Below are 115,343 nucleotides of genomic sequence, written 5' to 3'. Positions count from 1 at the left end.
GGGAGTTTGGTAACGCGCAGTGGTTGCTATGACCGCCCCCCCTGTTGGCTGGTTGTACCAACGATAGCCGTAACCTGTGGTCGCGCCTGAGGCAGTCAAGGTAACGCGGCTATTACCAGTACGACAAGCTATAACATCTGCTGCTGTTGGTGTCGGTGGTGAGATACAGGTTTGTGTGACGATAAGATCATCTAAAACCAAAGATATCTCTGTATTAGACCAAATAGTTGTTCTGTCAACAAGAAGAGCTAAGAATAAGCTTTGACTACTAGTCACGGAAAACTTATTTGATGTAAAAGTCGCATAATCTGAACTATTCACGTTATCTCCTGAAGAAGTGAGAATAACATTAGTGCCAGTAGCGCTTCGAGCATTAGCTGCAGATGTACCTCTGTTTATTTCAAGTTTACCTGATGCACCTCCCATTCTTGCTCTTACAGAAACCTGATATTCGTAACCAGGTTGTAGTGTAAGAGAAGGGTTAACATTAACATATCCTGAATATTGCCTTCCCCACACAAGAAAAAAGTCATACGCTCTACCTGTTACTGACAGCACCCCATTACTTACATTACCTGTTCCTGCATCAAGACTGTAGCTCACTCCATCTGGGCTAGAGAAATCCATCTTTTTAACCTCAGTCGTCTGTGCAGTAGCCACAGTAGAGGCTAACAAACAAAAGAGAAACAGCATGTAAGCTGCGGTGGACCTTTTGAGCTTTGATTGGGGTGCTTCAAAGAATAGCTGCGTAAAACTTCTTTTCATAAAAAGGGCTTTAAGGGTTATGGCTGTATAGAGTCAATTATTTATAAAAAAAGGGCAATCCTAAAAAGTGCAGACAAGAAATCCCCACCCACGATCTGAAACCGTGCTAAAAAACATAAGAATTTAACCAAATTTTAAAGTAGCAGATATAGGCTGCTCTTAGCTTATCTTAGCTTTAGAAAATAAATAATTTTACCACTCTTTTATTTTACTTAAACAGTAATGAAGGCTTAAAAAGGTATTTATTATATTAAATACTATACTTAACTAGGACACAAACATACAAAGGCTAAACATATATTAAAAGATAGTGATCAATATATTTTAATTAATCACCTATTAATTTGCACTAAAAACAATTAACAGTAACTATTTAGTATCCGTGTTTGAAGGCCCACAAGTGCACACAGGTCTATTTAACAGACACATATACCAAATATGGAATAACAACCCTAAATCAATAAGAGCTAAATAAATTGTACCAAAAAAAATCAGTTTAAAGCAAAAGAGCCGGGTAAAATACCCGGCTCTTTTGCTTTAAACCCTATTAGTTTTATTGTTTCAGAAGTTTCAGGTTATACATTCTTCCCTCCAGGTATACCCTCACAAAGTATACCCCATGTGGTAAGTCCGGGCTTATCTCCAGCTTCTTCGTATTGAAGCCTTTTTCTACCGTCAGGCTACGCTGCAGCACTTGCCGACCGGCGGCATTCGCTACAGTTACCTGCACCTCACCGTCCTGCTCCGCTGCAATGTCCAGCGTCAGCTCTGTGTTGAACGGGTTCGGGAACGCTTTCACCTGGCTGGCCACGTCGCCGAAGGTTACCACGCTCGGGCCGAAGTACTCAAAGTTGCCATTCAGGTCCAGCTGCTTCAGGCGGTAGTAACGCGTGCCGTACTTGCCGTCAGACTTGTCTGCATACCTGTACACCTGCTTTACTATCGCGTTTCCGTTCTTCGTCTCCACAAAGGCCAGCTTCCTGAAGTTGAAACCGTCCTCCGACACCTGCACCTCAAAGCCGGCGTTGTTCTCCTCCGAGGCTGTTGCCCACTCCAGCAGTACCTCGTTGCCTTGTTTCAGGGTCTTGAAGTAGATGAGCTCCACAGGAAGCGGTACGACACCGATGTTGGTTAGCGCGTACAGCCTGCAAGTAGCCCCGTTAAACACCTCCGCCTTTATTTGCACATTCTCGCCTGGGGCAGCTTCGATGTATTCGTTGCTTGTACCTGACTGTACAGGCATTCCCCAATCATCTGCAGGCGCTATTCTTCTGTACCACACAAACACTGGGTCCTCTCCGAACGCACCTTCAGGAATCGGGTCCTCTTCACTGGCCTCTACGCGCCACTGCGTGTTGTTCTCTATCAGGTACACACCCAGTACAGGCTCAGTTAGCATAACAGGGGTAGTGAAGCTGACAGTACTAGAGGCAGTAGCACTAGCGCAATTCTCCGCATCGGTAACGGTAAGGGTATAAGTACCTGGCACCGTTGTTTCGAAGCTAGGTGTAGTAGGCACCGGCCCTTGCCAGGCAGCAGGAACTGACCAGCTGTACGTATAGCCTCCTGTTCCACTGGTCACGTTAGCGGAAACGGTTGCTCTAGTACCTCTACAGGCTGATGCGTCCTCCAGGGCAACGATCGGCAGCGGGTTGATGACCACATTCGCGCTTCCTGTCATACTTTGCGAACATGCTGCGGTTGTAGAACTGACAGCCGAAGTCGCGACAACTGAGTATGCACCGGTTACAGTCTGGTTGCCGAAGCTAATCGGGTTACCAGTTCCCGCTACCGTAGCCAGGTTCGTTGTAGATCCGTTTACTGTTCGCCTTAGCTGGTAATTTACGCCCGTTTCAGAGCTTGCCAGCCCAACCGGCACCCCGCCTCCGTTCGCACAGGCTTCTCCTCCACCGGTTACGGCAAACGCAGTTGGCAGTGGCGTTACAAACACATTAACAGGTCCGTAGGCAGGAGGGCAGGCACCGTTAGCGGAAACAGGCTGCACGGTGTAACTGCCGGCGGTAGCCTGGTTGCCAAAGCTTATGGCACCACCTGTACCGGCTCTGGTAGCAACAAGCTGGGCATTGCCATTCACAGTCCGGATCAACTGATAGTTAACGCCTTCCTGAGAGCTGCCGATCCCCACAGGCACCCCCGCACTTCCTGCACAGAAGGCACCGCCACCGGTTAAGGTCTGAGGCGTCACCACAACCATGGTTAAAGTGTTACTCGACGCCGCAGGCTGGCACCTGTTTTCGGCAGATGTAAAGTTCAGGCTCACCACATCACCGTTGTTCAATGTGCTGGACGTAAACGTCCTGCTGGCAGAGAACGGAGTTGTTTGGATAACCGTTCCAGCGCTGTTTGTAACGACCCACTCCATAGTGAGGTTCACATACTCCGCGTTAGGAGTGGCTGTAAACTCTACAGGAGTACCGGGGCAGATGGAACCGGTTGGCAGCCTGCTGATGGAAACGCCATAGTTGTCTGACCGGCCAAGGTAAATTCTGTTAGAGAACAGTACGGCACTGCCAGGGTTAGCTGGCACCAGGTCAGGACGGTTCGCAAAACTAGGGCAACTAAGGCTGGCACCACTCTTAGGCGTGGCTCTTACCGTGTAGTAGTCAGTGGATGACAAGCCGGACAGGCTTATCTCCCGCACGACTTGCCCGTTAGCACGGTCGTTGACGTCGTTCTTCCACCAGTCAAACACAAACTGATCCGACACGTCTGTTCCACCTACCCAAGTGATTTGCTCATACCTTGGGTTAGCAGGATAGTTAACAGACTCCACGTTTGCCAGCACCGTGGCAGTGTAGGTGGTATTTACCCCGGGGCACACCGGGAATGGGCTTGCAGTGAGCACCAGTGTGTAAGTAGTAGTAGGTGTAACCGATATCTCCACAGGTGTGCTGATACTAACAGTTGTACCGGCACAGGCAGATGACCGGACCACACGTCTGAACCAGGTTCGGTCCCTTAGGGTACCCGGGCTATAGTTCTGGCCTGTATTGTTACCGGGTGCGGCGTTGAACCCTGCCGTAGCAGATGTGGTGCTACTCTCCCAGGTATAGGTATACGTACCAACTCCGCCACCACCAGTTGGGGTGCTTCCTGTAAGAGTGTTAGGAGCCGTACCTTCGCAGATAGTTTGCGCCGCACTGATGGTGTTGCCACCAAGAGCTGGCCTTACCGTGATAGTTGCTGCGCTTGTGGAAGAGCACCCATTCGCTGTAACAGTCACAGTGTAGGTACGTGAAATGTTTGCCGGGTCAGTGTTGGTGATTCTAACTGTAGGCTGTGCCACGTTTGCTGCACTAAGGCCGGTTGCCGGCGACCACTGGTAAGTATAGCCTGTAACTGGGGCAACGCCGAGCGTTACTTCCTCACCGGAGCACACGGTTCTGTTTCCACCTGCATTCGCTACAGGGAGAGGGTTCACAGTTAACGTTACAGTACTTGTAGCAGAGCCACAAGGAGGTATAGTGTTACTGTTTGCTGTCAGCTGGAGCGTAACGGTACCCGTGCCGGTTACTGTCACAGCCGAAGTGAGGCTGCTGGCGTTTTCAATACTGGCCGATGCACTACCTGTGCTACCCAGCACGCTCCACACACCATCGCCGTCAGTCACGGTGCCTGCCAGCGTAAAGGAAGTTCCTCCTGGCGTGGCACATTTCGCTTGGGCAGGTCCTGCGTCTGCGGTTGGCAGCGGGTTCACTCTCAGCACGACATCGTCTGTAGTTGTACAACCTGCGCTTGTTGCCGTTAACCTTAAGATGGCTGACGCGCTCGTAACGTTAACCGTAGTGGACAAAGCCTCGTTGTCCGCAATGTCCGCTGTGCCGCTGATGACACTCCATTCCACTGTACCCAAAGAGGCGCTGCCATTCAAGGTGAAGGAGGTTGATGCTCCCCCCGAACAGGCAACCTGGTCAGCGCCAGCGTTTACGATTGGCACCTCATTCACAGTTGCTCTCACGGCTACCCTTCCTGTGCTCTCGCAACCCGCGCTGCTTAAGGCTGCCACATAGAAATCGGTTGTCTGGCTTACGGTTGTTGTAAACGCAGCGCCCTCTCCTAAAATCTGGCCTCCTGTAGCGCTCGCGTACCAGCGGTAAGAGCCGCCTGCAGGAGCTCCACTTGCGCGTAATGTAACCGATCCCGGGCCGCAGCGCTCAGCGCCTGTCACATCTCCCTGTGCCAAAGCAGCTGGCAGCGGGTTAACAACCAAATCCAACTCTTCCACAGCCGCCGGGCAACTGTTGTTGCCGTTGGCTACGGTAAAGCGTATTCTCACGGTGCCTGTACCAGACACCGTTACCTGTGGCGTAAGCGAAGTTGCCCCGGTGATCGTGGCAATTTCGCTACCACTCACGATCTCCCAGGTATAGGTAGTGAAATTATCAGGCCGGCCCGTTAACGCAAAAACGTTATTCCCACTTGGGTTATCACATTGAGGCGTTTCAGCTTCGATCATGGCTACCGGAAGCCTAATAATGCCCGCTGTTACCGGCAAACGGGCATCGCTTTCGCAGCCCTCCTCGCCCACAGCCGCCACATAGTATGTTTTTGAGCTTTCAAGAGAAGGCGTTGTAAACACAGCCCCGGTAAACGCCAGGTCACCTCCGGTAGGAGCAGTATACCAGCGGTAGGTTCCGTTTGCAGGTGCCCCTGTGGCTGTCAGGGTTACTGAGCCAGGCCCGCAGCGCTCTACCCCCGGCACATCAGATGCGACAAGAGCCTCCGGCACAGGGTTTACCACCAATTCTACCTCCGCCACGTCGGTTCCACAGCCGTTATCGCTTGTCACCGTCAGGCGTACTCTCACCGTGCCCGGCTGAGACACACTAACTGTAGGCGTGGTGCTCAGGATATTGGCTATGGTGGCAATACTCTCCCCTTCTACAATCTCCCACACATAGTCGCCGCTCGTAACGGTACCGGTGAGTTCAAAGACAGTGGCACCGTCCGTGTTCTCGCACTGCGGCGTTTCGGTGGCAATCGCTGCTATAGGCAGCGGCGTAACACTCGCCGACACCGGGGTACGCGGGTCACTCTCACACCCTGCTCCATTTACAACGGCCACATAGTATGTATCTGATGTTGCTAAGGATTCTGTCTCGAACGTAGTGCCCTCTCCAAGGGGCTGGCCACCCGTTGCACTAGCATACCAGCGGTAAGTAAAACCAGTGCCAGGGTTAAGTACAGTTAACACTACTGAGCCAGGTCCGCAGCGCTCTCCTCCCTGCACATCTTCTGCAGCCAAAGGAGCAGGAATCGGCTCTACCACCAGGTTAATCTCAGCTACAGCGGGTAAGCAGCCATTGGCCTCGCTTGTTACCGTCAGGCGTAATCTGACGGTACCGGGCTCCGTTACACTTACAGTAGGCGTTAGCGTGTTGGCATCAGCTATCGTAGCACTGGTGCCGTCACTTACACTTATAATTTGCCACACATGAGTTCCATTTTCTGCGTTGCCTGTAATGCCAAACACGTTGGGCCCGCTCGGGTTATCACACTGTGGCGTATCCGCGGTAATACTGGCAACAGGAAGCGGACGTATCGTTGCTGCAACAGGGATTCTGGCGGCGCTTTCACAACCTCCTTGCCCGACAGCCGCTAAGTAATATGTGGTGGATGCTTCGAGATATGGGGTCCTGAAAAGCGAACCTTCACCCACCAGAACCCCACTTCCGTTGTACCACCTGTAGGTAACCCCAGCAGTGATATTTGCTACCCTTAAGGTTATTTCTCCAGGGCCACAGCGTGCGACATCCTCTGCAACAGGAGCAGCAGGCAGTGGATTTACAGTAACTGGTAAAGTACTTGCTACTCCTGCCACGCCACACCTGTTGACACCGGCTACACTTATGTTCCCAGAAGTTGCGCCTGTGAAGTTTACAGTTACCTGGCTACCTGTTGAATTGCCTACAATTGTTGCCCCTGTAGGAAGAGTCCACTGATATGTTGTTGCGTTTGGGATTGCACCCACCGAATATACAGCCTGGGAGCCTGCACACACACTTTGAAGGCCAGAAATCACTCCTGCAGCCCCAGCTGGGCGAGAAACGTTAACTGTAAATGGATTAGACGCTTGAAAATTACCGCCACTGCCTTGCACTACTATAATAGTAATGGAAGGTGTAGTAACGCGTTCGGCGGGAATAGTTACAGTAATTGATTCCGAGCTTCTATTGGAAGGAGTAATGTAAGCAGAACTGGAGTTCACCTCAACTACTGCTGCGTTGTTTCCCCCTCCAGTCCTGAAATCTGTACCTGTTATTGTTAACACTAAGCTTTGGCCAGCAGGAACTGTAGCACATGAAGGGCTGATACTACTAATCGTCTGCGCCCAAGCCGTTTGCCCCATCATCTGGAACAGCAGCAGCAGTAGCCATACAGCCGTGAACGTTACACCAGGTCGGGCATTTATTGCCTGCGCAATTAAATGAGTAAAGCTTCTTTTCATAAAAACATGAATTAGGGGTGGGTTTAAGGCTGTCTCAAGAGGCCTGGGTTTAACTATTTTATCATCACGTAGAACAAAAGCATTAAATGCTTTACAGCAGGGCAAAAGGGAGCCGCCTGGTTCAGTAGTTCTTTTTTTAGAATTACCGCACCAGATATTGCCCTTCATAGGTAATTATCAGAGCACCAGCAGCCTATATCAACTGATTCACTATTGCTTCTTTACATTTCACCCCCAGACACAAGGTGTGGGCAAAAACAAGCAGAAACGGAAATTTATATAATGGTTTATATATTGTGTATGATTCTATAAAGGATAAATACCCTTCCTATCTAAAATAGTTACACACATATTTAAATATTTTATCAGAATAAGTATATATAAAGCTTTTTACTTTTCAGTATTCCGTGAACAGAAACAAAATATAAGCAAATTGTACTTTTACATAAGTAAGCGCTTTGTACCCTGTTCGAAAGCAGTGGCCGGTGTAGGAGCCGTGTTGGCTGTGGCAGAGCAAAGTAGTGTTTGTGAGCTAGGCGGGAGCGCCTGTGCCGTGAAAACAGCCTTGGGTAACAGGGTACGCCTCCAGCGCCAGCCAAGAGGTATGGCCCAAACTACTACCACAACACAGCAGCCGGAAGGTGCCCCGTTTCAGGACACCTTAAAAGGAAATAGCAATGTATCGCTATACTTGCAAAAGCCTCAGTAAAACAACAAATTGCAAGTATAACCGAACCGAAACACTAACCTTTGCTTCACCTTTACGCATGAAAAACCTACGCGCACTTGCAGCAGCGGCCATGCTGGGCCTTGGCTCGGTAGCTGTGGCCCAGCAAGCCGACACCAGCCTGTCCTACTACTTACCGGCTAACACCTCCTACAGCGACGCCATACCTACTCCAAAGCAGCTTTTAGGCTACAACGTGGGCGAATGGCACGCCAGCCACGACCAGCTGGCCATGTACATACGCCTGATGGCAGACGCCTCAGACCGCATCACGCTGACAGAGTACGGGCGCACCCACGAAAACCGCCCGCTGTACCTCCTGACGGTTACCTCCCCCAAAAACCACCAAAACATTGAGCAGATAAAGGAGCTGCACCGTAAGCTAACGGACCCTGCCGCATCTGGGGAGCTGAACATCAAAGACATGCCGGCCGTGGTGTGGATGGGCTACAGCGTGCACGGCAATGAGCCCAGCGGTAGCAATGCCGCGCTGCTGGCGGTATACCACCTGGCAGCGGCGCAGGGCCCGGAGATAGAGAAGCTGCTGGAGGAGACAGTCATCCTGATCGACCCGTCTATTAACCCGGATGGCATGAACCGCTTCGCCAGCTGGGTAAACACGCACCGCAGCAAGAACCTGGTAACCGACCCGAACAGCGCCGAGTTTGACGAAGTATGGCCACGCGGCCGCACTAACCACTACTGGTTCGACCTGAACCGTGACTGGCTACCGCTGCAGCACCCGGAGTCGAAGGGGCGCCTGGCCAAGTTCCACGAGTGGAAGCCAAACGTACTGACGGACCACCACGAGATGGGCACCAACGCGACCTTCTTCTTTCAGCCGGGCATCCCGAGCCGGAACAACCCGCTTACGCCGGAACGCAACTTTAAACTCACCCAGCAGATGGGCACCTACCACGCCAAGGCCCTCGACAAGATCGGCTCCTTTTACTACACCGAGGAAAGCTACGACGACTTTTACTACGGCAAGGGGTCTACCTACCCCGACGTAAACGGCGCGGTGGGCATCCTTTTCGAACAAGCCAGCTCCAGGGGCCATGCACAGGAGAGTGAGAATGGCGTCCTCTCGTTCCCGTTCACGATCCGCAACCAGTTCACCACCACCCTGTCTACCCTGGAGGCGGCCCAGGCCATGCGCGAGGAACTGCTCGCACATCAGCGCGACTTCTACAAAAACGCCCTGAACGAGTCCAAGAAGGCAAGTGTAAAAGCCTATGTGTTCGGCTCCGAGATGGACAAGGCAAAGGCCTTTCACCTGGCCGAGATCATCAGGCAACACCAGATAGACGTGTACCGCCCCAAGGACAGCTTTAAGATCAACAACGTAACTTACACACCGGAGAACGCCTACATCATCCCGACGGAACAAGCACAGCACCGCCTGATTGAGGCCATGTTTGAGAAGCGCACAAGCTTCCAGGACAGCCTCTTCTACGACATCTCCGCCTGGACCTTTCCGCTGGCCTTCGACCTGGACTACGCGCCGCTCACAGGCAGGAATTTCAAAAGCAGCCAGCTGGGGCAAAGGATAGACAGCCTGGCCTTTCCGGCTGGTGAAGTGGTAGGTGGCAAGAGCAATTACGCCTACGCGTTTGAATGGCACGGCTACTACGCTCCGCGCGCCCTAAACCAGTTAATGGACCGCGGCATAGCCACACGGGTAGCCTCGGATAAATTCACCACCGCAGAGGGCAAGCAGTATGATTACGGCACCATTCTGATACCCGTAAGCGGCCAGCCGGTTAGCGCTGAGGAGCTGCATCGCGCTCTGCAGGAGGTGGCACAGCAGAACGGCCTGAAGGTATATGCGCTGCATACCGGGTTTAACCCCCAAGGTATAAAACTGGGAAGCCCTATGATGCTGCCCCTGGAGCAGCCAAAGGTCATGATGCTGATCGGTGACGGTGTTAACAGCTACGACGCGGGAGAAGCCTGGCACCTGATGGACGAACGCTTCGGCATGCGGCCTACCCTGATCAAAACCAACGACTTTAACAATGTGGCATTAGGCAAGTATACGGTGCTGGTGATGGCAGAGGGATCCTACCGCAACATCTCCAAGGATAAGCTGCGCAGCTGGGTGCAACAGGGAGGCACCGTAATAGGCATGGGGCAGGCGGCCAAGTGGCTGTCCGATAACGGCATCGGCAACATTACCTTTAAAGAGGCCAAAGAAGACACACTGGCCCAGAAGCCTTACGCTGACATGTCGAACACCAACGGCGCACAGGTAATAGGCGGCGCTATTTTCGAAACGAAGCTGGACCTGACGCACCCGCTGGCCTATGGCTACACCGATGCGCAGATGCCGATTTTCCGCAGCAACACCCTGTTTATGGAGCGCTCCAAGAGCCCTTATGCCAACCCGGTTATGTACACGGCCACCCCGCTTATGGCCGGCTACATTTCAAAGCCGAACCTGCAGCAGCTCAAAGGCACGGCAGCCGTAGACGTTTCCTCGCTGGGAGCCGGAAAAGTGATTGCCATGCCGGACAACCCGAACTTCCGGGCCTTCTGGTACGGCACCAACAAACTGTTCCTGAACAGCATCTTCTTTAGCCAGATCATCCGCGGAGCCTCTGCCCGTGCCGATGAAGATGCCCATTAAGACAGCACAGCTACAGCAAAAGAAAAACGCCAGCGCAATTGCGCTGGCGTTTTTCTTTTGCCTGCATCAGGATGGGCAGGCGAGGGAAGTATGATGTAGTATGGAGCCTCTCGCCTGCCCTCCTTACTGAAGAGCTTTGCTAACGGCAACAGTGTCTTTCCTCTAAAGCCAGAGATGGAACAACAACAACATTCGTAAGCCAGCGGAAAAACAGCCGCCAGGCCAGCGCAGGCTTTAGCGCCCGCTATAAAACAAAAGAGCCGGTGCAGTAGCACCGGCTCTTTTGTTTTGGGCCTTTACCTCATCCGAAACCCCAGCATAATTTCGTGGGAGCCGGCGCTGTAGTGCCGCATCGGCGAAACGGTGATATCGTATGTGTAGCTTAGCTCGTACTGCTTCATAAACTGCAGCCCCACCAGGCCCACCACCGCATCCTGAGTGCGGTAAGAGATGCCGGCCCAAACCATGTCATCGTCATCCGTCTTGCGCCTCTTCGTGAAGTGGTAGGCCCCCTTTACATTCAGGTCGGCCTGCAGCGGCGCCGGGCTCACGTACTTGAGCAACACCGAAGGCGTCACCACGATGTTCCGGTTTACTTCAAACTTGTAGCCGCCGGACACAAACAGGTGGCGCGCAAGCCGGCTCGGGTCCTCCACGTCATCACGCTTAGCAATCTTGTTGCCCAGCACCTGAAAAAGCGACACCCCGGCATAGAACTCATCGGAGTGGATGTAGGTACCCACGCTCAGGTCCGGCATAAACGAGTTGAAGCTACCGCCCTGGGTAACCGGGTCGCGCTCGTCAGAGCCTTCAGCCAGGTGGATCTTGTTCGCATCGAAGCGAAACTGCTGCACCCCGGCAAACACGCCCGACGAAAGGTAGATTTTCCTGTTGATCGGCACATGGTACGCATAGGACAGCAACAAGCCGGTGCGAGTAGTCGGGCCGGTCTGGTCGGTGTACACATAGCCGCCGGCCCCATGGTAAGGCTGCACCCTTTTGCTGCGGATGCTCCGCTTAAACAAAGCTGTTTCGCCGCTCAGGTAGTAGGTTTTAGGGGCTCCTTCAAAGCCGGTCCACTGGTTGCGGTAGCCTGCCTTAAAGTTCCAGTCCTTCTCCAGCCCGCTGACAGCCGGGTTGATCAGGAAATAGTTAGTCATGTACTGGCTGTACAATGCCTTCTGCTGGGCTACAGCAACCGAGCCCATAAGCAGAAAGCAGCATATAAGTATGTAATTTTTCATAACGCTCTTTTTGATGGATGAAAGGCCGATGTTATCGCATGATGGTTACAGATCGCTTGAGCGGCGAAGAGCCGTCTCCGAACTCAATCACGCAGTAGTAGGTGCCGTCCGGCAGTCTCTTTCCGTTGTAAGTACCGTCCCAAGGGTTGGTGTAGCCTCTCGACTCAAACACCGGGCTACCCCAGCGGTTGTACACCGTTACCCTGCAGTGCGGGAAGAGGGTCGCGAGGTTCTTCAGCATCCACTTGTCGTTGATACCGTCTCCGTTTGGCGTGAAGCCGTTCGGGATGTCAATATCGTTAAAGCCTTCAACTGTGAACGTGACCTCTGCGGTACATCCGAAGCTGTCCTTCACCATCAGCGTGTGCAGGCCAGCGGCCAGGTTTGTAAAGACAGAATCGGCAGTAAAGCCCCCTCCGTCGACGGAGTACATATAAGGAGCCGCCCCACCGCTGATATTAGTCACGGCTGCGCTGCCGGACTTGTCCTGCCCAATGGCTTTGCTGAGCGGCGTTACCTCTACCTGTATCTGGTCTGCCTCTTTCACTTCGGCTGTACCCACTACTATGCGGCAAGTCTCGGAGAACTTGGTCACCAGTTGGTACACGCCTTTTGGCAAGCCTGTGAACACGGAGTCTTTCTGGAAAGTAAGTCCGTTGTCGATACTGTACTGCGTCTGGGCATTCTCCCCTACCGATGTAAAGGCGATAACGCCGGTAGCAGCACCAGTACAGCTCAGGTTACGCACATAGGCCAACTCGCTCAAAACCCCGGCCTCCACTTTTACAGGCTTGGCAAAGGTGCAGCCTTTCGCGTCTTTCACTGTTAAAGTGTAGCTACCCGGCACCACGCTGGCAAAGGTGGTAGCGGCAGTAAAGTTCTTGCCGTCCAGCGAGTAAGTATAAGGCGCTGTACCACCGGTCACCCCGTCTACTGCCACCTGCCCTGTAGCCAGGCCACAGCCTGCGGAGGTTACCATTGCCTTGAGGTCGGTTAGTGGTGGCGTGTTACGGATCGTAACCGTCTGAGAGTTCAGGCATCCGGCAGCGTCTTTCACCGCTACCTGGTACACCCCTTCGGCCAAACCGCTGAAGGCAGGTGTTGCCTGGAAGGTAGTGCCATCAATGCTGTAGGCATAAGGGCTTTGTCCGCCGCTTACCTGGCTGATCACCACCCTGCCGTTTTCACTGCCGCAGCTGGCATCATAGCCTGTGGCTGTAAAGGTTGCCCCGGCGCTGTTGCCTACATTCTCCCTCAGTTCAAAGGTGCAGCCTTCTGAGTCTTTGATGATGATCGTGTAGCCTCCGGCGGCAAGGTTATCAAAAGCAGCTGCTGCCTGGAAGCTCTTGCCACCATCTATACTATAAGCCAGCGGCAGAGTGCCCCCTGTTACTGATGTGACCGTGACCTTGCCGTTGGACTCGCCACAGGTTGCCGCCACCGAGGAGCTGCTGGCCGCCTTTGGCCCGTTGGTAGTTACGGTAACAGTGCCATGTGTAAGACAGCCGTTAGCATCTTTCACGTACACATTATATACTGCCGGCGCCAGCCCTGCAAAGGTGTTGGCGGCCTGGAAACTTGCTCCATCCAGCGAGTACGTATAAGGCAGTGCGCCACCGGTAACTTTTGTAACTGTAATAGAGCCGGTGCTGGCAGTGCAGGACGATGGTGTGGCCTGGGACGATAACTCTGAAGGCCCCGTTGCGTTAGGCACCGTTACCTTCTTCACGAGCGTGCAGCCGTTGGCGTCTTTCACCGTAACGGTGTGCTCCCCTGCAGCTATCGCCGCAAACATGTTGGTGTTTTGGAAGCTGCCGCCATTCAGCGCGTAGGTGTAAGGGGCCGTGCCACCTGCTACCGCACCCACCGTTACTGTGCCGTTGGCAGCGCCGCAAGTTGAGGCAGTCGCCGTCAGGTCGTAGCCTGTAGGCCCGGCAGTGTTTTCGACCACAACCGCCTTTGTAAACCTGCAGCCGTTGGCGTCTTTTACAGTGATGTTGTAAGAACCCGCCGCTAAGCCTGTTAAGGTAGCACCCGCCTGGAAGGTGGTGCCGTTGTGGCTGTAGGCAAATGGAGCCGTGCCATCGGTAACACCTGTTACCGTCACCTCGCCGTTGCTGTTACCGCAGGTAGCGGCTTTGCTGACAGCGGCAAAGTCGGCAGGGCCCGTAGCGTTAGGCACCACCAGGGCTGTTACAAACGTACAGCCGTTGGCGTCTTTCACGCTCAGTTGGTACGCTCCGGCGGCCAAGCCCGTAAAGGCGGCCGCGCTTTGGAAATCTTTCCCGTTGATGGCGTAGGTGTACGGAACCGTACCGCCCGTTACGCCAGCTACCACCACCTGGCCGTTGCTGTTACCACAACTGGCCGTGTACACGGTAGCCTCGAGACCAGACGGCCCAGCCACATTGTTCACCTGTACTTCCTTGGCGAACGAGCAGTTATTGGCATCCTTCACCTCCACACGGTAAGTACCGGCAGGCAAACCTGTAAAGGCAGCTGTGCTCTGGAAAGCACCTCCGTTCAGCGCGTATGTATAAGGAGCTGCACCGCCCGCCACAGCCGTTATTCTAATGCTACCGTTGCTGTTTCCGCAGCTGGCAGCGCTGGCAACGCTGGTGAAGTCGGCCGGTCCGCTCTTGCTTACCGTCACCCGCACTTCCATCACACATCCTTTGGCATCTTTGGCCGTGAGGGTGTACTCCCCGGAGGCCAGGGCCGTAAAGATGCCCGCAGACTGGAAAGCTCCCCCGTTGAGGGCGTAGCTGTACGGGGCGTCTCCCCCCGTAACGCCTGTTACCGTAATAGTGCCGTCGTTATCGGCACAGGTAGCAGCCTTAATCGTGGTTGCTACTGCTGTAGGTCCGCCAACATTGGCCACCGTAACGTTCTTAGTAAATATACAGCCATTGGCGTCTTTTACCGTGGTGGTATAAGAACCGGCTTCCAGGGCTGTAAAAGTAGCTGTTGCCTGGAAGTTCACGCCATCGATGCTGTAGGTATACGGCGAGGTGCCACCGCTTACGCCGGTTACCTTCAGTTCGCCGTTGCTGGCTCCGCAGGTGGAGGCTTTCGTTACAGCAGTCAGGTTTGATGGCCCGGTAATGTTCTCTACCACTATTTTAGCAGCGAAGGTACAGCCGTTCGCGTCTTTCACTGTTACTGTATGTTCGCCGGCGAGAAGAGAGGCAAAGGCAGTCTCAGTCTGGAAGGCCCCTCCGTCTACCGCATAGGTATAAGGTGCAGTACCACCGCTCACGCCGGTTACCGAAACCGCTCCGTTGGCATCCCCACAAGTAGAGGAAGCTGCCTGCAGCGTGAGTTGCGTTGGCCCGGCAACATCCTCCACCTCTACAGACTTGGTCACGATACAGCCATTGGCATCCTTCACCGTAATGGTGTAAGTGCCGGCCATAAGCCCTGTAAAGGTGCCCACACTCTGGAAGTTCACACCGTCTTTGCTGTAAGTATAAGGTGAAGTGCCGCCCGTTACCTCGCGCACAACCACCTGTGCGTTACGGTTACCGCAGGTAGAGGCAACAGCAGCCAGGCTGATGTCGCTTGGGCCGGCAATGTCTTCTACCTGTACCGTGGCCGTACCCAGACACCCTTTGGCATCTTTCACACTCACCGTGTAGGTATCGGCTGTCAGGTTACCGAAGTTTGCCTCCTCCTGAAAGTTTACCCCATCCATCGAGTAAGTGTAAGGGCCGACACCGCCTGCCACGTTGCTCACGCTGATATGCCCGTTGGTGCCCCCACAGGTAGTTGGCTGCGCCGATACGCTTAGGGTTGGCCCCTCCACGTTTCGTACCGCAACATCCTCTGTGAATGTACAGCCGTTGGCATCCTTCACCGTGATAGTGTAAGTGCCGGCAGCCAACCCTCCGAAAGTAGCGGCAGACTGGAAGGCAGCGTTGCCCTTGCTGTATGTATAAGGAGCCGTTCCGCCGCTTACGGTTGTAATGGTCAGCTCACCGTCGCTGCGGCCGCAGCTGGCAGCCACCGTGGTGCTGGTGAAGCTTGTCGGCACGTTAGCGCCCACTGTTACAGAAGCCGTTACAGTACAACCGTTGGCATCCTTTGCAGTAACAGTATAAGTACCGGCGGCCAGTGCCGTAAAGCGGGTGCCTGTTTTAAAGTTAGTGCCGTCGATAGCGTAAGTATAAGGAGCCGTTCCGCCGCTTACAGCACCAACCTGAATGCTGCCGTCGTTGTCGGCGCAGCTGGCTGGTGTAGTAGAGGCTGCCACAGCGGTTGGCCCGGCAATGTTGGTTACCGTAGCCGCCTTTGTAAAGGTACAGCCGTTGGCATCCTTCACCGTAATGGTGTGCGTACCGGCCATAAGCCCTGTAAAGTTTGCTGAGGCCTGGAAGTTTACCCCATCCCTGCTGTAAGTATAAGGTGAAGTGCCCCCGCTTACGCCGGAGATGTTTAGTTCGCCGTTGCTGTCGCCGCAGGTAGAGGCTTTGGCGCTGGCCAAGAAACCGGTTGGGCCTGCTATATTCTCCAGGGTGATCTTCTTAGAGAATGTACAGCCGTTAGCGTCTTTTACCGTTACCGTGTGCTCGCCCGCCAGCACCGAGCCAAAGCTCAGAGAAGCCTGAAAGGCGCCTCCATCCAGCGCATAAGTATAAGACGGCGTACCGCCCGCTACCGCTGTAACAGTTATCGTACCGTTTGCTGCCCCACAGGTAGAAGGTTCCCCGGCCAGGGTTATACCGCTCGGCCCCGGGATATTTGTTACTTCTATCGTTTTGGCAAGTGTACAGCCATTCGCGTCTTTCACGGTGATGGTATATGTACCTTGGGCAAGGCCTGTGAAAACGTTGGAATCCTGGAAGCTCTGCCCGTCTCTGCTATATGTAAAGGAGGCGGCGGCACCCGTCACGTTTTCAACTGTAACGCGCCCGTTGCTGCCGCCGCATGTAGAGGCGACCGCTGCCAGTGTAAAGCTCGGCCCGGCGATGTTGCTTACCGTCGCCTCCTCTGCGTACACGCAGCCGTTGGCATCTTTCACCGTTACCGTATAAACGCCTTCGGCCAGCCCTGTAAAGGCAGTGGCACTCTGGAAGTCTTTCCCGTTGATGGCATAGGTATAAGGTGTAGTGCCCCCGCTTACGCCGGCCACCACTAACTCTCCGTTGCTGTTACCGCAGGTAGAGGCCTTGGTCATGGCGGTTAAATCGGAAGGCCCGCTGATGTTGGTTACCGTCACATTCTTCGTAAACACACAGCCTTTCGCGTCTTTCACGGTGATGCGGTGTACTCCGGCTGCCAGCCCGGTAAGTGTAGCAGATGCCTGGAAAGCATCACTCCCCTTACTGTAAGTATAAGGAGCCGCTCCGCCTGTAACACCCATTACGGTTACTTCCCCGTTGCTGGCCCCGCAGGTAGATGCCTTAACAGAGGCGGCAAAGGCTGTCGGCGCGTTCGTTCCTACTTTAACTATAGTTGTTACCGTACAGCCGTTCGCATCTTTCGCAGTAAGGGTATAGTCTCCCGAGGCCAGGCCGGTAAAGCTTATACCTGCCTGAAAGCTGGTGCCATTGATGGAGTAGGTGTACCCAGTGGTACCTCCTATTACGTTGCCCACCAGGATGCTGCCGTCGTTGTTGGCGCAGCTGGCCGACTGTGCAGTAGCCGCCACAGCAGTAGGCCCTGCGATATTGGCTACCGTAAAGCTCTTGCTGAAGGTACAGCCGTTGGCGTCTTTCACCGTAACGGTGTGCGCACCGGCGGCCAATCCGGCAAAGGTAGTCGCAGACTGGAAAGCGCCGTTGTCTATACGATAAGTGTACCCCTCTACGCCGCCACTTACGCCTGTTACATTCAGTTCCCCATTGCTGCCGCCGCAGGTAGAGGACTTTGTGGTAGCTGTCAGGTTGGTAGGGCCGGCCACGTCACCCACTGTTACAGCCTTTGAGAAGGTACAGCCGTTGCTATCCTTCACCGTGATAGTGTAGTCGCCGGCCACCAGCGAACCGAAGCTTGTTGAGCTCTGGAATGTGCGGCCGTCTTTGCTGTAGGTATAGGCCCCTGCACCGCCCGACACGTTGCTTACTACAACGCTGCCGTTGTTGCCTCCGCACGTAGAGGAATCCGCTGTCAGGGTCATATTAGCTGGCCCGGCGATATCGCTTACCGCCACCGGCTTCACAAGGGTGCAGCCGTTGGCATCCTTTACAGTGATGCTGTAGGAACCCGCCACCAGGTTAGCAAAAGTAGCAGCGGCTTGGAAGTTCACGCCATCTTTGCTGTAGGTATAAGAGCCCGCACCGCCTGAGGCGCTCACGGTTATACTGCCGTTGCTTCCGCCACAGGTAGATGCCTCGGCAATAGTGGTGAACGCCGGGCCTGCAACGTCTGCTACTGTTACACCCTCTGCATATACACAGCCTCTGGCATCCTTCACATAAACCGTGTAGCTGCCGGCGGTAAGCGCGGCAAAGCCCGCAGAACTTTGGTAAGTAACACCGTCCAGGGAGTAAGCATAAGGCTGTGTGCCACCACTCGCGCCCGTCACGGTAAGCTCAGCGTTGCTGTTACCGCAGGTAGAAGGCCTGACAGATGCCGTAAGGTCGGACGGGCCGGCAATGTTCGTAACTGTTACCGTTTTAGCGAAGGTACATCCGTTGTCATCCTTTACAGTAACCGTGTAAGTGCCCGCCGCCAAGCCTTCCAGCATTGGGTTAGTCTGGAAAGTCACGCCGTCTGCACTGTACTTATAAGGAGCTTTACCGCCTGTTATACCACTTACTGCGACACTGCCGTTGCTGTTGCCGCAGGTAGAAGCGGTAGCGGTGGCTGTAAACGCTGTAGGGGCCGACTTAAGTACCGTAACCGAAGTTGTTACGCGGCACTGGTTGTTGTCTTTAGCCGTTAAAGTATAGGTTCCGGAGGCAAGGCCCGTGAACACAGTGCCTGCCTGGAAGTTCGTGCCATCAATGGAGTAAGTATAAGCAGGTGTGCCGCCGTTAACGCCACTTACCGAAATCTGGCCGTCGTTGTTGGCGCAGCTGGCTGGCGTAGCGGTAGCGGTTACCGTGCTCGGCCCCGCTATGTTTGCCAGGGTAAAGGTTTTTACCGTGGTACAGCCGTTCGCATCTTTTACAGTGATGGTGTAGTTACCGGCCGCGAGGCCTGAAAACATGGCCGATGCCTGGTAGGTGCTGCCACCGTCCCTGCTGTACGTATAGGATGGCGTACCTCCCGTTACACCGCCAACGCTTATGCTTCCGTTGCTCTCGCCGCAAGTGCTGCTGCGTAAGCTGGCCGTAAAATCCGAAGGGCCCGGCATTTCGGTGATGGTGAAGGACTGTTGCACAGAACAGCTCTGCCCGTCGCTTACGCTGACAGTGTAGGTACCGGCAGGCTTGTTGCTGATGGTAGCTGTTGTTTCGCCGGAGCTCCATTTATAGGTAACCGGTGCCTGCCCGCCTACTACCGTCGCAGCCACTGTGCCTGTCGCCCCGCCGCATACCACAGAGGTACCCGACAAGGTAAGGTTCATGGAGTAGAAAGTCAGCAGCACCTCGTCCTGCAGGGGTGAGCATGATCCGTTTCCGGTTGAGGTAAGGGTCAGCTTCAGTGAGCCGGCCCTGATTTCGTCTGCTGTAGGGGTGTACACGGCATTCAGCGCGGTGTTGCTCGGGCTAAATACCCCGCGGCCGCCACTCCAGATGCCGCCTGTAGCTGCCGTAACCGCACCTGCCAGCTGCACCGCGTTTTGGGAACAGGCAAGCTGGTCCGGGCCGGCGTTTACCGTGAGGTTAGATACAACGTTAACGGAAGCTGAGAAGGTTTTACAGTTCGGGTAGTTCTCGTTTCTGGCTTCAAACGTATACGTTCCGACTGCGGTGGCTCTGTAGACACGGTCTGTCCCTACAAGTTTGCCGCTGCTGTCGGTCCAGAGGTACGAAAAGTTGCCGCTGCCGCCGGTCACGTTGCCGACCAGGTCTACGCCGTTACCGCCGGGGCAGATAATGGCAGGCTCCGGCCCGATGGTAACTACCGGCTCCGGGTAAAAATACACCCTTACCACATCGCAGTACGGCAGTGTGGAGCAAGGCGAGTTAACCGAGGCTCCGCACACTTCATAGTCGACAAAGGCCGGTACGTTCGCATCAGGTGTTACTACCGGGTTTGCCTTTCCGTTCGGGAAGCTCAGGTATTTATCATAGGCTCCTCCTCCGGTAATATCCCGCCAGGTTATTGATGATTCCTCGAAGGCGATCGGTGCGCGAAGTATGGCCGAGCAGCCAGCCGTTACGGAAAGGTCTGGCTGCGGCTCAAACGCTGCAATAGACTTGATAACAAAGCGCCCTTTGGCGTTGCCCGGCATGCACAGCGTCAGCACGTGCGGCCCTGTGCCCTCCACACAAATAGGCTGCCCCACGGGTACATAGCCTCCGCAGTCAATCTGGTATCCCATGGAGCCTGACGGTACCGGCCCATCCGTAATGGCGAATTCCAGGCCGGCGGCGTTTCTGTCTAACGTGATGTTGAACTGGATACAGTTGTCGTTGCCTGTCGCTCCGCACAACTGCCCGTTTCTGTTTACGGTGCCGGAGTCCCAGGTGCCGTTGGGTTTCCCCGTCAGGTCTACGTCATAGGTCGGAACGGGAACCACCGCCACGTTGATACTGGCCGTTCTGGTGCACCCGTTCACATTCACCGTGAGGGTGTACGTTCCGGCGTCGGCACTTGTCATGCTTGGCCGGGTAGGGTTCTGAAGCTTAGAGGTAAAGCCGTTTGGCCCGGTCCAGGAGTAAGTGGCCCCGGCAACGGTGGTGGCGGTCAGGTAAAGGGTGCTTCCAAGACCCGGGCTGTTGCTGGTAAGCGTCGGCACGGCCGGAAGCGCGTTTATTGTCAGGTCTTTGCCGTTATCAGTACCGGGTATGCTGGCGTCGGATGCGTACACCCGGATGCGGTATTTAGAACCGCTCGCCGCACTGGCTGGTATCACAGCGTTTATACTGCCGGTATTGCTGGTAACGGTTCCGATCGTTACAGGGCTGTCAAAGCTCCCGGTCGCATCCGAAAGTTCTGCCCGGAAGTTACGCCCCAGGTTTATATTGGTTCTGTAGTTAACTGTAACCGCCTGCCCCGCGCAGTATGGGCCATTGGTAACGCTGGTTGTGACCAGTGCCGGCAGGAGCTTGGAGATAAAGATCTCCTCTCCTCCTCTGTTCGGGATCGGGATACCGCCAAAGCTTGTGGTGGCTCCCTGGAAGTACCCGGTTACGTAAGCGTTTCTGGCCGCATCCGAAACAATGCCAAAGCCACGGTCATCCACACCGCTACCAGCGCCAATCGCCCACTGCACCACACCGCTGCCCAGGTAATGGGCTGCAAAAATATCGAGGCCGCCCGTTGTTCTCAGGGTAATGCCTCCTACAGACGCGGTGCCGCTGAAGCTGCCCGTCAGGTACAGGTTTCCGTTGGCATCGGCAGACAAACCGTTTAGCTCGTCCGTACCCGCGCCACCGGCTGACTTTGCCCAGAGGCTGGTTCCGGTGTTGGAGTATTTAGCCAGAAAGATGTCCTGGCCGCCAGCGCTGCTCAGCGATTGGGTTCCGAACTGGGCTGTTCCGTTATAGTTACCGCCCAGGTACAGGTTGTTCCCCGCATCCAGCGCCAGGCTCGTTACTTTATCGGCTCCAGCGCCTCCGGCTTTTTGCGCCCAGGTAAGGCTTCCGCTGTTGCTGTAAGCAGCCAGAAAAATATCCTGTCCACCGCTGCTCGCCAACCTGGTGCTGCCCAGGGCAAGGGTGCCGGCAAAGTTACCGGTTATGTAAACATTGCCGCTAGCGTCAACCACAGCTCCGGTGCCCTCATCAGCTCCAGTACCGCCAGCCTGCTGCGCCCAGGCAAAAGAACCGTCTGGGTTTAGCTTCGCCACAAAGGCGTCCAGGCTGCCCTGGCTACTCAGCACGGTGCTGCCAAAGGTGGCAGCGCCCTGAAAGCTGCCGGCCAGGTAGCTGTTCCCGGCGGCATCTATCGCTATGCTGTTGCCTTTATCAGCCGCAGAACCGCCCGCTTTTGTTGCCCACACCACATCGCCATTGTTGTTATACTTGGCGATAAGGATGTCAGCGGCTCCGTTACTGGTTAACGTACGCCCGCCCAGTGTAACAGAACCGGTAAAAGTGGTTGTGAGGTAGCTGTTCCCGGCGGCGTCCGTCTTGAGGCTGCTTCCATCTCTTAGGTTTGTGTCAGAGATTTTCCGGGCCCAGGCAAAGCCCCCGCTGTTGCTGTACTTTGTCAGGTAGGTACCTGTCCCGGATGTGGACAAGGTTGTCGTTCCAAACAGCGCCGAGGGTGCGGAAAAGTGCCCCAGCACGTAGAGGTTCCCTGCGGCGTCCACCTGTATCCCTTCTCCATTGTCGTCCGAAACGCTGCCCGCGGTTTTCACCCAGTTAATGGATTGCCCCGACGACGGCAGGCTACAGAAAAGGGAAAAGGAAATGGCTGCAAAAATCAGTAGAAGTCTGTTCATACAATAACCAATATGTTGTAACTATTAAATGCTAGATGTGATAGGAAATACCGCTGTGCCTTCCTCTTGCAGGGTTGGCGGCAGCAACTGCCATAGGCGAAGAACAGGAAGGACAATCTGCTTTGGGGGAATCATTCAATTTCATAAACTGTGATTTGGATTTCGAGCTGTGTTATTCTGCTTCTGTACCGGTGGTTGAAAAGGCCTATTACCCCTGCGCCGCACCAGCCCGCCCGGCGCTTCGCTTTAAGCACCTCTTTTTAGGACTGGTTTTAGGACTGGCACGTGCCGGATGGGCAAACACTTGATTTACCCACCCGGCCAGTTACGCGGCTCATTACAGCCTGCCTTTTACAGCGCCCCATGCCTCACAAATTTTATATTGCACTTGTAGTGCATTGTTCAACATGGCTGATGCACAGGCAAGACGGGTTTTGCACTTATCACACAAACACCTTCCGAAACATGATGCAGCACACAACATCCCCCTGTTGTATGCTTACAAAATAAGTTTCAATTAACCGGAGGCACTACAAAGCTAAACATAAGCCGATTAAGCCTAAATAAAGCTATTGCCTCCTTTACCTGTGTAAAGTAAACAGGAATATAGTTTCATAGCAATACAATTTTAAGATTTCTGCCGGGCAACTAATTGTTATCTTTTAACTTATACTTATCTATGATTAAACCCAACTTAAAGTGTAAACATATATTATATTAGTACTATATATAAATCATTAATAAATACTACTGCGCCGCATACCACCACCCCCGAAGCAAAATGACAGCCCCGTAAGCGGCTGGCCAGGCGGCAGCGGGAAGCAGGTAAAACCGGGCGTAGGGTATGAAAGTATAAAGTCGTACCTTTGTGGTCTTATTCTTTAGAAGCTAAACAAAAACCGATTATGAGCGCCAGAAGCTTTGAACTGCTACTCGAAACCGCCTACGATTCCCCAAACCCTCCTGTGTTTGAAGAGGGGGCCGCTGCAGTATACACTGCTTTGGAGCGGGCACTGCGGGAGGCGAGAATAGCGACGGGCAAAAGCCAGGAGGAGCTTAGCTTCCGCTTTGAGCGGTTGCGCCTGGGCGTGGCCATCGCTTTTGTGAAGGCCTTTGTGCGCCTGGCGCACAACGAGAAAAGCAAAGAGGTGCTGGAGGTGTTGCAGGACGCCATCAAGGCCCGGAACACCCGCGAGATCGACAAAATCGTTCAGAAGCGCATCGCCTCTTTCGACCACCTCTACCACGAGATATTCGTGAACCCGCAGCGGGAAGAGATACTGCACCTCTTCGAGAGCACCCTGGATGCCGGCACCAAAGAAGAGCTGGACGAGCTGATTATGGATGGCCTGGAGCTGATGTCCGAAGTGGACTGGGACTACACGCACAGCGAGGATGACGATGATATTGAGCCGCTGGACGAGGATTTCCTGAAAAACCTGTAACCAGAGCAGCTGCCATGGAGATCACCCTGACCACTCCTGCTTTGCTGTTCCCGGCGCTGTCGCTGCTGCTGCTGGCCTTCACCAACCGCTTTCTGGGCCTGGCCAACCTTATCCGCAGCCTTAAGGACCGCTACGCCTCCACCCAAAACCGGCTGGTGTACAGCCAGATCGAGAACCTGCGCGTGCGCCTTATCCTGATCCGCAACATGCAGGCCTTTGGGAGCCTGAGCATGTTCGGCTGCGTGCTCTGCATGTTTGTGCTGTTCGCCGGCTACGAAACCCTCGGTAAGTATGTATTCGGTTTCAGCCTGCTCATGATGCTCATTTCCCTGGCCCTGGCCATTCGCGAGATACAGATTTCTGTCAAAGCCCTGGAGCTGGAGCTGGACGACCTGAAAGGAAGTTCCGCAGGCCAATAAGCTCTTCTTTCCGCCACACCTACACGCTGGCAGCGACACTTTCGCTGCCCCACTGTTTCTTTTGCCCTATCCAAAAAAATAAAGACAGAAATTCAAAATAAAACATTAAAATATAGTAAAAAAATCATAAGTTAGAGTAAGCTCTTTTGGGTACGGTTCCGGCGATTGTACTCCTGCAACTTAAAGCACAACAGCATGAAAACACGTTTACTGCTGCTGGCACTGCTGCTGCTCTTTTACTTTAACGCCTCTGCAACGCACATTGTAGGCGGTGAGTTTGAGTTGCAGCACCTGTCAGAGTACAACTACAGGCTCTTCTTTAACTTGTACTTCGACCAACTCAACGGCTCCCCCGGGGCAAAAGACGGCACCGTGCGGGTCACGATTTTTGAGAAGGGCACCAATCAGTCGGTCACCACGGTGATACTGCCACTCCGGTCCGAAAAGCCCATGAGCTACACCAATGTGGGCTGCACCACCAGCAACCTGAAAACCACAAAAATGGTGTACTCCGAGGACATTTACCTGGACCCCGCCATTTATAACAGCCCAGCCGGGTACTACGTGGCCTGGGAACGCTGCTGCCGCAACAACACCATCAACAACATCGCGGCGCCCGAATCGGCAGGCACAACATTTTACATGGAGTTCCCGGCAGTCGTAAAAGAGGGGGCCCCTTTTGTGAACTCCTCCCCCCGCCTTTCGCCGCCGCCCAACGACTACGCCTGCGTAGGGGAGCTTTTCTACTACAACTTCAGCAGCACCGACGCTGACGGCGATGAACTGGTGTATGACCTGGTGACGCCGCTCAACGGGTACAGCTCCCCCAATAATGTTTCGCCCCCCGCCTCCAGCGCCCCCTACTCCGAAATCAGGTGGCTACCCGGCTACTCCAACGCCAGCCAGATACAGGGCGCCCCGGCTCTCAGCATCGACAGCGAGACAGGGCGGCTTACCGTTACCCCCCTTAACGTAGGCTTGTTTGTGTTCGGGGTTCGGTGCCAGGAGTTCAGGAACGGTGTAAAGATAGGTGAGGTAAGAAGGGATTTCCAGCTACTGGTAAAGGCCTGCCACCGAAACGAGACACCGGAGGTAACCGCTGTGACGCATGGCTCTTCCACTCCTTACCAGGAGGGTCAGGTGCTGCGCATCGGGCCAACCGACTCCCGCTGCATAAAAGTATACTTTACAGACCCCGACAAAGACGAGCCGCTCACGCTTGCGGCCAAGCCGGTTAACTTTAACAACCACTATTTTCGGTTTGAAGGCGATACCACCGGTATCGTGAACACGGCCAACGGCCAGCGGGTGCTCGAGGCATCGCTTTGCCTGGACAGGTGCTTTACCACAAACGGGGAGACCTACCTGCTCGACCTGATTACCAGTGACGACGGCGATAACGGCTGCGGCCTGCCCCGGCAGGACACCCTGCGCATCAGCATGATCGTGGAGCCGATGTCGGACACGCCCCCCACCCTCTCTTTCTCAACAAACAAAAGGGTAATAGAGGTAGCAGCCGGAGAGACGGTCAGCTTTGACGTGACGGGCAGCGACCCGGATGAGGAGGAGGTGATTGTTTCGGCGGTTGGCAAGAACTTCAACCTTAACTCTGCTAACATCACGTTTTCACCTGCCGCTGGGGTCGGCACGGTTTCCGCCCCCTTTTCCTGGCAGATTGATTGTGAAGCGGTAAAGCAGCCTTCTTACGAAATCGCCTTCACCGTCACCACTCCCACCTGTGGCCAAAACGTTACCAGGACCGAAACCATAGAGATCAGGACAAAGCAGTTTACGATAGAAGACAACGTTGCCTCTGGTGAGCAGACGATATGTTCGGGGCAGGTACCGGACGGCCTTACCGGCAGCACGCCCACCGGGGGGCCTGCCGCTTATACTTACAGCTGGGAGGTGAGCACCACCAGCGCCAGCAGCGGCTTTACAGAAGCACCAGGCAGCAGCAACGCCCAAGACTACAGCCCTGAGGCGCTCACCAGCACCACCTGGTTCAGAAGAAGGGTAACATCCGGCCTTTGCACCGAAAGTATAAGTGCCCCAGTAAAAGTGACGGTAAACAAGCCTATTCGGAACAACGCGGTGTCCGGCAACCAAACAATCTGTAAAAACACCGCTCCTGCGCTTTTAAAAGGAACTGCCCCCCAGGGGGGCAACGGCAGCTACACGTACCGCTGGGAATACAGCACTGTGAGCGGCAACAGCGGTTTTAGACCGGCAGAGGGCAACAACACCGCGCAGAACTACCAACCCGCCGCACTCTCCCAAACAACCTGGTTCAAGCGCATTGTGCAGTCGCAGCCGTGCGAAGCTGTTCCAAGCCAAGTGATACAGGTAACGGTGGTGCCCACTATCACGCGGAACACCGTTTCCGGTAACCAGCTGGTGTGTTATGCCCAGGCTCCGGCGCAGTTGACGGGCACCACACCAGCCGGAGGGAGTGGCGGCTATACGTACCGCTGGGAGTACAGCACCGTGAGCGCCACGGCCGGTTTTGCGCCCGCACCGGGTACGCACACGAACGCTGCCTACACAGCCGGCCCTTTAACGCAAAACACCTGGTTCAGGCGCGTAGCAGCGTCGGGGCCCTGCGAGGACGTCAGCAACACCGTACTTGTAACCGTTGACCCTTTGCCTGCACCGCCTACTGCCGAAGGGGCTATTATCTGCCCGGCCGAAACCGCAACCTTACAGGCCAGCTCGCCTGCAGCCGGATATGTGCTGGAGTGGTACGATCAGCCAGCCGGAGGCCGCCTGCTCCACACAGGCAGCACCTACACGACACCTGCCCTGCACACCACCACCAGCTACTATGTGCAAACGGTAAACAGCAACGGCTGTGCTACCGCAGAAAGAATACCTGTGTCCGCAACCGTGATGCCTCCCACCGCTGACGCAGGCCCGGACCAAACCATCATCCAGGGAAAGTATGCGGAGCTGAGGGCAAAGGGAGGCACCACCTACACCTGGTCACCGGCCACCTCGCTCTCTGACCCTACCCTGCCGAACCCGGTTGCCAAACCACAGGAAACAATTACCTACACCGTCACCACAACGTCGGAGTATGGCTGCGTGTACACCGATGAAGTAACCGTTACCGTACTGCCGCGCGTGGAGCCCACCAACGCTATCACCATGAACGGTGATCAGGTGAATGACACCTGGCACATCCGCAACATCGAGCACTACCCCGACTGCCGCGTCAAGATCTTTACCAGGTGGGGCGCCCTGATTTATGAATCGCAGGGATACAAGGAACCCTGGAACGGCACCCACCACGGCAAGTCACTGCCTATGGCCGCCTACTATTATGTGATAGAGCTGGGTGTAGGAAAGGAGCAGGTTGCAGGAAGCATCACCCTGATAAAATAAAGGCATGAAGCTCCTACACCTTTTACTCGTCCTGGTTATAGCCACAGCGCCTGTGTGTGCACAGCAGCTGCCACAGCACACGCAGTATGTACAAAACAACTTTCTGCTGAACCCCGCCGTTGCAGGCATCGAAAGTTACGTAGACCTGCGCTCGGGCTACCGCTCCCAGTGGGTGGGCCTGGAGGGGGCCCCTTCCAGTTTCTACGCCAGCGTGCACACCCCGCTAAACAAGCACGACAGAAACGCGCCGCAGCGGCACATGCGTGGCAACAACGCGGCTGCAGGAGCCAACAAGAACAACCGCTTCCACCTAAAACCGCACCACGGGCTTGGGGCTGTTGCGCAGATGGACAAGGCCGGCCTGCTCAGGACATTTTCGCTTAACCTGAGCTACGCGTACCACCTGCCCCTTACCAGCAGCCTGAACCTCTCCGGTGGTGTAACTGCCGGCCTTACCCAATACCGGCTTAAGAAGGAGGACCTAAACCTGGTAACGCCGAACGACCCGTTCCTGGCAGGAGAGTTTGGAAGTATGAACAAGGCGGACCTGGGGCTGGGGCTCTGGCTGTACAGCAGCAACTTCTATGTTGGCATATCGGGCTTGCAGCTGCTCCGAAGCGAGACAAGCAAATCGGAAGGAGACCCGCGCGCAACGCTCCAGAAACACTATTACGCGACCGGCGGTATCCGGATAAGGGCATCCGCACTGGTCACGCTCACACCGTCCGTTATGGTAAAAGTGGCTGAAAACGGGCTTTCCATGGTGGATCTGAACACCAAACTGACATACGCCCGGCGCTTTTGGGTAGGCGGCTCTTACCGGCACCACGATGCGCTCACGGGCACTGTCGGTATTTATGTAAACCACTTGCTGGATGTCAGCTACTCCCAGGACATCACCACCTCGGACCTCAACAAGGTTAGCGCCAACAGCCATGAGGTAGTGCTGGGCATCAAGCTGAACAACCCGCAAAAGGTAGTTTGCCCACAGTGGATTTGGTAACCTGCCGCCTTTCCCACACTTACACCCGGTTTGTTTTAGTACAAAGCAGTAACTTTGCACCAGGACTAATGTTATTGCAATGACCAACCCCAAAAAGCTGGCGATAAAGGATTTTGTGTATGAGCTGCCCGATAAGCGGATTGCAAAGTTCCCGTTGCCGGAGCGCGACCAGTCTAAACTCCTGCACTACCGCCAGGGCCAGATAGTAGACCGCACCTTTACCGACCTGCCGCAGCTGTTGCCACCGCATACGCTGCTGGTGTTTAACGACACCAAGGTGGTGCAGGCAAGGCTGCTGATGCAAAAAGAAACGGGTGGTTTGGTAGAGATTTTTTGCCTGGAGCCGGTGGCCCCTCACCGCGAGGTGCAGCTGGCCATGCAACAGACCGGCAGCAGCACCTGGAAATGCCTGGTAGGTAACAACAAGCGTTGGAAGAGCGGCCCTGTAAAATTACATTTTGAGGGAGGCATACTGGAGGCAGCGCGCGAGGCACAGCAGGAGGGCCATTTCCTGATACGTTTCACGTGGGACCCTGCCGAACTGACTTTCGCAGAGGTGCTGGAGCGCTGTGGCCGGCTGCCGCTGCCCCCTTACCTCAACCGCGACCTCACCCCCGACGACCATACCCGCTACCAGACCATCTACGCCAACCAGCAAGGGGCCGTAGCTGCCCCAACGGCAGGCCTCCATTTTACAGCGCGCGTAATGCACCAGTTGCAGGCTGCCGGCATGGATACGGCCTACCTGACGCTGCACGTGGGCGCTGGCACGTTCAAACCGGTAAAGGCCGAGGTGATGGAAGAGCACGAGATGCACGCAGAGCAACTTTATATTACCAGAACGTTTCTCCAGCGCCTGCTCCGGCAGTTGGATAACCCTGTTATCCCGGTGGGCACCACCAGCATGCGCTCCCTGGAAAGCCTGTACTGGCTGGGGGCAAAGGTACTGGAGCAGCCGGAGCTGCCCATGCAGCAGCTGCATGTTACCCAGTGGCAAGCCTACGAAAGCACAAACCCGCCTGCTGCCACCAACGCGCTGCAGGCGCTGCTAGCGTACATGGACCGCCAGGGCACCGATTACCTGCATGCCAGCACCCAGATCATTATAGCACCCGGGTATACTTTCCGCATCTGCCGTGGCCTAGTGACGAACTTCCACCAGCCGGAGAGCACGCTGCTCCTGCTGGTGTCTGCCCTGATCGGGGAAAACTGGCGCACCGTGTACAAGCATGCCCTGGATAACGGCTACCGCTTTCTCAGCTATGGCGACAGCTCTCTGCTGCTGCCGTAGCAAGGCTATACCTCAACACCAAACGGCAATAAAGCAGCAGGGCCACCCGATGATCGGGTGGCCCTGCTGCTTTAAGTATAAAAGATGCTATTTCTGCGCTTTTGCGGTCGTACCGTTCAGGCCATACTCCGAGAGTAGATACACCAGCGAAGCCATAGAGGCTGCGCCTAACTGCACTTCGCGGCGGTTTACCTGCTCAAAGGTATCGATGGCTGTGTGGTGATAGTCAAAATAACGCTGCGAGTCCGGTTTAAAACCGATAAGGGCTACTGTTCCCTGTCCCTTCAGCGGACCGATGTCGGCTCCGCCGTGACCCTCGCCAATGTTGTGCAGGCCGTAGGGCGCCAGTAGGGGCTTCCAGGTCAGCACCTGCTGTAGCTGGGCATCGCTGCCCTCTATGCCGAAGCCGCGCGGGGTAAAGCCACCGGCATCCGACTCAATAGCGGCAATATGCTTCTCGCCCTTCGACTTGGCTTCCTCTGCATACTTAAGGCCACCGCGCAACCCGTTCTCCTCGTTCATAAACATAACGGCGCGGATAGTGCGTTTCGGTTTAATGCCCAGATCCTTCATCAGGCGCAGCACCTCTATCGACTGCACACAGCCGGTGCCGTCGTCATGGGCACCCTCTCCCAGGTCCCAGGAGTCCAGGTGGCCGCCGACAACAATAATCTCATCAGGTCTCTCAGTGCCTTTAATCTCCCCGATCACGTTGTATGACAGCACATCCGGCAGCGTTTCGCTGGTCATGCGCATGTAGAACTTCAGGTTCGGGTCGTTTTTCAACAGCTTGCTCAACTGCTCGGCGCCGTTTGTGCTGATAGCCGCCGCCGGTATCTTGGCCACTCCGTCGGCGTAGCGGGTGTTACCGGTGTGCGGCACATCCTGGAAGTCGTTTGTCATGGAGCGCACCAGCACGCCAACAGCTCCCAGCTTGGCGGCTGCCACCGGGCCACCGCCGCGCTGGTCTACCGCGCCACCGTAGGCACCCATCGTCTCTACCAGTGTATTATCGAAAGGGCGGTTGAAGAATACAATCTTGCCTTTAACGTTTTTCTTACCCAGCTTCTCCAGTTCCTCAAAGTTTTTCACCTCCACCACTTCGGCGCTCAGGCCCGCCTCTCCGGTGCCAACCGAGCCGCCCAGCGCACAGATAGGGGCATCCGCAGTGCCGATCAGCTTGGAGTTTGTGATACGCCCGATTTCCTTATCGCCACGCACCCAATGCGGCACCATCACCGGCTGCAGGTACACACGATCCAGATCCATGTCTTCCATTACCTGCCGGCTCCACTCTACGGCAGCGGCGGCCTGAGGCGATCCGCTCAGCCGGGCCCCGATCTGCTTGGTCAGGTAGCGCAGGTTCTCATAGCTCTCAAAGCTGGTGAGGGCATTGTCGTAGATCTTCTTGATCGTGGCCGAGTCTTGTGCATAGTTTTGCTGGGCCATGGCCGGCATGGCAAATGCCGCGGCCGCCGCTACCATCAGGTGGCGTAGGTTCTTTTTGTTCAGCATGTTTGTTTTAGGTGAAGTAGAATGTTTAGTTAGAGGCCTTTAAGTTAAGTATTTTATTTCAGACTTATATGGATTGATGTTTATACTTTAGACAGGACCGTGGGTGGCTACAGCCGTTTTTACAGGTAAAAGCGGGCAGCGCGGTAGCCCGGGGAGGAGATCAAAAAAAAGGAGCGACAGCCTTACAGCCGCCGCTCCCGCACTATTACAACTAAACTGTCTTTACTTCATTAGCTTCTCCATCTGCTGCTTGCTCACGTCCAGCAGCCCCACCTCAGGCAGGCGGCTGGTGAGCTCGCGCCAGTTCTCATCTTTCTTGTAAACCTCGCGCAGCAGCCTGGCAGCCTCCTCTATCTGCCCGCTGTTGGCCAGGCCGATGGCGTGCCAGTACTTCATTTCGAGGTTGTTCGGGAACATGGCCTCGGCTTTTCCATACTCCTGCATGGCCTCCTTCATCTGCCCCTTCTCCACGGCCAAATCGCCTTTGTTCATGTGCTCATAGGCGCGGTACACTTGCAGGAGGCGCTCCAGCTCTTCCAGTGGCTTATCGCTGTCATCCACGCGCAGGTCGATGGTTTTGGCCTCCCACGGCTCGGCTTTCTGCCCCGGCACCACCACCAGCGCGGCCGACTGCTTTCCGCGAATGTCGCCGCCCGCCTGCTCTGCGGCCTGCAGCGCCAGCAGCACCCGCTCGGCCAGCGGCTGCCCTTCGCTTTTCTCGAAGGCCTTTGCCATGGCCGGCCATACTTTGTCGGTCAGCATCATGTTCGCCTGCACCGAGAAGTTCTTGCCCGTAATGTCGCCGGCGTACCGGATGCACTGCTTCCCTGTGTGGGCCGCCACACGGCCCTGCGCATCTATTATCGCCACCTGGCGCACCTCGCGCCCCTCATCATCTGCCAGCAGTATGGCCAGGGCCTCTTCCGGTGTTTTGCCCTCCTTTAGCAAGGCCAGCCCTCTGGGGCCAAACGATTTGTTGGTGAAAGACTGCGTGGCTACCGCGCCTACGCCCGCCTCCGCCCAGGGCACCGCCGTACCCACCGAAAACCAGTGGCTCTGCACGCCTACGGCCAACTCGCCTGTTTTAGGGTCGCGTGCTACGATGGAATACGTGTGTGCCAGCGGCTCCTCCGCCTTAAAAGCCTGCGCTTTAGCCGAACCGAGCACGCCCAATAAGGAAACTCCCATTGCCAGTAATATTGCTTTATACTTTCTCATTTTAATGGTTCTATACTTGATTCAAGTTGTTCGGGATAACCCCAGCTGCCACAGCACCTGCCAAAGAGGCAAACAGAGGCCCTGCTGCCCCAGGCAAAACCGCCGCGCCAGCACCCTAGCCGCCTGAGCAAGAGCTCCTACCAAATATAGTTTTTAATATAGCGCCATGCACGGATTTCTTCATCTACAACCTCCTGCAAAAATAGTAGTATAACTATGTAATAAGTTCTAGTTAGCTTTGGTGGGGATTTCCCCCTGCCATCAACCCTTTATTCATGAAGAACACATCAAGAGATAATAAAATAGACAAGATGGCCATGCTGATTGACGGCGACAATGCCCAGCCCAGCCTGATTGTAAAGCTTCTAGCCGAGGCCGGCAAGTACGGAGCGCCCACCATCCGCCGCATTTACGGCGACTGGACCACGCCGCAGATGAACGGCTGGAAAGAGTGCCTGAACAACCATGCCATACAGCCCATCCAGCAGTTTCGCTACACCGTCGGCAAAAACGCGACCGACAGCGCCCTGATTATCGATGCCATGGACCTGTTGCACTCAGAGCTGGTGGACGGTTTCTGCATCGTCTCCTCCGACAGCGACTACACCCGCCTGGCTACACGCATCCGGGAAGAGGGCATATTTGTGATGGGTATCGGCCAGCGCAAAACGCCCAAGCCGTTCGTTAACGCCTGTAACGTGTTTATCTTTACAGAGAACCTGACCGATGATATTGACGACCGTAAAATTGCCGAGACCGAGAAAACGGGCGAAAACGGCAGCGGCTCCAACCGCCCTAACCCCGTGCCTCTGCTGAAAGAGGCCTTCGCGATGGCGGTGGACGAGGAGGGCTGGGCACACCTGGGCATGATGGGCAGCAACCTGCGCCAGCTCGACCCCAGCTTTGACCCGCGCACCTTTGGCTACGGACAGCTGCTACAGCTCATCAAGGCCCACAAAGACCTCTTCACGATCCGGAAGGAGGATGACAAGGGGCGCTCTGCTGTGTACATCAAACGCAAAGACAAACGCCGAAGCAAACCACGCAAAAAGGCCCCCGAGGCTGCTGCAAACAATGCCTGAGCCTGTTTGGTTGTGCAACCGTAGACAAACCTGACCACATCCCATGAAAAGGACCCTGTACATACTGGCACTGTGCCTCCTGACTTTTGTTTCTGCCCGCGCACAGGGTAAAATGACCTGCTGCGCCAAGCCAAAGCCGGCCGAAAAGGGGCAGGCAGAGGCCACAGAGAAGTTTGCGATGCTTGGCAACGATGCCGCTTTCGTGCAGAAGCACGAAAATCCTCTGCCTTTTGCCCTGCAGAACGGCAAGGGCCAGCGCATTACCTACCAAACGCCTGACGGGAAAACAGCCAACGCCTATCTCGTTAAAGCCGAAAAAGAAACGGATGAGTATGTTTTTATGATCCACGAGTGGTGGGGCCTGAACGACTACATCATGCGTGAGGCAGAGCGCCTGGCACAGGAGCTAGGCAACGTGAACATCCTGGCGCTGGACCTGTATGACGGTAAGGTAGCCACCACACAGGAGCAGGCCGGGCAGTTTATGCAGGCCGTGGAGGAAGGCAGAGCCAGGGCCATCATCAACGGTGCGCTGCAGTATGCCGGAGAAGACGCAGACGTTGCCACGATCGGCTGGTGCTTCGGTGGCGGCTGGGCCCTGCAAACCGCCATCATGGCCGGCGACAAGGCAGAGGCCGCCGTTATGTACTACGGCATGCCCGAGCAAAATATGGAACGCCTGAAGAAGCTCGACGCCCCCGTACTAGGGATCTTCGCCAGCCAGGACCAGTGGATCACCCCTAAGGTGGTAGCAGCGTTCAGGCAGAACATGGAGAAGGCCGGTAAGGAACTGACCGTTAAAATGTACGACGCAGACCACGCCTTTGCGAACCCCAGCAACCCCAAGTATAAGGCCGCGTTTGCCGATGAGGCACATGAAGCAGCAGTCGCCTTTATCAAGGAGCACCTGGATTAGGAGACCTGCTTCAGGAAAACGGGAAAGGCCGGTGTCATCAAGTATGGCACCGGCCTTTTTTCTTTCAGTTGCTGTTGGCCCGGAAGAAGAACTCTGCAGGCACCGGAAAAACGAGCACCGGAAGCGGCCAAACGTTAACCAAACCACAACAGGCCAGTAACCCTCCCTTAACCTGCGCCACCTACTTTTGCGGCCAATACAAGCAAGCTATGGAACTAGTATTGGCCACTTTTTCGGCACTTTTTACCGTTGTAAACCCTTTCGGCGCCATGCCGGTCTTCCTCACCCTCACCCAGGACGACACGCCTCACAACCGGAACCAGCAGGCGCTGCGGGCCTGCATCTACATGGCGCTCATGCTTTCGGTCTTCTTTCTGGCTGGCCAGTACGTGCTTAACTTTTTTGGCATCCGGTTATCCGATATTCGCATAGCCGGCGGGCTGATGATTATGCGGGCCGGCTTCGGGCTGCTTACCAGCAAGGCGCACAGGGGCAGAAAAGTGTCCAAAGGCGTGCTGCAGGAAGGCCTGGAGAAAGACGACATCTCCTTTACGCCGCTGGCGATGCCCATGCTGTCGGGGCCGGGCGCTATTGCGGTGAGCATCGGCCTGTACACGCCCGCACTCTCCTACTCCGCCCTGGGCCTTACAATCTTTTCGATCGCCCTGGTAGCAGCCGTTACATTTATCATACTGCGCTTTTCGCACCAGCTCATAAGCTACCTGGGCAAGGCCGGGCTCCTGGCCCTTTCGCGCATCATGGGCTTCATTGTGCTCGCCATCGGGGTTAACTTTATCAGTACCGGCGTACTAACACTGCTGAGCAGGTAAGATTGGCACAGGCATAGGTTGCCATTCGCACGCTAAATTCCGTATCTTTGCACCATGCAACTGAAGAACGACTTGCTTATAAGAGCCGCGAAGGGTGAAGCCGTAGAACGCACCCCGGTTTGGCTGATGCGCCAGGCTGGCCGCATTTTACCTGAATACCGTGCCGTACGTGAGAGCCTGAGTGGCTTTAAGGAACTGGTGGAAACGCCGGACCTGGCCGCTGAAGTAACCATACAGCCTGTAGATATACTGGATGTGGATGCCGCCATTATCTTCTCTGACATCCTGGTGGTGCCGGAGGCGATGGGCTGTACCTACGAAATGGTGGAAAAACGGGGCCCACTGTTCCCCAACACTATCCGCTCGGAGGCTGATATGAAGAAGCTCCGCGTGGCTGACCCGCACGAGCACCTGAACTATGTGCTGGAGGCCATCAAGGTGACCAAGAGAGCCCTTAACGGCCGCGTGCCGCTTATCGGCTTTGCCGGAGCCCCCTGGACCATCCTGGCCTACATGGTAGAAGGAAGCGGATCAAAGACGTTCTCCCATGCGCGCGGCATGCTGTATACCAACCCTAAGCTGGCGCACCAGCTGCTCCGCATGATCACCGACACCACCATTGCCTACCTGCAGGCGCAGGTGCAGGCCGGTGCCAACCTGATCCAGGTGTTCGACTCATGGGCGGGCATCCTGTCGCCGGCACATTACCGCGAGTTTGCCTTGCCGTATATTTCCGAAATCTGCGACGCCATCAACGAAGTGCCGGTAACGGTATTCGCCAAAGGCGCTTTCTTCGCCCTGGAAGACTTCAGCAAGCTGAACTGCGAAACCATCGGCCTGGACTGGAACATGGAGGTTGCCAAGGCACGCCAGCAGGTTGGCCCAAACAAAACGCTGCAAGGCAACATGGACCCATGCCTGCTGTACAGCTCCTTCGACACCATCGAGCGCGAAACGAAGAAAATGCTGCAGGAATTCGGTCCGCAGCGCCATATTGCAAACCTCGGCCACGGGGTTTACCCAGACACTGACCCGGAGAAAGTGAAGTGCTTTGTGCAGACCGTAAAGGAATACGGCGGCGTTATAAGCGAGTAACAGCTCCTACACTATAACAGAAAAGGCCTGCTATACTTCATAGCAGGCCTTTTCTGTTTGTAAGCCGGTACACAGGCCGCACTAGCCGACAGCCAGGTGCGTGGCCGGGTACTTGTAGGCCGTGGTAGAGGCACGGGTACTGAGTGCCAGCGCCAGCGTCAGCGTACCTACCCTACCCAGGTACATCGAAAGTATGATTACGCATTTGCCCACATCCGACAAACCCGCCGTTATACCTGTACTAAGGCCTACCGTGGCAAAAGCCGAAACCTGCTCGAAGGCCAGTTTCAGAATATCGAACTGTGCGTCGGAAATGGAAAGTATAAAGACGAACAGGATGTTGATGATAGCCGCAAACGTAAACACCGAGAAGGCCTTGTAGGCGACAGAGTGCGGTATAGTACGGTAGCCTATCTCCATGTTGCGCTTGTTGCGTATGGTGGTCGCCACCGCAAAAAGGATAACCGTGAACGTTGTTGTTTTGATACCGCCACCCGTTGAGCCCGGCGACGCCCCAATAAACATCAGGAAGATGAACATCAGCAGCGTAGGCACCGTCAGTGCCGAGATATCCACGGTGTTGAAGCCTGCCGTGCGTGTGGTAACCGACTGGAAGAAGGAGGTGATAAGCGCCTCCGAAAAGTTCATGTGCGACAGCGTGTTGAAGTACTCCAGCAAAAAGAAGCCGACAGTCCCCAGCGCCAGCAAGGAGGCCGTGGTGTACACGATCACCCGCGTCAGCATTTTCCAGTTCTTCCAGGGCATGCGCATGCGGGTGCGCATGGCCGCCGGCGAGAAAATATCGATGATCGTTGGTATACCCAGGCCGCCAAAGATGATCAGCATGGCCACCGTTAGGTGCAGCAAGTATGAAAAGCGCACCGGCTGCGTGTAGAGCCCTTCCGGGTAGAGCGAGAAACCGGCGTTACAGAAAGCCGAAATGGAGTGGAAGATCGAGAAAAATATCTTGCTGCCCAGGTTGGTAAACTGCACCTCAGGCCCCCACAGCATAAACAGCACCACAGCCCCCACCCCTTCTATGGTAAGGGTCAGGAGGATCAGCTGGCGCAGCAACCCTTTGGTAGAGAAAAGCGATTCGCTCTCCATGAGCTCCTGCATGGCAACGTGCTGCTTCACCCCGATCCCCTGCCGCATGAGCGAAGCAAAGAAAGTGGCAAACGTCAGGATGCCCAGGCCGCCAAACTGAATAAGCGTCAGCAGCACCACCTGCCCCGCAAAGGTAAAATAGGTGCCGGGGTCCACCACGGCCAGCCCTGTTACGCAGGAGGCGCTGGTGGCCATAAAGAGGGCATCCAGAAAGCGGATCCCGTCCGGCGAGTTGGTCATCTTGGGCAGCATAAACAGACCGCTGCCCAACAGAATCAGAAACACGAAACTAAGCAGAAAGGTGATGGAAGGGTCCAGGTGCATCGTTCTCAGGTGGATGCGCGTCTCCAGCAGCTCCACAATCAGGAACACTAGCATGTACATAGACACAATCACCCTGTAGAGCTCCACCGACAGCGGTATGCCAATCCCATCGAAGATGTTGTAGATAAGCGGGATGCCCAGCATGTACGTGAACACCTGGTTCACGAAAACAATGGACATCAGCACACCCTCGAACCAGGTGCGCCGGAGAAACTTCTCCCGCTCAAAACTGTACAGTATCCGCAGAAAATAAATAATAACGAATATCGCCAGGATACCATCAATGGCATAGTACAGCAGTTGCAGCCGGCCCTGGTCCGTTACAACGCCATGGGCATAAAGCAGCAGGCCAACGGCCACAATGGTTAAGACATACGTTGTGCGGCGCATTACTTTATACGCCGTCAACTTGCTGTCATACAATAATCTGTTAAGTGATTCTGTGTTCATGTGTTTCAAACAACCTTATGCGCTGCGCCTCCTCATACAGCTTTTGCTTATCCACGGGCACCACGCCCACGTGTTCGCAAACCAGGCCACCGCCCAGGTTACTGAGGCCAGCCATAAATGACAGGGAGGTTTTTAGCGCCATACAGAGCGCTGCGATACTAATTACGGTGTCTCCAGCGCCGGACACGTCGGAGATGGAGCGGCGGTGCGCCCCGATGTACGTTTTCTCGTCGCCATCGGCTATAAAAACACCTCTTTCCGATAACGTCACCAGCACCTGCTTTACCTGCAGCTGCTGCTGCAGTTCTTCTACGGCGGCTTCGAAGGCGGGTAGGTTTTCATCTGCAAAATCGACCTTCAGCCCTTCCTTCAGCTCCTTTAAGTTCGGCTTAAAGAGCGTACAGCCCACATAGCTCAGGAAATTTTTCTTTTTCGGGTCGATGACGCTTGGCACCCTGCGCTCATTGGCCAACTCCAGGAAACGCTGTATGTTCTGCTTCGAAAACACGCCTTTGTCGTAGTCCTCAAAAATGACCACGTCGGCCTGCTCCAGCAGTTGCAGATAGCGCTCCTCCAGGTGGCGCTCCTCGTAGTCGGTGAGGTTGTGCTCAATTTCAGAATCTACGCGCAGCAGCTGCTGGGCACCGGCAATAATGCGGTGCTTGATTGTGGTTACGCGCTCCGGGCTCTGTACAATCCCTTCTATCGGCAGCCCCTTCTCCTCCATTAGGCGCAGGTAGTCGGCCCCGTCCTGATCGTCGCCGATTACGGAGCAAAGCAGCGGCAGCGCCCCCATGGCCTGCACGTTGAGTGCCACGTTGGCGGCCCCGCCCAGGCGCTTCTCGCGCTTCACGACGTTTACAATCGGCACCGGGGCCTCAGGTGAGATGCGGGAGGTTTTGCCCCACAGGTAGGAGTCAATCATCACATCGCCCACCACCAGTACTTTCAGGCCGTTGAAAGCCTCAAAAATATCTTCTAAGCTATTGATCTGGTTCATTACTGCAGTTTTGCGAGGCTGTTTTTAATGCGGCGCAGTGCCTCTACCAGTTTTTCGTCGGATGTGGCAAACGAGAAGCGGATACACTGCGGTGCACCAAAGGCCTCTCCGCTCACCACGGCCACGTGGGCATCGGTAAGTATAAACATGCTCAGGTCACGGGCACTTTCGATGGTGTTGCCGTTGTACTGCTTGCCGAAGTAGTGGCTCACCTCCGGGAAAATATAGAAGGCGCCGTTTGGCAGGTAGGTTTTAAAGCCGGGGATCGTGTCCATGATGCTCAGCACCAGGTCGCGGCGGCGGCGGTAGGCCTCCGTCATTTCCAGGGCGCTGGCGTTCCCGCCTTGCAGCGCGGCTGTAGCGGCTTTCTGAGAGATGGAGCAGGTTCCGGACGTGATCTGGCTCTGCATCTTGTCGCAGGCAGCGGCAATTTCGCGGTTGGCGGCCAGGTAGCCTACGCGCCAGCCCGTCATGGCATAGCCTTTCGAAAAGCCGTTCACGGTAACTACGCGGTCGCGGATAAAGTCGATGGCGGCCATGCTGAAGTGCTTGCCCCCGAAGTTGATGTACTCATAAATCTCATCGGCGATGATGTACACCTGCGGATGCTTCTCCAGCACGCGCGCAATGGCCATCAGTTCTTCCTCGTCAAACACGGCTCCGGTCGGGTTGCACGGCGAAGAGTACATCACCACCTTTGTGTTGGAGGTGATCGCCTTCTCCAGTTGCTCGGCCGTTACCTTATAGTCGTTCTCCAGGCGCCCCATCACCGGCACCGGCACCCCCTCGGCCAATTTCACGATCTCCTCATAAGACACCCAGTACGGGGAGAAGATAACCACTTCATCGCCGGGGTTTACCAGGCACAGAATAGCGTTGGCTATACTTTGCTTGGCCCCTGTAGACACCACGATGTTCTCCGGCACGAAGTCCAGGTTGTTGTCGCGCTTGAACTTTTTAACGATTTCCTGGCGCAGCTCCGGGTAACCCGGCACCGGGGTATAAAAGGTAAAGCCCTCATCAATGGCCTGCTTGGCAGCGTCCTTAATGTACTGCGGCGTCTGGAAATCAGGCTCTCCGAAACTCAGGTTGATTACATCGTTGCCTTTGGCTGCCAGTTCGCGGGCTTTCTTGGCCATGGCAATGGTTTGCGACTCGGCCAGGGAGAGTATTCTATCTGAAAGGATGGCTTTCGCCTCTTCTGTTTCTTGCATAAGCTTAATGTTAAGCTTGCAATTTACTCATAATGCCACAGACTTTCCAGCAGCACGGCTGATTATCGGGCGCAGCCAAAATAAAAGCAGCAGATTAAGGAGGAAGACAGGAGAAAAAAGCCCGCTGCCTACCAGAGGTTACTAGGGCACAATACTTTCGCCTTGTTAAAGATGCGCATGCCCACCACCACCTCATGGTTACCGCTCCCCATGCCGTTAAAGGCGGGCACGCCGCGGTCATAGGCGTAGCCCAGGTCAAAGATGTGGTTTATCGTGACGCCGGCCAGCACAGCGTAGTTTCCGTTTTGGCGGTAAGTGCCGCCCACCCACAGACGGTTGTCATACACGGCCCGCAGGTTAAAGTCCAGGGAGCCGGGCAGTGGCTGCAGCCACATGGCCATAACAGACGGAATCAGGCTGACCTGCTCCGTGATGTCGAATTTGTAGGCGGCCGTCAGAAAGTAGTGCTCGTAGAGCAGGTTGCGATCCTCTACCGAGTTATCGAAGTTGGTGGAGTTGCCCATGAGCTGCGTCACCGAGGTGCCGATGTAGAAGTTGCTGCCGTAGAGCCACAGCCCCAACGACAGGTTTGGCTTTACCATGTTCCAGTCTGACTTTGCAGCGTCGGCAGGGTTGGCGAAGGTGAGTTCATCGGAGCGCAGGTGCTGCTGGATCAGGCCCATGCTCAGGCCGCCCGACAGCCGTACATCCCGGGAGAGCCCCAGGTGGTAGGCGTACGCCAGGCTGGCCTCCGTTCTGGAAAAAGCGCCAAAGCGGTCGCGCACCGCCAGAATACCCAGCCCATGGTGCGGCCTGAACTGCTGACTGACACGCCCCCCCTGGTTCCTTCCGCCAAAAGACGGCGTGGATCTGTTGCCGCGCTTGCGGCCTGCCCCCTTTGAGGTGTAGCCAAGGGGCGCATGGGCACTCAAGTAAAAAGTGGTCGGCTCTCCCTCCATCCCCGTCATCTGAGACCGGCTCCCGATTTTAACGTCGGCATACTCCTCTATGCCTGCAATGGCAGGGTTAAGCAGGTAATTGTTGATGGAGTACTGGCTGTACTGTGGCTTCTGCTGCCCCAGAGCCAGCAAAGGGAGGCAAAGCCAGGCAAGGCAAGGTATAAGTAGTTTCATAGGCGTGTCCGCTGCGTTCCATTCTTTAATTCACGATATTCACATAGCCGGTAAACTTCTTCTTGTTGGGGATGGAGATGACGTAGAAGTAGGTGCTGACCGGTAACGCAGCGCCTCTGTAGGTCCCGTCCCAATCGCCCCGGTAGTTGCTCCGCTCAAAAATCAGGTTTCCCCAACGGTTGTAGACCTCCACTTTTGCCTCCGGAAAGTACTCCAGGTTCTTTACTTCCCAGGTATCGTTCACGCCATCGCCGTTCGGCGAAAAGGCATTGGGAATAACCAATAGCTGCCGCACCGCCACCACCACGCTGGTCGTGTCTTCGCAGCCGGCATCGTTCGTTACCGTGAGGGTGTAGCGGGTGGTTTGTGCCGGGGTGGCAACAGGGCTGGCAGTAGCGGGATCGTCCAGGCCGGTGGCCGGGCTCCAGGTATACTTTACACCGCCGCTCCCGGACAGGCGCGTGCTTCCGCCCGACTCTATTTCCAGGTCCTGCACGCTGGCCACCGCCTGCGGCACAGGCAGCACACTGGCCTGCACAGGCACCCGCTCACTTTCGCACCCGTTCTTTACAAGCGACACATAGTAAGTGCGGGAGTTTTGCAGCACCGGGGTTGTAAAGCTGCTGCCGGTAACATCTGCCATTGCGGCGGCGGTAAGCCCCTCATACCAGCGGTAGTCACCCGCAGCACCACCCGTTGCCGACAGAGTAACCTCGCCCGTGCCACAGGTGCTGCCGTGCTGCACTTCGGGAGCAGGAGGGGCGGGCCGTACAGTTACCGTTACCTTGCTCGTCGCGTAAGCTGTGCCGCACTCGTTCTCTACCTTGAGGGAATACTCTCCGCTTTCAGAGGCTTCTATCGTGCTGACTCCTGTGGCAACCTCCTCTCCGTTGCGGAGCCACACATACTGTAAACCTTTGTAAGAGGCGGTGCTCAACTCTACGGCACCTCCCTCACAGAAGGTAAGCTCGCCGTGCACCACGATCTCCGGCGCGGTGGGTTTGGTTTTGATGTTCGCCTGCACAGGCACCCGCTCGCTCTCGCACTGCCCGTTGGTGATGGCCACATAATAGGTAGTGGAGGCCGTGAGTACAGGCGTTGTGAAACTCGGGCCGTCTGCCCCGGCAAGGGCGCTCCCTCCTGTTGCCGCTGTGTACCACCTGTACTTACCCGGGCTCGCACCGGTAGCGGTGAGCGTTAAGGCTGTCTTGGTACAGCCCGTTACATCCTGCACCTCTGGCTTCTCCGGCAGCGAGAGCAGTTCTACGCGCTGCGCGTTTTTACTGCTGTAGGCCCCGCACTCGTTCGTAAGCGTTGCGGTGTAGCTGCCGGCTTCTTTTGCTACCAGTTCATGGGTGGTGCCGTCTACCGGGTTTCCATCCCTGTACCAGGCATAGGTAACGTCCTTGTACTCCGGCACGGTCAGTTTCACGCTGCCCCCTTTACAGAAGGTCAGCGAGCCAGCGGCCTCTACTTCAAAGGCAGGCAACGGCTCGAGTACCTTAAACTCAACTTTGTTTGTGCTTCGCACCGCACCGCAGAAGTTGGAAAGCTCCACTGTGTAAACGCCAGCCTCCCGGGCCACATACTCATGCGAGTCGTCGTAGACCGGCACCCCGTCCTTTTTCCAGACATAGGCCGCCCCCTCCTGCTCCGGCACAGACATGCTAAGGCTCCCCTGCTGACACACGACCAGCGGCTCTGTGTATGCGATCTTTGGAGCCTTCAGCTTGCCGGCCACCGACACAACCACATCCTCGGCCTTTCCGACACAGCCGTTGCCGTCGGTTACTTCCACACCGTAAGTGCCCGGCTGCGTCACGGTGATAGCCCGGGTGGTGGCGCCGTTGCTCCATTTGTAGCTTTGGCCCGGGCTGGCAGTCAGCAGCACGCTTCCGCCTGCGCACAGTGTGGTTGGCCCGTTAGCGCTGATTGTGGGCTTTACAGGGGAAGCGCAGCTGGTGCGGGCTTGCACGCCCTGGCTATAAGCAGACGGGGCAGTATGTAAGGACAGGCTGATAACAGCTATGACAGCAAAGCACAGCCGTTGCCAACTAAGGTGGCTTTTTGCGCCCGGGGGTGAAGCTTGCATAGGCACACTTTTGGATTATTCTTTAAACACTTTACATGTTACTAATTTAGATTAAAATAGTTATGTATATACTGCTTATAAGTACAATTTTAACTAAAAATAAGAGCTGCTTCACCTACTGCACCAGCACAAAAACACCGCAGCAGGCCGGGGAGAAACCAGCCACGGGAAATAAAAAAGGGCTGCAGAAGATATCTGCAGCCCTTTTTTATACTTCTTTAAGTCCTGTTATACTTTCCCGTAGGCCGTGCGCTCCACGATACTCCTACCCAGTGTAATTTCATCGGTATACTCCAGCTCGCCTCCTACCGGCACGCCACGGGCGATGGTGGTAATGCGCAGGTCAAAGTCGCGGAGCTTTCGGGTAAGGTAAAAGCCGGTGGTATCGCCCTCCATGGTCGGGCTGATGGCTAGCAGAATCTCCCGTACCTCCGAGGCAGGAAGCCGCTCCAGCAGCGAGTCGATGTGCAGGTCGGAGGGGCCTATGCCCTCGATAGGCGATATTACGCCGCCCAGCACGTGGTAGAGCCCCTTGTACTGCGAGGTGTTCTCGATCGCTATCACATCCCGGATATCGCTCACTACGCAAAGCACGCTTTTGTCGCGCAGCGGGTTAGAGCAAATATCGCAGATCTCGGTGTCGGAGATGTTGTGGCACGTTTTGCAGTGCTTTACATCGGTTCGCATCTTCACCAGCGCCTCAGCCAGCGAAAAGGTCTCCTCAGTCTCTTCCTTTAGCAGGTGCAGGGCCAGCCGAAGCGCAGTTTTCCTACCAACGCCGGGTAGCTTCGCCAGCTCCTCCACGGCGTTCTCAATCAGTTTCGACGGAAAATTCATCAATCCTATAAACCTCCTCTATTCTATATCCGCTGAAAGGTCTTTGTCGTGCAGCGCTGTGCACATACCGACCAGCTCCTCGTAAGAACCGACTTTTACGGTACACTTGCCTTTGTAATGGATCAGCAGCGTACACTGCTCCGCCTGCTCTGCCGTATGCTTGCATACTTTAATCAGCGTCTCGATTACGTGGTCAAACGTGTTCACGTCGTCGTTATACACCACCAGGTTGCGCAGGTCGGTGCTTTCTTCGAGCAATTCAACGTCAACGTCTTCTTTATGAAAAATATCTGTATCCCAATTCATAGTACAAAATTACTAAATTATGCCCAGTTAAAGAAGCTAGCCTGTGACTATAACTCCTCTCCTTTCCGATTCAGGACTATAGTTTTCAACAAGATCGGGGCGGGTATAATTCCACGCAGCCCAGATTAACGCCTTATACTTTGCTGCACGCCCAGCAGCTGAAAAGGGCCCTGTTTTTGCTCCCTACGGATATAAAACCGTTCTTGCATTGCGATTGCATTCGTTTCATTTATACTTCAACCCTATGACAGTTTCATACTTTACCAAGCGGCTGGCGCTGCTCCTGCTCTTAGTTGCGGCCACGCTGCAGCTGCAGGCGCAGGACAAGCAGCTGACCATGGAAGACGCCATCATCAACCCCACCCTGTTGCCCGAGAACATGCAGCAGCTGCGCTGGGTAGCCGGAACAGATGACTTTACCTACATCAGGGAAAACAACGGCACCAAAGCCCTGGTACGCGGCAGCGCCACCTCCAAGAACCAGCGCGACATCCTGACGCTGCAGCAGCTGAGCGCGGCGGTGGAGGCAGTGGGCGCAGATAAGCTCAACAGCTTTCCGGTGCTGCACTGGCGCGACGCCAACACCTTCGTTATCAATGCGCAAAACAGCATTTTCCAGTATGACCTGAAATCAGGAAAGGCCACGGTGGTAACCACTTACGCCGAGACGGCCGACTATACGGAGCTGGACCCGACGATGCAGCGCGTGGCTTACACCAACGGCAACAACCTGTTTGTATCGGCTCCGGGCGCTCCGGACCAGGCCATTACCGACGATGCCAACGTGGCGGTGGTGTACGGGCAGGCGGCACACCGCTCTGAGTTCGGCATTACCAAGGGCACGTTCTGGTCGCCGGGCGGCAGTATGCTGGCGTTTTACAAGATGGACCAGCGCATGGTCACAGACTACCCGCTGGTGGACATCAACCCGCTCCCGGCAAAGCAGAACAACATTAAGTACCCGATGGCCGGCGGCAAGAGCCACGAGGTAACGGTAGGCGTGTACGACCTCCGCTCCCGGAAGACGGTTTACCTGAAAACGGGTGAGCCAGCCGACCAGTACCTGACAAACGTGACCTGGAGCCCCGACGAAAAGCACATTTACGTGGCCGTGCTCAACCGCGACCAAAACCACCTGAAGCTTAACAGCTACAGCGCCCTGACCGGTGCGTTTGAACGCACGCTGTTTGAGGAGCGCCAGGAGAAGTACGTGGAGCCGGAGCACGGCTTGTACTTTGTGCCCACCAAGCCGGACCAGTTCGTGTGGATCAGCGAGCGCACCGGTTTCGACCATTTATACTTGTACGACACCAGTGGTAAGGAAATCCGCCAGCTGACCAGCGGCGAGTGGATGGTGACGGACATACTGGGCTTTAGCCCTAAAGGAGACGAGCTATACTACACCTCCACCGCAGAGAGCCCGCTGGAGCGCCACATTTACGCCGTGAGCCTGCGCAACGGCAAGGTTCGCCGCATCTCTCAGGGCAGCGGCACACACCACGCCCAGCTCAGCCCGAACAGCAAGTACATTATCGACAACTACAGCAGCCAGGTAACGCCGCGCAAGATCTGGGTGCTGAACACGGAGGGCAAAGTGCTGCAAACGCTGCTTAACGCCAACAACCCGCTGGCAGAGTACCAGCTGGGCGAAACCGTTATCTTCCCGATCAAGGCGGAGGACGGCACGGACCTCTACACCCGCATGATCACCCCACCGAACATGGACAAGAGCAAGAAGTACCCGGTGGTGGTGTATGTGTACGGAGGCCCGCATGTGCAGCTGGTAACCAACAGCTGGCTTGGCGGCGCCAACCTTTGGATGCACCTGATGGCCCAGAAAGGCTATATCGTGTTCACACTAGACTCCCGTGGCTCCGGCGACCGTGGCCTTGCCTTTGAGCAGGCAACTTTCCGCCAGCTGGGCACCGTGGAGATGGCCGACCAGCTGCGCGGGGTAGGCTACCTGAAGTCGCTGCCTTACGTGGATGCCGACCGCATAGGCGTGCACGGCTGGAGCTTTGGCGGCTTTATGACGACCTCCCTGCTCACGCGCCACCCCGGCGTGTTTAAGGTAGGCGTGGCCGGCGGCCCTGTTATCGACTGGAAGTATTACGAGGTGATGTACACGGAGCGCTACATGGATGCGCCGGAGCAGAACCCCAAAGGCTACGAAGAGGCCAGCCTTTTGAACCATGTACAGGACCTGGAGGGCAAACTGCTGATGATCCACGGCACTGTGGACGACGTGGTGGTGTGGCAGCACAGCCTCCAGTTTATTAAGAAGGCCGTAGACGAAGGCGTACAGCTGGATTACTTTGTTTACCCCGGCCACCCGCACAACGTTCGCGGCAAGGACAGGGTGCACCTGATGCGCAAGGTGACCCGGTACTTTGACGAGAACCTATAAATTTTGTACTTTTGTGCCAGGCCGTTGCTTCGGTAGCGGCCTGGCATACTTATTAGCTGATTTTTCGTAAGCTGTATTTTACCATCAAACAGGTTTATACTTTGAGCAGAAAAGCCAGCACCCCTCTGCCCCGCCCGGCAAGCAGAGCGGTTAGCAAAAAAAAATTGTCGGACAGCAACGATGACTTAACTTATTGGCTCTCCCAACCTGCAGAAGCGCGCCTGGCGGCCGTGGAGCAGCTCAGAGCCCAATACAGTCTTTTAGTACAAATGGAGCTGACACACAATTTTCAAGAGTACATTGAACAGTTAAATGCATCCGGTGTGGAGTACATCATTGCAGGCGGCTTCGCCGTGGCCCTGTACGGCTACCCGCGCTACACCGGCGACATCGACATCTGGATAAACCCTACCGTTGAAAACGCCGCAAAAGTACTGCAGGTACTGCATAAGTTTGGCTATACCGAGCAGGAGGTAAACCTGGAGGACCTGACCACGGCCAACATTGTGGTGCAGCTGGGCTACCCGCCAAACCGCATCGACCTGTCCACCGGCCTGGACGGCTTAAGCTTTAACAGCTGCTGGGAAAACAAAGTCAGTATGCCCTTTGGCAACACCATCGCCAACTTCATCAGCCTGCCCGACCTAAAGAAAAACAAGCAGGCCACTGCCCGCCAGCAAGACCTTCTGGACCTGCAACATCTGCCCCTGTAAGTATGCCTACCATCTCACCGGCTTTTCGCCAGGCGGTTAAAAAACTGAGCGACAAGGAAAAAGAAGCCATCATTCTGAAAGCCGCCCGCCGCGATGCCGAGCTGTACGACATACTTCGGTACGAACTACAGGAGGAGGTAACACTGGAGGAGGTGTACAACGAGGCCGCCGACAAAATTCACGAGCTGCTCATCAATGCCAGTGGCCGCAGCCTGAGCAAAGCCCTTACCAAGGCCCTGCGCAAGGCCATGAAGGAAATCGCCCGCTTCAAGCGCGTCACGAAGGAGCCCAAGGCCGAAATAGACCTGCACCTGCACACGCTGCGCCTGATCTTCAGCAACTTCACCGATCAGCTCGACAGCTACTACAAAGGTTTCTACACGGCTACTGCCCGCCTGCTGCTGCGCACCATCCAGCTTATCCGCAAGCACCTGCACGAGGATTACTACCTGGAGTACAAGCCTGAGCTGGACGACTTTCTACAGGAAATACACAGCCGCCCCAAGCACCTCACGGTTGCGCTGCCCAAGGAGTTTGAGGTAGAGTAGCTCGTAAGTATTGTGTAGCTTATTCTTTGGATTTCTGTAGGTGTGACTGAGGTCAAGAGTGATTGTGATTGTGCCACTCTCCTACCTGGCCTCTCTGGCGCAAGCGTCCGCTTGTGCCGTTGGCTGCCCCCGCTTCCTACAACTTTCCTGGCTCCTGCTGGCGCGAGTTTGTAACTCGTGTCTAACTATAATGTTGAGTCTGTGACTCAACTGGCTTGCAAAGCCATAATTTCAGTAGAGGTTCGAAAAAAACTTACTGGCGCAAGCGTCCGCTTGTGCCGTTGGCTGCCTTGGTCATACTTCCATTGCCACTGCTTTCTGCATCTTCAGCCAAGCTATACTTTCCAGCCACTGCTGTTCCTTCAGCTCTCAAACATAAACTGTTTCACCTTCGGCTTTGGAGCGCTTACGGCTGGGGTAGGGGCCCTCGATAAGGGCATCGCGCGGGGAGCTTTTCTTTGCTCGCTGTCGCTTTGCAACCCCGCTCACGCGGGACCGAAAAACTCCAAAGGCACTCCACCCAAGGACTGGGATTAAGTTTCCAGTAGCTACTGCTTTTGCTGTAGAACCTGTTGTTGTTTCTGCCTCCCCTCCATAAAGCACGAGAGGCAGAAGAGGCAAGAGAACTTAGACGAAGTACAGATACGCTTAAAGCGTCCCTACCTGTACCTCCTCCAGGTTAACCTCTGACACCTTCTCTAACTTACCTGCCTCAAAGGCACGGTCGTAGTTCTGGATCGGGAAGTCTTTGTCTTCAATTTTGTAGTTGTTGTAGTCCTGTATGCGCACGCCGCCTATGTCGCGCGGGTTGGTGGCTTCACGGAACCTTGAGCCGCCGCCATTCTCTTTAAAATTGTAGGCCAGGTAGTCCAGGGTGTGGCGCTGCTGGTGAAACCAGTAGATGTACGTATCCTCGTAATCATCGCCCCCGCCCTCTTTTGCGAAGGTCACTTTTACCTTGTGGTACGGCTCGCCCTTCACCGTGGCCTCACCCAGGTACGCTTTCTGCACAGCGGCATCGTTCAGGAAATATGGGAGCAAGGCAAAGTATACCACGGAGTTTACGGAGTTGCTAAAGGCCTGCTTCTGCTCCTCGGGCAGCTCTACCTCCTCCTCATTTATACTTCGCTTAAAGCCGCTGTTGCTGAGCACATCGTGTACGCGCTGCCCGGTGGAGTCGGTAAAGGTGCGGCTGTATACAAAGGCGCCGTTGTCGCGGAGGGCGCGGTACTGCTTGTCGCGGAGCCTGAACGAGACAACGCTTTGCTCCAGGCTATCGCTGCCGTGGGCCAGCAGGGCGGCCTCCACAATGGCCTGGGCATCGGGCTTTTCGGTTTCGGAGCAGGCGGCAAAGCAAAACAGCAGGCCAAGCAGCAGCCAGCCATAGGCAAGGTTAAAAGTCGGGCGCATCGTAAGGGTGTAAAGTGTACTTTAGATCAAAGGTAGAAAAAACGGCGGGCAAGCATCAACAAAAAAACCGCCCTGACCTGTAACAGCCAGCGCGGTTTCTTAGTGTATACGAGGTATACTTTATTTCTTCGCCGTTACATCGAAAGAGACGGTGAACTCATCCGAGATGGCTTTGTCGCCCAGGTTTCCGAAGAAGGTCTCGGAGCCGTAGCGCACATCAAACTTAGAGCGGTCCACCGTTACATCGGCTTTCGCGCTTACCGTTCCGTTGTCAACGTTTACAACAGCCGGGAAGCTCACCTGCTCTGTTTTGTCTTTGATCGTCAGGTTGCCCTGCACATTATAGTTAGGCTCACCGGCCGCAGCGTTGGCGATCGGCGTAGCGCCAGTTATTTCGAATTTGGCCGTCGGGTACTTCTCCACCCCAAAGAAGTCGTCGGACTTCAGGTGGCCTACCAGCTTGGCGTTGTCCTCTTCGGCCGTAATGTCGCTGTTGGAGATCGTATTCATATCGATAACGATGGTACCGCCAGTCAGCTGTTCTCCGGCCACAGTCAGTTCACCGCTTTCTACTTCAATCGCGCCTCTGTGCTCGCCGGTTACTTTCGTGCCGTGCCAGTTCACGTTGCTCTGCTCCTGCACGATCTGGTAGGTCTCCCCTTCGCCGGTGGCAGTTGTTTCAGTGGTTACCGTTGTTGCCTCTTCGGCCGTTGTCTCGGTTTCGCCGCCGCAGGCAGTAAAAAACAGTGCTGCTGCAAGGCTGGCGTAAATTGCGGTTCTTTTCATGCTCGTTAAGTATAAGGTTAGAAATTGGTTTTACTGAAATACAAACCGCTCCGGGTTTTGGGGCGGAGCGGTTTGGTGTTAGCCCTTGGTGTGGATTATTGTTTTGCGGTCACGTCCAGCGTCACCACGAAATCGTCGTAGATCGCCTTGTCGCCCAGCCCGTCGAAGAAGCTCTTGGAGCCGTAGCGCACGTCAAACTTAGAGCGGTCTATGGTTACGTCGGCCTTGGCAGAGGCAACACCGTTCTTCACAGACACAGTAGCCGGGAAGGTAACGGGGTTTGTGATGCCTTTGATGGTCAGGTCGCCGGTTACAGTCGCGTTTGGCTTGCCGGCCGCCGCGTTTTCGATTGGCTTCACGCTGTTGATTTTAAAAGTCGCGGTTGGGTGCTTCTCCACGCTGAAGAAGTCGTCAGACTTCAGGTGGCCGATCAGCTTGCCGTTGTACTCAGCATCTTTGATATCGGAGCACGTGATCGCGTTCATGTCAATGGCAAAGGTGCCACCTACGATCTTGTTGCCGTTCACAAGCATTTCGCCGCTTTTCAGCGCGATGTTTCCCATGTGCTCACCGGTCACTTTTTTGGCGTGCCACTTCAGGTCGCTTTTGGCAACATCTACTTTATAAGCACGAGCCTTGGCAGGAGCGGCCACCTCTGTAGCAGCAGCTGTGCCAGCTACGTTGTTTGTGTTGCCGGCATAGGCTGTAAACATCAGCGCGCCAGCAAGAGAGGCAAGAATTACGTACTTTTTCATCGGTTTTAGCTTAATTGCTGTTCTTGTTATAGTTGTTTGTTAATCTCTGATTTTATCCAGCAGGGCGTTCAGCTGTGCCGCCTCGTCCTCTGTCAGGTTGGTGATACCGGTACCTTTGTCGCCCTCCAGCCCGTCCATCTGCTCCAGCAGGCTAAGCCCCTTCGCTGTTATGAGCACGTCCACGGTGCGGCGGTCTGCCGGGCACTGCTTGCGCGTCACCAGCTCCTTGGCCTCCAGCTTATCCACAATGCGGGAGGCATTGGAGGTTTTATCCAGCATGCGCTCAATCAAGAGGCTGACGGTTGCCGGCTTTGGGTGCTGCCCGCGCAAAATACGCAGCACGTTGTACTGCGGGAGCGTTACGCCAAAAGGTTTGAACAGCGCCGTCTGTGCCTGCTGCAGATAGCCGGAAGTATACAGCACGTTGATGTAGGCCTTCTGGTACTCGCTCTTAAATGCGCTTTGCTTAATTTCGTCTTCTATCTTCATGTCCAAGCATTTCCCCCAAATGGTGATACAAATATATGTACATACATTTAATGTACAAACACAACAACAGATAATTTGGAAAAATGTTTCCTTATTCCCTAAAAAACAATGGCTAAGTCCTGGATTTGTAGCCAGAGGGGCCTTAAGGTTCGGCTATTTCAGGTAGAGCACCCCCTCCTGCTCCCGCACCAGCGCAAAGGGCTCCTCGGCCAGGTGCAGAAAACCGCCCAGGTCTACAAAATCAAACGCACTGCTGAGCTGCATGGAGCACCAGGCCCCCAGCGAGGTCTCTGCCGTGCAGCCGATCACGGCCTTTAACCCGTGCTTTCTGGCCTCCTTCAGTAGCCTTACTCCGTTTAGATAGCCGCCGGCCCTCATTAGTTTAATGTTCACGCCATGAAATTGGGAGCGCATCAGCTCAAAGTCAGCGGTATCCGTCACCGATTCATCGGCGACCAGCGCAATGGGGCTTTCGCCTTTCATGTGCGCATAGGCCGCCACCTTAGAGGCAGGCAACGGCTGCTCCATAAACAGGACCCGCTCCCTGTCGAGCGTATGCAGGAAGCCAAGCAGCTCCCCGGGGTCCTGCCAGCTCTCGTTCCCATCCAGCACCAGCGGCTGGCTAGTTACCCGCAGCACCTCCTTTACCAGGTCCGGCCCCTGCTCCGGGTTCGCCTTTACCTTGAGGTAGTGAAAGCGGTCCAGGTCCTGCCTTGTTATCAGCTCCTGCACCTCTCCCGGCTCCGTGACAGGCACGGAAAAGCATGTGGCCTGCGGCTGCGGCACGGGCTGGCCCAGCAGCTGATGCACCGGTATGCCTTTGTGCTGGCAAAAGTAATGCAGGTAAGCGGCCTCCACGGCAAAGCGCAGCGAGTTTACCGGCGGGTGCTGCACCAGCAGCTGCAGCAACTCCTCCATGCTCTGCACCTGCGGCAGGCCTGCCACCAACAGCACTTTGTACTGCTGCAGCAGCAGTTCAGGCGTTTCGCCGGTGCGCAGGCTGGGGGCCGCCTCGCCAAAGCCACTGTAGGTACCGTCCGATACCTGCACCAGGAAGTTCAGCTTTTCGGTGCTGGCGCCGTGGGCCGTGACAAAGGTGTGCTTCAGCGTGAGGTGCAGGGCCTCTATGTGCCATGTTAACATATAGCTTCTGGAAGTTAAAAGTGTGAGACAGGCCTTAAATTGCATTTTTTATCTCAAATAAGCCACTTTTCGCGCCTTTCATCCCCCCGAAAGTATAAACTTACACCCCTGCTCCCGCCAAGCCTGCGAAATTTACACCGTATTCGTATCCCGCCTATTTGCCGGTGTGCTTTCTTCAACTATATTTGCTAACCTATTGTAGGTCTGCCCTGTCGGTAACTACCTTAAAATGAGGCTAAACAGCAGCATTCGCTACAAAGGCTTTTTTAGCTGCAGCCGCCATCCCCGGCGCTGCTTTGTTTTTATCTCTTTATATGAAAAAGTCTTTATTACCGTTGGCCACGCTGCTGTGCGTTACAGTTGCGGCCATACTTACTGTGCTGCAGCAGTACAGTCTTATTTCTCTACCGACAGAGGCTCTGATGGCGGTTCGCTGGGCAGGCATTGGCGTGCTCCTGCTCTACGGCCTGCAGAAGCGCTCCCTCACGTCCTGGATCCTGATCAGCATGGTGGTGGGAGCCGAGATCGGCTACGACTTCCCGGAGTTCGCCGTGAACCTGAACGTGCTCAGCAAGGTCTTCCTCAAGCTCATTAAAACCATTATCGCCCCGCTCATTTTCGCCACGCTGGTGGTGGGCATTGCCGGCCACTCTAACCTGAAGCAGGTGGGCAGCATGGGTTGGAAAGCCATTGTGTACTTTGAGATTGTCACCACGCTGGCCCTCTTTATAGGCCTCGCTGCCATCAACCTCAGCAGAGCGGGCGAGGGAATAGACGCAGGCTTGGCCGCAAGCCACGAGGAGCTTGCGCCCGTAGCGGCACAGAGCACCTCCGAAATCATCCTGCACGTTTTCCCTGAGAACATTGCGAAGTCCGTGGTGGAGGGGCAGGTACTGCAGATCGTGGTTTTCAGCGTGCTGTTTGCCATCGGCCTGGCCATGGTTAACGAGAAAAAGCGCAAGCCGATGCTGGACTTCTGCGAAAGCCTTTCCGAAACCATGTTCAAGTTCACCAACGTGATCATGTACTTTGCCCCTGTGGGTGTGGGCGCAGCCATCGCATATACGGTAGGGCACATGGGCTTCGGCATCCTGCTGAACCTGTTCCAGTTGCTGGCGACCCTGTACGTGGCGCTGCTTGCCTTCGCTTTGCTGGTACTGCTGCCGGTGGCGCTGATCGCGCGCGTTCCTGTAAGGCGCTTCCTGAAGGCCATCTCCGGCCCCGTTTCAATCGCCTTTGCCACCACCAGCTCGGAGGCGGCCCTGCCGCGCGCCATGGAGGAAATGGAAAAGCTGGGCGTACCGCGCAAAATTGTGGCCTTCGTTATGCCTACCGGCTACAGCTTTAACCTGGACGGCACCACGCTGTACTTGGCACTGGCCTCAGTTTTTGTGGCCCAGGCGGCTGGCATAAACATGACCTGGGAGCAGCAACTGGTTATGGTGTTCACACTCATGCTGACATCCAAGGGTGTGGCCGGGGTGCCGCGCGCCTCCCTGGTGATACTCCTGGGTACGGTTGCCTCTTTCAACCTGCCGGTATGGCCGGTATTTGCCATACTTGGTATTGATGAGTTGATGGACATGGCCCGTACCTCGGTTAACGTAACCGGAAACTGCCTCGCCACTGCCGTGGTAGCCCGCTGGGAAGGCGAGTTCAACCCGCAGCCCGAATCAGGCCTGGTCGAAACCACCATCCCCGAACTGCAGCAAAACCAGCAGGAAACCGACAGAACACCAGAACTGGTATAGCAAGTATAAACCCCACAAAAAAAGCCAGCGCCTTCCTGCTCACAGGAAGGCGCTGGCTTTTTTTGTGGGCATACAAACACCCGCCACAGCAGAATGGCGGTGCCGTAAAACAAAAAAGGCTGATCCTGAGATCAGCCTTTTTCTGTGCGCAAGAAAGGACTCGAACCTTCACACCTTGCGGAACTGCCGCCTGAAGACAGCGCGTCTACCAATTTCGCCACTTGCGCATTACTTGCCCAACTACTTGTGGTTGGTTGGGATTGCAAAAATAGCAGGTTGTTTCATATTTACAATACTTCCGGACCAGGAATTTTTATTTTTATTTTAACAGCACCGTATTTCCCGGCAGGCACTCCCGCTACCTGGTATGCCCAAGAGGATCTGCGGCACCCTATCGGCGACCAGCAAGCCCGTGCTGCACCTGCTATTGCTGCACGGTGACGTACCCACTCAGGCTCACGCCGCTAAATTTCTCCCAGGCACCCAAGCTTGATTTACGGGAGTAGCTTGTTCCGCCGAGCGTGCCTCCCAGTGTAACAGCAAATTTATCTGTGTTAGCAGCAGGCAGGTACTCTATCCCTAAAAAGAAGTTATCATCGGTATAAACACTAAAGGACTCCAGGTTTATACTTACCCATCCCTCTTTCGCAGACAACCGCTGCACAATGCTTTTCTCCACCAGACGCTCACCGGGAAAGCCACCCCGGTCTTTGTACAGGTTAATGCGGAACAGGGCTGAGTCAAGCTTGCTGCTTGTGAGGTAAAAGTGGGCAGACAGCAGCTCTGTCTCCCGGCCCTTCACGTTAATGAAGTTAGCAAACTCATAGATGTCGTGCCCCTCCTTTTGCTCGGGCTGCCCCCACACAACAGATAGGCGGCCGGTCACGCCAAGCCTTCTGACTCTGAGCTTACGGCTCCTGACCACCACCTCCTGCAGTTGCATTTCCTTCTCCTGTAGCTTTATCACCAATGGCTGCATGCTTCTTAGCTCCGCAACCGGCACCGATAGCTCCTCATAGCCAACAGCCGAAAAGGTCAGCGTCTCCTGCTGGTGCTCCCGGGGCAGGTCCAGCGCAAACCTCCCCTGCTCGTCCGAAGCCGTCCCGATGTTTTTTTCCAGAATCCCGATGTTAACATAAGGCAGGCCTGAGCCACTTTCCTTTGCCAGCACCTGGCCTGCCAGCCTTATCGGCTGCGCCTGACAGCACAAACTCAGCAACAGGAAAAACAGGGGGAGTGAATACTTCATTTTCGACGGGTTTAGATGGAAGAAACTAGTTTACGGGTTCGATCAGCAGCTTTACAGAGCCTGACCCTTCTTCTTCCTCTGTGCCTGGGTGCGGCATCACTTCCAGCAGGGTCAGGTCATAGGTTTGGTTGCTTATGGTGGCACGCACAGTATGCTTCGTACGCACTGGCTCCGGGCGGCAGTCGCCGAGGCAAAAAGCCAGCTGCTGGCTTGCTTCGCCTCTACCGGACACGGTCAGTGTAACAGCGGCATTGCCTAGCCACACACAAACCACCTCTTTGGGGCAACGTGAGTCGTTCAGCTTCTCGACCTGGAGCACAAGGGGCGCAGCGTCTCCTTTTACCTCCAGCTGTTCGCCCTGCTCAAGTACAAAGGCCTTTCCGAACACAGCCTCTTTCGGCCGCACCTCTGACAGCACTTCTTGCTGGCAATGGGCAAGCAACAGCATAGACACTAGAATGAGCGCGTAATTTATCATAGTTTCTGATAGCGTAGGGTTGGTCTCTTATATATAGAGTAGAGCCTGAAACTACTGCCTATGGTTGCATCCTCCCGAAAGCACATCGCTACCGCCTTGTGGCACAGGATCGTTTTCTTTTACCACACCCTGCAACCACTGGAGGGAAGCGACGGCAAGCAAAACCATTTAAAAGCAAAAAAGGGCAGCTAAGTTAGCCGCCCTTTTTTGCTTTATAGTTGTTCTTAAAGCCTTATAAAGCCTCTTATACGATCTATCTTCCTCTAGCTCTGGAGAAGAACTTGTCCCACCAGTCTGAGTTAAACTTAGACCAGGCACTTGGATACGTCTTCGATGGCTCTTCCGGAGCAGGCGCAGGGGCTGGAGCCGGTGCTGGTGCCGGAGCTGTTTCCTCAGGCGCTGGCGCTGGGGCCGGTGCCGGGGCAGGCTCCTCTGGCGCTGGCGCTGGAGCAGGAGCAGGAGCAGGGGCCGGTGCCGGCTCTTCAGGCGCTGGTGCTGGTGCCGGGGCCGGAGCCGGAGCAGGAGTTGGCGCTGTAGTTGTAGCCGTCATTTCAGCCAGCGATGCGCTGGCGTTTCCGACCCTGACATTGTCGAGGAAGAGCACGCGCTTGTTGGTGGTTGTGGTCTCCGAGGCCCAGCCGGACTTGTAGATGCCCACCTTCCACTTGGGCAAATCGCCGGGGTACATGTTGGCGCCCTTGCGGTCGACGACCATCTTGCCGTTCACCCAGGCCTGGGTCAGGCCCTCCGAGCCGCTGGCGTGGACCATGTGCACCACGATGCGCAGCCAGGTGTCCTTGGCCACCGGGCCGATGTCGATCTTCTCGCGGGCGTCGGCGTCGCCGCCCACGCGGAACTGCAGGCGGCCGGCCTTGCTGCGGATGGAGGCCGAGGGCGTGCCCAGCCCGCTCTGGTACCACTGGTTGATCACCTCGTCGTCGTCCTCGTCCACGAAGTCGGCGGCCGGGAAGTAGACGTCGTAGGCGTACCACATCTCCTTCTCCACCTCATCCTTAACCACGGTCACCTCCACGCGGCGGCTGCCCTTCACGTCCGGGTCGTTCTGGCGCAGCTCGAAGCGGGCGGCCTTGCCGCCGCCGCCCGGGCGGCTGGCAGAGGTGAGCGAGTGCGGTGCTCCCAGCTCAAGGCCGTGCGCGCCAGAGAAGGGATTTCCGCTCTCCATGTCGTCGGCGAATATAAGGTTACCCGACACCGCTAAATTAGTACCCTCTGTACTAAAGGAAGCAGAAGGGCTTACTTCATCTAAATCTTTTTTATCACAAGAAACTGCTATGGTGCCTACTAATACAGGCATCAGGAAATAACGAAGTTTATAATTCATTTTGATTTGGCTAAAATTGAAAGATTTTAAATGTCCTGCACTTTAACTACAATCGATTAAACATAGCTAATACAGAACAAGCTTTTATTTTTATTAATTAAACAATAAAGAAATCAGTTTTTCTACCTTATAAAGGTCACACTTTAGAGGTCTACCCATATGAACACATACTTAATAATTCAACAACTCAATCCAACTACATCTCAAAGCTTATGCGCATAGCTTTATTGTACATTTCACAACTGATGGTAGCACAAATGTAAAGGCACCGTGTCCACAAAAAAAAAGCGTTTACCAAAAAAGGCTTAAAATACTTTATTAATTACAGCAACTCTATTGCATAATTATAATTTCTACATTGTGTAGATTACACTTTTTCCCTATGTGTAGAATTAATTCCACACTTTACTTTATAACTATACCAATACAATACTCAAAGAAAAAGACTTTAAATGACGGGATAACAGATAAAGGAATGTACAATCACAGGCGCGCCACCACAGAAGCGCTCTTGCTAAAACTGCACCTAACAACAGATTGAACTATTAAAGTATAAAGGGAGGCAATAATGAAAAAGCAGAGTTGTACTTACTTATCTTTCAAACGATCTGCTTAAGCCTATATTACATTATATATCTTAAAATATATAACGCACTGTAATTGTGGTAATTATAAAAAAAACAAAGCCCAAACATACTACCTGGTGCGCTGTGTTACGGACTTACGTAGAGGAGAGGAAAGGTCCACCGTTAAAGCGCCACCCAGGGAGGGGGCTTAGTTACGCAGCTATTTACTAAAGGGAGTTGACGTTAAAAGGCTCACTTACAAAGAGACGCCTGGGTTAGGGCATCCTTTCCCACTGCCCTGCGGCTAGCCAAGACTTTTGTTTAGCACCTTTTATCTACCTGGTTACTATCACTATCCACAAGCCTGCATGTGGTGTAAAGACACCTTGCCTCTCCTACTACAGGCAAACCAAACAGCCACAGCCATATTTTCTGGCGCCACAGCCAGCATCTACATAAAATACCAACACCACACACACACCTAATGAGGCTCACAACTTACTTAATCCAAAGTTTTGGCGGCTGAAAAGCTTAACAGATGGCAGAGCACACCTCAATAACAAAGTACAAATATCTATTATTTTTATACTTTACAAAACCAGTTATTAGCTACATAATTTAATACATTAACAATATATTAACAAAATATAAAACTTTTACCCCTTTATTCAATATAACATCTACACAGGAGAAACACGCTTAAAGCCAACTTACCACCAGCAGACAGCATGTTTCACTGAAACCATAAAAGCCAAGAAAAATACCATATGCATAATTTTTAATTACACCTTATGAAAAAGCTCAACCTACTATTATGCTTCACTTTCCTACTCTCTTTTAGTGTTGCAGCTCAGTTTGGCGCAGTTACTCCGCTGAACGAACATACCATCGATGTAGGGGCTGGCACCCAGGACAAGTCCCAGTCAAAGTTGTTTATGCATGATGGCCTGCATTGGGCAGCGTTTGCTGACGCAGAGGGCACCCACCTGTGGCGACTGGACGGCAACTCCTGGACCCATGTTATAAGGCTTACTACAAAGCGAGGCAGGGCAGACTGTAAAGTTGTCGGTAACACTGTACACATATTAGTGTTCCAGAACAAAACGAGCCAGCTTGTGTCGGTGGAATACGATGCAGCCACCAAGACCTATAAGCCTTGGACACAGAGAAGTTCTGCTGTGACTTTCTCATTTAACGAAGAGGTGCAGACGGCTACAATTGACACAGATGAGAACGGCAGGATGTGGATAGCTTACGTGAGAGGCACAGACGTGCAGGTGCAGTGGAGCGACACCCCATACGGCACCTGGAGCTCCCCTATCACGATAGCATCAGGTGTAAGAAGCGATGACGAGGCCGCTGTTATTGCCATGCCGGGTAAAGTGGGCGTACTGTGGTCGAACCAGAACACCATGCGCTGGGGCTTTAAAACACATGCAACCGGCGCGGCTCCGTCAAGCTGGTCTGCCGATGAAGTGCCTGCCTCCCAATCAGCTGAAAACTTTAAGGGAGGTATGGCTGATGACCACATGAACATGAAGGTATCCAGCGACGGCACCCTTTACTGCGCCATCAAAACAAGCTACAACGACGAAAACCATCCGCTTATAGCACTGCTGGTGCGCCGCCCCACCGGCAGCTGGGACGATTTGCACTCTGTGTCCAGCACGGGCACCACTCCCATTGTGGTGATCAATGAAAAGGCAAACAAACTAAGAGTGATTTATCCATCCAAGACATACGGCGGAGATATACTTTACAATGAGTCTCCGATGAGCGCGATCTCCTTTGGGCCAAAGCTGGTTCTAATGCAGGGGGCAGCCTACAGAGACCCGACAAGCAGCAAGCAAAACATGAACACGACAGGGGTAGTTTTAGCCACTGACGCCACCGCAGGCATTGTAGATGGCGTGATGGTAAGCGACAACAACGTAACCCCTCCTCCCCCGGCACTACCAGCAACACCGACCCTTGCCTCTCCGCAAAACGCGGCTACGAGCGTGGCCCTGGCACCAACGCTGACCTGGAACGCCGCACAGGGTGCCACCACGTACCAACTACAGGTAGCGACCTCCGCCGATTTTGCCAACAATGTAGTTAATGAAAGTAATCTCACAGCCACATCCAGGCAGGTCAGCGGCCTGTCTAACCTTACGACCTACTATTGGCGCGTACGGGCCAGCAACACAGCGGGGAATAGTGCCTGGTCCGACACCTGGGCCTTCACTACCCTGGAGCAGCAGAGCCCTCCACCACCAACCGGTGTAACGCTGGTAGGCCACTGGAAGATGGATGAAGGTGGGGGCACCACCTTGTTTGATGCCTCCGGCTACGCCAATGACGCAGTGTTACAGAACACGTCGATGGTGGAATGGGTACCGGGGGTTTACGGCCTCGCGCTTGAGCTGCCCGGCAGATGGTACCGGTTCGCTGTGGCGCCGCACAGCCCCTCCCTGGATATAACTGCTGCCATAACGATAGCAGCCTGGATTAAACCCGCTGTAGTAAAAGGAAGAATGGTGCTGAGCAAGGTAGACCCCGATGGTTATCAGTTAGGCGTATCGGGCAACGGTAAAGTGGAGTTCATGTTTAACTCTACCACAGCTGGCACTACCTACCGCCTGTACTCCAAAACAAGTTACCCCGCCGACGGGCAGACCTGGATGCACATCGCCGCCACTTACGACGGCAAGACGGCAAGGATCTACATCAACGGGGTGGAAGACAACGCAGCCACTTACCCGGCCGCACCAGCCATTGGCTCTAATACTTCCAGCTTAGTTATTGGTGCCTTGCGCGATGCCAACCGCTGGACGGGAGCCATGGATGACGTAAGGCTCTATAAAGGCGCCCTGAGTGCTGCAGAAGTAGCCACCCTGAGCAACGGCGGCACTGCTACTGAGCCGGAGAAAGAGGAAGAGGTGAAGGATGGCCCTTGGAAAGCCAACTCGCGCGTGGTTGTTTACCCAAATCCTTTTAACTCTAAAGCTGACATCAACTTTTCAGTCAGAAAGGACACGCCATACACTTTAACCCTGTTTGATGGCAGAGGAAAGCAAATATCGGTCTTAAGCGAGGGGACTGCTAAGGCAGGCGAAGTATACACCGCCGAAATCGACGGAACAAACATGTCCAAAGGCTTATACTTTCTCCGCCTGATAACAGCAAAGGGTACCTCAGTAACGAAAATAATGTTTGACGAGTAACAACTTGCCGGATAAGGCAGACACACAGACGAAACCGGGTGCTCCTCCTGCCAAGGACTCCGTACAAGAGTAGAATAGACAATAAGGCATATTATCTGCCAGCCCTCTTGCTGAACTGCTGTTAGTTTAGCAAGAGGGCTTGGTGGCTAAAGCGACAACCCCAGCAACTTCCGCATGACAAAAATCTGGCACAGAAACACCAGTAAACTAACCCGATACACCGTATGAACATACGAGCACCTCGCCACTCCAAAACGCCAGGTATAAGCTTTACCGGCAATGCCAGGGCACAGCATTTTACTTTCAGTAGAGACGCTCTAAAATTGCCTGGCAGAACAGAACAACAGGTTACCACTCACACGCAGGAACGTGAGGAGGCAGTAGTCATACTTAGTTCGATGTAAACAAATTCGATAGCTTATGCCTTTACCCCAGGATTATAAACTGCTCTACGCTTTGCTACCTATACTGCTGAGCGCTTTTATCATAACCTCTGTTTACCAGGACCAACACAAGCGTAAACCGGCTTTAGGTAACCTGATATTCGCTGACGACATGGAGAGCAGGAGGCCCTTTTCGGAGGCGCACCGCCTTGAGCTGGGAGCACCCCACTCACTCACCTCTGCCAGCCGCCCGGGCGGCGGCGGCAAAGCAGCCCGCTTCGAGCTGCGCCAGAACGACCCGGACGTGAAGGGCAGCCGCCGCGCGGAGGTGACCGTGGTTAAGGACGAGGTGGAGAAGGAGATGTGGTACGCCTACGACGTCTACTTCCCGGCCGCCGACTTCGTGGACGAGGACGACGACGAGGTGATCAACCAGTGGTACCAGAGCGGGCTGGGCACGCCCTCGGCCTCCATCCGCAGCAAGGCCGGCCGCCTGCAGTTCCGCGTGGGCGGCGACGCCGACGCCCGCGAGAAGATCGACATCGGCCCGGTGGCCAAGGACACCTGGCTGCGCATCGTGGTGCACATGGTCCACGCCAGCGGCTCGGAGGGCCTGACCCAGGCCTGGGTGAACGGCAAGATGGTCGTCGACCGCAAGGGCGCCAACATGTACCCCGGCGATTTGCCCAAGTGGAAGGTGGGCATCTACAAGTCCGGCTGGGCCTCGGAGACCACAACCACCAACAAGCGCGTGCTCTTCCTCGACAACGTCAGGGTCGGAAACGCCAGCGCATCGCTGGCTGAAATATACACCGGGCCCACGCCGCCCGCTCAGCAGGCTGCACAGCAGGAAAGTCCTTACTAAGGAGTTGCTTTAAAAAGAAGAATGCGACGGCATCAGGGTCAGGGTTTCAGATGCCTTGTTCCGAGCTTTTGCACTTAATAGCCATCTCAAAACATAGAAGGTGTAGTCCGCTTAGCTGCAACCCTGCAGCGCAAGCCAACAAAGCTACAGCTATGAGGTTCTAAAAGCGGTTTGAGTTTTCTAGCTGTACTTGAGTACTTCATCCATCATAAACTGGGTCGTGTCCGTGCAGTCCTGGAGTAGCTTTTCTCGTAAGGCCCTATACTTGTTAGTGCTGTTATCATCCTGTATGATCTCAAGCGCGCGCGCTATCGCCTTCTCCTGGTCCTCCAGGCCTGACCTGAAATTGTTCACCAGCCCATACTTGTACTCCTGCTCGTCTAAATAACCTAAGCTGTTGCTGTTGATAAAGATGGAAGGGGTGCCCAGCACAGCCGCTTCTGACGCCATCGTACCACTCTCCCCAAACAACAGGGCACTGAAGTACAAAGCATCGTGAATCTGGTTAAACGGAATCCTGATCCTGTACTGCTCAAGGTCTTCTGGCAGCACACCTTCGGAAGAGATAAACACCTTTGCATGCCTGGCCAGCAGGCGAACGGCCTTCCGCTTGTTCTCCAGCGTCATGCCTGAATGCCCAAAATCATGTACCGCAGCCCAGGAGACAAACCTGACGATGACGTACTTTTCGCCTTCCTTCACATCGAGCAGCTTTAGAATCTCCGGGTTGGGCTTGAAATAGTTGGGGTGCAGGTAGGCAAGCTCCATGTAACTGTTAAAGCGTACGTGTTTCTCCCCTAAGTCCAGCCGGTAGCAGGAAGGTGTAAAGACCTTGGTCGCAAACGGAACGGTAAGCTTGTGATGAAGGCTTGCGTGCTCGGTGTCGCTAAACACAAGAGAGGGCAGCCCCAGAATTTTAGCAACCTGCGACGGGTACGGATGAAGAAAATTCAAAAAGACATCTGGCCGGAACTTTAGCGATGCCTGCATGAGCTTTAAGTCGGCGTACAGCAGGTAAACGAATTTCCCAATCTTACCGTCACGCCCCTTTCCCCTGTTTATATAGGCTATGTTATACAAGTGCAGCAGGCGGTGCGACATTTCTTTATCCCTGGACACAAAGGCAACCTCATGTCCTCTAGCTGTCATTAGCAGGTAAAAAGACCTAAAATAATGAACATGGGCAGGGTGATTGATATCAATGAGGATCTTCATACAATCAAGCATGCTTTGGGTGGTGTTATACTTTTAAGCTCTGGCTACTACCCCTAAAAAGGGGTGCTGCAATATCATATCATCTACTATGTGGTTACCAAGGGCATTCTGCCCAGCACATGGTTGTAGATACTAAAGACCCTTTTGGCAATAACCTTATTGTCAAACCGTTCCAGCACCGGAGCTCTGTTCCTAACCCTAACTGGATGAAGCGATATTGAGGTCAGGCATTTTACATACTCACTGACTTCTTTATCAACGATGTAACAGTTATCGACATTCCTGCAGATGGATTTTACATCCCCTACATCATTCGAGACGACCGGTAAAGCGTTTAGAACTGCCTCTTTAACTATCTGGGGGCTTCCCTCTCTCTCGCTGCACATGATAAGCGCATCGGCAGCCTGCATAAGCCTCGTGAGCTGATTTCTGTTGTACCCTTTGAGCTCAACAAACTCTATTGACTTGGAGGAAGATGCCTCTAAAGCCGCTATAACTTTAAAAGCAAAGCCCGGGTCCTTCACGCTACGCTCAAAGCTGGAGGAAAACAGTACTACAAAATTGTTATCTCCCCACCCGTACTCCTTCCTTGTTACCTCCCTGTGATTTAGTTCAACATCGGTATCTATTCCACAGGGAATCAGGGAAAAACGCTCATGTATGTACTTAAGCATCTTCTCGGACACCAGAATGTTATGTGCTGAAAATCTTGCAGCTAACTGCGATAGCGGCCGCTCTGTTCTTTTGTTGATATCACTACCGTGGAATGTTATAACGACTTTAGCCTTATTATGAGCGGCAATCTTGCTGATTACTGCAACAAGCCCCCAAAGCCCATAATGCACATGAATGATATCGATGCTGTTTTCACGCCTCAACAAAGCATAAAGCTGCCTTATAGCCTTTACATATCCTGATATGCCACCCTTTTTAATAAAGAAATGCTGGGCGTTAACATCATAGGAGTTAACCAAGGCAGTTGTTTGCTCCTCGATAAAAGGGTGAGGTTTACCAGAGTTAGACCTGCTCAGATACAACACGTTCATGTTTTCAACTTTTAATTAACGCTTCTCAGGCTCGCGCTTGATTATACCATGCTACCATTCAAAAAGAGTGCTACAGCGTCTCTATAAACCGTTTCAAACTCCCTCCCCATCTTGTTTAGAGAAAAGTTTTCTGCGATATACTTTTTACTGTTCTCCCCAAATTCCTGGCACTTTTCAGGGTTATCGATAAGATCCGTAACAAGCGTTGCTATACCCTCTACTGACTGGTCTGTAATGAGATAGCCGTTTTCATTATGATGTACTATTTCATTAGTACCGCCAGCATCGGTGGCTATCACAGGCTTCCCTAAAGCCATGTATTCCATAATCGCATTCGAGATACCCTCGCCATGCACGTTTCTGTTTGATAACAGCATCCCAACGTTACAGATGCTGACTAATGACTCCACATCATCTATCTTGCCTGTAAAGATGATGTTGGGGTTTTCCTCCGAAAGCCTTATAATTTTTTTGTAGGTAACATCATTCTCACGGTACCACCCCGCGCCTACAAAGCTGATATCCTTCCTTAACGCCGTTACGTGTTGAGCCACCTGTAAAAAAAGGCCGTAGTCTTTGTTCTCCGACACGGAGGCAACCATCACGACTGTGTAGGGCGTTTTGATACGGTATTTAGCCCTTACCTCTTCTTCGGGTGGCAAGCCGGAAAACCGATTAAGATTCAACCCATTATAAATAACCTTAGACTTATGAGCAGGAGGCGCGTAAGCTCTTAACCCTGCTTCTGAGTTTGACAGTATTATATCTGAGCACCTAAAGTTGACCGTGTCTATGATGTTACCGATAGACAACTTCCTGATTTGTGGAGGGGCCGATGTTATTTGGCTATTTATTAGGGAAGCCCTGTTGAGAATTACAGCAGGAAGCGCATAAAAGGACTGCACACGCCCCCAAGTATGAATGTAGTCCGGTTTGAAATCCTTAACTACCTGATGAAACTTATAAAAAACGGTAGGATCATACTTCTGCCACTGTTTTTTAAGTACGACATAAGGTATGTCTAATTCAAAGAAATGAGGGTAGTGCACGTTGTCTTCAGTACAAACCACCACCATGTTGAAGGCACCCGCTCCCTTTAGGTATGAGAGAAGTTCTATTAGTCTTCGCTCTTTGCCACCAGCCCTTAAACTACCAATAAAGAAAAGTATGCGTATTTCGTTAACCATATTGAGCGGGCAAAAGGTGATTACATATTCAACAGCTACAAATCAGAAGATCCTGTAGGCTATATATACTTACACAATACACACAAAAAAGTTATACTTAATAACAGTAAAACAAAATAAAATTACTTATGTAGCTACCATGCCCTTGCTTACTTTTTCATTTTCGAGTAAGCCAGCCAGCAAGGATGCCTGGTGCTTGTGGTCATGATGAGACATTACATACTTAACAGCGCTGTTTGACATAGCCGTATATGACTCTGGTGTTACTGAGGTAACCTGACACAGCAAGTCCTTTGCATCTCTATACACGAGCCCTACTCCCTTCTTATCTATCAAGCCATCAGGGTTTACCTTGTCAGTCGTTAAGATTGGGGTACCATTTGCCATCGCCTCTAAAAAAGTGTTGCTAAAGCCCTCGTAGTGGGAAGTGTTTAAGAGGTATTTTGCCCCCCTTAAGAAGGAGGGCACTTCATGTCTTTTCAGGAACCCGATAAACTCGACATTAGGGAGCTCCTGTAGTTTATCAAGGAACCTCAGCGTCTCCGAATCAACTTTGGGGATAGCGTTACCTGCTATTACAAACTGCTCATTCGGGATTGCCGCCGCGATCTCATAGAGCAGTTTCAGGTTCTTCTGGTGCTGGAACAAGCCCAGCCAGGCGATATAACCCCCTTCCCGGTCATCTGCTGAGGCAGTGGACGCCGCCAAGACAATAGGGTTGGAGAGTTTGTACACCTTCTTTCCAGGAAACTTCTTTGAGATCACTCCGAACTGATAGTCGTTCTGGCAAAGTATAAAGTCGGAGAGCTTAAAGCCCAGGTTCTGGAAAAAGCGATGCAGCCTGGAATGACTCTTGAGAAAGCGCCTGTCGATCAGAAAGTCGTTAGAGATCCGTTGGATAAATTTTATATTCAGGCGCATGCACATCAACCCGATCAGAAACGATTCCCAGCTGGGAATGCCTTTGTAAAGGTAGTCCGGCTGGACCTGTTTCAGCGCCTTGTAGGTGTGCGGTAGCCGGTAGTAAACCCACCTGAGCCAGCGCACGCCCTTGCCCCTGTCAAAGTCGGCTACAACGTTAATACCCTGGCAGTCTTCCTTCAGGGCTTGGTTGTGGTGCGGCTTTGTGAGCACATACACTTCATGCCCTAACGCCAAAAGGCCCTTTATCCACCCGTAGGCTTGTACAGCAGCCCCTCCCGTGGGCTTTTCATCCTCCAGTAAGAGGTTTATCACCTTGTCGTCATAGAAAAGAAACTTAGCCATTCACGCGTGTTTTAAGGGTCAGAATTATATTCGCACTATCTTCACAAAGCATGCTGGGGCATACCGGCTTTGGCCTTGGCATGCGGGGAGAAACCTGTGGCAGCCAAACTACCCGGAGCGTCCGAAGCCGATGCCGTGCTGTTTTCCTGCCGCGCCAGGGGCAGCATCAGAAGCAGGATCAGCAACATCATACTTTCTGTACTTGTGTAGCGCCCCGTAACGGTATAGACCAGAAAAGCGCTGCCGCAAAACAGGATGATCACAAAATCGAGCCTCTTTACAGCATGCCGGCATGACTGCACAAAACTGCTGGCGATCATTAGCAGGTATAGCAGCAGCCCGACTACCCCGGTCGAATGCACGATGTTGGTTATATCCGAGTGGAGGGTTCTGTCTTCCAGCACTCCCTTTCCGTAATTTCCGGAGCTGTTCAGCAACTCATACCCGAACCAGGGGCTGTAGTCGTTGTAAACAAACATGTCCTGGTACAGAATATCGTACTCCAGAAAGCGGGTTTCCTCGCCAAGCTCCCGCTCGTCCAGCTTCCGTTGCTCATACCTGGCAATAAAAACATCCACGAAACTCGTGTTCATAACAATCACAAACCCAGCAAACAGTGCCAGAACGATAAACAGGGCTGTCTTCCTGAAGCTGTGCTGCGAGAAAAGGATAAGCAGAACCGCTGCCACCCCCAGCATGGTGGTACCCATCACCGACCGCCTGAAAGACAGCATGATAAAGGCGATGGCAACAATGGACGTGGCCAGAAACAACAGGTTCCGCTTTGAAATCGCGTTCCACAGCACGATAAATACAGCGATGCCAAGTATGTTAAAGTCAGTTGCGTACAGGTTGCCGTACAGGATGCCCGAGGTAATGCCGTACATAAGCTTGGGAGAGTAGCTGAATACCGTGGAGAACGCCACGTTGACGATAAAAACAGCCAGTATGAGAAAAGCCGCGCTGGCTAACTCTTCCATAACTGTATCCTTGTCGTGCTTCTTGTAGATAGCACTGACCAGCGGAATGGAAAGGAAAAGCCAGATGAGGGCAAAGAAACTCGATCTGATCGTTTCAAAATCCTCCGTCTGCGTCACGAGCACCGCGTACAGGATAATCAGGAGCAGGGCGAAGATGTTTTCCCGCAGAAAGCCTGCGTTTTTATACGCCAGGTACAGTATAAGCAACGATACGATGGTGTAGTACAGGAAGGCAGGCGTAAGAGGCTCTATCGTGATTCTGGCGAACAGGATCACGGGGATATACAGCACGGCCAGCTCTTGTTTGTAAGCGAAGAGGTAAAGGGTAAGCCCCAAGATGAATAGCTCAATCAGTATAAAGTATAGGTTCATTTGGGCTGGGTTTAAAGGTTTTGCAAGACTTTCCGGATCACCTGTACATTTTCTTCTACCGTTTTCTCGCCATCCACTTTATAAATATCGACATGCTGTGCGTGCAGCCTGCCCAGAATGGCACCTAAAGTACACTGCCACTTTTCGGTTTCCTGCTCCAAAGCCGCCACGCCCTTACCAATGTGAGAGGCAATGGTCTTTGGCCGCGATGTAAGCCTGTTGGTTATGGTCACTTTATCAGCTGCATCGATATAAATAATGGCGCGGGGCAGCGGGATCAGGTTGATGTAGCGGTCGATCAGCTGCTCGGCCGAGGCCCCGTTGCCCTGAACCAGGAACGACTTCTGCAGAAAGCCCTCCTCAATAACACAGGGCCTTGTGCTGGCTGCTTTCTGCAGGGCCTGGTAACGGCAGAAGTCTCCGAACAGGAAGTAGGCGGCCCTGTAGCGGTGGGCGCCGTTGCCCGGGGCAGTTCCTGTATCGGACAAGAACGCCCAGCAGAAATCGGCGAGCGCCTGGTTCTCCTGAATAAAGTCCAGGCCGTACTCCACCGGTACACTTTTAGCCCTTCTTTTCCCTGCTAATACTTTGTAGTTGTACTCGAGCCACTTGCTGAAACGAAGGAAGCTCGGCTTTGCCGGGGCCAGCAGGGCATCCTGGTAAACCCAGTTGCATTCGGGGCTCCACTTTTTGCACAGCGCTTTGTAAATGGTGGACTTCCCGACGCCGGGCGGCCCCACAATCTCAACGAGCGGTGTTTTGCCATGGCTCACGACGGCTCTCACAGGTGCTTCCATGACGGCTCTCATAAGTGCTTCCATATTTCCTTCTTGATGTTCAGGAGCACCTGCTCGTAGTTGCCGTTCGTGTCAAAGCTCACGACGGCTGCGTTATTAAACGAAATGCGCCCTATGCTCTCGCACTTCTGCTGGAGGTTCGCCTTATCATGCCCCGGCTTGCGCTGCGAGGCTACTTCCGGTGAAACCTGGAGCTTAATAACCAGGTCGGGCTCCAGTGCGGCAACTTTATCGAAGAGCCTCCCCTCCCACGCCGCGCCTCTCTTGGACCTGTGCTGCTGCAGCTTAGGCCCGTCGTTCAGCCCAAAGGTGTCTTTCTGAGGAAACCTGTCACAGATAACGATGCTCCCTTCGCGGCTCAAGGCCTTCGCCACCCGCAGAAGGCGCAGCTTTTTGCGGATGAGCATGATGTAGTGTAAGCTGCCCGTTAACTTTCTGAGCAGCTTTGCGACCGCGCCCCGCTGAAACAGGGGATCAGTGCCGAAGAGGATCTTTTTGTTGTAACTCTTGATAAAAGGGTATTTTCCCATGTAGAGATAGTGCGTGTCGATCTTAAAGGTCAGCCACTCCACCAGGTCCTTGCTTAGGGTGCTTTTCCCGGAGCCGTCGCTTCCCACCAGCGCGATCACCTTGCCCCCTCCCTGGAGCGACTTCCCGAAACGGTGCGGCCCCACAAACCGGGCAGAGCGCTTCTTAACTTTGAGCAGCAGCTTGTAGTATGTGGAGGCAACAACGGAAAACGGCCAGGAAGTACGGAAGTGTGGTTTTAGCTGATAGTAAAGCTCCCTGGAAACCCGAAGGAGCGCTGCCGAATCAGGTGCCCTCAGCATAATCTTGATACTGGCCTCGAAGCCCTGCGGCACCTTAAGGCCCAGCTCCTGGCACAAGTCAACCAGCACAGTCGTGCTGGATCGCTCCAGCAGCCCCAGCAGCTCACGCTTGATGTAAACCGGCACATTGGGCTCCCGTTTCAACTGCTCCTGCAGTGGCATTTTGGCCCAGATGCGCACAAACAGGATAATCGCCTCCAGCTCCGGCCTTGGGACAGGCCAACCTGTTTGCGGGTCCGTTATAACATGCCTGAAGAAAGCATCGACCCACGGGAGGTAAAGGTGCTTGACGTGCTGTATCCCCGTAACCAAGGCATAATGTGCGTGAATGTGCAAAAGCGTACCGGTAGCCGCATCCAGCCCTAGCCAGTCCTCCACATCTGGGTAGGAACTCCAGGGCTGGCTAACCATTCTCTTGTACCCAAGCAGGGCCATGCATGCCTCAAAAGCGGTACGTTCGCCAGGGTGCACAAGTATATCCAGATCCGTTTTGCCCTCCAGCCCCTTTAGTAAGTGGCTGTTGCTTTTCCAGTGAGCAAACCGAATGTTAGCGCCCTTCAGCGTTTCCAACAGCCTTACCGACTCCTCTGTCGCCCTGTGTTCTACCGAATCGTGACTGCGCTCTTCTAAGACAATACTAGATGTAACCATAAACGTAAGCTTAAGTAGTGGTTTGGGTGCGTGTACCTGTTGTTTTATCTGTCGGTGCCTCCTTTGATGCTTCTAAGTTTTTAGCCAGAGAGCCTGTGCTTATACAAGCGCTCCGCCTGCTGCTTCCTGCAGAAAGGACAAAACCCTGCTATCAATTTGCCGCAAAGCGCCTTTATACTCTTCCCTGGCCTGCTCTATGATATTCCGGTGCTCCGCGATGTTGCTGGATACCCGTTCGATTGTTTCAAGCAAGTCGTTCCCGTCCCAATCGATCGGCACGTATGTTTCGTGGCTCTTGTAAACATTAGGCCACGTTTCAATGCCGTCCATGTTAGGCTTAATCAGCAGTGCTTCGTTTAAAATAGCCTCATAGTCTCTGTAGCAGATCTCGCCCCAGCCAAAGGGGCTAAGCACCGCCGCCATCTTTTTGATCTCCTTGTTGTAGGCACTTGGGGCGACCTTTCCTGTCACAATGCTGCTGTGGCTGGAGCACTTGCTCAGGAGTAGCTTTCTTTGGTAGCCTACCGTGTGCGGAAAGGCGCTGTATCCGAAGCGGGCGTGCACGTAGTTTGATTTGGCGCTAACATTCAGAGGCTTGTCCAGGTCACGCAGCATCCGCTTATAGTGGTAAGTATAAACGGGCTTAAGCGCCTTAGACAGGTTGGCGTTAACAGCAACCCGTGCCATTTTGGTAAACAGCACGTTCGCCATGGGGTAAATGCCGTAGCCCAGGTTCCAGGAAACCCGGAGCTTGTTTAAAAGCGCGGGGTCGCTGGGCGGGTTCCTCATCTTTTCCTTTTCATCCGTTACCCCGTATGTCTGGTTGTAGTAGTTGGTAAACAGTTGCCTGCCGTACGCTGGCTGCAGATAGGCCGCTTTCTCTTTCAGCAACTTTCCCTTGTAGTAGAGGTCCACGAGGTCCATGTACTCAAAGTACAAACTGTCACTTCCCGCACCGTCATCCAGCATTACAACTCTCCTGAACCGCCGCTTAAAGTCCTGGATGTACTTCCGCTTCTCCTCCACAGTCTGAAAAGAGTCGTTCCCTTTAAACACCCGAACAAGAATAACGCACTCCCCTTCAGCCTTTCTAGCCTCCTTAGAGTTTATGTGCAGGAAATTGACTAAAGCGCTGTGCTCCGACACAATCAGCGGAAACAACGTATAGAGCGATTCGATCTTAGAATCTGAGTGAATCACGTAGATGCTATTCTTTTCCATCAGCTTATTGGTTTACATTTGAGTCGCCTGACCTTTACTTCCCATACTTTGCTGCGGCCCTGGCCTTGGTTCGGTATTCCAGCGCGTTCAACTACTTGTCCTTTTTCAGCAGTTTAACCTGAGACAGCACTCCCCAGGCCTCCTGCCTTTCATACTGCCCGATGCCTGCAAACCAGAACACCAGCCCCGCACTTAGAACAACCACAAAGCCGGCCGTAAACAGGTGGTACCAGCCGGCAAGCTCCACCCACTGGCTCAGATAGGCTGCCCCCGCGAGCATCAGGGTCGAGATAACGAAAGGTTGAATTTTCTGCCTGGTCAGTATCCTGGAGTTGTCCTGCATCCTTTCCTTCAGGATCAAAGGATACCCCACTGTCAGGATAAACCGGCCTACCAGCACGCTGCAGCTCAACCCTATGATGTAATGGTCATCCACCAAAGTATAGGCAAGCAGAATGGTTACAGCAGATGCCAGCACAGAGAAGAGCACCTTCTTTTTCATGTTCAGGGTTACATTGATGATCAGGCTATCGATCTGAAAGAAGATGGCCTGGATAGACACGTACAGTATCAGCAGGTTCTCCAGGGTTCCGGCATAGTGGTCTACGCCTACCCACAGGGCAATGAACGTCCTGTTCAGCAGCAGCACCGCTACGCCTAAGCTTGTAATCAGCAGCCAGTTGAGCGTCACAACTATCCGCCTCGCCTTGATCACCTTATCATACTCCTGCTTGCCGAAGAGCCCCCCAATGCCCGGAATGATGCCGTTCACCACGGCGTTTACAAAGCCCTGTATAGCGTTCGAGGTAAACATGGTGATGGCGTACTTTGTCACAAAGACAGGACCTGCCAAATAGCCCAGCAGTATTTTATCGCTGTGCAGCAGGAACATCTTGGAGCCGGTGTAGGCCATAAACCATCCGCTGAGCTTCCCATAAGAAACCACTTTCGACATATTGGTTTTGCCAAAGCCAAACCACCCGATGCTCTGCTTTACAATGTAATAAAAGCTGGCACCAGTGATAACGGCAGTAAACACCTCAACCATAGACAGGCCGACCAACCCAAACCCCTGTGTTATTGCCAGCACTTTCAGCCCACCGCCCACGGCTACAATCCCCGCCCGCAGCCCCATCCGCTTAAAGCCCAGGTTCATGCCCCGCAGCACAGACTCGAACAGGTTAAAAACCTTGTTGATGACCAGGGACAGAACCAAAAAGGAGCAGGCCATCCGGATAATACTGTGATATTCTGCGTCGGCTTTGGTGATAACAGGCGCGTACCACACAATAATGCCGCCCGTAATGAGCACCAGGGGCAGAATCAGGCAGGTAACCACCAGGGCCGTTGTCACATCGCTTCGTAGCTCTTCCTTTTCCGCTACCCCTCTTTTATTGGCAATAGACCATTTTAGCACCTGGGTCGCGCGTGTATCAGCCATGCCGGCATAGCCGGTCATTTGGGTCAGCATCTGCCAGATGCCGTACACCGCGCTGCCCAGGCCGTTTACAATAAAGGGGCTCACGATAAAGCCTGTAATCTGCGCCCCTCCATAGTCAATAATGCTGGTGACGGAGTTTAGATATGCCCGCTGCTTTAGGTTCTCCTTCTTTTTAGGCGCTTTTTTTACAGTGTTCTCAGTCAAGGTCGTAAGCGTTTGGGGTACTGTGACAGGGATGTTGTTCGCGTGGCGGCAACCGGGGCTGCCTTTGGGGCTATGTGGCCAGTGCTGTTAGCTCAGCGTCACTTTTTGCGGCTCTATGTATGCGCTAGGAGCCTTGCCAACCCCGTAATACGACACGTACCAGTCCACGAACTTCCGGAGGCCCTCCGCTATTGGGGTGCTGGGGCTATAGTTAAAGTTATCTACTAAGTCATCCACGTTCGCCCACGTGGACACCACATCCCCCGGCTGCATTTCCTGCATATCGAGGATCGCTTTCCTCCCCAGGCACTTCTCAATCTCCCTTATAAACCCCATCAGCTTGACAGGCCGGTTGTTGCCGATGTTATAGATACAGTATGGCGCCGTAGAGCGCGACGGGTCCGGCTGCTTTGGATCCCACTCTTCACAGGGCTGCGCCGGCCTTCCCATCACATTCACGATGCCATCCACAATATCGTCTATATAGGTAAAGTCGCGCTCCATTAAGCCGTGGTTGAACACCCGGATGGGCTTGTTGCAGGATATGGCATCGGCGAATAGAAAGTACGCCATGTCGGGCCGGCCCCACGGGCCGTACACAGTGAAAAACCGAAGCCCGGTTGTTGGTATCTTATAGAGGTGGCTGTAGGTATGCGCCATCAGCTCATTGGCCTTTTTACTGGCTGCATACAACGACACGGGGTGGTCTGTGCTGTGCTTTACAGAGAAAGGCATTGTTTCGTTTAAGCCGTACACACTGGAGGAGCTGGCGTATACCAGGTGCTTGATCTTGTTATGCCTGCTGGCTTCCAGGATGTTCAGAAAGCTAACCAGGTTCGACTGCGCATAGGCATCCGGGTTCGTAATGGAGTAGCGCACCCCCGCCTGCGCCGCCAGGTGCAGAATCACATCAAACTGTTCATCAGCGCAGAGAGCCATCAGTGCGGCTTTGTCTTCCAGGTTCATCCTGATAAACCGGTAGTTGGCGTGCTTTAGGCTGGAGACTTCCTGGTTCCAACTGATAAGGTGCGCTGGAATCCCGCTCTCGGCTAACCGGTCGTACTTCAGGCGGGTGTCATAGTAGTCGTTGATGTTATCCACCCCTACTACGGTGTCTCCGTTTTGAAGAAGCTTCTCTGCCAGGTGGAAGCCCACAAATCCTGCTGTTCCGGTTACCAACACTTTCATCTCTTGAGCCGTTTAGAGTTATGTAATTTGTTTTTTTAGCTTTATTCTACAGCCTGCCTTCTCCCGCGCCAAACCAGCCTTCACCCGTCAGGCACGGTGGGTGCGTCCGGGAAAGGCGCTGCCCGGTCCGCCGTGCGGACAGCGAGAAGGCGTGCGTCGGTTTATCCGCAGACTCCGGAGCGTTACGCTTCCGGTTATAGAAGTGCGGGAGGTGGTGCGCCGGGCTGCTTGCAGAAAGCGTCGCGGCACAGGCTACACGTTAACTGCGGCGCTCCTGCTTCTGTAGGTCTTGTCGTTGTACTTGCTCTCGTACCCGTAACCATAGCCGTAGCCGTACCGCCCTTTGGCAAATCCCCTGGGTTTCACTCCGTTGAAGACAATGGTCGCATTATGGAGAGCCTGCAGTTTGTTGTCGGTCAGCAGGCGCTTCACCACGGTTTTAGGCGTATAGTCGTGCCTCATTACCAGAATGGTGATGTCGCAGTACTCAGAGAGCAGGTATGCGTCTGACACCAGGTCAACGGGAGGCGTGTCTATGATCAGGTAGTCGAAGGAGTTCTCCAGGTAAGAGAAAAGGTCCTCCAGCTTTCCGTTCAGGAGCAGTTCGGTGTGGTCGCCGATATCGTAGCCTGCCGGCAGAACGCTAAGGTTGCCGAATTTGGAAGCCACCGTTATCTCTTCCGCCGTCGCCTCCCCTCTCAGAAACTCAATAATGCCTCTCTGCTTATACAGGTCGAGCTGCACAGAGGAGTTGGGGTTTCTTAAGTCAAAATCGACCAGCGCCACCTTCTTGCCTGAGGAAGCCAGGCTTAACGCCAGGTTCGTGCTCACATAGCTCTTTCCTTCTCCCGGTATACTGGAGGTCACCAGGATTTTCCTCTTCGTGAAGGTTCGCCCGTACAGGCCCAAAGTAGTTCGCAGCTGCCTGAACTGCTCTATCACAGAGGCCTCTGTGGGCGCTGTAAGCATGTTGGCCTCCGCAGGCTTTTTATAAGCCAGCTCAGCCACAATAGGGGCAGTAGTGTACTGGGTGATCTCTGAACGGAACAGCAGCTTGCTGTTCAGCATTTCCTTCCCTGCCACCACAGCAAGACCCGCCGTGCACGCACCTATTATCGCCATCAAATAGATGTACAGCGGCTTAGGGCTTACAGGCAACGATGAGGTGCCCGCCATATCAATCACCTGGCTCTCTTCGGTGGTAGGCGCATAAGACAGCACTGTTTCCTCCCTTTTCTGTAGCAGAAAGCTGTAGGCGTTGTTCTTTATGTCCTGCTGGCGGCTCAGCTCCATCAGCTGCCGCTCTTTTTCAGGGATGGAGCCCAGGGCCGAGCTGTACTGGTTATTCGTAGACGACAGCGTGGAACGGCTGGCCACCAGGTTTACCCGCTGGTTGCGGATGTTCTCCAAAATCCGCGGCCGGATGCTTTCTATCTCGTTGCTGACCGAGACCAGGATAGGGTTGTTCTCAGCGGTTGTGCCACTCAGCTTTTGGTATTGGGTTTCGGAGTTGTAGAGTTGCTCTAGCAGCTGAGACAGCACAGGGTCGCTGATGCCAAGCGTGGACGGAACGAAGCTTGCCGAGGAATTTCTGGAGACCACGTAGCGTTCCACCTTGTCCAGCACGGCCAGCTGCGTGTTGATCTCTGAGATTTTCCGGTCGTTATCCCTTACGTTTTCCAGGAACAGCTTTCCCTGCTCGCTCAGGTTAACGCCTCCCTGCGTTGACTTAAACTGCACAACCTCACTCTCCAGCGTCTGCAGCTCGCTGACTACCTGCTGAATTCTGTCTTCGACGAAATCGAGGGTGTTGGCGGCCAGTTTGTTTCTGTCGTCAATCGCCTTTTGCCTGTAAGACTGGATCAGCTTGTTCAGGATATCTTCGCCCCGCTGCGGCACAGGGTCGTTCAGGTACAGGTTCACAACAGACGAGAACTTGCTGGACGACTGTATCCGTATTTTGGCGAGTAGCTCGTTTGTGATTTGCTCTGGAGGAACTATGGCAAAGTACAGGGGCTCCGAGGCATCCGTAGTTTGATCGCCGTTGGGGATAAACTTCAGCGTACCGTACCGTGTCTGCACCCACCTATCCAGCGGGTAGTTTTTGCCGTCGACCCTAACCGTTTTGTTTTTACTGTTGTAAGTAAAGTATACTTTGGGGTGTGAGATGGCCCGATCCGGGTCCTTAAGCTTGATTTTAATCGGCGACGAAGTATAGGCTGACACAGCGTTAAACTTAGCCTCCTCATAAATGGGGGCATACAGCGCCAACTTGTTAACCACCTTTGCGAGCAGCGCCCGGGAGTGGATCACGTTTATTTCATTCTCTACCGTTTTGTTAGAGGTAAACGCATCGATGGACTCCGTCATCTTAGACTCGTTCACTCCTTTTTGCTCATCCTTGATGAGAAGCGAGGCCGTTACTTCGTACACCGGAACCGATAGAAAGTGAAGGTATGCCCAAGCGCCTGCCACGGAAAGGGCAAGCAGTATGGAGAACAGGGGCCAAAAGGGAAGGTACTTGTAAGCCAGGGACGAAAACAGGCTTTCTTCAGAACTATTGATATTGTTGGGCATAAGCGTGCTGTTATGGTATTATCTCGTCAAACGGTCAAGGCCTATTACAACTACAGTTAGACCACTGAATACAACCGGAAGCCACTGCCTTGCAGAGCTCGCGCTTTGTATTTTGGTCTTGTTGGGCTCAACATAGATGATGTCGTTCGACTTTAAGTAGTAATAGGGCGATGTGAACAGCGCATCCGATGTCAGGTCGATCCTGGTGAGTTTTTTATCCCCGTTTTCTTCTCTGATCAGGAGCACGTTGTTACGGCTGGCGTAAATCGTAAGGTCCCCGGCCAGGCCGAGCGCCTCTAAAAGTGTGATCTTCTCATTCGGCACAGTGAGTACGGACGGGCGTGCCACCTCACCTAACACCGAAATCTTGTAGTTGAGGTAGCGCACGTCAACAATAGGCTCTATCAGTAGCTTTCTGCGTACTAGTTCGTGTTCAATCCCCTCCTTAAAAGCCGTTTTGGTTAAGCCGGCGGCTTTCACCTTCCCCAGCAGTGGGATTTCTATGTAGCCCTGCTGATCGACCAGATAGCCTATTGCCGGCGACACCATACTGGTGGCGTTGGCATTGGTTACGCGGCCAGAGTTTTGGTTCAGCACGTTAAAGATCTCTGACGCTCCCGGGTTTAAACTGATAATCGATATGTTTAACAGGTCGTTTGGCTGTATCTCTGGCTCCAGGTTATCTAAATTGCCCTTGTAAACAGCACTTCTGGCATTCTTAAAGTATGTTGCATCGTTCGTTGACGCGCAGGACGCCGCAGTGAAGCAACAGAAGACTACATAGCAAAATATTAAAAGTTTATTCATCATGGCTGCTTCTCGTTTGGGTGAGTTTTACGGACAAGCTTGTTTGATATATTACTATTAAAAACCAAAAAGGTTATAACCTATATCAAAAAGTACACGCTAGAGCAAGAGGTGCCATCCTTCGGCAGAAAGGCATAAAAATATTACTTTAAAAATCAATAATAGCATCTATCCAACCATACAAGAATTTATCACTGATCTTGAGCACAAGAACAACTTAAAGTCTGGCCTACTATAGGCTCATTAATTTCTTAGAACAGTATAACAAAGAGGTAAACAACAGTTAATGTAAATAATTAAACATATAATTTAACCACAGCTTAAATAGGTCAAAATTAACACAAATCAGGTTTTACCGCTTCAGGCACGTTAAGCAAAGGGAGGCAGCTACTACAAGGAGGGCGGTGCAAAACGCTCCGGCGACTGGCCTTCAGCAGCAACAGTAGGTGTAGGCAAGCGGGATAGATACTTAAAAAGCTCCCTGGTGAGTTTTACGTCCGAAGATGGTCAAGTATATGATCTTCATATCGAGCCACAGCGTCCAGTTCTCTATGTACCACAAGTCGTGCAGTGTTCTTTGGCTCTTTTGTTCCTGGGTCTCTGTAGGGCCTCTCCAACCGTTTATTTGCGCCCAGCCTGTTATGCCAGGTTTAAAGTAATGCCTCACCATGTAGCGCTTTTCACTGATCTGGAACTGCTTGTTGAGAAAGTTCCGGTGCGGGCGCGGCCCAACAACGCTCATGTCTCCCAACAGCACGTTCAGGAACTGCGGCAGCTCATCCAGGCTGTACTTCCGCAGCACTTTGCCAACCTTGGTTATTCTCTCGTCATTCTGCTTCGTAGAGAGTGTCCCCTTGCTTTCATCGTCGTTGCAACGCATACTCCTGAACTTATAGATCCTGAACTGCTTACCCGCTTTGCCTGTTCTGATCGGGCAATAGAACAAAGGGCCGGGAGAGTCAAGCTTTATCAGTAAAGCGATCACTAAGAACAAAGGAGACAAGGCGACCAGGGCCAGAAAAGCAAAGACTTTGTCAAACGAGTTCTTTACCCAGAAAGCGAGCGGGTCGTCTAACGGGACCTGCCTGACGTTGATGGCGTCGATGTGCCCGTAGCGGGTTATTTTGTAGTTGGTGCCCAGCAGCCCCTGGTAGTCGGGCACGTATTTCACCCTGATCCCGTGGTAGTCAGCAACCTCAATAATGCTTTTCACCTTCTTGGAGGGCTTTACCGGGAGCGCTATCACAATTTCATCCACGGGGTTTTCGCTCAGGTAGGAGTGGATGCTCTCCAGGTCACCTATAATCCTGTCGTTGGTGACAACGCTCTCCTCCTTCTTACACTTGATAAAGCCCTTGATGTGACGGGGCGTTTTAGAGTGTGCCTGCAGGTGCTTTTCCACGTTTACGGCCATGCTGCCTATACCCGCCACCAAGGTAGATTTGGCCTTAACAGAAGGAGCCAGCGAACTCATATGAACACCCTTGTCTTCGCTTGCCGTTTTGGAGCGCGCCATCTTCATCACCAGCGCCTGGATCGGGATGCCCAGTACCGGCAGCGCTATCAGAAGCATAACAGAGACCACGCTGACTGATTCGTAGAACTCTGACGAGCTCAGCAGCACCAGCACCGTTAGGATTAAGATCAAAGGCAGCTTCATGTAGTTGGCGGCAGCATTACCGACCTTATTTTTAGCTATATGGGGCGCGTACATACTCAAAAAGTTCAACACTACGAATAGAACGCCAATAACAATGGCCCACTCTAAGCTGATATCACTGTACTTGTTCAGTAGATATATCAGCAACAGAACCGCCACAAAATATCCCCCATCGGACACTGTTCCTGAATAACTCTTGTACTTAATCATATAGTAAAAACATTAAATGATGCAATTAACCCGCTCATATGACTGAGTATAAAAATAGACAGGGTGAACTGTTTATATGGTTGGCTATACAGAAACACACAACACTTATACAGATGCAGATATACTACATTTATATATTAGACTACATGCGTTTTCTGCATAAATAGAACAAAAAAAACAACTAAATACTACAAATATTAAGCAGTATATAAGCTTATTAAGATGGAACCCGCCCCTAAGCTTTGTCACAGCACAAAGGCGTTTCTGCTATAACAGTTTAGCAAGCAATTATACTTGCCTAAGTATAATTGCTTAACCACCTGCAACTATTGGCATAACTAAACTTAAAAAGGTATAATTAATATTATTATACCTCGCAAAAGCATATAAGATTCACTAATCAAACATTTTTTATAAAAAAATTAACAAGGAGATAATCATCATATGTAACAAAGAAACGCGACTGCTGTTTTCTCTGTCAGACGCTACTGAAAACCCAGCTTTAACGCTACACATATAGTACAATTTTAACCAAGACAGCTAAAGGCTAGCAAAGGCATCTGCGGAAGGATAAAGGAGCTAGCTCCGCTTCTGTAAGCTGCTAAAAGGGTAATGGCAACAGCTCACGTTCACTGCTGTAAGGTGCTATGCCGCCAGGCCAGAGGGTTGGCAGCAGCATATAACATCCAACACATGACCGCCTGCTGCACCAAAGCCAGGGAAAGCGGCTAAGGGATATTTCCATTAACAGGCTTGCCTCCAGGTTCTACTGCGCCACGTGCCACCGGCAGCTTACCTCCAGGTTAGCAGGCTCTGCCGACCTCCCGAGGCCGTGGCGCAGGCCCGGAGCAGGCATATTATAAACAGCACCAAAACAAAGCGGCCGCTCCCTTACGAGAGCGGCCGCTTTCCCTTTCAATGCTAATATATGTTACAGCGCAGCCAGGCTTTGCTCAATGGCATTGATCTTGGCCTCGGCATCGGCTTTTTTCTTACGCTCGTTGGCGATCACGGCCTCCGGCGCACCGCTTACAAAGCGCTCGTTGCTCAGCTTCTTATCTACAGCCAGCAAGAAACCCTTGGTATACTCCAGCTCCTTTGTCAGTCGCTCGCGCTCAGCGGCCACGTCGATGTTACCCTCCATCGGGATGAAGAATTCGTCTCCGGCCACAATAAAGCTAATAGCGCCCTCCAGGTTCTCCTCCACATACTGCACTTCGTTCAGGTTAGCCAGTTTGCGGATAATGCCCAGGAACGGTTCGTACTGGTCATGGCTGATAGCCTTAATGAACAGGTCGAGCTGCTTGGAGTTCGGGATATTTTTGGAGTTGCGGATGTTGCGGATAGCGCCAATCACGTTCAGCACGCTTTCCATCTGCTCTATAATCTGTTTATCGAACTTGTCTTTTTTAGGCCAAGCCGATACAATCAGGTACTCCTTGTCCTTGCGCTCCCTCAGGTCGTGCCAGATCTCCTCAGTGATGAACGGCATAAACGGATGCAGCACCTTCAGCACCTTCTCCAGGAAGGCCGTGGTGGCCTCTATGGTTTGCTTGTCGATCGGCTGCTGGTAGGCCGGCTTGATCATCTCCAGGTAATTGGAGCAGAAATCATCCCACACCAGCTTGTACACCGTCAATAAGGCATCCGAAATACGGAACTTGCTGAAGTGGTCCTCGATCTGTACGAAAGCCTCGTTAAAGCGCGACTCGAACCACTTCACCGCTGTCTCGTTCGGGAACGGCAGGCTCTCGTCTACCTCCCAGCCCTTAATCAGGCGGAAGGCGTTCCATATCTTGTTGCTGAAGTTACGCCCCTGCTCCACCAGCTTCTCATCGAACAGCAGGTCGTTACCGGCCGGTGAACTGAACAGCATACCCGCACGCACACCGTCGGCGCCGTACTGGTCGATCAGGTCGAGCGGGTCCGGAGAGTTGCCCAGTGATTTCGACATTTTACGGCCCTGCGCATCACGCACGATACCGGTCAGGTACACGTTTTTGAACGGCAGCTCGTTGCGGAACTCGTAGCCGGCCATGATCATACGCGCTACCCAGAAGAACAGGATTTCCGGCGCTGTTACCAGGTCGTTGGTCGGGTAGTAGTACAGGATGTCTTTGTTATCCGGATCCTTAAAGCCGTCGAACACCGAGATCGGCCACAGCCAGGAAGAGAACCAGGTGTCCAGCACGTCTTCGTCCTGGCGCAGGTCGCTCAGTTGCAGGGCCTCGTTGCCGCTCTCTTTGCGGGCCAGCACCAGCGCCTCCTCCTCCGTGGCGGCCACTACAAACGAGCCGTCTGGCAGGTAGTAGGCAGGGATACGCTGCCCCCACCACAGCTGGCGTGAAATACACCAGTCGCGGATGTTCTCCATCCAGGAGCGGTACATGTTCTTGAACTTCGGCGGGTGCAGGCGGATTTCGTCGTTCATAACAGACTCCAGCGCAGGCCCGGCCATTTTATCCATCTTACACCACCACTGCATCGACAGGCGCGGCTCAATTACAGCACCCGTACGCTCCGAGGTCTGCAGCACGCTGGCATACTCCTCTATCTTCACCAGGTGCCCTGCTTCCTGAAGGTCTTTCACGATGTTGCGGCGGGCGGCAAAGCGGTCCTGCCCTACATACAGCTGCGCCTGCTCATTCAGGGTGCCGTCGTTGTTTAGGATGTCAATAGTAGGCAGCTTATGCTTCTGGCCCAGCTCGTAGTCGTTCAGGTCGTGGGCGGGCGTTACCTTTAGCGCACCCGTACCGAAGTCTATACTTACGTACTCATCCAGAATAACCGGAACCTCCTTGCCCAGCAGCGGAATGCGCACGCTCTTGCCGTGCAGGTGGGTATAGCGCTCGTCGTTCGGGTTTACGGCCACGGCCACGTCGGCCATGATCGTTTCGGGGCGTGAGGTAGCCACCGTTATATAAGTTGGCGCTGCTGCACCTTCTGCCACTACTTCGTAGTTCAGGTGGTACATTTTGGCCATCGTGTCTTTTGGCACCACTTCCTCATCGGAGAGGGCGGTTTTGCCCTGCGGGTCCCAGTTCACCATGCGCACGCCGCGGTAGATCTGGCCTTTGCGGTACAGGTCCACGAACACCTCAATCACGGCGGCGCTCATGTCGTCTTCCATCGTGAAGCGGGTGCGGTCCCAGTCGCAGGAGGCGCCGAGCTTTTTCAGCTGATCCAGAATAATGCCGCCGTACTTCTCTTTCCACTCCCAGGCATAGGTCAGGAACTCCTCGCGGGATATATCGCTTTTGCTGATGCCTCTTTCCTTGAGCATGGCCACCACCTTCGCCTCCGTGGCGATAGACGCGTGGTCGGTGCCCGGTACCCAGCAAGCCTCCTTGCCCTGCATACGCGCACGGCGGATCAGCACATCCTGTATGGTGTTGTTGAGCATGTGGCCCATGTGCAGCACGCCCGTTACGTTCGGCGGCGGGATGACGATGGTGTACGGCTCTTTGTTCGGATTGGGCTTGGAGCGGAAGAAGCCGCGCTGCATCCAGCTGTCGTACCACTTCTTCTCTACTTCTTTGGGGTTATACTTGGTTGAGATTGACATCGTATTGCGGTTATTTTCTGCTTTTGGGCTAAGGAGCAAAATTAACAATTTTCCTGATACTAATTGTCTGAATCAGGATTTAGAGGATTTTGAGAATGTACAGGATGCGTTTTCTGCACCACTTGCCAGAGGGGGTTTATTTAACTTACGGCATTTACAATCCTGTCCGTCTCCTCCATCCTGAAAGTCCTGATCTAGGCAACAAAAAAGCGCCTGTTCCTCTCGGAGCAGGCGCTTTTCCTGAAGCTTTTTATACTTAGCTAGCCTGGTGCAGCCAGTCTTTCTTAGCCAACAGTTCCTCCTCCGTTTCGCGGTAATCCGGGTCATCGACGCAGCAGTCTACCGGGCATACGGCTGCGCACTGAGGCTCCTCATGGAAGCCCATGCACTCGGTACACTTATCAGAAACGATGTAGTAGAACTCGTCTGAAATAGGCTGCTGGGCCGCATCGCCCGGGATGACCTCGCCATCCTCAATCTCAACCTCTTTCAGCTCAGTGCCTCCGCCCCAGGTCCACTCCATGCCACCTTCGTAGATAGCAGTGTTTGGGCACTCTGGCTCGCAGGCTCCGCAGTTTATACATTCATCGGTTATCATTATAGCCATAGTCGTATCTCCTGTATATTTTTTATACTTTTGTAATCTTGTTTCTTTTAAAGAACAAAATTAGGAACAAAGAGTATCCCTATCAAATAAATTTGTTTAAACTCACCATATTGCCATGACACTTGAGAACAGGATCGAAGCCTTTGTAGCGTTGGGGAAGCAACTGCGCAGCCTTACACACGAAGACAAGCAGGCATGGGCCTTTGCAGCGGCATCGCGCAACACCTGGTTTACAGAGGAAAACGTGTCCTGCGCTCTCAGTGGCATTATCACCATGCTCGATGAGCAGTACCTCCGTGAGTGGCTTTACCCGTACCACCTCAAACAGGTTACACCTAAAAAGGTTGGCGTGGTGATGGCGGGCAACATCCCGATGGTGGGTTTCCATGATTTCCTGTCGGTGCTGATCAGCGGGCACTACCTGCTGGCCAAGCTGAGCTCCGATGACGAGGTGCTCATCCGGCGCCTGTCCGACATGCTGATCAGCATAGAGCCAGCCTTCGCCAACCGCATCGAGTTTGTGCCCTTGCTGAAAGGGGCCGACGCGATTATCGCCACCGGCTCGGATAACACCGCGCGCTACTTTGAGTACTACTTTGCCAAGCGCCCGCACATTATCCGGAAGAACCGCACCAGCATAGGCGTGCTCACCGGCCACGAGGAGCCGGACGATCTGCGCGCCCTGGGAGAGGACGTGTTCCGCTACTACGGCCTGGGCTGCCGCAACGTATCGAAAGTGTTTGTGCCCGAAGGCTACAAGTTCGACAGGTTCTTTGAGGCGAACGAGCACCGCAGCAACATCCTGGACCACCACAAGTACCAGAACAACTACGACTACAACAAATCCATCCTGCTGGTAAACCGCGTGCCGCACTTCGATAACGGCTTTATGCTGGTGCAGCAAAGCCAGGGGCTGGTTTCCCCTATCTCGGTGCTTTTCTTCGACACGTTTTCCTCGCTGGCCGACCTGCGCCACAAACTGGCAGAGGTGAAGGACAAAACACAGGTGGTGGTTTCTGCCCACGGCTGGCTTGAAAACAGCGTTCCGTTTGGCGAAGCGCAAAAGCCAATGGTGTGGGATTACGCTGACGGGGTCGATACACTGGCCTTTTTACAGCGCCTGTAGTTCCGTAAAAATCAGCGTTAAAACATTGCATTACTGTTGCGGGTTTCCTATATTGATTCTTAATCTTTGAACCTTTTAGCAAACCGCAGATGCAAACCTATCTAAACACCATCCCGATGGTGGCCAAGGAGCAGATCCCTGCTTTCCACTTTGGCCACGAAGATGTACTCACCGACCCGGAGGCCCGCAAAAGACGTATGTGGGACCTAAACCGCGCCACCTCCCTTGGCAATGTGTACCAGGGCAAGGTCGAGATCACCTTCCAGACCGCTGAAGGCGACCAGAGACGCGTAGACACCACCGTGTGGGCCGTGGACGACAAGTTTATGACCTTGAAGGCGGGCTGCGCCATTCCGGTAAACTCTATCCTCGGGATTGAGTTCTTTTAAAGGAGCTCCTCCCCTACAGCCGCAAGCGCTTCTGTGCTTGCTTTTTTTATGCCGTCCCTATTTAAATGTTACAACATGGTTTGGCACGGTATCTGCACTATATAGTTTGAACCAAATAGAAAAAAACATGCAGAAACAGACAGACAAAACCCAGCTCATCCAGAAAGAACGCATCCCGGCACTTCGCTTCGGCAAGAAAGACGTACTGCAGGACGCCACGGCCAGAAGCCGCCGCTACTACGACGCCAACCGCGCCACTATCCTCAGCAACACCTACCAGAACAAGTCCATGATCACGTTTAGAACCGCATCCGGCGAGCTTAAATGTGTAGAGGCCGCCCTCTGGGGCCTGGACAAGGACTTTGTGCTCCTGCGGTCGGGGATGTTCCTGCCGCTGCGCTCTATCCTAAAGATCAACTACTGCTAAGCCATGCAAGCATACAGCAGAGTGCCTCACCTAAGCCGTAAACAAAAACAGCTTGCCCAAGTATAAACCCGGCAAGCTGTTTTTGTTTTACCCGTGCTTTAACTCAAATGCGGTCCAGCACTTTTCTGATGAGGCTGTCTATGACCTCCTCGGCGTTCTCGGCGAACCTGTGCGTCATGCGATTCGCTACAATAGCGTTTAGCGACAGCATTTCGTGGCCCAGAATGCGCCCCATACTGTAGTAGCCTGCCGTCTCCATTTCGAAGTTCGTAAGCCTGTAACCGTCATGCCGGAAGCTGTTGTAGGTCTGCAGCAAGTTCGCGTTGCGCAGGCCGCCGCGCAGCACACGGCCCTGCGGTGCGTAAAAGCCGGGGCAGGTAAGCGTGTTACCCGGCACCATGTCGAAGGCTATCTTCTGCAGGAGGTGCTGCGAACCGCCCACGCAGTACGGCCTGAAGCCAAGCCCCAGTTCCTGCTGCAGCTTGCCCGTTATACTTTGCTCTTCGCTGGATTGCTCCAGCGGGTAGAACTCCATCAGCGTGTCCAGGCCAACGCTGGTGTGCGACGCCAGGTGGCTTCCCAGCGGCACATCCTCCTGCAGCGAGCCGGAGGTGCCGATGCGCACAATGTTCAGCTTAATTTTTTCCTCGTTCACTGCACGGCTCCGGAAGTCGATGTTCACCAGCGCATCCAGTTCGTTCATCAGGATGTCGATGTTATCCGTGCCCATGCCTGTGGAGATAACCGTTAGCCGCTTGCCTTTATAGTAGCCCGTGTGGGTCACAAACTCCCGCTTCACCACCTGCACCTCTATCTCATCAAAATACTGGCTCACCTTCGCTACCCGCTCCGGGTCGCCTACCGTGATGATGGTGTCTGAGATGTGCTCTGGCAGCAGGTTGAGGTGGTAAACCGTGCCGTTGGGGTTAATAATTAGCTCTGATTCTGGTATAGTAGCCATAGTTCTTGAAGATGTTAGACACTAGCCACAAGACGTTAGACAGCAGCATTAAAACAGGTCAGGCGCTCCACTGCCCTTGCGGGAGAGGCCCTGCGGCACCAGGAGCGCTGGTTACTCATCAACCTGCGTGCGGCTGTCTACTATCCAGGACTATAAAAAACGAAAAGCGTGGCTGATTAGGCGCACGCTTTCCTGAGCTTTAGAGAATACTTATACTTGTACGTCAGTTTTCTTTTTGCGGTTGAAGCCTTTTAAAGGATTGTAGCCGTTTAGTTCTTTCTGGTAATAGCCGGTACCGTCGTAAGGGCGCTTTTCCGGGTGCTCTTTACACTCCGTTGAGCAGGCTCCGTCCAGCTCCCAGCCACAGGCTTCGCAGATGGGCACGTGCAGGTTGCACACCGGGTTGGCGCAGTTCACCATGCGGTCGCTCACGGTGTCGCACACGTGGCACCTGGAGATAACCGTTGGGTTCACGGTGTTCACGTCCACGGCCACGCGGTTGTCGAACACATAGCACTTGCCTTCGAAATCCTCGCCACCGGCTTCCATGCCGTACTTGATGATACCGCCGTGCAGCTGGTACACATCCTCAAACCCCTGCTCCAGCAGAAACGCACTCGCTTTTTCACACTTGATGCCGCCCGTGCAGTAGGTCAGGATTTTCTTGTCCTTATACTTTTCCTTCAGCTCGTTTACCTTCTCCGGAAACTCACGGAAGTTCTCAATATCCAGCGTAACAGCGTTCTTAAAGCGGCCCACACTGTGCTCGTAGTCCGAGCGCACGTCCAGTACCACCACGTCGTCGCGGTCTTTCATCTCCTTAAACTCTTTCGGAGCAAGGTGCTTGCCCGTACGCGTGTTAGGGTCGATGTGCAGCAGACCGGAGTGCACGATCTCGGCTTTGGTGCGCACGTGCAGCTTTGTAAAAGCGTGCTTGTCCGAATAGTCAACCTTGAAGTCGGTCTTAGCGAAACGCGGGTCCGCGTGCATGGCGGCCATGTACTTTTCACAGTCTTCTATCAGACCGGAAATGGTGCCGTTCAGGCCCTCTTTCGACACGATGATACGGCCGAGCAGGTTCAGCTCCAGGCAAAGGAGGTGGTGTTGCTCACGAAACGCCTCCGGATCCTCGATCGGCGCGTAGCAATAGTACAGGAGTATGCTGTGTGTTTTGTTCATAACTGCTAAGCTTCAACTTAGTGTTTGAGTATTTATTCTGTCGTTATTTAATGATCGTTGCCCTTCTTTTGAATCAGGATTTAGAGGGTGAACAAGAGCTATTCTTCTCCGGTTCGCCCATCCACCCAATCGCGCATTCAAAATTAGCTGCTGCCGGCAAGCTGTAAAATGACTTTTGTCAGTTCTGTAACAGCGGCGGCAAGTACAAAAGTTTATTTTATTGGGGCAGCCGGGTTGCCGAACACGGTGGCTTTGGCGGGCACATCGGCCACCACCACAGAGCCAGCGCCTATGCGGGCGTTCTTCCCGATTTTCACCCCGGACACCACTACTGCGCCGCTTCCGATAAAAGCGCCGTCCTCTACAGTAACCTCTGCGTTGATGATGGCTCCTGCACCAATTTCCACGTAGTTGCCGACCTCCGCTTTGGTGTCGACCATGGCCCTGGCATGGATGATGTTGTTATCGCCTACCTTGGCATTGTTGCTGATAATAGCGCCTGCTCCCACCAGGTTTCCGTGGCCCAGCCAGGCGTTCTCTGACACGGCACTGAAACGGTGAATGGCATTTACCGGCACTACCTTGTGCTCGTCTTTCAGCATCTTGATCAGCCCTTTGCGGGCAGCCGAGTCTTCCACCGCCACAAAAACGTCGCAGGTCTTGCCTACCAGCTTCAGAAACTCGTTGTCTTCGGTGTTACTCATCACCGCCACGTTGTTCACCTCTTCCTGCTGCAGTTTCTGGCTGTCGTCCAGGAAGCAGTAAACGATTACGTTGTTGCTGTTGAATATATCTAATGCCGTAGTTCCCAGCTTTTGGGCACCTAGTATGATTACCGGATTTTGCATAAATCAATCTTAAATAAGGCGCAAAGTTACAAAGAAGTGCGGGAGATTAAAAGCGGGTCCGCCGTGGGCGCAGGCGCTGCAAAAGACGTTGGGCGTAGGCGTTTTGCAGCAGCAGGTGTACCAGGAACGGCAGAAACACAATGCGGTAACGGCTCAGGGTGCCGAAGTTTGGCGTGGAAAGCCCTGTAACGCCGGCCATCAGCAGCACAAACACCAGCATAATTACATGCAGCAGGCGCACTTTCCCACCTGCCCCTCTGCGGAGCACAGCGGCAAGGGCCACGCCCGACAGGACCAGCAACAGCAGATTCTCCAGGCTGCTCAGCACATACAGCGGCTCCCAGGACTCACCTAAAAACGGCCGGTAAACGGCACTTAGTGCAGCCTCCGGGTAGTTCGCCGCCATACTTGGCATGGTTGGCCTGAGCACGCCCAAATCAATGTGGGGCCTGTCCGGAGAGCGCCGAAACAAACTGCTGTAGCTGTTTTCGATGTTCCAAAGTATAAAATCGGGGTTAAAGGTCTCTTTTTGCAGCACGAGAAGCAGCACCGCCCCCCCGGCCAGTGCGAGCAGCAGCAGCAACTGCGCCTTGAGCGAACGCAGCACATGCACGTGTGCCTTCAGCCGCTGCACCAGCACGTAAGCCAGCAGCAATGGCAGCAGCAGCGCCGCATAAAACACTTTTATCCTGATGAAGAGGTAGAGCTGCAGCGGCAGCAACAGCACCTGCCCTAAGCCAGGCTTCTGCCCATGCGCCAGCGCCAGCGCCGCACCCGTTAACCAGCACATGCTGCCGTACATCACGGGGTCTTTCATAACGCCCGAGCTCCAGAACAGCACGGAGGGGAAAAACAGAAACGCAATCACCGCCGCCAGCCTATGCTTCGGCAACACCTCCCCCAGCTTTGCCGCTAAATAGGCGCTGCCCCAAAAGCTGAAGAGCGACAGGTACAGGTTGTTCAGGTAGTATGCGCCGCCCGTGGCAAGGTTAAGCAAGCTTACCACCTTTATAAAAAAGAAGGAGTTGGAAAAGTAGGCATGCTCTGTAAAGGGAAGCGAGTTTTCGAGCCCCTCACTCCCGAACTGGTTAAACAGCAGCAGTCTCAGGTACCCCTCCGGGTTGTGGCGCGCATACTCCAGCAGCGTTAGCCCGGCGTTATGGAAAACGTGGGTATCGCCAGTTTGGTAGTAGCTGTAGCGCAGGGCGGCAAAGCCAAGGGCCATGAGCAGCTTTACCCCCAGGGCAGGATACAGATACGGCCTCAGCGCCTGTGCCCACTTCTGCCGAAACAGCCACCACACGAAACCTGCCAGCAGGAGTATGTTAAACAGGTAAACGAGCAGTGTACTCACAGGGCAGGGCTATGCTTTTTCATGATTTTGTTCCCCACGGCGCAACGCATGCAGTTAACCGGGCGGCAGTAGCGGTTGTACAGCCCGAGCGCCGCCTGGTTATCGGCCGCGGACCTGGCGCGCCAGCCCAACTCCTCGTAGTGCCGCGTATACCTGTTGCTCTCCTCCTTTAGCTGCTCCAGCAGGGCAATGGCCTTGTCCAGCAAGGTACGCTCGCCGCTATGGCTGGCATACGCCGCAAGTACAGGCACAGCCACGTTAATCACCAGGCTGTGCACACTGCCTTTTCCCATAGCAGCCTGCCGATGCTTTGCCTCTTTGCCGAACGTATAGTGCGTTTGCCAGTACTCCGAGGCGGATGCCTGCAGCAGTTGTGCATACTCTTTCACCGTGTCCGCTTCCAGGAGCTTCGAGAACAGCGCCTGCCGCTGATGCAGCAGTGTGGCCAGCTGTGCCAGCCGCACTGTCGGGAAGTTGGCGGGGCGCATGCGCAGGAAGTTCCATTGGTGGCGCTGCAGCGGCTCCAGTTTATACTTGTGGCGCAGGTAAGTGTACTCCCGCTGTAGCTGCTGCGCATAGGCATCTTCGGCATCCGTAAGGAAACCTGCCTGCCCCAGCAACAGGGCCTCCAGTTGTAGCAGGCTGTGCTGGTGCCGGCGCACCACGTGGAACGGCAGTGCTTTTGCCAGCTGCTCAAACGCCTGCTGGTTTATCTTAAAGCCGAAGCCGCGCAGCAGCGTATGGTACACGGCCTGCTCCCAATCATTACCGTAGCTGCGGTACACCTGCAGTACCTCCTCCCCTTTCTCCTCCAGGCGCTCTGCCAGTGCCCGTGCCAGCATGCCGGTTTTGGTGATCTCCGGTACGCCCGGCCAAAAGGCAGCGCAGGGAATAACGCTCCTGGCCTGCTGCAGCATCTGGTAGGTTTGCAGCAGCCCGAGGTCCACGCGGTGCTGCAGCTCCAGCACTGGCACCAGGGAGCCGTCTGTACGGGTAACGGGCACATCAGCCTGCCACACGACATGCAACACTACCTGGTCGTACTTCGGGTCATGCTGGTGCTGGTGACGGTGCCAGTCGGAGGCGCTCAGGTGCACCTCCACACTGCCCGACCACTCCACGTTGCCCACCCGAAGTACGGCTTCCCTGAAATCCGGGCCGGCATCAGTGTTATAGAACCCAACGCGCAGCACCTGCAGCGGCTCCCCCTCAGAGGTGGCCAGCGCGGCTTTGCTAAAGTACTGATGCTGCCAGATGTAGTGCAGGAAGTCCTCTTTCATGCGTTGGGTTTATAGCTCAAGATGCCAAAAGTATCGTACAAAATCAAACACAACAGAAACGCCTGCCCTATAGTGGGGCAGGCGTTTCTGCGATATGCCAAGGGAGGCCCTTTGCCTTATTTCCCATGGTACTTTAGCTGCATCCCGTGCAAAAAGTTACGCAGTATCTGGTCTTTCAGCGGGCGGTACTGGCTCTGGTTAGGGTTCCGGAAAAAAGCGCTTAGCTCGTGCTTGCTCAAGCGGAAGTCCACCATGTCCAGAATCTCCAGCATGTCCTCGTCTTTCAGGTTAAGGGCTATTTTCAGCTTGCGGAGGATGATGTTGTTGTTCAGCTTTTTCTCCGGCTCTGGCTGCGGTCCCTCCTTTTTGCCGCGCTTCTCGTTAATGAAGCCGTTCAGGAAAGCCGCCAGCTGCTCATCGCCCAGCTCCTTGCACTCCGGGTCGTCCTCTTTCTTCAGCCAGTCGCTCACCTCTGCCCGTGTTACCTGCTTGCCGCCTGAGCCAAACAGGTCTATCATTTTATTATCGCCGTAGTCAAAGGTATAGCGGATGCGGCGGAGTATGTCGTTGTTGTTCATGGGTTATTTTTGATGCGGTTTTTGTTCCGGCATTTCTTGCCTTTACGCTTCCAGGTTTAGCTGCCGCAACGTATCGTACTTGTCGTACAGCTTTCCAAACCTCCTGCAGCAGCCACGGTTGCCGCGCGGCTATAAAACGTTCTCGCGGCTCGGCGCGCCTGCAAATTTCGGAAAGATAGCTGTTTTTTGCATAGGGCTACGTAGCCTTTGGCAGCCAGCGCCCCTGCTATGCCTTTCTCACAAACTCAGATTTAAGCCCCATGGAGCCAAAGCCATCGATTTTGCAGTCAATGTTATGGTCTCCGTCTGTCAGCCGGATGTTTTTTACCTTTGTGCCAGCCTTTACGGGCTTTGGAGCACCTTTTACCGGCAAATCCTTGATCACGACAACAGAATCGCCGTCCTGAAGTATGTTTCCGTTAGCATCTACTACCTTTAAGCCTGCCTCTTCTTCAGTTTCACTCGGGTTCCACTCATTTCCACACTCCGGGCAAGCGTAGGTTTCCTCTCCCATTGCATACCCGTAGGGTGAATTACATTTTGGGCATTGCTTCATTTCTTCTGACATCGTGCTATTGTATTATATATTTCTTTCTTGTTTTAACGGCATTTATGCAAAGCCTGTAGCAAAGCAAGGATTTATATACATCTTGTTAGCGGTTGCTATTCCTCCTTTAGCCATTGGAGTGCCGCCTGTACTTTTGCATCCTCTTGTAAATCCTCAAAATTATCCCCCTCTATCATTTCCACATCTGGCTGCACATACTCCTTATATACATTCTTGTTTCGGTCTGCAATAAAGCTCGATGAAAGGCCAAGATAGCTATCATTCAACTTAAATCCACTAACCATGGTAATATAGCCAGCGGTGTTTTCGCCAATAAATAAAGTTCTGTCTCTTCCTTTGAAAGCGACAGCAAGCATTTCGCCAGCACTGCTTGTTATCTGGCTTGTCAGTACAACTATCCTAAGCCCTTTATTAGGTTGGCACCTGTTGTGCACAGATGTCGCTCTGTACTTATCATAGTAGTAGCTGCCGTTTTTAACAGACAACTTACTGATTCTATTCCCCTTAATACCAAAAGTATAGCCTATAGTCTTCGTACCAAAGAGCTGGCTAAATCCTGTGAACATAGGGTGGATGCTGCCGCCTTCGTTCAACCGGAGATCAATAACAAGACCTTTTAAACTTGCCAAACCAAGGCTGCACAAGCTGTCTTGGTACTGTTGGTTCGTCATATTATCATTTTTATTTGTTCCAGGAACCAGTATGTAGCCGTACCCGCTTTCCAGGGTGCTGGTCCTTATTTCCGGCGATTTCCCTCCAAAGACACCTTTCAGGGCCGGGCGCACATCAAGTGGTGGCCCATCTTTGTGCCTTATCATTTTACCTTTAAAAACTAAACGGGCATGCTTATCCCCCAAGGCTTGAAATATGAGTTTCACCCTCCGGGTAAACTCGGCATCTGAAATCAAACTGTCTCCCTTTAGGAGCACTTCAGCCTCCAATACAGGCCAGTCTACTCTTGACTTATAGACAGAGAACTGCTTTGCTTTAGCAATAACATCCTGAAGGAGAAGTTGCAGCCTATCGCCACTGCCTGATGTAGTCTGAGCACTGGAGAGAAGCGAAATGAAAACCAGAAACACAGTTGCTATAGTCTTCAACATACCTTAAACAATTTACAGTTTACGGGTAGGACTGTGATGCATTTATGCACAACAGGTGTGGTTGGCCGATTGCTTCTATTGCTATTACAGTAGATAATCATAGTGCCACTTAAACATAATTCAGCTTAAAGCTAGAGTCATTGTTTGATTTAGCTTTTCTAAAAAACTTCGTATGGCTCACCTTTCTCATCTAACAATGTGATTCTTTTACCTGATATGCTCCCTTCTCTCTTTAGGCTTTTCGACTGGAGTGCAAGCGCGTTATCATTGATACCATACGCTGTAACATTGAACATGATTGAATCTCCTTTCATCGTGTAGGTGCCATTTTCATAAAATGCTACAGGTATTAAAAGAGAACCATACTTGATTATATTGAAGCTGTAAGTGCTATCCTTGCTAATGTTTTTACTGCAGTAGAATGTTTGCCTTTGCTCTTTTGAAGCACCCATTTTAATTGCTCATATGACACAGTAGAGGTCAGCAGAATCAGGAGTATGGTTACTTGTGCTTACACAAAATCATAATGCATGCCCAACGGCCTGCAAACTAAAGAATGTTATTTCACATCTGCATCCAGTGGTTGTTTAGTTTGTCAACAGCTGTGCTGTCTGCGGTCACAATTTTGCCTAGTACGCTCCCTCTCCTTCTGGAATATTGAGAACCAGATCAGCATTCAAACTATTAGCTAGACTTCTAGCATGCCTGACGGCCTTATCTCTGTCTGAGTATACAAACGACAGCACAGGTTTTGGAGCATCCGAATATAACAGTGTTTTGAAGCTGGTTACTCTTCCTGAAAGAGTTGGACTTGTTCCGTTCGGCGTATTAGTACTCATGTAGCTTGCTGAGATTACCCTTACCGTCAGGATAACGGGGAGAGTTGTCCATGCCCCAAATTTATATCCGCAAATCGATAAGTATTCTTTAAATCTTCTTTCGGTAAAATCAATGAGCGTTCCACCGTAGGAGGATACAACTACAAGTCCAACAAGTATAGCTCCCAGGCCTATCCCGACAGTCCTTTCCACAGAACTCTCACTTTTTAAAAACAATGGACCCACGAATGCAAGTACCCCTGCAGTTAACAGCAGCAAGCCTAAAAAATGAGGCCCAGAGGTCAGATTCCGTCTCTTGAAGTTAAAAGTTCTCATAGTACGTCGGCCTCCGGCACAGGGGAATTGGGCCAGACACTGTGATGGAGCAATGGAACTGGCTATGGATTTTTACCTGGTGCAAAGGATTTACAAAATCCAGATGCCCGTTTCAGTTTTTCAAAGTTACCGAAGAACCTGTAGTATTCAGTGAACTGGCAAAATGCACGGCCGGCGATTGCATCCAGCTTCGGCTGGCTATAGTTTTTGTTCGAAAAGAATAAGCAGAGGCCTAAACGTTTTAATCCATCAGCCTTATCAGTTCTGCTAAAATCCAGCCTCAAAGATCATTTGTTTCTTAAATTTCAACCGACTTTGAGGAACAACATTTCTTTATTTTTTAGTAAATCCAAGAAAGCGTTATTCCATTGGCTTTAAATTCACAAACATTGTCGCTGTAAACAACAACCCAATTCCGAGCCCTAAGAAGGCCCCTTTTGCTAAATCAGGTAACGCAACATAATGAGAAAACACTTGAGATGCTGCTATTGTAGACATTCCAACAGATATTAGAACTAGTGCTTTTCTTTTTGCTAATCTTTTCATTATTGCTGTTTTTAGTAAACTATAATAAAATTTTTGTTTCTGTTCGACGGCTTTACTCGGATTGTTGTCAACGTTACTCGTGCATAATGTGGGTGAGGCGTAGCCGAAGCCTAAATTTTGAACTTTGTTGGCACGAGTTATTTTTTCAGCAAAGCTACAAGTAGAGCTAAAAGAGCTAAGCCTAAAGCCACATTAGCTAATGTGTCACTACCATATTCTTCTGTTGGTTCTAATGCCTTAGCTTGGTCTCTATAGGCGGTTAGCAGAGCATATTCATTCATCCAGTTTTTCATGTGCAAGAGAAGCTGCTCTCTTTCCTGTGCTTTATAAACCGCCTCACTCGCTACTGAATCAAAATGTTCACTTGGAAGTGGTGGTATAATAATAAATTGGTTTTCTGGTTCTGTCAGGCTTCTTGATAGAACTAATCCACACGCTGGTATCTCAGGTATTCTACCCTGTTTATCCAGTCCCGTATATATTATCCATAAGCCTTTTGTCACTGTCATTGAATAGCAATCATTGTAACTATTGTAACCAATGAGCGTATCTGACGCCACTTGCCCCTTGAACAAATCAACAACTCTTATCTTGTAAGTACCGCTGTCAAGGGAAAAAACTTCTCCAATAAAAATTAAGCTAGCCTTCTCTATTCTATCGCTTACTACATCTGCTTGCCATCTCTTTGGAATACATTCACAGCTGTAGGAACTGCGGCAAAATAGAGATAGAAAAACAAGAAGTATAAGTTTTCTCATTGATTGTTATTTGTGCCAACTACCTGCTACCAGGAGTACTACTCCTACTATCCTCCTAAATCCGGCGGCTAAACGGAATCGGACTGGCGAATGAACTGTTGGAAGTATCCTGCAACAGCTAGCTTCACCCCACCAGCAACTCCTCCAGCAGTGCCTCCATCTCGCGCTGCACGGCAAAGGCGGCTTCGCGGGCCCTTTCAGCAAAATCAAAACCGGACGAGGCATAAATGATGGCGCGGGCCGAGTTGACCAACAAACCGCACTGGCGGTTCATGCCCAGGCGAGAGATATCCGCCAGGCTACCGCCCTGTGCGCCCACCCCCGGCACCAGCAGGAAGCTATCCGGCACGATCCGGCGCACGCGCTGCACGTACTCTGCCTGCGTGGCACCCACCACATACATCATGTTGTCGGCGTTACCCCACTCCTGGCTCGTTCTCAGCACCTGCTCAAAAAGGTACTCCTCGCTGCCATCCTCCAGGCGCAGCATCTGGAAATCCTGGCTGCCGGCATTCGATGTCAGGGCGAGCAGGACTACAAACTTACCGCCCTGCGTCAGGAAAGGCTTTACAGAATCGGCCCCCATGTACGGGGCAACCGTAACAGAGTCGAAGTCCATGTTCTCGAAGAAGGCACGGGCATAAAGCTCAGAGGTGTTTCCAATGTCGCCGCGCTTGGCATCGGCAATCGTGAAAACTTCTTTCGGAATCACCTCCAGGGTCTTCTGCAGGCTTACCCACCCTTGCGGCCCCTGCGCCTCATAAAAGGCAATATTTGGCTTGTAAGCCACACAAAGGTCAGCGGTGGCCTCAATTATCTGGCGGTTAAACTCGAAGACGGGGTCCTCAAAGTCCAGCAGGTGCTGCGGGAGCTTTAGCGGGTCGGTGTCGAGGCCGATGCACAGGTAGGACTTCTTTTTCAGGATCTGCTCGAAAAGCTGCTCTCTGGTCATAGTTTTGTGTGGCTGTTGTCTTCTACAAATGTAGAAAATTGAAGCAGCCGGCAAAACTTTCCGCCTCCTTTCCTACGTGCGTACCCTACCTTGGCAGGTCAGCCCCTTATATTTCAAGAGAAACGTGCCAAAGCAGCCTTGCCCATACTTGCCCTGGCCTTCTGTTTTCGGGTGCAGCAAAGAGGGCACAGCAGGTGTACATAAAAAAGGGCTGCCCCAAACGGAGCAGCCCTTTTCTGTATCATAAATTGGTTGGGTTTATCGTAAATCCACCACACTCACGCCTTTATACTTGGCTTTGTTGAATGTAAAGGCATCGGAGGCAAGCGATGGGTTTGCCTGAAAGTTATTGATCGTATAAGTATAGCGGTTGCCGTTGTTGCGGAACATCTCCCAGCTTTTCAGGGTCTTGTCTTTCTGGCTGATGTACAGGCGTACTTTGTAGATCGGGTTCTTACGGTCCTCCGGAGAAAGCTCTATGACATCGTGCTTCACGCCGCCAAGCGTTTCTGTACCTGCATACGCGTACTTATAGCCTTTCTTATACATGTCGAAGATCTTGCTTGGCGCCATGGCCTCTGCCTCAGCATCTGTCTCCGTGATCGTTACCTCGTTCGCATCCTTCAGGAACGTATACATCGTTTTACCGTCGCTGATAATCTCCTGACCGCTTACACCCAGCCTGTACTTATCGCCGCTCACGGTAATGTTTCCGTTCATGGTTTCCTTTACCTTAGCCGAAGGGTTTTCCAGTGTCTGCGCGAAATCCGCCTTAAAAGCCTTCATTGTTCTGTACTTCTGGCTCATGGCGTTCAGGATTTTGCCGGCCTTAGGGTCTTGCTGTGCAAAAGCCAGGTTTACGAACATCAGGGCGAGCAACAGTAAGGATACAAATTTTTTCATGTCGTTTAAATAATAGTGTTCTACCCGAGGGTATTCAATAACTGTTCCAAACTATACTCGTCCGGAATTAAAACTTCGCGCGCCTTGCTTCCCTCAAACGGCCCCACGATACCGGCAGACTCCAACTGATCTATCAGGCGGCCGGCGCGGTTGTAGCCCAGCTTCAGGCGGCGCTGCAGCAAGGAGGTGCTTCCCTGCTGGTGCTGCACAATCACACGGGCAGCCTCCTCAAACAAAGGGTCGCGGTTGCTTGGGTCGAAGTCGGCTTTTTCGTTTCCGCCTTCATCGCCCACAAACTCAGGCAGCAGGTAGGCATCGCTGTAGCCCTGCTGCTCACCAATGTGGTCGCAGATCCTGTCTACCTCCGGCGTATCCACAAAGGCACACTGGATGCGGATCATATCCGACCCGATGGAGAAGAGCATGTCGCCCTGGCCGATCAGCTGGTCGGCTCCACCGGCATCCAGAATCGTGCGGGAGTCGATCTTAGAGGTTACCTTAAAGGAAATACGCGCCGGGAAGTTGGCCTTGATAATACCTGTGATCACGTTGACCGACGGACGCTGCGTGGCCACCACCAGGTGTATACCAATGGCACGGGCCAGCTGCGCCAGGCGCGCAATAGGTGTTTCCACCTCTTTACCGGCCGTCATCATCAGGTCGGCGAGCTCGTCTATCACCAGCACGATGTAGGGCATAAAGCGGTGGCCCTTCTGCGGGTTCAGCTTACGCTCCACAAACTTGCGGTTATACTCTTTCAGGTTACGGCAGCCGGCATCCTTCAGCAGGTCGTAGCGCATGTCCATCTCCATACAGAGCGAGTTCAGCGTGTTCACCACCTTTTTGGTGTCGGTAATGATGGCTTCCTCGCTATCCGGCAGCTTGGCCAGGAAGTGCCGCTCAATCTTGTTGAACAGCGACAGCTCCACCTTCTTCGGGTCCACGAGCACGAACTTGAGCTGCGAAGGGTGGCGCTTGTAGAGCAGCGAGGTCAGGATGGTGTTCAGACCTACGGATTTACCCTGGCCGGTGGCACCCGCCATCAGCAAGTGCGGCATCTTGGCCAGGTCCGTTACAAACACCTCGTTGGTGATGGTTTTACCGAAGGCGATCGGCAGGTCCATGTCGCTCTTCATGAACTTCTCCGTGGAGAGGATAGAGCGGATGGAGACCATCTCCTTCTTCGTGTTCGGCACCTCAATACCAATGGTACCCTTGCCTGGAATCGGGGCGATGATACGGATACCCAGGGCCGCTAAGCTCAGGGCAATGTCATCTTCCAGGTTTTTGATCTTGGAGATGCGCACACCGGCATCCGGCACAATCTCGTAGAGGGTAACGGTAGGCCCGATGGTGGCCTTGATGCTGGCAATACTGATGTTATAGTTGGCCAGCGTATCCACGATCTTATCTTTGTTCGCCTCCAGCTCCTCCTTGGTTACCTGAATCTTGTTGGCGCCGTAGTCGTTCAGCAGCTCGATGTTCGGGTACTGGTAACGCGCTAGGTCCAGCGTCGGATCATAGTTCTCCATGTCTCCGATCACGGCTTCCTCCTCAGGCGTTTCTTCTATCTGCAGGGCCATTTCCGGCTCTTCGTCTTCCTCCTCGTCCGCCATAGCATCGTCCAGCAGGGTATCTTCCGGCAGGTCGATATCCAGCTCTAAAGACGGGGAAGCAGGTTTCTCAGGGGCGGCAGGCGGCTCCGGCTTTTGCTGCTGCTGCTGTGGCAGCGAACTCAGCTCCATCTCCAGGGCCCGGTTTATCTCCTCATCCTCCTCAAACGGCGGCTCTTCCTCCTCCTCTTCATACTCCAGCGAGGCCGTTGGGTCGGCGTTATGGTTGATGTTGCTCGTTTTGGCGCCCAGCACATCGCCCAGGCTATCGGCGTAGTTCTTATCCGGTGTGGCTACAGCCGTAGCCAGCTCCGCCGGTTTTGCGGCGCTCCAGTTTATACTTGTAATGTTAAAGAAACTCACCACAAACACCAGCAGCAGGAAGCCCAGCAGCAGCCAGGAGCCCCAGCCGATGAGGCTGTTGAGCCATATAGCCGTCTCCACGCCCACAGCGCCTCCCAAGAAGCCCAGGCGCCCCAGGGCACCTGCCGAAAAGACCACATAGCCCATCGTCAGGCTCAGCCACAGCATACAGAAGCTGCACAGGCCCAGCACATAGCTCAGCGACACGTTCACGCGCTTAAATACGATCTTGGAGCCCGTAAAGAACAGTACCGGTATAAAGAAGAAGGCTCCGATGCCCACCAGGTCATTGATAAAGATATGCGACAGCCAGGCACCGAACAGGCCCAGCCAGTTTTCCGCCTCCTGCCCCGACTCCTTCAGGCCGGTGCCGCTCACCGTCTCCACCACGCTCTGGTCGGCGTTGCCCGTGAACAGGTAAGAAACAAAGGCAATGGTCAGGAAAAAGGAGAATAGCAGGAACGTGAAGCCCACCGTCAGTTTAAAACGGCGGTCCTGCATAAAACCTAATCTTAGATTAATCTTGGGAGTGGGAATCCGGAAAGACCACTTCTTCTTTTCTTTCTTCGGCTTCTGCCCTTTCGGCACATTTGCCCCACGTGGCTCATTCTTACCACGCACCTCATTCTTCCGCCCTGCTTGCAGCGTGTCGTCTCTGTAAGTATTCTTGGCCATACCCTCAGCTCTAGTTAAGACTCCAAATTTACACTTTTTCGTGGCAATGCCTTACCCTTGCAGGCCGAATGTAACTTATCTGGAGAGTAATTTTTTATTGATTTGGCTTATCAGGGAAGGCCCCTCATAAATAAAGCCCGTGTAAAGTTGCACCAGGTCGGCACCGGCGTTCATTTTTTCGACGGCATCGGCGGCCGTCATAATGCCCCCCACCCCGATCAGGCGGATCTCCGGCGGCAGAAACGTGCGCAGGTGGCGGATAATCTGGGTAGAGTGCGTGGTGAGCGGCTTTCCGCTCAGGCCACCCATGCCAATCTCCTGCACCCGTGCCTCCGGTGTTAGCAGGCCCTGACGGCTCACGGTGGTGTTCGTGCCGATAATGCCGCTCAACTTGGCCTCTATGGCAATTTCGATGATGTCATTCAGCTGGTTCAGGTTCAGGTCCGGTGCGATCTTAAGCAGCAGCGGCTTGGGTGTTCCCATCTTCTGGTTCTCCTCCTGCAGCGATACCAGCAGCCTTTGCAGGGGCTCTTTGTCCTGCAGCGCGCGCAAATCAGGTGTGTTGGGCGAGCTTACGTTCACCACAAAGTAGTCCACCACGTGGAACAGGGCCTTAAAGCAGTAGAGGTAGTCGCTCAGGGCCTCCTCATTCGGCGTTACTTTGTTCTTGCCGATGTTCCCCCCCACAATGATGTTGCTTTTGCGCTTTTCCAACCTTCTGACAGCCGCATCCACGCCTTTGTTGTTAAAGCCCATGCGGTTAACGATGGCCTTATCTTCCGGCAGGCGAAACAGGCGCGGCTTCTCGTTTCCGGGCTGTGGCTTAGGAGTCAGGGTGCCGATTTCCACGAAGCCGAAGCCCAGCTCGGCCAGCTCATCCACCAGCATGGCATCCTTGTCAAAGCCAGCCGCCAGGCCCACCGGGTTCGGAAACGTAAGGCCGAACAGCTCACGCTCCAGCCGCGGGTCGTTTACTTTAAACATGCTTTCTGCCATGCTTCTGGCAAAAGGCAGCTTCATGGAAGCGCGGAGGGCGTCGGTAGACAAGTAATGTACTTTCTCGGGGTCGAGTTGAAAGAGCAGCGGGCGCAGCAGGCTTTTGTACACGGTGTATCGGGTTAGGTTATACTTGCCTGCAAAGATAAGATGAGTATGTTAGGATGTAAGGATGAACAGGATTTTTTAGGAGGTGCGGCCACGATGTGTTTTCTGTCCTGGCCCCTCCCCCGGCTTCTTCATAGCTAGCCTTCCTTTCCGCGTCAGATAAACCTCGTTCTGATTGCAGCAGTTAGGGCCGGCGAAAAAGCGACAGCTATAGCAGTAAGCTTTCTTCCTTGGCTTCTCTGGCTTTGTAAAGCTACCGTCAACAGGTGAATACGCTTATCAGCACGACTCCTTCACCAACTCCGCCTCCTCTCCCAAGCCCTTAAAAGTTCGGCTCATGCACACGATAACAGCTAACAATACCACAACGGCAGCACCATAGATCAAAGTATAAGCCGTTGCATCGCCCACCTGCTCGTAAAGGGTCGCGAACTTATCGGCCCCCTCCGGCATGAGCTGTATCATAACGGTGGAGAAAAGGTTGTTTACAAAGTGAAAGAAGATGCAGGCCCACAGCGATCGCGTTCTGTAATAGATCCACCCCAGGAACAGCCCCAGCACGAAAGCCCCTACTCCCTGCCACGGGTTCATGTGGATAACGGCAAACATGATGCTGGACCAGGTAATGGCTTTGGCAGCGCTGTACTTATGCAGCAAGCTCCGGAGCAATTGGCCGCGCAGCACTACCTCCTCTAAAACAGGCGCCGCAACAACAACTGTCAGGACGGTGAAAAGGTCGCCGCCGCCCAAGCGCGACAGAAACATCTCCTTTACCGACTCCGGCATCGGGATCAGGCTCGTAACCGGCTCTATGACCACCTGTATACTTGGCACCAACAGCACGAGCAGCGGATAGAGCAATAAAGGCCCCGGCTGCCACCGGCTTACCGCTGCCAGCAGCTCCGATAAGAGGCCCTTCCGCTTCAGGTACCAGGCGTAAAGCAGAAATGGAATAGTGTACCCCACAAAGGTTAAGAAAGACTCAGAGGTTGGGTGCCCTAGCGCCAGGGCAAGCCCCAGGCTTACCACACTGCCACCAAAGAACGTCAGCAGCAGCACGCCCACAAAGCCCCAGGCGCCGGCAAGCGAATAAGTTGTTTCGGGAGGAGTTGAGGCAGGAAGCACCTCCACAGAAGTAGACGTTAGCGCCATGAAAGTTAAGTTTGTGTACGTGTAAGTTGCAGTAGCAGCGGCAGGAAGGTCTATTTGCCAGACGCTCCTGGTCTTCTACAAATATAGGATTTCCTATGTATTATCATGAAGTAAAACATACATTTTGGAAGTCCCTCTTTCGCCCCGTGGCTGAGTTCTGTGGCCTCACAGGCACCAGGCACCGCCGTTGCAAGTATAAAAAGCTGTACCTTTACGCCTGCTAAGTGCGCTGCCGCAACAGCAGTTACCTGAAACGGCAGCTTAAGCGTACTTCCATTATATAAACCTGTTATCTACAAACCTATATGCCTTTCTCTAAACTTGGCCTGTCCGCACCACTTCTAAAAGCCATTGAGGCCCAGCTTTACGAGCAGCCTTACCCTATTCAGCAGCAGGCAATTCCGGCCATTCTGCAGGGGAAGGACGTACTGGGAATCGCACAGACGGGCTCGGGTAAAACCGCCAGCTTTGTGTTGCCCATGCTAGAGAAGCTGCAGCGCACGGCACCATCCCGGAACAGGTTTGTAGAGGCGCTTATACTTGTGCCGACCCGTGAGCTGGCAGTGCAGGTAAACGAGGTCTTTAAAACGTTTGGCGCCGCGCTCCCGAGGAGAGTGAAAACGCTGGCTGTATACGGTGGTGTGTCTATAAACCCACAGATGCTGCAGCTATCGGGCACGGATGTACTGGTGGCAACGCCGGGCCGCCTGCTGGACCTGATCGAATCCAGGGCCGTGCACCTCTCTGAGGTAAAGACACTGGTGCTGGACGAGGCTGACAAAATGCTGAACCTGGGCTTTAAGGAGGAGATGGACCGCATACTGGCCCTGCTGCCGCCCAAGCGCCAGAACATCCTTTTCTCGGCAACGCTGGGGGGAGATGTGCAGGCCGTACAGGAGACACTGCTGCACAGCCCGGTAACGATTGCGGTAGAAACAGAAAGCACAAGCCCGGAGCAGATCGCCCAGGTCGCTTACCAGGTCGCGCCGGAAAAGAAGGGGCCGTTTTTAAGGTACCTGATCAAGCACCACAGCCTGCAGCAGGTGCTGGTGTTCGTCTCGGCAACGCGCACCGCCGACAACCTGGTGGACAAGCTCAACAAAAACGGTATTGAGGCGGCTGCCATGCACAGCAAAAAAAGCCAGGGAGCCAGAACCGATGCCTTAACGAAGTTTAAAGCAGGCAAGCTGCGCGTGTTGGTGGCCACCGACCTGGCCTCCCGCGGCATCGACATCCAGCTTCTGCCGCATGTCATCAACTACGATCTGCCCCGCTCCCCCAAAGACTATGTGCACCGCATTGGCCGCACCGGGCGTGCGGGCGCCACAGGCGAGGCCATTTCCCTGATCACGCCGGAAGACGCGCACCATTTCAAGATCATCCAGAAGAAGATGGGCAAGCAGGTGCCGGTAGAGGCCACCGAGGATATAGACCTGAAGGGCTTTTAGCTTTAGCTGCGCGGGTGAAACTCTTTGATCACCTGCTTCAGGTAATCCCGGTCTAAGTGCGTGTAGATTTCGGTGGTGGTGATAGACTCGTGCCCCAGCATTTCCTGCACGGCGCGCAGGTCGGCGCCGCCCTCAATCAGGTGCGTGGCAAACGAGTGGCGGAACGTGTGGGGGCTCACTGTTTTCTGGATCCCAGCCTTTGCCGTAAGGTCTTTGATGATGGTAAACACCATGACGCGCGACATCTTAGCGCCCCTGCGGTTCAGGAACAGGATGTCTTCGTTTCCCTTTTTGATGTTAAGGTGGCAGCGGATGCCGTCGCGGTACAGCTGAATGTGCTTGAGGGCATCGCGGCCAATGGGCACCAGCCGCTCCTTCTCCCCCTTGCCGGAGATCTTCAGAAAGCCTGCGTCGGCATACAGGTTGCTGATGCGCAGGTCCAGCAGCTCCGATACGCGCAGCCCGGAGCTGTAGAGCGTTTCCAGCATGGCGCGGTTGCGGGTGCCTTCGGGGGTAGACAGGTCGATGGCCGACAGCAGCTGCTCAATCTCGTGGAAGGCCAGCGTGTCGGGCAGCTTCCGGTCCAGCTTTGGCGCCTCAATCGTGTCGGTGGGGTCGGTCTGCATCATGTCTTCCATGATGAGGAACTTGTAAAAGGCGCGGATGCCGGAAAGGGTGCGGGCCTGTGAGTGCGGCGTCATGCCGAGCTCGTTTATCCACTCCAGAAAATCACGCAGGATGGCCGGCTTCATATCCTCCGGCGCCACCTGCAGCCCTTTCGCATCCATAAAGTCAACCAGCTTGCGCACATCCCGCTCATAGGCCTCTACAGAGTGCCGCGACAGTGACTTCTCCAGTTTTAGATACTCCTCGAATTGCTTTATACAGATGCGCCAGTTCACTTTTCTGAGTTATGAATGATGAGTTAAGACGTAGGAATGGGAAGAACCGGGTCAGTAATTATACTTAGCGGGGCTCTTTTATCCTTCGTCTATAATTCTTTTGCCAAAGAATAGAGCAAAGGTAGTTAATCCTTACCTTTGTAGCTTTGGAAAATAGCTAAAAGCCCAACTATGAAAATTCTCATCCTGAACGGTCCGAACCTGAACCTGCTAGGCGTACGCGAAAAGTCCGTATACGGCAACCGCTCTTTTGAAGATTACTTCGAGGAGCTGAAGGAGGCATTCCCGGCGCTGGAGCTGTCTTACTTCCAGTCTAACACAGAGGGAACGCTGATTGACAAACTGCACGAGGTGGGCTTTAGCTACAAAGGCATTGTGTTTAACGCCGGTGCCTACACCCACACGTCGGTGGCGCTTTCGGATGCGATCCGGGCCATAGACACGCCGGTGGTGGAGGTGCACATTTCCAATGTGTACGCACGCGAGGCCTGGCGCCAGAAGAGCATGATCGCCCCTTATTGCAAGGGCAGCATCAGCGGGTTTGGCCTGGAAAGCTACCGCCTTGCCCTGCAGTACTTTGAGCGGTTAAAGCCGAAGCAGATCGGCTTTAACGTATAATATCTGCAACCTGCGCCGTTATACTACCGTTTATTAAAGATTTCTACTTAAAATATAGTATATTAGCTATATAAAATTACAGCCCTATGCTCAACTTTTATCCCGGTCCGTCTAAAGTATACCCCGAGGTGCGCCAGTATCTGCTGGATGCCTACGATGAGGGTATCCTGCATGCGCCGCACCGGAGTGAGCAATTCGTGCAGATGTCGCGGGCTGTGGTGGGCTCTATCAAGCGCAAGCTGAACATCCCGCAGGACTACTACATCTTCTTTGCCTCATCGGCCACCGAGTGCTGGGAGATCCTGATCCAGAGCCTGACCCGGCACAAGAGCTCGCATATCTACAACGGCTCTTTTGGCGAGAAGTGGTTTCAGTATGCACAGAAGCTGCGCCCGGCCTCAGAAGGCATTGCTTTTGGGCTGAATGACCCGATGCCGGTAAGCGAGCTGGCGATCAGCCCGGATACGGAACTGATCTGCTTTACGCAGAACGAGACCTCCAACGGCACACAGGTAACCCCGACCACTATCCTGAACCTGCACAACCGCTTCCGCGACACGCTGATAGCGGTGGATGCCACCTCCTCGATGGCCGGGCTGAACCTGAAGCTGATCAAGGCCGACATCTGGTTTGCCTCGGTGCAGAAGTGCTTTGGCCTGCCGGCAGGCCTGGCTGTGATGGCCTGCTCGCCGCGCGCTATTTTCCGGGCCAAGAAGATGGCCGAGCGAAGCCACTACAACAGCCTGGTGCCCATGTATGAGAAGATGCTGAACTACCAGACGACCCATACGCCGAACGTGCTCAACATCTACCTGCTCAAGCGGGTGCTCGAGGATCGCCCTTTTATCAAAGGCATTGAGCAGGACCTGACCGACCGCGCACAGGAGCTTTATGCTTTCTTTGAGCAGTTCTCGGACTTCCAGATGCTGGTTGAGAACGATGAGGTGCGCTCCAAAACGGTGCTGGCCCTGCAGGCGAGCGAAAAGCTGGTGGAAGACGTGAAGAAGCGCGCACTGCACCACAACATGCGCCTGGGCAACGGCTACGGCCTCTGGGCACGCAACACCTTCCGCATCGCCAACTTCCCGGCTATTCTGGATGAGGAGTACGAAGAGCTGAAACGTTTTTTCCTGCACTACTACGCCTGATATATGCCCTATACTACTCGCTGCGAAGCCAGTGCTATTCAGGCCACCCATAAACCATAACTCCTAATTCTTAATTTTTAGCCCATGTTCAGCATAAAAGAGATCGCCTCTGTTACGCTAACCCTTTTCGCCGTGATTGATATTATTGGCTCCATCCCGATTATTATTGACCTGCGCAAGCGCGAAGGGCATATTGAGTCGGAGAAGGCCACCATCATTTCGGGTATTCTGATGATCGCCTTCCTCTTCCTGGGGCAGTCCATCCTTAGCCTGTTCGGCATCGACTTTGAGTCCTTTGCCATGGCGGGCGCCATCATTATCTTCCTGATCGGTTTGGAGATGATCCTGGGCAAGGACTTTTTCCACACCGACCCGGAGACAAAGAGCGGCTCTATCGTGCCGCTGGCCTTCCCGCTCATTGTTGGGGCGGGCACCATGACAACGCTGCTCTCGCTGCGGGCTGCTTACTCGCTGCCCAACGTGCTAGTAGGCATCGTACTGAACCTGGTGTTTGTGTACATTGTACTAAAGGCCAGTAGCTGGATTGAACGGAAGCTGGGGAAAGACGGCGCCAACGTGCTGCGCAAGGTGTTCGGCATTATCCTGCTGGCCATCGCCATTAAGCTCTTTAAGACGAATTTATAAGTTTTAATATTGAATAATTGACTTTTGAATAACTGAATACTTTATTCTTGTCGCCTTGTAAAGATCCTGATGGCGGAGTGTAAAGGCCACTGGCTCATAAGATCCTTGCAGCATAGCAATAGAGATAGAGCAAGTATAAACTCACGCTATCACCATAAAACCACTCATTCAATATTCAGTTATTCAGTCATTCAAAATTGAATTCATGATCGAATTATATACAGACGGTTCTTCGCGTGGCAACCCGGGGCCGGGCGGCTACGGGGTAATCCTGCGCTGGAAACAGCATGAGAAAGAAATTACCGAAGGCTTCCGTAAAACCACCAATAACCGGATGGAGCTGCTGGCCGTGATTAAGGGGCTGGAGGCTGTGAACAAGCCGGGCATCCCGATCACCGTTTACTCCGACTCCAAGTACGTGGTAGACGCGGTAGAGAAACGCTGGGTGTTTGGCTGGCAGAAAAAAGGCTTCAAAGGCAAAGCCAACGGCGACCTCTGGGCTCGTTTCCTGCGCGTATACGCCAAGCACAACGTTAAATTCGTCTGGATCCGCGGCCACGCCGGCCACCCCGAAAACGAACGCTGCGATCAGTTAGCCGTTGGCAGTGCCTTGTCTGGCAACCTGCTCATCGATGAGGGCTTTGAGTCCGGCATGTACAACGCGGGTAACGCTTAATTCTGAATGAGTGGCTGAGCGCATTTTAGATTTTGCATAACTGGCTTTTGAATAACTGCATACTTTTCTCCTTGCCATCTTATAAAGATCCTTGGTGGCTGAGCGTTAAAGCCGCAGCTACTGGCCCATAAGATCCCTTCAAGATGACAAGGAGAGAAGAGCAAGTATAAAATCCACGCTACCACCCATTCACTCAATCACTCAATCAAAATCCAGCCATTCACTTATTCAGTTGTTCAAAACTCCAGCCCCGTGCGCAATTCATACTTCCAGTTTAAGCAGTTCCGGGTAGAGCAGGATAAGTGCGCCATGAAGGTCTGCACAGACTCCTGCGTGTTTGGAGCCTATGTAGCCGTGGCCGGAGCGCAGAGGATACTGGACATTGGCACCGGCACCGGGCTGCTTTCCCTGATGGTGGCCCAGCGCAGCCACGCAAGTATAGACGCCGTGGAAATCAACAAAGAGGCACAGCAGCAGGCACACGAGAATTTCGCCATCAGCCCCTGGGCCAAGCGCCTGCAGTTGCACCCCATGAGCCTGCAGGAGTTCGCCAAGCAGGCGCCTCCTGCGTATGACGTCCTCCTGTCCAACCCTCCGTTTTTCCTGTCCTCGCTCAAGTCGCCGGATGCCGCGCGAAATACAGCCAGGCATACTGGTGAATTGCTCTTTGAAGATATTCTTGCCTTCGCGCAGCAACACCTGACGGCACAGGGCAAGCTATACTTGCTGCTGCCTCCTGCAGAGGCCGCTGTGTTTGCCAGCCTGGCCAAAGCCTCGGATTTATACCTGGCAGAGGTGCTGCAAGTCTTCACCTACCACGGCGGCAAATGCATCCGCCATATTCAAACCTATACTTTCGGGCACCGGGGCGCTCCCGATGTAAAAGACTTTTACATCCGGGAGGAGGACAAAACGACCTATACAGCACAGTTTGCGGAGCTGCTTCGGGAGTATTACCTAGCTTTTTGAGAGATTTGCAGATCTGCTATTCTACTTTTTTGCCTGCCCCAGACGCTCGCAGGAGCTGCGCGTACGGCGAGGTCTTTACGCCAACTTCGGTTCTGGCGCACGCATCCGCTTGTGCCACCTGTAACTATTAGTACCCGCACATGCAGCAAGCTTAGCCTTAGCGTACCTTGCTGCTTTACATGAGGCCAGCCTGCAACTGGCGCGTTTCAGAAACTACACCTGTAGCTCAATCGACTAACCTCACACCTGCTCCTTTTGTAAGCCACCAGTGCGGCAGGCGTACTTGAACACATTCGCACCAACACAACATGGGCACAAGCGGACGTTTGCGCCAGGCGGTAGCAAGAGGACACCCTTTGTATAGCTTAGCTAATATCCTGCAACCTTATGATTCTATCTCCCTCAAAGTAGAAGACTGATCTGCCTTGCAGCATCAACTCATCGCCTGCTTTCATTCCGTTAGATAAGTCTACAGCCAGCACACCACGGCAGGCAACCTCCACCTCCGCTACATCACCTTTGCAACTTATACTCTGGACTTGCTGCTCTCTTTCCTGAAAGTATGAAGCCTGTGCTGCCTGCTGCTTGGAGGCAGCACAGCCCTCCCTTCTCAGGTTTACTTCACCACCGGCGATATTTCAAAAACCACTTCCTGATGAAGGTCCTTTACCATACCTTCTACATCAAAAGCGTTATAGGCCCGGATGTAGTTTTCTATCACCTGCTGTTTCAGTGTATCATTCATAAACGTGGCCTTAGCCACAAAACTCGCAAAAGCTACGCCTGCGGCAGGGCTAGGTCTACACCTCTGCCACTACCCTTTCCTGCTCCACAAACTTAATACCGTGCTCTTCCAGCTCCTCCAGCACCGGCTCATACAGCTCCGGGTAGATAGGGATAACCACGCCGCGATGGGTGATTTTACCCTGTAGCATCAGCTTGGCAAGGATACCCACAGGCAAACCCACGGTTTTGGCCATGGCGGTTTGCACTTCGTCGTCGCCCATGGCAACCAGCGTAGATGTTACCTCCCGCTGCTCTCCGTTCAGCTCATAGGCAAACAGGTGCTGCATCACGATCATGTCTTTGTCGCCGGGTGCCAGGGTCCACTTCTCTTTCAGTATTTTCTCCAGTACCTGTGCAGGGGTGGCAGCGGCAAGCTCCACCGGCGTGTCTTCGAACAGCCCGAGCCACGCCAGCTTCTCCATCACCTCGCCATCCGCAGGTACGCCCAGGTATAAACTAATGCGCTCTGCCATCGGCTGGCCAGGAGACGTGGCCGGTGGCAAAAAGGACTCTACAAACGTGCGGTAGGTCATCTGGTCGGAGCCATCCAATGTGTAGCTGTCGTCTGTGAGGCCCAGCTGCACGAACACATCCCAGGCCTCGCAATAGCCTTGCCGGCGCAGGGTGCCGCGCAGCATGGTCGGGATGTCGAGCAGGCCGTAGGGCTCGCGGTAGCTCAGGGAGTCGCGGTTGGCATAGCCGTCGAAGTGGCCGTAGCCTTCCACAAAAAGCTCATCGGTGCGCTTAAACAGCTTATGGTACGGGATGTACTTGTACTGCCCTTGCTTAATGTACTTGGCCGTCCCCTGCCCTGCCAGCACTACGTTGCGCGGGTTCCAGGTAAACTTGTAGCGCCACGGGTTGTTATCAGACTCAGGAGCCACCAGGCCGCCGGTGTAAGACTTAAAGGAGGTGAGTTTACCGCCCGCTTCTTTTATACTCCTGATCACGCGCATGGCCGACATGTGGTCGATGCCCGGGTCCAGGCCCGACTCCATGATGATGGAAAGGTTCTTCTGCTGCGCCTCCTCGTGCAACGCCAGAAAGGCGGACGATACATAGCTGGCCGTAATCAGGTTCCGCTCCTGTTTCAGGCATTCTTTTGCCACCTCGATATGGAAAATGGCAGGCAGCAACGAAATCACCAGGTCCGCTTTGCTTACTTCCTCGGCCCGCTGCACATCGTTGTGCACATCGAAGGTGATGGTTTGGGCAAAGGCGACGGGCTCTACCAGCGGCTGCAGATGCGCCACATTGATATCGCCGATCGTGATGTACCAGCTTTCGGAAGTGGCGTTATCGAAGAGATACTTAATGAGGGACGAGGCCGAGCGACCAGCGCCCAAAAGCAGAATTTTTTTCATAGTGGGGTTATTGGGTTCTGCCTTAAGTTAGAAATTACCCTGTGCAAGGCCAAAATAAAGTATGGTTTTATCAAAATATAAAGTTAAATTTATAGCCCTTTTCTAATTTTTGAACCTACTTGTGATAAAATGGCAAGTGAACTGAAAGTACAAATTAGTGTTGACGTGCTGGACCCAGCAGAGCTGAACGCCCAGGAGCAGCAGGCAATGCAGTTGGCCCAGGAGGCGGCAAAAGACGCCTATGCCCCTTACTCTAACTTTTTGGTGGGAGCCGCACTGCTGTTGGAAGACGGCACCATGTTCAAGGGCAGCAACCAGGAGAACGCAGCCTACCCGTCCGGCCTCTGTGCCGAACGCACTGCGCTCTTCGCCTTAAGCGCCCACCACCCACACACAACCATAAAGCTGTTAGCCGTAACCGCACGCCGCCGCCAGGAGGAGAACTTTCTGCCGGCCATGCCATGCGGTGCCTGCCGGCAGGTAATGGCTGAGTATGAGTTTAAGCAACAGGAGCCGATTCCGGTACTGCTGCAAGCTCCGGACGGCAGGTTCTACCGCTTTAAGTCGGTTGCCGATCTGCTGCCCTTCCAGTTTACAAAGGAGCACCTTTAAACCAATGTATGAATAATGGGCTACGAATGACGCGCTCGAGAAGTGCTTCGTGCCCATGTAACCCCTGCCGCTGCACATGAACGAGCACAGCCTTCGTGTACCCCGTACTGCCCGCTACTATACGTTGGGCACACCATCTGACCAGATAAAAGACCTTTGGATCGTCTGCCACGGTTACGGCCAGCTGGCGCGCTACTTCCTGCGCCACTTTAGCGGGTTGGATAACGGGCAGACGCTGGTGGTTGCCCCGGAGGCGCTGTCGCGGTTTTACCTGGATGGCTTTTCCGGCCGCGTGGGCGCCACCTGGATGACGAAGGAAGACCGCCTGGCTGAGATCGAAGACCAGGCCAGCTACCTGAACCTGCTACTACAGGAGCAGCTGCAGCACTTACCCCAGGATGTGCATATCACGGTGCTGGGCTTCTCACAAGGCGGGGCCACGGTTAGCCGTTGGCTGGCTACGCAGGAGGCACGCCTTGTTCACCGGCTTGTTCTCTGGGCAGCCTCCTTCCCAGAAGACATTGACTTTACATCCGGCAAAGCGGCTTTTGCGCACTTGCCCGTGGCCATGGTCTACGGCACCCAAGATCAATTCATAACTCCAGAGGCACTACAGCGCAAACAGCAACTCATGGCGCAGCTGGGTATACAGCCACAGATTTATACTTTTGAGGGAGGCCACAGCATTCACCCTGAAACACTGGCACTAGTTGACAGCGCCTTGGAGATAAGGTAGCAGTCTAACTTAAAAACCTCCGCATATAAGGCAGATAACCGGAGGAGTTCCTTATATACAGTAGTTGTATGGTATATTAATTAATGAAAACACCAGATAGTTTGAAATATAACTCTGATAAAGTAATCACAGCTAATATTATACTTGTTGCGGTTACTACCTTAACCTTCAACTTGCTCGCATATAATGCACAAGAAGCTAAAGGGATTGGATTCCTATACTTTGGCTTTATTGCTCTAATAATAAATATAGCTCTATTGATAATGCTTGCCTTGGGAAGCTACATCATTAGCAAAAAGGAAGTTGGAAAGAGTTTATTAGTTTCAATTTTATACTCTGTATTAACCTTTGCATCTATCCACTTTGCTTTCTTCATACTTAGGTGAAGGGAAAGAAGAAAGAATTACATCATACAACAAGGTTCATAGTTTAGGCTGCGGCAGTGCCTTGCCCATACTATGCACGAGTACGTTAGCGGTCAGCTTAAAGATGACACTCAGAACGATAATGAAGAAGACAGTTGAAGACAAACTTGACAGAATAGCCGACATATGGAATTACTTCATATGGGATTATAATTTTTGCTCAAACAAAATCAAGTTCAACGAGGACGTAAAAACAAACTACTTTGGTGATATTCTCGGATACTTCAAAGACACTCTTGACATAGTATTTACAAGTAACAAGCACTCTAACTACACCGACAAATTCTCCTTTACGATAAGTTTCTTACAAGCAGTTTACATTCAACAAGACTTTATTCAAGAGATGTTAGAGATTTTCAAAACTGGCATTGATAAAGGAGTGCTGAAAAAAGACCCTACATATTACATAAATAGAGATTTGCGTAATGAACTCGTTGGACATCCTATAAGAAAATTTGAAGACAAGTTGATTTCATCAACCCTTTTTAGTTATCAGGCAAGGGAAGACGAAATTCAGTATCTAAGGTATCACAAGAACAACAACTTTAAATTCGAGAGTAAGACCTATAAAATTGCTGAAATTCAAGATCGGCACCGAGAGTTTCTCGAAAAATATTTTGACAAAATACTTTTGAAACTTAAATCAATATTGGAAGAGTACTTATCGGAACTTGACAAACTTGAAAATGTAATAGATAAACACGACTTCAAGACCGTGTTGAAACTTGTTGAACTTTATTTTGAGGCCATTTTCAAATCTGATTTCGCTTATGATAAGGCCTCATTAAGTAAAATCTTTGACCGTAGAAATGAACATATACGCTATCAAAACTTCATTGAAAAGTTTTACAATGATCTGCGGGCTGCAATAGCGGAGAAAAGAAACTCGGTTAAAGATGTTTTTGAAAGGAATGTAGTAGACAAGACTTCTTTTGAAAGTTTATCACTGCCAAAAATAGAGATTGTATTTGCAAGTTCAGCCGATACAGAGGAAGTTAAAAAAGCACGACAGGAAACTTACTATTATGAAATTGGCAAGATTGCAACAAAAAGAAATTCAAGGGACTTTA

General features: G+C 53.3%; 84 protein-coding genes, 1 tRNA gene and 2 pseudogenes (2 of these 87 running past the window's edge). 29 read left to right on the top strand and 58 right to left on the bottom strand.

Translation table 11 applies throughout. The annotated features are described in order from the left end of the window. The 3 genes and pseudogenes from CA264_RS22465 to CA264_RS22460 form a co-directional block, all read right to left on the bottom strand. A pseudogene (locus tag CA264_RS22465) lies at nt 1–426 on the bottom strand (immunoglobulin domain-containing protein); its annotated part reaches 330 nt to the left of the window's first position; the annotation flags it as partial. An 892-nt stretch (nt 427–1,318) separates the two neighbouring features. Beyond that, nucleotides 1,319–6,220 (bottom strand): Ig-like domain-containing protein, encoded by a 4,902-nt coding sequence (locus CA264_RS01210; RefSeq protein WP_162912047.1) that lies wholly within the window; start codon nt 6,218–6,220, stop codon nt 1,319–1,321. Between the two features lie 111 nt (nt 6,221–6,331). After that, nucleotides 6,332–7,135 (bottom strand): annotated as a pseudogene (locus CA264_RS22460) (Ig-like domain-containing protein); the annotation flags it as partial. An 866-nt stretch (nt 7,136–8,001) separates the two neighbouring features. Here CA264_RS22460 and CA264_RS01200 point away from each other — a divergent pair. Continuing rightward, the gene (locus CA264_RS01200; protein WP_025603997.1) at nt 8,002–10,590 is read left to right on the top strand and encodes a M14 metallopeptidase family protein; all 2,589 of its coding nucleotides are present in this window, start codon (nt 8,002–8,004) and stop codon (nt 10,588–10,590) included. Between the two features lie 296 nt (nt 10,591–10,886). On the opposite strand, the gene CA264_RS01195 is transcribed toward CA264_RS01200, so the two are convergent. Further along, on the bottom strand, nt 10,887–11,834 hold the full coding sequence (locus CA264_RS01195) for a PorP/SprF family type IX secretion system membrane protein (protein ID WP_025603996.1): 948 nt from the start codon (nt 11,832–11,834) through the stop codon (nt 10,887–10,889). Nucleotides 11,835–11,865: 31 nt separating this feature from the next. Next, on the bottom strand, nt 11,866–22,335 hold the full coding sequence (locus tag CA264_RS01190) for a T9SS type B sorting domain-containing protein (protein WP_025603995.1): 10,470 nt from the start codon (nt 22,333–22,335) through the stop codon (nt 11,866–11,868). A gap of 905 nt (nt 22,336–23,240) precedes the next feature. On the opposite strand from CA264_RS01190, the gene CA264_RS01185 reads away from it, so the two are divergent. The 5 genes from CA264_RS01185 (at nt 23,241) to CA264_RS01165 (ending at nt 29,877) form a co-directional block, all read left to right on the top strand. Next, nucleotides 23,241–23,780: a hypothetical protein gene (locus CA264_RS01185; RefSeq protein ID WP_025603994.1), complete on the top strand. Its 540-nt coding sequence runs from the start codon at nt 23,241–23,243 to the stop codon at nt 23,778–23,780. A 14-nt stretch (nt 23,781–23,794) separates the two neighbouring features. Next, nucleotides 23,795–24,199, top strand: coding sequence for a DUF2721 domain-containing protein (locus CA264_RS01180; protein WP_025603993.1), 405 nt, complete (start codon nt 23,795–23,797; stop codon nt 24,197–24,199). A gap of 195 nt (nt 24,200–24,394) precedes the next feature. Then, nucleotides 24,395–27,583 (top strand): gliding motility-associated C-terminal domain-containing protein, encoded by a 3,189-nt coding sequence (locus CA264_RS01175; RefSeq protein WP_051364278.1) that lies wholly within the window; start codon nt 24,395–24,397, stop codon nt 27,581–27,583. 4 nt (nt 27,584–27,587) lie between these two features. Continuing rightward, nucleotides 27,588–28,586 carry a PorP/SprF family type IX secretion system membrane protein gene (locus CA264_RS01170; RefSeq protein ID WP_025603992.1) on the top strand — a complete coding sequence of 333 codons (999 nt, stop codon included), beginning with the start codon at nt 27,588–27,590 and terminating at the stop codon, nt 28,584–28,586. 79 nt (nt 28,587–28,665) lie between these two features. Next, nucleotides 28,666–29,877: an S-adenosylmethionine:tRNA ribosyltransferase-isomerase gene (locus CA264_RS01165; protein WP_025603991.1), complete on the top strand. Its 1,212-nt coding sequence runs from the start codon at nt 28,666–28,668 to the stop codon at nt 29,875–29,877. Nucleotides 29,878–29,964: 87 nt separating this feature from the next. Here CA264_RS01165 and CA264_RS01160 read toward each other — a convergent pair whose 3' ends face one another. Next, entirely contained in the window at nt 29,965–31,392 is a 1,428-nt protein-coding gene (locus CA264_RS01160; protein WP_025603990.1) for a M20/M25/M40 family metallo-hydrolase, read from the bottom strand. Nucleotides 31,393–31,614: 222 nt separating this feature from the next. Next, nucleotides 31,615–32,610, bottom strand: coding sequence for a DUF1028 domain-containing protein (locus CA264_RS01155; protein WP_025603989.1), 996 nt, complete (start codon nt 32,608–32,610; stop codon nt 31,615–31,617). Between the two features lie 275 nt (nt 32,611–32,885). On the opposite strand from CA264_RS01155, the gene CA264_RS01150 reads away from it, so the two are divergent. From CA264_RS01150 to hemE, 4 genes are all read left to right on the top strand, one after another. After that, the gene (locus tag CA264_RS01150) at nt 32,886–33,692 is read left to right on the top strand and encodes an NYN domain-containing protein (RefSeq protein ID WP_025603988.1); all 807 of its coding nucleotides are present in this window, start codon (nt 32,886–32,888) and stop codon (nt 33,690–33,692) included. A 43-nt stretch (nt 33,693–33,735) separates the two neighbouring features. After that, nucleotides 33,736–34,608 carry a dienelactone hydrolase family protein gene (locus CA264_RS01145; protein WP_025603987.1) on the top strand — a complete coding sequence of 291 codons (873 nt, stop codon included), beginning with the start codon at nt 33,736–33,738 and terminating at the stop codon, nt 34,606–34,608. Nucleotides 34,609–34,817: 209 nt separating this feature from the next. Continuing rightward, nucleotides 34,818–35,438, top strand: coding sequence for a MarC family protein (locus CA264_RS01140; RefSeq protein WP_025603986.1), 621 nt, complete (start codon nt 34,818–34,820; stop codon nt 35,436–35,438). Between the two features lie 54 nt (nt 35,439–35,492). Further along, complete coding sequence (hemE, locus tag CA264_RS01135) at nt 35,493–36,533, top strand: uroporphyrinogen decarboxylase (protein WP_025603985.1); 1,041 nt, start codon at nt 35,493–35,495, stop codon at nt 36,531–36,533. An 81-nt stretch (nt 36,534–36,614) separates the two neighbouring features. Here hemE and CA264_RS01130 read toward each other — a convergent pair whose 3' ends face one another. From CA264_RS01130 to CA264_RS01100, 7 genes are all read right to left on the bottom strand, one after another. Beyond that, a complete protein-coding gene (locus tag CA264_RS01130) occupies nt 36,615–38,414 on the bottom strand; it encodes a TrkH family potassium uptake protein (RefSeq protein ID WP_025603984.1) in 1,800 nt (599 codons plus the stop codon). Then, nucleotides 38,395–39,414: a bifunctional heptose 7-phosphate kinase/heptose 1-phosphate adenyltransferase gene (locus tag CA264_RS01125; protein ID WP_025603983.1), complete on the bottom strand. Its 1,020-nt coding sequence runs from the start codon at nt 39,412–39,414 to the stop codon at nt 38,395–38,397. The genes CA264_RS01130 and CA264_RS01125 overlap by 20 nt, the downstream gene beginning before the upstream one ends. After that, complete coding sequence (locus CA264_RS01120; protein ID WP_025603982.1) at nt 39,414–40,628, bottom strand: pyridoxal phosphate-dependent aminotransferase; 1,215 nt, start codon at nt 40,626–40,628, stop codon at nt 39,414–39,416. The genes CA264_RS01125 and CA264_RS01120 overlap by 1 nt, the downstream gene beginning before the upstream one ends. A 128-nt stretch (nt 40,629–40,756) precedes the next feature. Continuing rightward, the gene (locus CA264_RS01115) at nt 40,757–41,761 is read right to left on the bottom strand and encodes a PorP/SprF family type IX secretion system membrane protein (protein ID WP_025603981.1); all 1,005 of its coding nucleotides are present in this window, start codon (nt 41,759–41,761) and stop codon (nt 40,757–40,759) included. Nucleotides 41,762–41,786: 25 nt separating this feature from the next. Further along, entirely contained in the window at nt 41,787–43,736 is a 1,950-nt protein-coding gene (locus CA264_RS01110) for a gliding motility-associated C-terminal domain-containing protein (protein WP_025603980.1), read from the bottom strand. Nucleotides 43,737–44,081: 345 nt separating this feature from the next. Continuing rightward, nucleotides 44,082–44,690 carry a recombination mediator RecR gene (recR, locus tag CA264_RS01105; protein WP_025603979.1) on the bottom strand — a complete coding sequence of 203 codons (609 nt, stop codon included), beginning with the start codon at nt 44,688–44,690 and terminating at the stop codon, nt 44,082–44,084. Between the two features lie 18 nt (nt 44,691–44,708). Continuing rightward, nucleotides 44,709–44,996, bottom strand: a complete 288-nt coding sequence (locus tag CA264_RS01100; RefSeq protein WP_036774959.1) for an ATP-dependent Clp protease adaptor ClpS — start codon at nt 44,994–44,996, stop codon at nt 44,709–44,711. 244 nt (nt 44,997–45,240) lie between these two features. Between CA264_RS01100 and CA264_RS01095 the strand changes: the two genes are divergently transcribed. From CA264_RS01095 to CA264_RS01085, 3 genes are all read left to right on the top strand, one after another. Further along, complete coding sequence (locus CA264_RS01095) at nt 45,241–47,403, top strand: S9 family peptidase (protein WP_025603977.1); 2,163 nt, start codon at nt 45,241–45,243, stop codon at nt 47,401–47,403. Nucleotides 47,404–47,672: 269 nt separating this feature from the next. Further along, the gene (locus CA264_RS01090) at nt 47,673–48,116 is read left to right on the top strand and encodes a nucleotidyltransferase domain-containing protein (protein ID WP_025603976.1); all 444 of its coding nucleotides are present in this window, start codon (nt 47,673–47,675) and stop codon (nt 48,114–48,116) included. A gap of 2 nt (nt 48,117–48,118) precedes the next feature. Further along, nucleotides 48,119–48,664, top strand: coding sequence for a hypothetical protein (locus CA264_RS01085; RefSeq protein WP_025603975.1), 546 nt, complete (start codon nt 48,119–48,121; stop codon nt 48,662–48,664). A gap of 648 nt (nt 48,665–49,312) precedes the next feature. Here CA264_RS01085 and CA264_RS01080 read toward each other — a convergent pair. The 5 genes from CA264_RS01080 to CA264_RS01060 form a co-directional block, all read right to left on the bottom strand. Beyond that, on the bottom strand, nt 49,313–50,074 hold the full coding sequence (locus tag CA264_RS01080) for a DUF6503 family protein (protein WP_025603974.1): 762 nt from the start codon (nt 50,072–50,074) through the stop codon (nt 49,313–49,315). A 120-nt stretch (nt 50,075–50,194) separates the two neighbouring features. Next, nucleotides 50,195–50,860 carry a YceI family protein gene (locus CA264_RS01075; protein ID WP_025603973.1) on the bottom strand — a complete coding sequence of 222 codons (666 nt, stop codon included), beginning with the start codon at nt 50,858–50,860 and terminating at the stop codon, nt 50,195–50,197. Between the two features lie 95 nt (nt 50,861–50,955). Beyond that, nucleotides 50,956–51,615 carry a YceI family protein gene (locus tag CA264_RS01070; protein WP_025603972.1) on the bottom strand — a complete coding sequence of 220 codons (660 nt, stop codon included), beginning with the start codon at nt 51,613–51,615 and terminating at the stop codon, nt 50,956–50,958. Nucleotides 51,616–51,654: 39 nt separating this feature from the next. Next, entirely contained in the window at nt 51,655–52,104 is a 450-nt protein-coding gene (locus CA264_RS01065) for a MarR family winged helix-turn-helix transcriptional regulator (RefSeq protein WP_025603971.1), read from the bottom strand. Nucleotides 52,105–52,257: 153 nt separating this feature from the next. Beyond that, nucleotides 52,258–53,247, bottom strand: coding sequence for an enolase C-terminal domain-like protein (locus CA264_RS01060; RefSeq protein WP_025603970.1), 990 nt, complete (start codon nt 53,245–53,247; stop codon nt 52,258–52,260). Nucleotides 53,248–53,561: 314 nt separating this feature from the next. On the opposite strand from CA264_RS01060, the gene CA264_RS01055 reads away from it, so the two are divergent. Further along, a complete protein-coding gene (locus CA264_RS01055; RefSeq protein WP_025603969.1) occupies nt 53,562–54,998 on the top strand; it encodes a dicarboxylate/amino acid:cation symporter in 1,437 nt (478 codons plus the stop codon). Between the two features lie 145 nt (nt 54,999–55,143). Here the strand turns inward: CA264_RS01055 and CA264_RS01050 are convergent. From CA264_RS01050 to CA264_RS01035, 4 genes are all read right to left on the bottom strand, one after another. Then, nucleotides 55,144–55,225 (bottom strand) — tRNA-Leu (locus tag CA264_RS01050). Nucleotides 55,226–55,422: 197 nt separating this feature from the next. Continuing rightward, a complete protein-coding gene (locus CA264_RS01045; protein WP_025603968.1) occupies nt 55,423–56,247 on the bottom strand; it encodes a carboxypeptidase-like regulatory domain-containing protein in 825 nt (274 codons plus the stop codon). Nucleotides 56,248–56,272: 25 nt separating this feature from the next. After that, on the bottom strand, nt 56,273–56,725 hold the full coding sequence (locus tag CA264_RS01040; protein WP_157593609.1) for a hypothetical protein: 453 nt from the start codon (nt 56,723–56,725) through the stop codon (nt 56,273–56,275). A gap of 253 nt (nt 56,726–56,978) precedes the next feature. Then, complete coding sequence (locus CA264_RS01035) at nt 56,979–58,067, bottom strand: polysaccharide lyase family 20 protein (protein ID WP_119570408.1); 1,089 nt, start codon at nt 58,065–58,067, stop codon at nt 56,979–56,981. Between the two features lie 1,357 nt (nt 58,068–59,424). On the opposite strand from CA264_RS01035, the gene CA264_RS01030 reads away from it, so the two are divergent. Further along, a complete protein-coding gene (locus CA264_RS01030) occupies nt 59,425–61,839 on the top strand; it encodes a T9SS type A sorting domain-containing protein (RefSeq protein ID WP_025603965.1) in 2,415 nt (804 codons plus the stop codon). Nucleotides 61,840–62,259: 420 nt separating this feature from the next. Next, a complete protein-coding gene (locus CA264_RS01025; RefSeq protein ID WP_119570407.1) occupies nt 62,260–63,087 on the top strand; it encodes a polysaccharide lyase family 20 protein in 828 nt (275 codons plus the stop codon). 180 nt (nt 63,088–63,267) lie between these two features. On the opposite strand, the gene CA264_RS01020 is transcribed toward CA264_RS01025, so the two are convergent. The 15 genes from CA264_RS01020 to CA264_RS00950 form a co-directional block, all read right to left on the bottom strand. Further along, nucleotides 63,268–64,302 carry a DUF354 domain-containing protein gene (locus CA264_RS01020; protein WP_025609556.1) on the bottom strand — a complete coding sequence of 345 codons (1,035 nt, stop codon included), beginning with the start codon at nt 64,300–64,302 and terminating at the stop codon, nt 63,268–63,270. A gap of 86 nt (nt 64,303–64,388) precedes the next feature. Next, the gene (locus CA264_RS01015; RefSeq protein ID WP_025609555.1) at nt 64,389–65,348 is read right to left on the bottom strand and encodes a glycosyltransferase family 4 protein; all 960 of its coding nucleotides are present in this window, start codon (nt 65,346–65,348) and stop codon (nt 64,389–64,391) included. 41 nt (nt 65,349–65,389) lie between these two features. Next, nucleotides 65,390–66,535, bottom strand: a complete 1,146-nt coding sequence (locus CA264_RS01010; protein ID WP_025609554.1) for a glycosyltransferase family 4 protein — start codon at nt 66,533–66,535, stop codon at nt 65,390–65,392. 126 nt (nt 66,536–66,661) lie between these two features. Then, a complete protein-coding gene (locus CA264_RS01005) occupies nt 66,662–67,801 on the bottom strand; it encodes a glycosyltransferase family 4 protein (protein ID WP_025609553.1) in 1,140 nt (379 codons plus the stop codon). 41 nt (nt 67,802–67,842) lie between these two features. Beyond that, entirely contained in the window at nt 67,843–69,153 is a 1,311-nt protein-coding gene (locus CA264_RS01000; RefSeq protein WP_025609551.1) for a hypothetical protein, read from the bottom strand. An 11-nt stretch (nt 69,154–69,164) separates the two neighbouring features. Continuing rightward, nucleotides 69,165–69,974 (bottom strand): P-loop NTPase family protein, encoded by an 810-nt coding sequence (locus CA264_RS00995; RefSeq protein ID WP_157593763.1) that lies wholly within the window; start codon nt 69,972–69,974, stop codon nt 69,165–69,167. Next, complete coding sequence (locus tag CA264_RS00990; protein WP_025609549.1) at nt 69,959–71,431, bottom strand: nucleoside/nucleotide kinase family protein; 1,473 nt, start codon at nt 71,429–71,431, stop codon at nt 69,959–69,961. Before CA264_RS00990 ends, CA264_RS00995 begins: the two co-directional genes overlap by 16 nt. A gap of 99 nt (nt 71,432–71,530) precedes the next feature. After that, the gene (locus CA264_RS00985; RefSeq protein ID WP_025609548.1) at nt 71,531–72,652 is read right to left on the bottom strand and encodes a hypothetical protein; all 1,122 of its coding nucleotides are present in this window, start codon (nt 72,650–72,652) and stop codon (nt 71,531–71,533) included. Between the two features lie 91 nt (nt 72,653–72,743). Further along, nucleotides 72,744–74,297: an MATE family efflux transporter gene (locus tag CA264_RS00980; protein ID WP_025609547.1), complete on the bottom strand. Its 1,554-nt coding sequence runs from the start codon at nt 74,295–74,297 to the stop codon at nt 72,744–72,746. A gap of 87 nt (nt 74,298–74,384) precedes the next feature. After that, entirely contained in the window at nt 74,385–75,485 is a 1,101-nt protein-coding gene (locus CA264_RS00975) for an NAD-dependent epimerase (RefSeq protein WP_025609546.1), read from the bottom strand. A 252-nt stretch (nt 75,486–75,737) separates the two neighbouring features. Further along, nucleotides 75,738–78,062: a GumC family protein gene (locus CA264_RS00970; protein ID WP_025609544.1), complete on the bottom strand. Its 2,325-nt coding sequence runs from the start codon at nt 78,060–78,062 to the stop codon at nt 75,738–75,740. An 18-nt stretch (nt 78,063–78,080) separates the two neighbouring features. After that, on the bottom strand, nt 78,081–78,872 hold the full coding sequence (locus CA264_RS00965; protein WP_025609543.1) for a polysaccharide biosynthesis/export family protein: 792 nt from the start codon (nt 78,870–78,872) through the stop codon (nt 78,081–78,083). 466 nt (nt 78,873–79,338) lie between these two features. Further along, nucleotides 79,339–80,739, bottom strand: a complete 1,401-nt coding sequence (locus CA264_RS00960; RefSeq protein ID WP_025609542.1) for an exopolysaccharide biosynthesis polyprenyl glycosylphosphotransferase — start codon at nt 80,737–80,739, stop codon at nt 79,339–79,341. Nucleotides 80,740–81,670: 931 nt separating this feature from the next. Then, entirely contained in the window at nt 81,671–84,304 is a 2,634-nt protein-coding gene (locus CA264_RS00955) for a valine--tRNA ligase (protein WP_025609541.1), read from the bottom strand. Between the two features lie 256 nt (nt 84,305–84,560). Further along, nucleotides 84,561–84,911 (bottom strand): 4Fe-4S binding protein, encoded by a 351-nt coding sequence (locus tag CA264_RS00950; RefSeq protein ID WP_025609540.1) that lies wholly within the window; start codon nt 84,909–84,911, stop codon nt 84,561–84,563. A gap of 115 nt (nt 84,912–85,026) precedes the next feature. On the opposite strand from CA264_RS00950, the gene CA264_RS00945 reads away from it, so the two are divergent. The 3 genes from CA264_RS00945 (at nt 85,027) to CA264_RS00935 (ending at nt 86,853) form a co-directional block, all read left to right on the top strand. After that, nucleotides 85,027–86,037, top strand: coding sequence for an acyl-CoA reductase (locus tag CA264_RS00945; RefSeq protein ID WP_025609539.1), 1,011 nt, complete (start codon nt 85,027–85,029; stop codon nt 86,035–86,037). Between the two features lie 89 nt (nt 86,038–86,126). Continuing rightward, a complete protein-coding gene (locus CA264_RS00940) occupies nt 86,127–86,426 on the top strand; it encodes a hypothetical protein (RefSeq protein WP_036777957.1) in 300 nt (99 codons plus the stop codon). Between the two features lie 127 nt (nt 86,427–86,553). Then, complete coding sequence (locus CA264_RS00935) at nt 86,554–86,853, top strand: hypothetical protein (RefSeq protein ID WP_025609537.1); 300 nt, start codon at nt 86,554–86,556, stop codon at nt 86,851–86,853. Nucleotides 86,854–86,956: 103 nt separating this feature from the next. On the opposite strand, the gene CA264_RS00930 is transcribed toward CA264_RS00935, so the two are convergent. The 17 genes from CA264_RS00930 to CA264_RS00860 form a co-directional block, all read right to left on the bottom strand. Then, nucleotides 86,957–87,814, bottom strand: coding sequence for a nucleoside phosphorylase (locus CA264_RS00930; protein WP_025609536.1), 858 nt, complete (start codon nt 87,812–87,814; stop codon nt 86,957–86,959). A gap of 210 nt (nt 87,815–88,024) precedes the next feature. Next, nucleotides 88,025–88,993, bottom strand: coding sequence for an oxygen-dependent tRNA uridine(34) hydroxylase TrhO (gene trhO, locus CA264_RS00925; RefSeq protein ID WP_025609535.1), 969 nt, complete (start codon nt 88,991–88,993; stop codon nt 88,025–88,027). 212 nt (nt 88,994–89,205) lie between these two features. Further along, entirely contained in the window at nt 89,206–89,841 is a 636-nt protein-coding gene (locus CA264_RS00920) for a NeuD/PglB/VioB family sugar acetyltransferase (protein WP_025609534.1), read from the bottom strand. 46 nt (nt 89,842–89,887) lie between these two features. Continuing rightward, nucleotides 89,888–91,195: a hypothetical protein gene (locus CA264_RS00915; protein WP_025609533.1), complete on the bottom strand. Its 1,308-nt coding sequence runs from the start codon at nt 91,193–91,195 to the stop codon at nt 89,888–89,890. Then, the gene (locus tag CA264_RS00910) at nt 91,192–92,475 is read right to left on the bottom strand and encodes a DUF2851 family protein (protein ID WP_025609531.1); all 1,284 of its coding nucleotides are present in this window, start codon (nt 92,473–92,475) and stop codon (nt 91,192–91,194) included. Before CA264_RS00910 ends, CA264_RS00915 begins: the two co-directional genes overlap by 4 nt. 116 nt (nt 92,476–92,591) lie before the next feature. Then, a complete protein-coding gene (locus CA264_RS00905; protein ID WP_025609530.1) occupies nt 92,592–93,053 on the bottom strand; it encodes a YehS family protein in 462 nt (153 codons plus the stop codon). 226 nt (nt 93,054–93,279) lie between these two features. Beyond that, nucleotides 93,280–93,621: a zinc ribbon domain-containing protein YjdM gene (locus tag CA264_RS00900; RefSeq protein WP_025609529.1), complete on the bottom strand. Its 342-nt coding sequence runs from the start codon at nt 93,619–93,621 to the stop codon at nt 93,280–93,282. 95 nt (nt 93,622–93,716) lie between these two features. Continuing rightward, on the bottom strand, nt 93,717–94,724 hold the full coding sequence (locus CA264_RS00895; RefSeq protein WP_025609528.1) for a S41 family peptidase: 1,008 nt from the start codon (nt 94,722–94,724) through the stop codon (nt 93,717–93,719). Nucleotides 94,725–94,882: 158 nt separating this feature from the next. Continuing rightward, the gene (locus CA264_RS00890; RefSeq protein WP_025609527.1) at nt 94,883–95,176 is read right to left on the bottom strand and encodes a hypothetical protein; all 294 of its coding nucleotides are present in this window, start codon (nt 95,174–95,176) and stop codon (nt 94,883–94,885) included. A gap of 177 nt (nt 95,177–95,353) precedes the next feature. After that, the gene (locus tag CA264_RS21725; protein WP_157593762.1) at nt 95,354–95,878 is read right to left on the bottom strand and encodes a hypothetical protein; all 525 of its coding nucleotides are present in this window, start codon (nt 95,876–95,878) and stop codon (nt 95,354–95,356) included. 360 nt (nt 95,879–96,238) lie between these two features. Further along, complete coding sequence (locus CA264_RS21720; RefSeq protein WP_157593761.1) at nt 96,239–96,424, bottom strand: hypothetical protein; 186 nt, start codon at nt 96,422–96,424, stop codon at nt 96,239–96,241. Nucleotides 96,425–96,561: 137 nt separating this feature from the next. Beyond that, nucleotides 96,562–97,182, bottom strand: coding sequence for a hypothetical protein (locus tag CA264_RS21715; protein ID WP_157593760.1), 621 nt, complete (start codon nt 97,180–97,182; stop codon nt 96,562–96,564). A gap of 124 nt (nt 97,183–97,306) precedes the next feature. Further along, nucleotides 97,307–98,134 (bottom strand): orotidine-5'-phosphate decarboxylase, encoded by an 828-nt coding sequence (gene pyrF / locus CA264_RS00880; RefSeq protein ID WP_025609524.1) that lies wholly within the window; start codon nt 98,132–98,134, stop codon nt 97,307–97,309. Between the two features lie 258 nt (nt 98,135–98,392). Then, nucleotides 98,393–99,037, bottom strand: coding sequence for an outer membrane lipoprotein periplasmic chaperone LolA1 (gene lolA1, locus CA264_RS00875; RefSeq protein WP_025609523.1), 645 nt, complete (start codon nt 99,035–99,037; stop codon nt 98,393–98,395). Between the two features lie 20 nt (nt 99,038–99,057). Further along, nucleotides 99,058–101,688, bottom strand: coding sequence for an FtsK/SpoIIIE family DNA translocase (locus tag CA264_RS00870; RefSeq protein ID WP_025609522.1), 2,631 nt, complete (start codon nt 101,686–101,688; stop codon nt 99,058–99,060). 75 nt (nt 101,689–101,763) lie between these two features. Continuing rightward, a complete protein-coding gene (locus CA264_RS00865) occupies nt 101,764–102,795 on the bottom strand; it encodes a quinone-dependent dihydroorotate dehydrogenase (protein WP_025609521.1) in 1,032 nt (343 codons plus the stop codon). 276 nt (nt 102,796–103,071) lie between these two features. Continuing rightward, nucleotides 103,072–103,944, bottom strand: a complete 873-nt coding sequence (locus CA264_RS00860; RefSeq protein ID WP_025609520.1) for a CPBP family intramembrane glutamic endopeptidase — start codon at nt 103,942–103,944, stop codon at nt 103,072–103,074. Between the two features lie 305 nt (nt 103,945–104,249). Between CA264_RS00860 and CA264_RS00855 the strand changes: the two genes are divergently transcribed. After that, nucleotides 104,250–105,392 carry a DEAD/DEAH box helicase gene (locus tag CA264_RS00855; protein ID WP_025609519.1) on the top strand — a complete coding sequence of 381 codons (1,143 nt, stop codon included), beginning with the start codon at nt 104,250–104,252 and terminating at the stop codon, nt 105,390–105,392. A gap of 2 nt (nt 105,393–105,394) precedes the next feature. Here the strand turns inward: CA264_RS00855 and xerD are convergent, their stop codons facing one another. Beyond that, on the bottom strand, nt 105,395–106,294 hold the full coding sequence (xerD, locus tag CA264_RS00850; RefSeq protein ID WP_025609518.1) for a site-specific tyrosine recombinase XerD: 900 nt from the start codon (nt 106,292–106,294) through the stop codon (nt 105,395–105,397). Between the two features lie 171 nt (nt 106,295–106,465). On the opposite strand from xerD, the gene aroQ reads away from it, so the two are divergent. From aroQ to CA264_RS00825, 5 genes are all read left to right on the top strand, one after another. Beyond that, nucleotides 106,466–106,912, top strand: coding sequence for a type II 3-dehydroquinate dehydratase (gene aroQ / locus CA264_RS00845; RefSeq protein ID WP_025609517.1), 447 nt, complete (start codon nt 106,466–106,468; stop codon nt 106,910–106,912). 86 nt (nt 106,913–106,998) lie between these two features. After that, nucleotides 106,999–108,060, top strand: coding sequence for an aminotransferase class V-fold PLP-dependent enzyme (locus tag CA264_RS00840; RefSeq protein WP_025609516.1), 1,062 nt, complete (start codon nt 106,999–107,001; stop codon nt 108,058–108,060). Nucleotides 108,061–108,144: 84 nt separating this feature from the next. After that, nucleotides 108,145–108,705, top strand: coding sequence for a MarC family protein (locus CA264_RS00835; protein ID WP_025609514.1), 561 nt, complete (start codon nt 108,145–108,147; stop codon nt 108,703–108,705). A gap of 205 nt (nt 108,706–108,910) precedes the next feature. Beyond that, nucleotides 108,911–109,381, top strand: coding sequence for a ribonuclease HI (gene rnhA / locus CA264_RS00830; RefSeq protein ID WP_025609513.1), 471 nt, complete (start codon nt 108,911–108,913; stop codon nt 109,379–109,381). A 252-nt stretch (nt 109,382–109,633) separates the two neighbouring features. Beyond that, nucleotides 109,634–110,350, top strand: coding sequence for a tRNA1(Val) (adenine(37)-N6)-methyltransferase (locus CA264_RS00825; protein ID WP_025609512.1), 717 nt, complete (start codon nt 109,634–109,636; stop codon nt 110,348–110,350). 616 nt (nt 110,351–110,966) lie between these two features. Here the strand turns inward: CA264_RS00825 and CA264_RS22325 are convergent. Next, nucleotides 110,967–111,095 (bottom strand): nuclear transport factor 2-like protein, encoded by a 129-nt coding sequence (locus CA264_RS22325; protein WP_257791729.1) that lies wholly within the window; start codon nt 111,093–111,095, stop codon nt 110,967–110,969. 55 nt (nt 111,096–111,150) lie between these two features. Next, complete coding sequence (locus tag CA264_RS00815; RefSeq protein WP_025609511.1) at nt 111,151–112,500, bottom strand: saccharopine dehydrogenase C-terminal domain-containing protein; 1,350 nt, start codon at nt 112,498–112,500, stop codon at nt 111,151–111,153. Nucleotides 112,501–112,629: 129 nt separating this feature from the next. Here CA264_RS00815 and cdd point away from each other — a divergent pair, with 129 nt between their 5' ends. The 4 genes from cdd to CA264_RS00795 all read left to right on the top strand — a co-directional run. Beyond that, nucleotides 112,630–113,112 (top strand): cytidine deaminase, encoded by a 483-nt coding sequence (gene cdd, locus CA264_RS00810; RefSeq protein WP_025609510.1) that lies wholly within the window; start codon nt 112,630–112,632, stop codon nt 113,110–113,112. 76 nt (nt 113,113–113,188) lie between these two features. Then, nucleotides 113,189–113,848 carry an alpha/beta hydrolase gene (locus CA264_RS00805; protein WP_025609509.1) on the top strand — a complete coding sequence of 220 codons (660 nt, stop codon included), beginning with the start codon at nt 113,189–113,191 and terminating at the stop codon, nt 113,846–113,848. 83 nt (nt 113,849–113,931) lie between these two features. After that, nucleotides 113,932–114,234: a hypothetical protein gene (locus CA264_RS00800; RefSeq protein WP_025609508.1), complete on the top strand. Its 303-nt coding sequence runs from the start codon at nt 113,932–113,934 to the stop codon at nt 114,232–114,234. 121 nt (nt 114,235–114,355) lie between these two features. Further along, on the top strand, nt 114,356–115,343 hold the 5' portion of the coding sequence (locus tag CA264_RS00795; protein WP_162912046.1) for a hypothetical protein. It continues 146 nt past the right edge of the window; the window shows 988 of its 1,134 coding nt (coding positions 1–988); its start codon is at nt 114,356–114,358; its stop codon lies off the right edge, out of view.

Source organism: Pontibacter actiniarum (genome assembly GCF_003585765.1).
Taxonomy (GTDB): Bacteria; Bacteroidota; Bacteroidia; order Cytophagales; family Hymenobacteraceae; genus Pontibacter; species Pontibacter actiniarum.
Note: the sequence above shows the minus strand (reverse complement) of the source record. Positions and strands in the feature narration are given on the sequence as shown.

What these genes read in the sequence shown, in the direction of transcription:
- CA264_RS01095 (WP_025603977.1), top strand. Translation starts at nt 45,241, where the DNA reads ATGACAGTTTCATACTTTACCAAGCGGCTGGCGCTGCTCCTGCTCTTA.
- CA264_RS00960 (WP_025609542.1), bottom strand. Translation starts at nt 80,739, where the DNA reads ATGATTAAGTACAAGAGTTATTCAGGAACAGTGTCCGATGGGGGATAT.
- CA264_RS01005 (WP_025609553.1), bottom strand. Translation starts at nt 67,801, where the DNA reads ATGGCTAAGTTTCTTTTCTATGACGACAAGGTGATAAACCTCTTACTG.
- CA264_RS01065 (WP_025603971.1), bottom strand. Translation starts at nt 52,104, where the DNA reads ATGAAGATAGAAGACGAAATTAAGCAAAGCGCATTTAAGAGCGAGTAC.
- CA264_RS00835 (WP_025609514.1), top strand. Translation starts at nt 108,145, where the DNA reads ATGTTCAGCATAAAAGAGATCGCCTCTGTTACGCTAACCCTTTTCGCC.
- CA264_RS01195 (WP_025603996.1), bottom strand. Translation starts at nt 11,834, where the DNA reads ATGAAAAATTACATACTTATATGCTGCTTTCTGCTTATGGGCTCGGTT.
- CA264_RS00920 (WP_025609534.1), bottom strand. Translation starts at nt 89,841, where the DNA reads ATGCAAAATCCGGTAATCATACTAGGTGCCCAAAAGCTGGGAACTACG.
- CA264_RS00940 (WP_036777957.1), top strand. Translation starts at nt 86,127, where the DNA reads ATGCAAACCTATCTAAACACCATCCCGATGGTGGCCAAGGAGCAGATC.
- CA264_RS01170 (WP_025603992.1), top strand. Translation starts at nt 27,588, where the DNA reads ATGAAGCTCCTACACCTTTTACTCGTCCTGGTTATAGCCACAGCGCCT.
- CA264_RS00935 (WP_025609537.1), top strand. Translation starts at nt 86,554, where the DNA reads ATGCAGAAACAGACAGACAAAACCCAGCTCATCCAGAAAGAACGCATC.
- CA264_RS01085 (WP_025603975.1), top strand. Translation starts at nt 48,119, where the DNA reads ATGCCTACCATCTCACCGGCTTTTCGCCAGGCGGTTAAAAAACTGAGC.
- CA264_RS01125 (WP_025603983.1), bottom strand. Translation starts at nt 39,414, where the DNA reads ATGAACCAGATCAATAGCTTAGAAGATATTTTTGAGGCTTTCAACGGC.
- CA264_RS01155 (WP_025603989.1), bottom strand. Translation starts at nt 32,610, where the DNA reads ATGAGAAAGTATAAAGCAATATTACTGGCAATGGGAGTTTCCTTATTG.
- CA264_RS01075 (WP_025603973.1), bottom strand. Translation starts at nt 50,860, where the DNA reads ATGAAAAGAACCGCAATTTACGCCAGCCTTGCAGCAGCACTGTTTTTT.
- CA264_RS00995 (WP_157593763.1), bottom strand. Translation starts at nt 69,974, where the DNA reads ATGGAAGCACTTATGAGAGCCGTCATGGAAGCACCTGTGAGAGCCGTC.
- CA264_RS01045 (WP_025603968.1), bottom strand. Translation starts at nt 56,247, where the DNA reads ATGAAGTATTCACTCCCCCTGTTTTTCCTGTTGCTGAGTTTGTGCTGT.
- CA264_RS01055 (WP_025603969.1), top strand. Translation starts at nt 53,562, where the DNA reads ATGAAAAAGTCTTTATTACCGTTGGCCACGCTGCTGTGCGTTACAGTT.
- CA264_RS00855 (WP_025609519.1), top strand. Translation starts at nt 104,250, where the DNA reads ATGCCTTTCTCTAAACTTGGCCTGTCCGCACCACTTCTAAAAGCCATT.
- CA264_RS01160 (WP_025603990.1), bottom strand. Translation starts at nt 31,392, where the DNA reads ATGCTGAACAAAAAGAACCTACGCCACCTGATGGTAGCGGCGGCCGCG.
- CA264_RS00805 (WP_025609509.1), top strand. Translation starts at nt 113,189, where the DNA reads ATGAACGAGCACAGCCTTCGTGTACCCCGTACTGCCCGCTACTATACG.
- CA264_RS01020 (WP_025609556.1), bottom strand. Translation starts at nt 64,302, where the DNA reads ATGAAGATCCTCATTGATATCAATCACCCTGCCCATGTTCATTATTTT.
- CA264_RS00950 (WP_025609540.1), bottom strand. Translation starts at nt 84,911, where the DNA reads ATGGCTATAATGATAACCGATGAATGTATAAACTGCGGAGCCTGCGAG.
- CA264_RS00990 (WP_025609549.1), bottom strand. Translation starts at nt 71,431, where the DNA reads ATGGTTACATCTAGTATTGTCTTAGAAGAGCGCAGTCACGATTCGGTA.
- CA264_RS01025 (WP_119570407.1), top strand. Translation starts at nt 62,260, where the DNA reads ATGCCTTTACCCCAGGATTATAAACTGCTCTACGCTTTGCTACCTATA.
- CA264_RS01080 (WP_025603974.1), bottom strand. Translation starts at nt 50,074, where the DNA reads ATGCGCCCGACTTTTAACCTTGCCTATGGCTGGCTGCTGCTTGGCCTG.
- CA264_RS01090 (WP_025603976.1), top strand. Translation starts at nt 47,673, where the DNA reads ATGGAGCTGACACACAATTTTCAAGAGTACATTGAACAGTTAAATGCA.
- CA264_RS01145 (WP_025603987.1), top strand. Translation starts at nt 33,736, where the DNA reads ATGAAAAGGACCCTGTACATACTGGCACTGTGCCTCCTGACTTTTGTT.
- CA264_RS00985 (WP_025609548.1), bottom strand. Translation starts at nt 72,652, where the DNA reads ATGGAAAAGAATAGCATCTACGTGATTCACTCAGATTCTAAGATCGAA.
- CA264_RS01030 (WP_025603965.1), top strand. Translation starts at nt 59,425, where the DNA reads ATGAAAAAGCTCAACCTACTATTATGCTTCACTTTCCTACTCTCTTTT.
- CA264_RS01165 (WP_025603991.1), top strand. Translation starts at nt 28,666, where the DNA reads ATGACCAACCCCAAAAAGCTGGCGATAAAGGATTTTGTGTATGAGCTG.
- CA264_RS00930 (WP_025609536.1), bottom strand. Translation starts at nt 87,814, where the DNA reads ATGGCTACTATACCAGAATCAGAGCTAATTATTAACCCCAACGGCACG.
- CA264_RS00965 (WP_025609543.1), bottom strand. Translation starts at nt 78,872, where the DNA reads ATGATGAATAAACTTTTAATATTTTGCTATGTAGTCTTCTGTTGCTTC.
- lolA1 (WP_025609523.1), bottom strand. Translation starts at nt 99,037, where the DNA reads ATGAAAAAATTTGTATCCTTACTGTTGCTCGCCCTGATGTTCGTAAAC.
- CA264_RS00945 (WP_025609539.1), top strand. Translation starts at nt 85,027, where the DNA reads ATGACACTTGAGAACAGGATCGAAGCCTTTGTAGCGTTGGGGAAGCAA.
- CA264_RS00895 (WP_025609528.1), bottom strand. Translation starts at nt 94,724, where the DNA reads ATGTTGAAGACTATAGCAACTGTGTTTCTGGTTTTCATTTCGCTTCTC.
- CA264_RS01000 (WP_025609551.1), bottom strand. Translation starts at nt 69,153, where the DNA reads ATGAACCTATACTTTATACTGATTGAGCTATTCATCTTGGGGCTTACC.
- CA264_RS01035 (WP_119570408.1), bottom strand. Translation starts at nt 58,067, where the DNA reads ATGAATTATAAACTTCGTTATTTCCTGATGCCTGTATTAGTAGGCACC.
- CA264_RS01100 (WP_036774959.1), bottom strand. Translation starts at nt 44,996, where the DNA reads ATGAATTGGGATACAGATATTTTTCATAAAGAAGACGTTGACGTTGAA.
- CA264_RS00970 (WP_025609544.1), bottom strand. Translation starts at nt 78,062, where the DNA reads ATGCCCAACAATATCAATAGTTCTGAAGAAAGCCTGTTTTCGTCCCTG.
- CA264_RS01060 (WP_025603970.1), bottom strand. Translation starts at nt 53,247, where the DNA reads ATGTTAACATGGCACATAGAGGCCCTGCACCTCACGCTGAAGCACACC.
- recR (WP_025603979.1), bottom strand. Translation starts at nt 44,690, where the DNA reads ATGAATTTTCCGTCGAAACTGATTGAGAACGCCGTGGAGGAGCTGGCG.
- CA264_RS01040 (WP_157593609.1), bottom strand. Translation starts at nt 56,725, where the DNA reads ATGATAAATTACGCGCTCATTCTAGTGTCTATGCTGTTGCTTGCCCAT.
- CA264_RS00860 (WP_025609520.1), bottom strand. Translation starts at nt 103,944, where the DNA reads ATGGCGCTAACGTCTACTTCTGTGGAGGTGCTTCCTGCCTCAACTCCT.
- hemE (WP_025603985.1), top strand. Translation starts at nt 35,493, where the DNA reads ATGCAACTGAAGAACGACTTGCTTATAAGAGCCGCGAAGGGTGAAGCC.
- CA264_RS22325 (WP_257791729.1), bottom strand. Translation starts at nt 111,095, where the DNA reads ATGAATGATACACTGAAACAGCAGGTGATAGAAAACTACATCCGGGCC.
- CA264_RS00955 (WP_025609541.1), bottom strand. Translation starts at nt 84,304, where the DNA reads ATGTCAATCTCAACCAAGTATAACCCCAAAGAAGTAGAGAAGAAGTGG.
- CA264_RS00900 (WP_025609529.1), bottom strand. Translation starts at nt 93,621, where the DNA reads ATGTCAGAAGAAATGAAGCAATGCCCAAAATGTAATTCACCCTACGGG.
- CA264_RS00905 (WP_025609530.1), bottom strand. Translation starts at nt 93,053, where the DNA reads ATGAACAACAACGACATACTCCGCCGCATCCGCTATACCTTTGACTAC.
- CA264_RS21720 (WP_157593761.1), bottom strand. Translation starts at nt 96,424, where the DNA reads ATGAAAAGATTAGCAAAAAGAAAAGCACTAGTTCTAATATCTGTTGGA.
- CA264_RS01070 (WP_025603972.1), bottom strand. Translation starts at nt 51,615, where the DNA reads ATGAAAAAGTACGTAATTCTTGCCTCTCTTGCTGGCGCGCTGATGTTT.
- CA264_RS01180 (WP_025603993.1), top strand. Translation starts at nt 23,795, where the DNA reads ATGGAGATCACCCTGACCACTCCTGCTTTGCTGTTCCCGGCGCTGTCG.
- CA264_RS01015 (WP_025609555.1), bottom strand. Translation starts at nt 65,348, where the DNA reads ATGAACGTGTTGTATCTGAGCAGGTCTAACTCTGGTAAACCTCACCCT.
- CA264_RS01185 (WP_025603994.1), top strand. Translation starts at nt 23,241, where the DNA reads ATGAGCGCCAGAAGCTTTGAACTGCTACTCGAAACCGCCTACGATTCC.
- CA264_RS00890 (WP_025609527.1), bottom strand. Translation starts at nt 95,176, where the DNA reads ATGGGTGCTTCAAAAGAGCAAAGGCAAACATTCTACTGCAGTAAAAAC.
- rnhA (WP_025609513.1), top strand. Translation starts at nt 108,911, where the DNA reads ATGATCGAATTATATACAGACGGTTCTTCGCGTGGCAACCCGGGGCCG.
- CA264_RS00800 (WP_025609508.1), top strand. Translation starts at nt 113,932, where the DNA reads ATGAAAACACCAGATAGTTTGAAATATAACTCTGATAAAGTAATCACA.
- CA264_RS01200 (WP_025603997.1), top strand. Translation starts at nt 8,002, where the DNA reads ATGAAAAACCTACGCGCACTTGCAGCAGCGGCCATGCTGGGCCTTGGC.
- CA264_RS01115 (WP_025603981.1), bottom strand. Translation starts at nt 41,761, where the DNA reads ATGAAACTACTTATACCTTGCCTTGCCTGGCTTTGCCTCCCTTTGCTG.
- CA264_RS00975 (WP_025609546.1), bottom strand. Translation starts at nt 75,485, where the DNA reads ATGAAAGTGTTGGTAACCGGAACAGCAGGATTTGTGGGCTTCCACCTG.
- CA264_RS21725 (WP_157593762.1), bottom strand. Translation starts at nt 95,878, where the DNA reads ATGAGAACTTTTAACTTCAAGAGACGGAATCTGACCTCTGGGCCTCAT.
- CA264_RS00815 (WP_025609511.1), bottom strand. Translation starts at nt 112,500, where the DNA reads ATGAAAAAAATTCTGCTTTTGGGCGCTGGTCGCTCGGCCTCGTCCCTC.
- trhO (WP_025609535.1), bottom strand. Translation starts at nt 88,993, where the DNA reads ATGAACAAAACACACAGCATACTCCTGTACTATTGCTACGCGCCGATC.
- CA264_RS01175 (WP_051364278.1), top strand. Translation starts at nt 24,395, where the DNA reads ATGAAAACACGTTTACTGCTGCTGGCACTGCTGCTGCTCTTTTACTTT.
- CA264_RS00870 (WP_025609522.1), bottom strand. Translation starts at nt 101,688, where the DNA reads ATGGCCAAGAATACTTACAGAGACGACACGCTGCAAGCAGGGCGGAAG.
- aroQ (WP_025609517.1), top strand. Translation starts at nt 106,466, where the DNA reads ATGAAAATTCTCATCCTGAACGGTCCGAACCTGAACCTGCTAGGCGTA.
- CA264_RS00840 (WP_025609516.1), top strand. Translation starts at nt 106,999, where the DNA reads ATGCTCAACTTTTATCCCGGTCCGTCTAAAGTATACCCCGAGGTGCGC.
- CA264_RS01150 (WP_025603988.1), top strand. Translation starts at nt 32,886, where the DNA reads ATGAAGAACACATCAAGAGATAATAAAATAGACAAGATGGCCATGCTG.
- CA264_RS01010 (WP_025609554.1), bottom strand. Translation starts at nt 66,535, where the DNA reads ATGGTTAACGAAATACGCATACTTTTCTTTATTGGTAGTTTAAGGGCT.
- pyrF (WP_025609524.1), bottom strand. Translation starts at nt 98,134, where the DNA reads ATGACCAGAGAGCAGCTTTTCGAGCAGATCCTGAAAAAGAAGTCCTAC.
- CA264_RS01140 (WP_025603986.1), top strand. Translation starts at nt 34,818, where the DNA reads ATGGAACTAGTATTGGCCACTTTTTCGGCACTTTTTACCGTTGTAAAC.
- CA264_RS01120 (WP_025603982.1), bottom strand. Translation starts at nt 40,628, where the DNA reads ATGCAAGAAACAGAAGAGGCGAAAGCCATCCTTTCAGATAGAATACTC.
- CA264_RS01190 (WP_025603995.1), bottom strand. Translation starts at nt 22,335, where the DNA reads ATGAACAGACTTCTACTGATTTTTGCAGCCATTTCCTTTTCCCTTTTC.
- CA264_RS00910 (WP_025609531.1), bottom strand. Translation starts at nt 92,475, where the DNA reads ATGAAAGAGGACTTCCTGCACTACATCTGGCAGCATCAGTACTTTAGC.
- CA264_RS21715 (WP_157593760.1), bottom strand. Translation starts at nt 97,182, where the DNA reads ATGAGAAAACTTATACTTCTTGTTTTTCTATCTCTATTTTGCCGCAGT.
- CA264_RS01130 (WP_025603984.1), bottom strand. Translation starts at nt 38,414, where the DNA reads ATGAACACAGAATCACTTAACAGATTATTGTATGACAGCAAGTTGACG.
- cdd (WP_025609510.1), top strand. Translation starts at nt 112,630, where the DNA reads ATGGCAAGTGAACTGAAAGTACAAATTAGTGTTGACGTGCTGGACCCA.